At 40.7% G+C, this 115,343-nt stretch carries 84 protein-coding genes and 2 tRNA genes (2 of these 86 cut by a window edge); 42 read left to right on the top strand and 44 right to left on the bottom strand.

Annotated features, from left to right (window positions below; genetic code table 11):
• The 4 genes in view from tssR to tssO are tightly spaced (at most 40 nt apart) and all read right to left on the bottom strand, a layout consistent with a single transcriptional unit that may run on beyond the window.
• Positions 1-2,205 carry the 5' portion of a type VI secretion system protein TssR domain-containing protein gene (gene tssR / locus ACFSR6_RS09360; protein WP_379078046.1) on the bottom strand. Its footprint begins 171 nt before the window's first position, so only the first 2,205 of its 2,376 coding nucleotides appear in the window; its start codon is at positions 2,203-2,205; its stop codon lies beyond the left edge, outside the window.
• A 40-nt stretch (positions 2,206-2,245) separates the two neighbouring features.
• Positions 2,246-3,226 (bottom strand): PKD domain-containing protein, encoded by a 981-nt coding sequence (locus ACFSR6_RS09355; RefSeq protein WP_379078044.1) that lies wholly within the window; start codon positions 3,224-3,226, stop codon positions 2,246-2,248.
• 33 nt (positions 3,227-3,259) lie between these two features.
• Positions 3,260-3,745 carry a type VI secretion system transmembrane protein TssO gene (locus ACFSR6_RS09350; RefSeq protein WP_379078042.1) on the bottom strand — a complete coding sequence of 162 codons (486 nt, stop codon included), beginning with the start codon at positions 3,743-3,745 and terminating at the stop codon, positions 3,260-3,262.
• Between the two features lie 16 nt (positions 3,746-3,761).
• A complete protein-coding gene (gene tssO / locus ACFSR6_RS09345; RefSeq protein WP_379078040.1) occupies positions 3,762-4,283 on the bottom strand; it encodes a type VI secretion system TssO in 522 nt (173 codons plus the stop codon).
• 178 nt (positions 4,284-4,461) lie between these two features.
• Here tssO and ACFSR6_RS09340 point away from each other — a divergent pair, with 178 nt between their 5' ends.
• Positions 4,462-4,896, top strand: a complete 435-nt coding sequence (locus tag ACFSR6_RS09340) for a GPW/gp25 family protein (protein WP_379078038.1) — start codon at positions 4,462-4,464, stop codon at positions 4,894-4,896.
• Positions 4,897-4,922: 26 nt separating this feature from the next.
• Positions 4,923-6,788, top strand: coding sequence for a hypothetical protein (locus ACFSR6_RS09335; protein WP_379078036.1), 1,866 nt, complete (start codon positions 4,923-4,925; stop codon positions 6,786-6,788).
• Positions 6,789-6,828: 40 nt separating this feature from the next.
• On the opposite strand, the gene ACFSR6_RS09330 is transcribed toward ACFSR6_RS09335, so the two are convergent.
• Positions 6,829-7,767: a type VI secretion system baseplate subunit TssG gene (locus ACFSR6_RS09330; RefSeq protein ID WP_379078034.1), complete on the bottom strand. Its 939-nt coding sequence runs from the start codon at positions 7,765-7,767 to the stop codon at positions 6,829-6,831.
• Between the two features lie 115 nt (positions 7,768-7,882).
• On the opposite strand from ACFSR6_RS09330, the gene ACFSR6_RS09325 reads away from it, so the two are divergent.
• From ACFSR6_RS09325 to ACFSR6_RS09260, 14 genes are all read left to right on the top strand, one after another.
• Positions 7,883-8,776: a TssN family type VI secretion system protein gene (locus ACFSR6_RS09325; protein ID WP_379078032.1), complete on the top strand. Its 894-nt coding sequence runs from the start codon at positions 7,883-7,885 to the stop codon at positions 8,774-8,776.
• A gap of 21 nt (positions 8,777-8,797) precedes the next feature.
• Positions 8,798-9,937, top strand: a complete 1,140-nt coding sequence (locus ACFSR6_RS09320; RefSeq protein WP_379078030.1) for a hypothetical protein — start codon at positions 8,798-8,800, stop codon at positions 9,935-9,937.
• Between the two features lie 373 nt (positions 9,938-10,310).
• Positions 10,311-12,587, top strand: a complete 2,277-nt coding sequence (locus ACFSR6_RS09315; protein WP_379078028.1) for a tetratricopeptide repeat protein — start codon at positions 10,311-10,313, stop codon at positions 12,585-12,587.
• A 106-nt stretch (positions 12,588-12,693) separates the two neighbouring features.
• Positions 12,694-13,377, top strand: a complete 684-nt coding sequence (locus tag ACFSR6_RS09310) for a response regulator transcription factor (protein WP_379078026.1) — start codon at positions 12,694-12,696, stop codon at positions 13,375-13,377.
• 2 nt (positions 13,378-13,379) lie between these two features.
• Positions 13,380-14,747 (top strand): ATP-binding protein, encoded by a 1,368-nt coding sequence (locus ACFSR6_RS09305; RefSeq protein ID WP_379078023.1) that lies wholly within the window; start codon positions 13,380-13,382, stop codon positions 14,745-14,747.
• 182 nt (positions 14,748-14,929) lie between these two features.
• Positions 14,930-16,033 (top strand): efflux RND transporter periplasmic adaptor subunit, encoded by a 1,104-nt coding sequence (locus ACFSR6_RS09300; RefSeq protein ID WP_379078020.1) that lies wholly within the window; start codon positions 14,930-14,932, stop codon positions 16,031-16,033.
• A 22-nt stretch (positions 16,034-16,055) separates the two neighbouring features.
• Positions 16,056-19,172 carry an efflux RND transporter permease subunit gene (locus ACFSR6_RS09295; protein ID WP_379078017.1) on the top strand — a complete coding sequence of 1,039 codons (3,117 nt, stop codon included), beginning with the start codon at positions 16,056-16,058 and terminating at the stop codon, positions 19,170-19,172.
• A gap of 15 nt (positions 19,173-19,187) precedes the next feature.
• Positions 19,188-20,483: a TolC family protein gene (locus ACFSR6_RS09290; RefSeq protein WP_379078014.1), complete on the top strand. Its 1,296-nt coding sequence runs from the start codon at positions 19,188-19,190 to the stop codon at positions 20,481-20,483.
• Between the two features lie 544 nt (positions 20,484-21,027).
• Positions 21,028-21,792, top strand: a complete 765-nt coding sequence (locus tag ACFSR6_RS09285) for a glycoside hydrolase family 11 protein (RefSeq protein WP_379078011.1) — start codon at positions 21,028-21,030, stop codon at positions 21,790-21,792.
• Between the two features lie 97 nt (positions 21,793-21,889).
• A complete protein-coding gene (locus tag ACFSR6_RS09280; RefSeq protein ID WP_379078008.1) occupies positions 21,890-22,414 on the top strand; it encodes a hypothetical protein in 525 nt (174 codons plus the stop codon).
• A gap of 113 nt (positions 22,415-22,527) precedes the next feature.
• Positions 22,528-23,124: a TetR/AcrR family transcriptional regulator gene (locus ACFSR6_RS09275; protein ID WP_379078005.1), complete on the top strand. Its 597-nt coding sequence runs from the start codon at positions 22,528-22,530 to the stop codon at positions 23,122-23,124.
• A 57-nt stretch (positions 23,125-23,181) separates the two neighbouring features.
• Positions 23,182-24,585, top strand: a complete 1,404-nt coding sequence (gene lpdA, locus ACFSR6_RS09270) for a dihydrolipoyl dehydrogenase (protein ID WP_379078002.1) — start codon at positions 23,182-23,184, stop codon at positions 24,583-24,585.
• Positions 24,586-24,598: 13 nt separating this feature from the next.
• Positions 24,599-25,036, top strand: coding sequence for a GNAT family N-acetyltransferase (locus ACFSR6_RS09265; protein WP_379077999.1), 438 nt, complete (start codon positions 24,599-24,601; stop codon positions 25,034-25,036).
• A 132-nt stretch (positions 25,037-25,168) separates the two neighbouring features.
• Positions 25,169-25,702 (top strand): DinB family protein, encoded by a 534-nt coding sequence (locus ACFSR6_RS09260; protein WP_379077996.1) that lies wholly within the window; start codon positions 25,169-25,171, stop codon positions 25,700-25,702.
• 28 nt (positions 25,703-25,730) lie between these two features.
• On the opposite strand, the gene ACFSR6_RS09255 is transcribed toward ACFSR6_RS09260, so the two are convergent.
• On the bottom strand, positions 25,731-26,774 hold the full coding sequence (locus tag ACFSR6_RS09255; RefSeq protein WP_379077993.1) for an SDR family oxidoreductase: 1,044 nt from the start codon (positions 26,772-26,774) through the stop codon (positions 25,731-25,733).
• Between the two features lie 92 nt (positions 26,775-26,866).
• Between ACFSR6_RS09255 and ACFSR6_RS09250 the strand changes: the two genes are divergently transcribed.
• Positions 26,867-27,658, top strand: a complete 792-nt coding sequence (locus ACFSR6_RS09250; RefSeq protein ID WP_379077991.1) for a helix-turn-helix domain-containing protein — start codon at positions 26,867-26,869, stop codon at positions 27,656-27,658.
• A gap of 361 nt (positions 27,659-28,019) precedes the next feature.
• Here the strand turns inward: ACFSR6_RS09250 and ACFSR6_RS09245 are convergent, their stop codons facing one another.
• The 8 genes from ACFSR6_RS09245 to ACFSR6_RS09210 form a co-directional block, all read right to left on the bottom strand.
• Positions 28,020-28,592: an NADPH-dependent FMN reductase gene (locus ACFSR6_RS09245; RefSeq protein WP_379077988.1), complete on the bottom strand. Its 573-nt coding sequence runs from the start codon at positions 28,590-28,592 to the stop codon at positions 28,020-28,022.
• Positions 28,593-28,664: 72 nt separating this feature from the next.
• Positions 28,665-29,471 carry a DUF6597 domain-containing transcriptional factor gene (locus tag ACFSR6_RS09240; RefSeq protein WP_379077985.1) on the bottom strand — a complete coding sequence of 269 codons (807 nt, stop codon included), beginning with the start codon at positions 29,469-29,471 and terminating at the stop codon, positions 28,665-28,667.
• Between the two features lie 292 nt (positions 29,472-29,763).
• Positions 29,764-29,837: transfer RNA gene (locus tag ACFSR6_RS09235), tRNA-Asp, on the bottom strand.
• A 152-nt stretch (positions 29,838-29,989) separates the two neighbouring features.
• Positions 29,990-31,573: a Na+/H+ antiporter gene (locus tag ACFSR6_RS09230; RefSeq protein ID WP_379077983.1), complete on the bottom strand. Its 1,584-nt coding sequence runs from the start codon at positions 31,571-31,573 to the stop codon at positions 29,990-29,992.
• Positions 31,574-32,191: 618 nt separating this feature from the next.
• Positions 32,192-32,635, bottom strand: coding sequence for a DUF3805 domain-containing protein (locus ACFSR6_RS09225; RefSeq protein WP_379077981.1), 444 nt, complete (start codon positions 32,633-32,635; stop codon positions 32,192-32,194).
• Positions 32,636-33,427: 792 nt separating this feature from the next.
• Positions 33,428-37,906, bottom strand: coding sequence for a DUF6443 domain-containing protein (locus ACFSR6_RS09220; RefSeq protein ID WP_379077979.1), 4,479 nt, complete (start codon positions 37,904-37,906; stop codon positions 33,428-33,430).
• A gap of 12 nt (positions 37,907-37,918) precedes the next feature.
• Positions 37,919-38,359: a hypothetical protein gene (locus ACFSR6_RS09215; protein WP_379077976.1), complete on the bottom strand. Its 441-nt coding sequence runs from the start codon at positions 38,357-38,359 to the stop codon at positions 37,919-37,921.
• A 6-nt stretch (positions 38,360-38,365) separates the two neighbouring features.
• Entirely contained in the window at positions 38,366-42,265 is a 3,900-nt protein-coding gene (locus ACFSR6_RS09210) for a hypothetical protein (protein ID WP_379077974.1), read from the bottom strand.
• A 553-nt stretch (positions 42,266-42,818) separates the two neighbouring features.
• Between ACFSR6_RS09210 and ACFSR6_RS09205 the strand changes: the two genes are divergently transcribed.
• The 5 genes from ACFSR6_RS09205 (at position 42,819) to ACFSR6_RS09185 (ending at position 46,975) form a co-directional block, all read left to right on the top strand.
• Positions 42,819-43,565 (top strand): hypothetical protein, encoded by a 747-nt coding sequence (locus ACFSR6_RS09205; protein WP_379077972.1) that lies wholly within the window; start codon positions 42,819-42,821, stop codon positions 43,563-43,565.
• 227 nt (positions 43,566-43,792) lie between these two features.
• Entirely contained in the window at positions 43,793-44,053 is a 261-nt protein-coding gene (locus ACFSR6_RS09200; protein ID WP_379077970.1) for a helix-turn-helix domain-containing protein, read from the top strand.
• An 804-nt stretch (positions 44,054-44,857) separates the two neighbouring features.
• Positions 44,858-45,133, top strand: a complete 276-nt coding sequence (locus ACFSR6_RS09195) for a helix-turn-helix domain-containing protein (RefSeq protein WP_379077968.1) — start codon at positions 44,858-44,860, stop codon at positions 45,131-45,133.
• A 317-nt stretch (positions 45,134-45,450) separates the two neighbouring features.
• Positions 45,451-45,999 carry a BfmA/BtgA family mobilization protein gene (locus ACFSR6_RS09190; protein ID WP_379077966.1) on the top strand — a complete coding sequence of 183 codons (549 nt, stop codon included), beginning with the start codon at positions 45,451-45,453 and terminating at the stop codon, positions 45,997-45,999.
• Between the two features lies 1 nt (position 46,000).
• The gene (locus ACFSR6_RS09185) at positions 46,001-46,975 is read left to right on the top strand and encodes a DUF5712 family protein (protein ID WP_379077964.1); all 975 of its coding nucleotides are present in this window, start codon (positions 46,001-46,003) and stop codon (positions 46,973-46,975) included.
• Between the two features lie 234 nt (positions 46,976-47,209).
• Here ACFSR6_RS09185 and ACFSR6_RS09180 read toward each other — a convergent pair whose 3' ends face one another.
• Together ACFSR6_RS09180 and ACFSR6_RS09175 are read right to left on the bottom strand one after the other, a co-directional pair.
• Complete coding sequence (locus tag ACFSR6_RS09180; protein WP_379077961.1) at positions 47,210-47,791, bottom strand: hypothetical protein; 582 nt, start codon at positions 47,789-47,791, stop codon at positions 47,210-47,212.
• Positions 47,792-47,843: 52 nt separating this feature from the next.
• On the bottom strand, positions 47,844-48,734 hold the full coding sequence (locus ACFSR6_RS09175) for a HEPN domain-containing protein (RefSeq protein ID WP_379077957.1): 891 nt from the start codon (positions 48,732-48,734) through the stop codon (positions 47,844-47,846).
• A 358-nt stretch (positions 48,735-49,092) separates the two neighbouring features.
• Here ACFSR6_RS09175 and ACFSR6_RS09170 point away from each other — a divergent pair, with 358 nt between their 5' ends.
• From ACFSR6_RS09170 to ACFSR6_RS09160, 3 genes are all read left to right on the top strand, one after another.
• Positions 49,093-49,344: a helix-turn-helix domain-containing protein gene (locus ACFSR6_RS09170; protein WP_379077954.1), complete on the top strand. Its 252-nt coding sequence runs from the start codon at positions 49,093-49,095 to the stop codon at positions 49,342-49,344.
• A 299-nt stretch (positions 49,345-49,643) separates the two neighbouring features.
• On the top strand, positions 49,644-50,738 hold the full coding sequence (locus ACFSR6_RS09165) for an SDH family Clp fold serine proteinase (RefSeq protein ID WP_379077952.1): 1,095 nt from the start codon (positions 49,644-49,646) through the stop codon (positions 50,736-50,738).
• Positions 50,731-50,934, top strand: a complete 204-nt coding sequence (locus ACFSR6_RS09160; protein WP_379077949.1) for a hypothetical protein — start codon at positions 50,731-50,733, stop codon at positions 50,932-50,934. Before ACFSR6_RS09165 ends, ACFSR6_RS09160 begins: the two co-directional genes overlap by 8 nt.
• A gap of 52 nt (positions 50,935-50,986) precedes the next feature.
• Here the strand turns inward: ACFSR6_RS09160 and ACFSR6_RS09155 are convergent, their stop codons facing one another.
• From ACFSR6_RS09155 to ACFSR6_RS09145, 3 genes are read right to left on the bottom strand one after another with little or no spacing between them, the layout of a single operon-like run.
• Positions 50,987-51,328: a DUF6527 family protein gene (locus ACFSR6_RS09155; RefSeq protein ID WP_379077947.1), complete on the bottom strand. Its 342-nt coding sequence runs from the start codon at positions 51,326-51,328 to the stop codon at positions 50,987-50,989.
• A complete protein-coding gene (locus tag ACFSR6_RS09150) occupies positions 51,328-52,716 on the bottom strand; it encodes a ThiF family adenylyltransferase (RefSeq protein ID WP_379077945.1) in 1,389 nt (462 codons plus the stop codon). The genes ACFSR6_RS09155 and ACFSR6_RS09150 overlap by 1 nt, the downstream gene beginning before the upstream one ends.
• Before the next feature lie 2 nt (positions 52,717-52,718).
• Complete coding sequence (locus tag ACFSR6_RS09145; RefSeq protein ID WP_379077942.1) at positions 52,719-53,867, bottom strand: multiubiquitin domain-containing protein; 1,149 nt, start codon at positions 53,865-53,867, stop codon at positions 52,719-52,721.
• A gap of 447 nt (positions 53,868-54,314) precedes the next feature.
• On the opposite strand from ACFSR6_RS09145, the gene ACFSR6_RS09140 reads away from it, so the two are divergent.
• Entirely contained in the window at positions 54,315-54,656 is a 342-nt protein-coding gene (locus ACFSR6_RS09140) for a helix-turn-helix domain-containing protein (protein ID WP_379077939.1), read from the top strand.
• 18 nt (positions 54,657-54,674) lie between these two features.
• Positions 54,675-55,214: an ImmA/IrrE family metallo-endopeptidase gene (locus ACFSR6_RS09135; RefSeq protein ID WP_379077936.1), complete on the top strand. Its 540-nt coding sequence runs from the start codon at positions 54,675-54,677 to the stop codon at positions 55,212-55,214.
• Positions 55,215-55,470: 256 nt separating this feature from the next.
• Here the strand turns inward: ACFSR6_RS09135 and ACFSR6_RS09130 are convergent, their stop codons facing one another.
• The 3 genes from ACFSR6_RS09130 to prfA form a co-directional block, all read right to left on the bottom strand.
• Positions 55,471-56,682 carry a site-specific integrase gene (locus tag ACFSR6_RS09130; RefSeq protein ID WP_379077933.1) on the bottom strand — a complete coding sequence of 404 codons (1,212 nt, stop codon included), beginning with the start codon at positions 56,680-56,682 and terminating at the stop codon, positions 55,471-55,473.
• A gap of 244 nt (positions 56,683-56,926) precedes the next feature.
• A tRNA-Asp gene (locus ACFSR6_RS09125) sits at positions 56,927-57,000 on the bottom strand.
• Between the two features lie 103 nt (positions 57,001-57,103).
• Positions 57,104-58,177 (bottom strand): peptide chain release factor 1, encoded by a 1,074-nt coding sequence (prfA, locus tag ACFSR6_RS09120; protein WP_379077930.1) that lies wholly within the window; start codon positions 58,175-58,177, stop codon positions 57,104-57,106.
• Between the two features lie 534 nt (positions 58,178-58,711).
• Here prfA and ACFSR6_RS09115 point away from each other — a divergent pair.
• Positions 58,712-58,897, top strand: coding sequence for a hypothetical protein (locus ACFSR6_RS09115; protein ID WP_379077927.1), 186 nt, complete (start codon positions 58,712-58,714; stop codon positions 58,895-58,897).
• Between the two features lie 108 nt (positions 58,898-59,005).
• Here ACFSR6_RS09115 and ACFSR6_RS09110 read toward each other — a convergent pair whose 3' ends face one another.
• From ACFSR6_RS09110 to ACFSR6_RS09100, 3 genes are all read right to left on the bottom strand, one after another.
• A complete protein-coding gene (locus ACFSR6_RS09110; protein WP_379077924.1) occupies positions 59,006-59,755 on the bottom strand; it encodes a UDP-2,3-diacylglucosamine diphosphatase in 750 nt (249 codons plus the stop codon).
• Between the two features lie 193 nt (positions 59,756-59,948).
• Entirely contained in the window at positions 59,949-61,487 is a 1,539-nt protein-coding gene (locus tag ACFSR6_RS09105) for a RagB/SusD family nutrient uptake outer membrane protein (protein ID WP_379077921.1), read from the bottom strand.
• Between the two features lie 18 nt (positions 61,488-61,505).
• Positions 61,506-64,727 (bottom strand): SusC/RagA family TonB-linked outer membrane protein, encoded by a 3,222-nt coding sequence (locus ACFSR6_RS09100; RefSeq protein WP_379077918.1) that lies wholly within the window; start codon positions 64,725-64,727, stop codon positions 61,506-61,508.
• A gap of 306 nt (positions 64,728-65,033) precedes the next feature.
• Here ACFSR6_RS09100 and ACFSR6_RS09095 point away from each other — a divergent pair, with 306 nt between their 5' ends.
• The 4 genes from ACFSR6_RS09095 (at position 65,034) to ACFSR6_RS09080 (ending at position 69,235) form a co-directional block, all read left to right on the top strand.
• A complete protein-coding gene (locus tag ACFSR6_RS09095) occupies positions 65,034-67,160 on the top strand; it encodes a prolyl oligopeptidase family serine peptidase (protein WP_379077915.1) in 2,127 nt (708 codons plus the stop codon).
• 11 nt (positions 67,161-67,171) lie between these two features.
• The gene (locus ACFSR6_RS09090) at positions 67,172-67,660 is read left to right on the top strand and encodes a hypothetical protein (protein ID WP_379077913.1); all 489 of its coding nucleotides are present in this window, start codon (positions 67,172-67,174) and stop codon (positions 67,658-67,660) included.
• 201 nt (positions 67,661-67,861) lie between these two features.
• A complete protein-coding gene (locus ACFSR6_RS09085) occupies positions 67,862-68,872 on the top strand; it encodes an NAD(P)/FAD-dependent oxidoreductase (protein ID WP_379077910.1) in 1,011 nt (336 codons plus the stop codon).
• 36 nt (positions 68,873-68,908) lie between these two features.
• Positions 68,909-69,235 (top strand): 2Fe-2S iron-sulfur cluster-binding protein, encoded by a 327-nt coding sequence (locus tag ACFSR6_RS09080; protein WP_229685134.1) that lies wholly within the window; start codon positions 68,909-68,911, stop codon positions 69,233-69,235.
• A 305-nt stretch (positions 69,236-69,540) separates the two neighbouring features.
• Here the strand turns inward: ACFSR6_RS09080 and ACFSR6_RS09075 are convergent, their stop codons facing one another.
• The 5 genes from ACFSR6_RS09075 to ACFSR6_RS09055 form a co-directional block, all read right to left on the bottom strand.
• Entirely contained in the window at positions 69,541-72,147 is a 2,607-nt protein-coding gene (locus ACFSR6_RS09075) for a glycoside hydrolase family 2 protein (protein WP_379077907.1), read from the bottom strand.
• Positions 72,148-72,160: 13 nt separating this feature from the next.
• Positions 72,161-74,419 (bottom strand): GH92 family glycosyl hydrolase, encoded by a 2,259-nt coding sequence (locus ACFSR6_RS09070; RefSeq protein WP_379077904.1) that lies wholly within the window; start codon positions 74,417-74,419, stop codon positions 72,161-72,163.
• Between the two features lie 427 nt (positions 74,420-74,846).
• Complete coding sequence (locus tag ACFSR6_RS09065) at positions 74,847-76,172, bottom strand: alpha-L-fucosidase (protein ID WP_379077903.1); 1,326 nt, start codon at positions 76,170-76,172, stop codon at positions 74,847-74,849.
• 26 nt (positions 76,173-76,198) lie between these two features.
• Complete coding sequence (locus tag ACFSR6_RS09060; RefSeq protein ID WP_379077900.1) at positions 76,199-77,890, bottom strand: S41 family peptidase; 1,692 nt, start codon at positions 77,888-77,890, stop codon at positions 76,199-76,201.
• Between the two features lie 178 nt (positions 77,891-78,068).
• Positions 78,069-78,284, bottom strand: a complete 216-nt coding sequence (locus tag ACFSR6_RS09055; protein WP_029280579.1) for a hypothetical protein — start codon at positions 78,282-78,284, stop codon at positions 78,069-78,071.
• Positions 78,285-78,535: 251 nt separating this feature from the next.
• On the opposite strand from ACFSR6_RS09055, the gene ACFSR6_RS09050 reads away from it, so the two are divergent.
• Both ACFSR6_RS09050 and ACFSR6_RS09045 read left to right on the top strand, forming a co-directional pair.
• Positions 78,536-79,138: a porin family protein gene (locus tag ACFSR6_RS09050; protein ID WP_379077897.1), complete on the top strand. Its 603-nt coding sequence runs from the start codon at positions 78,536-78,538 to the stop codon at positions 79,136-79,138.
• A gap of 200 nt (positions 79,139-79,338) precedes the next feature.
• Positions 79,339-81,171: an outer membrane protein assembly factor BamB family protein gene (locus ACFSR6_RS09045; protein ID WP_379077895.1), complete on the top strand. Its 1,833-nt coding sequence runs from the start codon at positions 79,339-79,341 to the stop codon at positions 81,169-81,171.
• A gap of 157 nt (positions 81,172-81,328) precedes the next feature.
• Here the strand turns inward: ACFSR6_RS09045 and ACFSR6_RS09040 are convergent, their stop codons facing one another.
• The 5 genes from ACFSR6_RS09040 to ACFSR6_RS09020 form a co-directional block, all read right to left on the bottom strand.
• Positions 81,329-83,173, bottom strand: a complete 1,845-nt coding sequence (locus tag ACFSR6_RS09040) for a RagB/SusD family nutrient uptake outer membrane protein (protein ID WP_379077892.1) — start codon at positions 83,171-83,173, stop codon at positions 81,329-81,331.
• A gap of 11 nt (positions 83,174-83,184) precedes the next feature.
• Positions 83,185-86,652: a SusC/RagA family TonB-linked outer membrane protein gene (locus tag ACFSR6_RS09035; protein ID WP_379077889.1), complete on the bottom strand. Its 3,468-nt coding sequence runs from the start codon at positions 86,650-86,652 to the stop codon at positions 83,185-83,187.
• A gap of 269 nt (positions 86,653-86,921) precedes the next feature.
• Positions 86,922-87,719 carry a DUF4397 domain-containing protein gene (locus ACFSR6_RS09030; protein ID WP_379077886.1) on the bottom strand — a complete coding sequence of 266 codons (798 nt, stop codon included), beginning with the start codon at positions 87,717-87,719 and terminating at the stop codon, positions 86,922-86,924.
• 24 nt (positions 87,720-87,743) lie between these two features.
• Complete coding sequence (locus ACFSR6_RS09025) at positions 87,744-89,354, bottom strand: SusD/RagB family nutrient-binding outer membrane lipoprotein (RefSeq protein WP_379077883.1); 1,611 nt, start codon at positions 89,352-89,354, stop codon at positions 87,744-87,746.
• 8 nt (positions 89,355-89,362) lie between these two features.
• The gene (locus tag ACFSR6_RS09020) at positions 89,363-92,443 is read right to left on the bottom strand and encodes a SusC/RagA family TonB-linked outer membrane protein (protein WP_379077880.1); all 3,081 of its coding nucleotides are present in this window, start codon (positions 92,441-92,443) and stop codon (positions 89,363-89,365) included.
• A gap of 239 nt (positions 92,444-92,682) precedes the next feature.
• On the opposite strand from ACFSR6_RS09020, the gene ACFSR6_RS09015 reads away from it, so the two are divergent.
• Positions 92,683-93,429, top strand: coding sequence for a DeoR/GlpR family DNA-binding transcription regulator (locus ACFSR6_RS09015; RefSeq protein ID WP_379077877.1), 747 nt, complete (start codon positions 92,683-92,685; stop codon positions 93,427-93,429).
• Between the two features lie 73 nt (positions 93,430-93,502).
• Here the strand turns inward: ACFSR6_RS09015 and ACFSR6_RS09010 are convergent, their stop codons facing one another.
• From ACFSR6_RS09010 to ACFSR6_RS09000, 3 genes are all read right to left on the bottom strand, one after another.
• On the bottom strand, positions 93,503-94,798 hold the full coding sequence (locus tag ACFSR6_RS09010; RefSeq protein ID WP_379077874.1) for a RagB/SusD family nutrient uptake outer membrane protein: 1,296 nt from the start codon (positions 94,796-94,798) through the stop codon (positions 93,503-93,505).
• 17 nt (positions 94,799-94,815) lie between these two features.
• A complete protein-coding gene (locus ACFSR6_RS09005) occupies positions 94,816-97,962 on the bottom strand; it encodes a SusC/RagA family TonB-linked outer membrane protein (RefSeq protein WP_379077871.1) in 3,147 nt (1,048 codons plus the stop codon).
• A gap of 107 nt (positions 97,963-98,069) precedes the next feature.
• On the bottom strand, positions 98,070-99,266 hold the full coding sequence (locus ACFSR6_RS09000) for an anhydro-N-acetylmuramic acid kinase (protein ID WP_379077869.1): 1,197 nt from the start codon (positions 99,264-99,266) through the stop codon (positions 98,070-98,072).
• A gap of 153 nt (positions 99,267-99,419) precedes the next feature.
• On the opposite strand from ACFSR6_RS09000, the gene nagB reads away from it, so the two are divergent.
• The 4 genes from nagB to ACFSR6_RS08980 all read left to right on the top strand — a co-directional run bounded on the left by nagB (position 99,420) and on the right by ACFSR6_RS08980 (position 104,400).
• Positions 99,420-101,345, top strand: coding sequence for a glucosamine-6-phosphate deaminase (gene nagB, locus ACFSR6_RS08995; protein ID WP_379077866.1), 1,926 nt, complete (start codon positions 99,420-99,422; stop codon positions 101,343-101,345).
• A 180-nt stretch (positions 101,346-101,525) separates the two neighbouring features.
• Positions 101,526-102,032, top strand: coding sequence for a transposase (locus ACFSR6_RS08990; RefSeq protein ID WP_379077863.1), 507 nt, complete (start codon positions 101,526-101,528; stop codon positions 102,030-102,032).
• Positions 102,033-102,183: 151 nt separating this feature from the next.
• Positions 102,184-103,344, top strand: coding sequence for an acyltransferase family protein (locus tag ACFSR6_RS08985; RefSeq protein WP_379077860.1), 1,161 nt, complete (start codon positions 102,184-102,186; stop codon positions 103,342-103,344).
• Between the two features lie 33 nt (positions 103,345-103,377).
• Positions 103,378-104,400: a LacI family DNA-binding transcriptional regulator gene (locus tag ACFSR6_RS08980; RefSeq protein ID WP_379077857.1), complete on the top strand. Its 1,023-nt coding sequence runs from the start codon at positions 103,378-103,380 to the stop codon at positions 104,398-104,400.
• Between the two features lie 5 nt (positions 104,401-104,405).
• On the opposite strand, the gene ACFSR6_RS08975 is transcribed toward ACFSR6_RS08980, so the two are convergent.
• Complete coding sequence (locus ACFSR6_RS08975) at positions 104,406-105,950, bottom strand: glycoside hydrolase family 10 protein (protein ID WP_379077855.1); 1,545 nt, start codon at positions 105,948-105,950, stop codon at positions 104,406-104,408.
• Between the two features lie 206 nt (positions 105,951-106,156).
• Here ACFSR6_RS08975 and ACFSR6_RS08970 point away from each other — a divergent pair, with 206 nt between their 5' ends.
• Positions 106,157-107,059, top strand: coding sequence for a hypothetical protein (locus ACFSR6_RS08970; RefSeq protein WP_379077852.1), 903 nt, complete (start codon positions 106,157-106,159; stop codon positions 107,057-107,059).
• A 44-nt stretch (positions 107,060-107,103) separates the two neighbouring features.
• On the opposite strand, the gene ACFSR6_RS08965 is transcribed toward ACFSR6_RS08970, so the two are convergent.
• The 4 genes from ACFSR6_RS08965 to ACFSR6_RS08950 form a co-directional block, all read right to left on the bottom strand.
• On the bottom strand, positions 107,104-110,835 hold the full coding sequence (locus tag ACFSR6_RS08965; RefSeq protein ID WP_379077850.1) for a sensor histidine kinase: 3,732 nt from the start codon (positions 110,833-110,835) through the stop codon (positions 107,104-107,106).
• Between the two features lie 173 nt (positions 110,836-111,008).
• Positions 111,009-111,890 (bottom strand): ACP S-malonyltransferase, encoded by an 882-nt coding sequence (gene fabD / locus ACFSR6_RS08960; RefSeq protein WP_379077847.1) that lies wholly within the window; start codon positions 111,888-111,890, stop codon positions 111,009-111,011.
• A gap of 110 nt (positions 111,891-112,000) precedes the next feature.
• Complete coding sequence (gene folE, locus ACFSR6_RS08955) at positions 112,001-112,636, bottom strand: GTP cyclohydrolase I FolE (protein ID WP_379077844.1); 636 nt, start codon at positions 112,634-112,636, stop codon at positions 112,001-112,003.
• An 11-nt stretch (positions 112,637-112,647) separates the two neighbouring features.
• Positions 112,648-113,058, bottom strand: coding sequence for a 6-pyruvoyl trahydropterin synthase family protein (locus ACFSR6_RS08950; protein ID WP_379077842.1), 411 nt, complete (start codon positions 113,056-113,058; stop codon positions 112,648-112,650).
• 111 nt (positions 113,059-113,169) lie between these two features.
• Here ACFSR6_RS08950 and mqnB point away from each other — a divergent pair, with 111 nt between their 5' ends.
• Both mqnB and ACFSR6_RS08940 read left to right on the top strand, forming a co-directional pair.
• On the top strand, positions 113,170-113,793 hold the full coding sequence (gene mqnB / locus ACFSR6_RS08945) for a futalosine hydrolase (protein WP_379077839.1): 624 nt from the start codon (positions 113,170-113,172) through the stop codon (positions 113,791-113,793).
• A 118-nt stretch (positions 113,794-113,911) separates the two neighbouring features.
• Positions 113,912-114,760: a menaquinone biosynthesis family protein gene (locus ACFSR6_RS08940; RefSeq protein ID WP_379077837.1), complete on the top strand. Its 849-nt coding sequence runs from the start codon at positions 113,912-113,914 to the stop codon at positions 114,758-114,760.
• 97 nt (positions 114,761-114,857) lie between these two features.
• On the opposite strand, the gene ACFSR6_RS08935 is transcribed toward ACFSR6_RS08940, so the two are convergent.
• Positions 114,858-115,343, bottom strand: the 3' portion of a protein-coding gene (locus tag ACFSR6_RS08935; RefSeq protein WP_379077834.1) for a response regulator transcription factor. 210 nt of this gene lie beyond the right edge of the window; the window shows 486 of its 696 coding nt (coding positions 211-696); its start codon lies off the right edge, out of view — the gene reads right to left on this strand; it ends in the stop codon at positions 114,858-114,860.

Below are 115,343 nucleotides of genomic sequence, written 5' to 3'. Positions count from 1 at the left end.
ATTATTCTTCAGATCTCTTACTGTGTATTTAGCAAAAAACTCGTTATTTAAAGGCAGGCCGGTTACCAATTTAATATAGTTGGTGAGGCTCATTGCTTTAATATCGCCAGATGATATTTTCATTCCCAATAGCTGCTTAGGCATATTCACGTAGTTTTTAACCAGTTTGCTTCTGAACGAGGATTGATCCTGCTGGAGGTTTTGTCCCAGCATAATCGAAAATTCATCCACAATCTGTTTATACTCCATATTGTTTAAAACAATAGCATATTGCAATGTAGAGCGGTTGTTTTTTACCACATCAGGCGATAAACTTGCTGTACTATAATATTTAAATGCATTGTGAGGCATCCGGTCTGCCACATCAGCACCAACGGGCTCAGGTAAAAGGCTTTCTACATCTGCAGAAAGGTTTTTGCGCGATATCCCTGTTAAACGGAATGCACTATCCAAAGAACTGATCTGGTTATAAATGTCTGAATTGGTTTCTTTTACGAAACGGCGTAAGGCTATAGTCATGCTTTGGTTAGAGTTAACCGTTCCTTTGGTTGGAAAAACCACCCCACCCTGGATTAAGCTATTTTTTGGATAATCAAGGTAATAGGAAATCGAATCCTGTAAACTGGTATTATAGGGCTGGAAACTCTTTAAACCTTCTCCCCTTACCATAGTATTTTTTCTGTATTCGGCAGAACGGATAGCCGATTCGGAAACAAGTTTACGCGACTGGATTACAAAATCGTTGAAAGACTGGTTAAAATCGCTATACACCTGCAAGGCCAGGATACGGGCATCAGCCTGTGCAACCTGCTCGCTCAATTCATTGATCAGGTAGTTATTTGTACCACCGTTGTTTCCGGTGCTTCCAATCAGGACAATTAAATTGGTTTCGTTCTTTTTTGTTTTGAATAAGTTAATACCGGCTTTTATTGCACTAAATACAGGTTCTTCGGAAATTTCGCCATTGCATCTTAATGTGTTTTTCGCCTGGTTAGACAGGAAAGTCATCAATTGCCTGTAATCATCCTGGATATGGCTTACAAAAATTCCTTTCAGCGCGCAGCCGTTTTCGCCACGGTATACTACGCCGCCATAACTTACTTTTGTGCCTTTACCAAAATCGCCCATGATATTTTCAAAGGAAGCAATGGTATTGGTCATTCCTGAAAGGTATTTCGTCATCGGACTTCCTCCATCTACCACAAAAACAACATTTACCTTTGTTTTATTTTTACGAAGATTCAGGTAATCCTGATAAGAAAGGGCCGAACCGTTAATGGTTAATATCTTATTGTCTTTCTTGTTATAAACATCGGCAGCAATACCTACAGCATACGCACCCGCATCATCTGAAACTACAGGTACACTTCTTAAGATCAGGTTTTCTCTTTGCAAGAGCGGATCTATTACGAAGCTTGTTCCTTTATCAATTCCATTTTTAATGGCTGTTGAAGTAGAATCATCCTTGTCATAATCGCCCGGTTTAACGGAGGTAATATACAAACGGTCGCCCCAGCTATGAATGGCCTCTGATGAAACCCAGCCATAAATACTTTTTAATGCAGTGTCGGCAACCAACTGATCTTCAGAACCAATCAGGTATTTTTTTCCGTCTTCTGATTTTTTATAGATATAAGTGATTTCGTGCAAACGTACTTTTGTTCTCCTGTCTTTAAGCTCGGGGGTATTGTAAACCAAAATAGAATCGGTGGTATCGAAATAAAATTTAGGTTCAGTTAACGCATTTTTTCCGTTAATAATACCAATAGCCTTTTCGGCATAACCAGTTTTTTGGTTAGAGAAAGCACGTTGCCATAAAAGCAGTTTAGATTTTGCGATCCAGCCATAACTAATGGCACTTTTTTTATCGTTAATCTTTCTTCCCCTGATCATTCCTGCCTTATATTTAATGAGTTTCAGGTAACCATTCTCTTCTTTAGAAACATAAAACGGTTCCATGAAACTGATTTTTTTCATAATCAGACTACCACCTGGTGCGGTAGTGGTATAATTATCTTCCCTGTCTGAAAAAACAATCCAGGGTAAACTGCTTGTGCTGGTGCTTTCGTTAATATTTATTGATTCTGCCGGCCTTTCGTACGATTTAGGCATGTACTTTACTTTTTTACCAAAGGATGCCGGAGACTGTGCATAGGCAAAAGATATTCCTAAAAACAGGATGGTTAAGGCATAATATTTTTTCATAATATGTAGATGAGCTTTAAAATTAGTGTAAGATGTTAATCTATTTTGTTTTAGACGGTGCCTCGGCACTTGTCGTTGCTGCAGGCTGTGCCGTTGCTGAGTGTTGTTTAATATTGAGTAAACTTGCACAGGTAGAGTTTGGCTTGATGGTTAACTGTGCTTCATCTACAGCAATTTCGCCTCCAAAAGTGAGGCCCATGCAATAAGAATAAATATCGGTCTGTTTTTTCTTCCCGTTCATTTCTACATTAACTGTTACCTTTTCGTTGCTGCACATGTATTTGTTAATGAGGTAATAATAGTTGGAATTAAAATCGGCACCGTTAGCTATGGCCTGAAGGCGTGCGCGGATATCGTCAATGGTTTTACGTTCTCCATCACCCGGAGCAACCAGGTCTTGAACGATTTCAGCATTAGGATCGGTAATCAGGATATTTAAGAATGCAGGTTTACGGCTTTTATCTGAACGCAGGCGCACTACATATTTTCCTGGGGTACGGTAGGTATAAAGGGCTGTTTTTCCCTTAACATCTACACGGCCGGTTTCGCCGAAAGACCACTCAAATTCTTTACCTTCGCCATCGCCTTCCAACCTGATTTCTTCATTAACCAAACCTGCTGTCGGCCCGCTGATGGTAAGTACACTATCTACAACAGGAGTATGCACGGTATCGCGTACGGTTACAGGGAATTCCTGACGGAGTTCGCCATCAACAGTTAAACGTACAATGTAGGTATCGGGCTTCGTGTAATGATAAGAACCAGTTTTAGTAGTTGCTTTTTCACCATTTCCAAACTCCCATAACCATTTTGTGGCCTTCGGTGTATTATCGGTGAATACTAAATCTTCATTTAAATAAATTTCATCCTTAAGGATTCTCGCATCAATGGTTCGTTTTTCGAATAATGAACTCTTAAATAAGAAAATCAGGCCGGTTAAAAGCAGTACAGCGAGTAAGATGTAGAGAATAACGTAGCCTTGCGAATTTGAATTAACTTGCTTGGTGTTTGAGCTTGACATAGGTAGCGTTTTTTATAGGTGTTAGTTTTATATTTATCTGGCAGATATGGTTTGCTGTAACTGACGCCTGTTGGTAATACAATCGTCTAATTGTCTTTTGTGCAGTTCTATATCTGTAATGTTTCTGTTTTGTTCTTGTCTGTCGTAAAATAATCTGTCGTAAAGCTGCGCAGTTTGAACAAAGACCTTGTACCTGGAATCTGAGGCTTTACGGTCAAAAGCTGCCCTGATTGATCCTAACGAGTTTTGGATATCGTTTTTCAGAAAAACAGCCTGTACATTGGGGTTATAACGTGTAATTTGTTTATAGGTGGTATCAATAGTTGGCGAAGTTTCTCTCACCATGTTTTCAAAAGTTTCGTTTTCATTGATCTTAACCTCGAGCTCTTCTTTAGAAATTTCATACCGCGATTTATCAGTATAAAAAATTCCAAAACTTAAGAGCCCAACTGTAAAAACAAACAGTGCTGTAAAAAACAGGAATTGTTCGCGTCGTTCTTTTATACTTAATTTTATCATAAATCCTTAATTATCGTTATCGCCCAAATTGTCCGTTCCTGATTTTTTTAGCTGCCGCCTGGTTTATCCTTTGGCAATCGTTTATCTGTTCTTTATACCTTTGGATATCGCCTCTTGATTTAATCAGTGAATCTTGTAAATCAGCCATAGCGCCCACGTTATTGTTTAGTTTTGCATACAAATCAAAACTTGGGCTATTTTCGGTTTTTTTAGAGATCAGTTCTTTTATCTTGTTATTGGCACTTTGGATATCGTTAAGCAGGATGCTTTGTTTACTCATTTCGTTCGCATTATAATCGCGGTATAAGGCAAGCTCTTTAAAACGAACCTGAATCAGATCGAAATTTGTATTAATATCCTTACGCAGATAGGATAGTTTTTCGGTTTCCTTTACTTTTTTATCGAGCAACGTGTATTCGTAATCAGACGCCGCAAAAAAGAGGTAAATACAGAGGATGGAGAAAAGTGTTAAGAATACAAAGTTAAGAATGAACTTAGTATAAGCACTCCTAATTTCGATGGCGTTAATGGGTTTCATAGGGGTTTATTTTTTCACACAGTAATACTTACAATAGTTAATTTGATCATCAAGTTCACCTAAATCATGCAAACTTTTCCAAATTCACATTGTACAATAACAATTTTTAATATTTGTTGTTTGGTTATAAAAACGATATTTTTTGTTTTACTTTTAACAAACTTTAAGCCAAACATCCATGTCTGACTTTTTTTTTAACAAACCTTTCAGATTTAAATCTATTTTTTCTGGCAATGGCCTTCAGCCAACTGACCTCGGCAAATCGATTTCAAACCATATAGAATTGATTATTTTTACCCGCTTTGGAGAACATCGGTACCACAACGATTTTGGCTGCGAAATATGGGACCTGGATTTTGAATTAATTGTAAGTGAAAGCATTTGGGAGGAAAAATTCCGCAAATCCCTGCTTAAATCGATTACCGATTATGAGTTTAGGATATACAATACCGACGTAGAAGTACGCATTACCGAAGTAGAGAATGTATATCCGCTGCGTAAGATAACCGAAATTAAAAAAAAGGTAGATATTAGTGTCAGGGCATTAATAAAAACCACGGGAGAAAAATATTTTTTTAATACCGCTTTATTTCTCAGCCCGCTATCAACCTAAACAAAAACGCCCCAAATTTTCTACATATGAAGCCAGTTTTTTATTCATCAAAAGATGAAATCCGCAACAGAATTTTAAAAAATGCCGAAGATTTTTGGAATGTTAAAGACAGTAATGAATTTGACCCGCTTGTAAAGCTAATTATTGAAGCGTTAAGCAACGAGCTTTTCAATGTGGCCAATGATGTTAAAAACCTGGAGAATAGGATATTTGATAAAATTAGCCGCATTTTGGCTCCCGATCACTTAACTTCATCGTTACCTGCCCATGCCATTATCCATGCCAGTCCGATCGAAGAAGAAGACTATCTTTCGCCATATACCCAGTTTGCCTATAAGAAAAACATCCAGCAGGAAAATGATAAGACCAAAAAGACCGACATTTTCTTTAGCCCACTGCATACCGTAAAAGTTCACAACGCGTCGATAAAATATATTGTTACCGGAAATACGTTTTTTAATATAGAACAATCGAGTAAACAGCCAAGGTTAAATACACTACCGGGTACTGCTATCGAAAAAAACACCTTATACATTGGCTTTAAGGGTATAAAAAGCTGGATGGACTTTAACAAGCTAAATTTATTTTTTGACTGGAAAAATTATTCGGTACCAGAAAACACCTACGACCTGTTATCGTTGGGTAAATGGTTCTACAAAGACAATGAGCTTACGGCCTATACCGAACGGTTTATGGATGAGCCCTTAACAGGCAAAACTGAAGCACCTTTCCGCCATAAACAACTACTTAACCTGATTAAAGCTGATGTTTTACAGTTTTACAGCAACCGGTTTATTACGCTGGGGGGGCTGAATGATTTTAACATTGATGAAAGTAAAGAACTTCCACCCGTTTTCGCAAACGTTTTTCAGCCAGCTGCGTTAAACCAGATCGATGAAAAAGTGAAATGGTTGAAAGTTGTTTTCCCGGCTGCAATCAACCAGGAAATGCTGAACGAACTGCATATCTACATTAATGCATTCCCTGTAGTAAATAAAAGGTTAAGCCAGATTAAACACCGGCTTAAAACCATGAATAATATTATACCGATTAAAACCGAATCGGCAGACCAAATGCTTGCGGTCGAAAATCTGAGGGATAATAAAGGCAAAAGTTATAATGAAATTCCCTATACCAACGAGAACGAAAAAGGAGATGGTTCATTTTCGATCCGGTATGGCGGTACGGAACGTTTTGATACCAGGAATGCCAAAGAACTGGTTGATTATCTTTTTGAATTGTTAAGGGACGAAAAAGCAGCCTTTTCGGCCTACGGACCGGATTTTTTAAGTACCATTCTTAAAAACCTCGAACAGAATATTGCCCTCATTGAACAAAAAAGCCGTTCTGCATTGAAAGATATTAAGGAGCTGCCCAGTTACATCGTATTAAAACCGATTGATGATGCTGATATTCTATTTTTGGATATATGGGTTACACAGGCAGAAGAAGCCAACCACATTAATGCCGGTAGCCGCTTGGCGGTATACGATAATAATAAGGTAAATGCCGAGAGTATCTTTTTATTAAGCCAAACCAAAGGTGGCCGCTCGAAACTGAATGCAACCAACCGTGTGCAGGCTTATAAATATGGCTTAACCACTGCCGACAGGATTATTACGAAGGCTGATGTGATTAATTTTTGCCGTTACGAACTGGGCAACAAATTAAAAGGCATTACCCTGGCCAAAGGTTTGATTATGGACAACAAGCCGAACGCAGGCTTTATTAAAACTACTGATATATTGATTGAACCGGCAGATCAGCTTAATCTTAGCGCACAGGATTGGGAAGAACTGTTGAGTTTAACCCTGGCAAAATTAAATTTAAGGAGTACGATGAATGTGCGTTACCGCATATTGTTAAAACCGGCGCTGTATAAGACGGTTTAAGCAAGACCGTCACCGGCCTGGGCGCAGTAAAATAGAGCGATTAAAGATACACGGTATAACCCAAATAAACACTTTCGCCATGCTCACTCAATACTGTTTCCTGGTAATCAGGCGCGGTTAGGAGTTCTACATTAACCTCGGCATCGACAGGCATTAAATAGCTGATGGCCATATCCAAAATGGCCCTGTTTTTTTGTCCCGGGATAAATTTAATCAGTTCCTGAGGCGAGGTTGGGCCAATATTAATGTTATACGCTTCATGTTCGGGGGTAAAGCTGTCGCCTATGATGGTATCGATGCCAAGTGCACTTCCACCCAGTTGCATTTGCATTTCTTCAGCAATTTTTACCGGTGCAATATTTGCCGTGGTATCCACTATGGTAAGTGGCAGATTAAACAGCGCAGTAAGCACCTTGGATACAAAACCGATATCGTTTCTTTTTTGCTGGATTTCGGGCAAGAGGTGCATCCAAATAATGCTCTGTTCTTTGTTGAGCAGACTAAATTCATCCCAGCCGAATTCAAAAATCTGGCTTAAATCAGAATAAGTTGTTTTTTTGTCGAGCATATTTTCATATAGCTCGGTCATAATCCTTACATAATTAATTTCGGCATCAAAAGGGGTAAAAAACAACCTGGCTTCTTTTTCTTCTTCTCTCCTGTCTCTGATATCTTTGATCATGGATTCCTTATCCATCCCCGCACTGCCGGTTGGCGGGCGATGGAAAAGTCCTTCGGGCAGCATATCATACAACCCTTCACGATTGGTCGTAATCCTGATGCGTTCATGCCTTCTTTTTTCTGAGTAATAAACAGTGGTGTTCTCTATATCTTTTGCAAAAGCACGTTTATCTGGTCCAAGCGGGATAATCTCGATCTTGTCGGCGGCGATTACTTTGCGTTCGATCAGATCGGCAGCATGCGCCACAGCCTTGTAATCAGTAAAGAGTTCGTTATTAATAAAAGTTTCTTTTTTCATTTAAACTTTAAGCTTGCATTTTTGTTATAGAGTAAATTTTTATTATCGAAAAAATAAGAATTATTTCAAATACTAAAGATACTATATTTGCAGTACATCACATCTATAAAAATTAATGGACGTTAAATCATTTTTTATTCGCTTTCTCTTATTTCCGCTGATCTTTTTTGTTTCAACGGCAGTACTTTCTATCATCAACAAAAAAAACCAGTTTCTTAATAACAAAAAACTTATTGTAAGTGTTCTGCTCATCGGCATTATTTTGGCAATCCCGGGTTTTTTGGGCTTCCTCAATTTTAATTTTATGCCCTGGGGCTATATTATTTGCTGCATTTATTACATCTTAATGGGTTCTGTATTTGTTTATCTACTAACAAAATACTATCCTAAAGATGTGCTGGAACGAAAGGTTTTTATCTTTTTCGCCACTTTAATTTCAGCTATCCTGGCTGTTTATTTATTTCAGCTGGCCTTTAATTGGCTGAGCTCAGTAAATTTCGGGTGGTTTGGCGCTGGTAGCATTATCTGTTTTTTTGTTCCGCTTATTTTTTGGTGGGCCTATGTTTCACTGCTGGGCATCCCTTCCGAAATCTACAAGATCTGGAAATACCCTGATACCCCTTTGGACATCAATATGGATCATGTGGATTTTAACAGGTTACTCGTATTGGAACTGGAATTATATAAAAAAAGTACTGATCCGGAACCACTTAAAGTAAAAGTTAAAGCGGTTGAAAATATGAATTTCGGTATTTGGTTCCACAAATTTATTGACGATTATAACCTCAAGTTTGCCAAAAGCCCCGTAGAATATAAAAGTGAGGACCTGGAGAATTATAAATGGATATTCTTTATTAAGACCTCCTTTTTTAAACGTAATATCTTTATCGACCCAGATTTGGATATTATAGAAAACGGCATTACAGAAAAAATGACGATTTATGCGAAACGCGTGTCAGAAAATATAAATAAGCCTAACGAAGTTGGAGAAAGTGCTATCTTTATCTAATCTATACTAAAAACATTTACCATGATAAAGCCGCTAAAATATAAATCCATCAACTGGATTAATGGCATGAAGCTTTCCAGTGATCACTTTACATTGAGTGATCTCTACTTGCAGGACTTTGTACGCGATGCTGCTTCTCTTCATTTAAACAATAGCAATTACGGATTTTTACCCCCTTTTGCAGGCTATAAAAGCTCGCACGATATCGAAATTATAGAAAAAGCAACCAATCATATCGAGGTGAGGGTAAGGTATTGTAATGCCATTACCCCCGAAGGCTGCCACATTGATATTGTACAGTCTGATAATATGGATACACTGGTCCATAATCATTATTTTGGCCAATCTGAACCCCGTAACTATGTGATATTATTGGTGGTTAACCCGTTTAACCGCGTGCCAACAGGCATGCCAAACCCGGAGGAAAGCCCGATCCGCTATCCCGAACTGGCAAAAAATTACTCAATAGCCGTTTTACCTGAAAACGAAGTAAGTACACAAACAACCGATAGTTATTTTCTGACTATCGGGCAGGTGTATTACGAAAACGGAAGATTATCCATTAACAACAACTATATTCCACCCAGTTCAACAATAACAAGCCACCCTGCATTGATCAGGTATTACGAATCTTTTAGTGTGTTACTGAATGATTTACAGTTGGCTGCCTTCAAAATTATTGATAAAACAGGAGGCAGGGATAATATCACACCATTGGGCAAAAACATCCGTTTAATTTCCGAGAAGATTGTAGATTATATTGCAGGATTATTTTACGAATACCGAAATATTGCCTATCGCGAATCGCCGGTGGTTTTGGCGGGTTATTTCTCGAGTTTGGCGCATATCTTTTTCACGGCGATAAAACTGATCGATCCCCGCGAAAGAGAAGAATTACTTAAATATTTCTATGAATGGAAAGATGTAACCCCGGGCAACTTTGAAGAGCTTTTGGCCAAAACCATCGAATTGGTTTATGATCATAAACAGATTAACAACAGTATGGTAATGGCCAGTGAGTTTATGAACGTACTGGTAGCTTTATGGAATAAATTGAGCGGTTTAGAATACATCGGCCAGCGTAAAGAAAATATCGTAGTTGCCGAACAACAGGTTGTACAGCAGGTACAGGCCAGAAAAACCTGGACATTGCTTGATTAAATTTTTCTCGGAGCAAATTTTAAAATAGAGCTGTACCACTTAATTGGCGGTACAGCTTTTTTAATTCCTGCAAATTTGTGCGGCTACGGTAAAATCGCTGAGAAATTGATCTGACCGGTGTCTAAAACAACGACAAGGTAGTTTTTGCATCCCCAATGCTCAGAAATGGTAAAAATGCACTATCTGAAAAAGAGGACAAAATCTCATTTGTAAATATGTAGATGTTATGTAGATACTTTGAGCATTCAGGTAGACGTTCTGTAGAATGCTAAAATTAGGTTAAGGTAAGTTGCATATATAATTTTGCTGTAAATACGCAGGCAAAAATGGTTGAGCCTGGCGATTACCCAATCAATATTCAATTTAGAAACCTATGCAGCAACATCAAAGCAAAATAGATCTTGAACATTTGCAGTCAATTTACAACGAAGGTGATTTTCTGGAATGCCTTAAAGCCACAGATTTTTTCCTGTTGGTTAATCCTCAAAATCACGATGGTCTGTTACTTAAAGCAAAATGTGCGTTTGAATTATCTTTTGATTATGATACCGATAATAACTTTTTGGATATAGCCATTAACAGCTTTGAGGAATTGCTGAATTTGGTACCTTCCCATGAAGAATCGATGTTATACCTGGCCTATATCAGTATTATTATAACGGGTACTAATTTATCGAAGGCCATATCCTATTGTACTCAACTAACGGCCTCAGTACATTTGGATACAAGGATCAAAGCCATTACTTATCGTCAGGAAGCCTATTTTCAAACAGGCGAAATAGATCCTTCATTGAAGGATCTGGATCTTTTAATAAAATTAAACCAGGCACATGCGCTTGAAACCCGCAGTTTGACCGATCAGAAGCTGGGTGATTTATATGCGAAAAAAGCAAAACTTTATCTTTACCATAAAAACAACGGTACCAAAGCACTTGAGATTTTTAAAGAAGGATTAGCCCACGGGTATAAGGATGTATATATCTATATCCTGGTGGCTAATCTCGCCATTGATCTCCAGGATTATGAATTTGGTGGAGAGATAGCCCAGACAGCTTTATTTTCAAGCAATGTCAATGTAGATGAGGATTTATTAAGCCTGTATAACCGGTTAAATGAACTGACCCAAAAGGGCATCATTAACCAATCGATTGTATATGCAATGTTTATTGCACGTAAAATATATCATGAGCACCTTGGATACGATACCGTTGAAATGTTGAATTTCGCGCAGCATTACATTAAGGTATATCCCGATTGGTCTATCCCCTATCATTACGCCGGTGCTGCATTGTACGAAGCCCAAAGCTATGGGGAGGCACTTTCATACTTAAAAGAGAGTTTAGCGCATGGTGGCCTTGCGCTTGGCCTGCAACGCTTTATTGAAGTAACTTACCGGATAAATGGCCAGCTGCCGGTAATAGAAAAATGGCCTGTTGATTCTCCGGTTATGTACTATAATGCAGGGGTAAACTTTTTCGAAGAATCAGAAAGAAATATCCGCAACACGGACAATGCGGGTGAACTGTTGAAAATCAGGGCAAATTTTTATAAAATTTCTTACGATAGTTTTTATGAGTACTTCTTCAACGGCAAGGGAAATGCCACCCATAATGAGCCGCATATTTTCTCTATGTGCTGCAATAACTACGGCATAGCCTTAAGTGAGTTGGGCGAATACGAAACCGCCGTTGAAGTTCATAAACTAGGTTATACCCTATCTCCTTTTTGGGAACAATTATCTTCACTGGCTACTGCCTTGTTTGCACTTAAGAGATATGAAGAAGTAATTGAGGTAGCCGAACAGGCCAGCAACTATGAAAGTGAATATTTAGGCTTTGAAGATTATATAGATTTGAAGGGCAAGCAGCTCGGAGCAATCTATAATTTAGGCCGGAAAGAAGAGGCTAGTAACCTCTTAAATTTAATAGAAGAAGAGTATAATAACTTTATTTCGGCCAATATAAATGAACTTACCGAGCAGGATCGTTTCTTATTAAGCCAAAGATACATCGTTGTGCAAAACATACGTCACGACCTTTTGAGTGAAAACAGCCTTGAAAATGCGGTTCAGGTATGGCAGGATCAGCTGAATAAAAACCCTGACGATAATTCGTCATGGTATATGTTGATGCAGAATTATTTTCAACTGAAAGATTACAGGCAGTGTATTGCCTGCGCCGATAATTATCAATCAGTTAAAGGCACAGCGATCACAATCGAGTCGGTTCAGAAAGTGTATTATATGCGGGGCATGTCATACCTGTACCTGGGGGATCATATTAGCGCAAAGGAAAATTTAAATAACCTGCTCGATAATTGTCAGCCAGGAATTGAAACCGATGAAAGTACCATCTGTGATACCAATATAAACCTGGCACAGTGCAGCTATGCCTTACAGCAATGGGATGAATGCATGGACTTTTCTCTGGCGGCAATAGCCTGCTATGATAGAAATAACTGGAAGTGGGACGATATAAGGTTACGCGCCACCTTGTTATATGCAGACGCCTGCAAAGCAGCCGGCGAAACCAACGCAGCCATAGGAACGGTAATTAATATCCTGAAAGTAGTACCTGACAATGAAGAAGCATTGAAAAGGAAAAAGGAATGGAAATCCGGAGGCTTATTTTCTTTCCTGAAAAAGCGGTAAAATAATGTAGGTGCATTTTAACGACGAAGTTCTTTTAGTTTACAATCATCACTGTACATATTGGTTATCTGCTATCTTTGTGTTTTTGCTGCTAAAACCATAAAAAATGGCCAATATTCTTATTGTTGAAGACGAGGAACGCATAGCAACCCTGGTTAAGCGTGGCCTGGAAGAACATGGTTACCGGGCAACGGTAGCTTATGATGGTTCTTTAGGCAAAAAACTGGCGCTCAGCCAGGATTTTGACCTCATTATAACCGATATTATTTTGCCTAAGATGGATGGGCTCGACCTCTGCAGGGAAATCCGCAGCTTTAAACCCAACATACCCATTATTATGCTAACAGCCCTTGGAACCACAGATGATAAAGTGGAGGGTTTTGATGCCGGTGCCGACGATTACCTGGTAAAGCCTTTCGAATTCAGAGAGCTGCATGTTCGCATAAGGGCCCTACTTAAGAGAAATGCCACAATACCTAACGGTCAAGGTTTTCTATTAGCATATGCAGATATAGAATATAACCTGCATACCAAAATTGTAAGGCGCCAGGGCAAGGAAATTGCACTTACACCTAAAGAACTTAAACTACTGCAATATATGATGGAGAATCCTGAGAGGGTGCTGTCCAGGTCTGAAATAGCTGAGCATGTTTGGGAAACCACTTTTGACACAGGTACGAATTTTATAGATGTCTATATTAATTATCTGCGCAAGAAAATAGATAAGGATTTTGATGTAAAACTGATCCATACAAAATCAGGATTGGGGTTTATCTTTAAACAAGATTAGGTATGCAGATTAAAACAAGGCTTACGCTATTGTATACTTCTTTGATGGCTGCAATGCTGCTTACATTTGCCTTTATTGTGTATTTCACTTCTTCAGAAACCAGGGAGGATGAATATTTTAAAAGGTTAAAACAACAGGCTGCAACCAAAGCCAATTTATTGTTTGATACCAAGATTGAGCCCCAGGTATTACAGTTGATCTATAAAAATGCGCCTAACTCCCTGTTTCAGGAAGAGGTTGCCGTATACGATACCGGATTCCATTTGCTTTATCATGATGCCGTAGAGGTAGATAAAGTTAAAGAAACCCAGGGCATGATTGATTCTATTATTTCACGTAAAGAAATTCAGTTTTATATTAAAGACCTCCAGGTTGTAGGCTTTTTATATGCACATGACGGCCGGTCTTATATTGTAACTGCTGCTGCAAAAGATGATTATGGTCTTGCTAAACTGGCCAATCTACGCAATACGGTTATTATTGCTTTTCTTTTCTCGATCATCATCATCTATCTCGCAGGGCAGTTTCTTGCCAGAAAATCACTGCAACCTGTTTCTTCGCTGGTTAATAATGTAAAAACCATTACGGCCACCAATTTAGACCTAAGGGTAGATGAAGGTAACCGTAAAGATGAAATTGCTGAGCTGGCCATCACCTTTAATGAAATGCTTAACCGGCTTGAAAACTCCTTCGATGCACAGAAAGATTTTGTATCTAATATCTCGCATGAATTAAGGACGCCTTTAACCGCCATGCTGGCCGAATTGCAGCTGACCCTTGAGAAGGACCGAAATAATGCCGAATACAGGGAGGCCATAGCGCATACCATTGGAGATGCCCAAAAGTTGATCAGGCTTTCCAATAGCCTGCTCGATCTGGCTAAGGCAAATTACGACCAAACAGAAATAGCTTTTAAAAACATCAGGCTCGATGAGTTGTTGCTGGATGCCAGATTTGATGTATTGCACAATCAGCCATCTTCTATTGTTAACATTTCCTTTGATCGTGACATAGATAATGATAACGACGTATCGGTTTATGGGAACGAGTACCTGTTACGGGTAGCATTTATTAACCTGATAGAAAACGGATGCAAGTTTTCTGCTGATCATCAAAGTATTATTTCTATTGCCTATGATGGAACACATATTGAGTTGCGCTTTGCAGATAAGGGCATCGGAATCAGTGCCGAAACATTGCCTCATATTTTTCTTCCGTTTTACCGTGGGGAGAATAAGAAATTTGCAGATGGAAATGGTATCGGCCTATCGCTGACAAAGAAAATAATTGATCTTCATGGAGGACAAATAGCCGTACAATCGCAGGAACAAGAGGGAACCATTTTTACCATAAAGCTTCCTCATCTCTAGAACTTCTTTTCTAATGAAATTCTAATAAAATTCTATAAGCCCTCTAACAGCCCCTCTACAGGGGCTTTTTTAGTTTTGCAGCATTCCAAAAAAGCTAGTGCAGGTCTTACTTTTAGCCTCTTCGGTTACACGTTTTACCTTCCTTGCTTAGGCTTGATAAACACATCGTAAAACAGCGCAACATGAAAAATATACTGATCTGCCTATTTGCTTTATTTCTTTTTTCCTGCCAGGAAAAATCAGCAGAACCTGCAATTGCGAACTATACCCTACAGGGTGATACCATTATTGTATCGGCAAAATCTAATCTGACCAGCAAGCTCCAAACCCTGCAGGTTCATAACGAAGCCTATAGCATGCAGATGCTTACTGCCGGCACGGTAAAAGCCATTCCTACCCAGTATGCAGAGATAGCGCCTCCTTTTTCAGGAAGAGTGGTTAAGTCTTACCTGCGGTTGGGTATGCGAACAACTCCTGAAACACCATTGTTTGAAATCAGCTCGCCCGATTTTATGACGGCCCAAAAAATATTCTTCCAGGCTAAATCTCAACTGGAGCAATCGGGCAAGAGCCTGGCACGGCAACGTGACCTGGTAGCACATGGCGTGGGCACACAAAAAGACCTTGAAGAGGCTCAAACATCTTACGAATTAGAAAAGAAGGAGTTTGAAAATGCTTCCGCCGGAATCAGGATATTTAAAGCCGATCCTGGTCGTCTGTCTATGGGACAGCCACTGGTAGTAAGGGCTCCAATATCGGGTGAGGTTATCGATAATAAAGTAGTGCTTGGCCAATTTATCAAAGATAACGAAAACAGCGTGGCAACTGTAGCTGAATTATCAAAGATATGGATTGCGGCCCAGGTAAAGGAAAAAGACATCCAACACATTCATGAACTGGGCGAATGCAATATTGAAATTCCGGCACTCCCCGGGGAACACATAAAAGCTAAAGTTTATCATGTAAATGAGATTGTAGACGAGGCCACCCGCAGCGTAGAGGTGTTGATTGAAGCGAATAATAAGTACCATATTTTAAAACCAGGCATGTATGTAACAGTGGATTTTGTTAATGCCCCCATAAATGCCATACTCGTTCCGGCCAAAGCCATTCTTCAGGAAAATGAAACCAGCTTTGTTTTTGTGTCTGTAGGTAAGGGGAAATATATCAAACGAAAAGTTGTGGCCAGCGGCACTTCAGAGGGTAAGGTGGTTATCAGAGCTGGCTTACAGCCTGGAGAACGGATTATTAGTGAAGGTGGTTTCTATCTGTTGGATTCGAAGTAGACAAGGTTAAAACAAAATTCTTATGAAAAAACTCATATACACAGCAATAAACAAACGTTGGCTGTTGGCGGCCTTTTTCCTGCTGCTTGCTATTTTTGGTTACTATTCGTGGAAGCAACTTTCTATTGAGGCTTATCCCGATATTGCCGATGTTACCTCGCAGGTAGTAACGCAGGTACCTGGTCTCGCCGCTGAAGAGGTGGAACAGCAAATTACCATCCCCGTAGAGCGGGCACTCAATGGCATGCCGGGGATACATGTTATGCGTAGCAAAAGCACTTTTGGCCTTTCAATGGTCACCTTAGTATTTGAAGATGGTGTAGACGACTATTGGGCCAGGCAACGCATACAGGAACGGCTTAATGATGTGGACTTGCCTTACGGCGCCAAGCCGAGCCTGGATCCGCTTACCTCTCCGGTAGGCGAAATATACCGTTATATCATCGAAAGTAAAAACCATGACCTAATGGCATTGACCGACCTGCAACACTGGACTATTATTCCCCGCATTAAACAGATTGCCGGCGTAGCCGATGTTACCAACTTTGGCGGCATCACCACCCAGTATCAGGTTGAGCTCGATCCACGCAAACTGGAACAATACAATCTTTCCCTAACGGAAGTGCAGACAGCCATTAATAACAACAATGCCAATGCCGGCGGCAGTATACTTACCAGGGGCGACCTCGGCTATGTGGTACGTGGAATAGGATTGGTGAAGACCCTTGATGGCCTGGGCAATGTCGTAGTTAAATCGGTAGGTGGTGTACCTGTTTTCCTTAAAGATGTGGGTACCTTGAAGTATGGAAATCTTGAACGCAAAGGTATACTGGGCTACACTGACAGGAAAGTAAACCACACGGAAAGTGTTGAAGGAATTGTGCTTTTGCTTAAAGGGCAAGACCCTTCGGTTGTTTTAGAAGGCATCCATGCAGCCGTGGCAGACCTTAATAATAATATACTCCCGAAAGGGGTTACTATCCGCCCTTACCTGGACCGCACCAATCTTGTGCATACCACTTTATCTACGGTATCGCATACTTTATTGGAAGGTATAGGTTTGGTAATTATCGTATTGATTATTTTTCTGGGCAGTTGGAGAGGGGCATTAATTGTGGCAGTAACTATTCCGCTTTCGCTTCTGATCGCATTTATCATGATGCACTTTACCCATATTCCAGCTAACCTGCTTTCGCTGGGAGCTATTGATTTCGGAATTATTGTAGATGGTGCCATTGTAATGCTCGAAACCATCCTGAGGAAACGAGAAGACAATCCAACAGAAGAGCTGGAAGAACTGTCAATAGGACAAAAAGCATTATCTGTTGCTAAACCTATTTTGTTTTCAACCATTATCATTATTACCGCTTATTTGCCACTATTCTCTTTTGAGCGTGTTGAGAAAAAATTGTTTACACCTATGGCCTTTACTGTGGGTTATGCCCTTATCGGTGCATTGCCTGTGGCATTGCTGCTCATACCTGGACTGGCATACGCGGTTTATCGCAGGCCTGCAAAACTTTATCACAATAAATGGCTGGAGCGGTTAACAAATTTGTACAACGGGCGCATCCGTAAAATCATGAATAAACCCAGGCTGGTATTTATCCCACTTGGGGTAGTGCTTGCAGGTGCTGTTATTTTATCCATTACGGTAGGAAAAGATTTTCTCCCGCCTTTAGACGAAGGTTCTATTTGGCTCCAGGTTCAGCTACCTCCTGGTATATCCCTTGAAAAATCAAAGGAAATGAGTGACAGTTTAAGGCAAAGAACAATGAAATATGGAGAGGTAACCTATATGATGGTACAAGCAGGAAGAAATGATGATGGTACAGACCCTTGGACAGCCTCACACTTTGAATGCAGTATCGGAATAAAACCTTATAACCAGTGGAAGAACGGAAGGAAAAAAGCAGACCTTATTGAAGATTTGTCTCGCGAATATGCCTCCATGCCAGGTTATAGCGTTGGATTCAGCCAGCCCATGATTGATGGGGTAATGGATAAAATTGCAGGAGCGCATAGCGAGCTGGTAGTAAAAATATATGGCGAAGATTTTAAGGAAACACGCCGTATTGCCGAACAGGTAATGTCTGTCATCAAAGGGGTTAAAGGCGCCGCTGATGTAGCCATTGACCAGGAACCACCTTTACCGCAATTGCAAATTTCAATTGATCGTGACGCCGTAGCAAGATATGGTTTAAATGTTAACGATGTAAGCGAACTGATTGAAGTTGCGATCGGAGGAAAAGCAGTTGCCCAGGTTTTTTCAGGCAATAAGGTATACGATGTAATTTGCCGGTATGAAGAGCAAAGCCGCAATACCCCGGAAAAAATTGCCAATCTGATGCTGACGGCACAGACCGGTGCGAAAATACCTTTATCGCAGATTGCAACGGTTAAAACAGCTACCGGCGAGAGTACTATTACCAGGGAAATGAATAAGCGTCACCTTACGGTTAAACTTAATCTACGCGGTAGCGACCTAACAACCTTTTTAAGGGAAGCCCAATCTAAGATTGAGCAACATGTACCTTACGATCATGGAAAATACAGCATAAGCTGGGGTGGACAATTCGAAAACCAGAACAGGGCTTATGCTAAACTTACCATAATTGTACCCCTTGCACTGGCCATCATGTTCCTCCTGCTGTACAGCGCTTTTGGAAAATTCAGGCAGGCCGGACTTATCCTTTCCATTGTGCCACTTGCTTTATTTGGCGGCATGCTGGCACTTAATATCAGAGGTATGACACTCAATGTATCATCCGCAGTTGGCTTTATTGCTTTGTTTGGCGTGGCCATACAGAATGGAGTCATCCTGATTGCACACATAAATGATCTGCGCAAAAAAGGACATGATCTGCTTAAGGCTGTTGTTGAAGGGGCAAAAAATCGTTTCCGCCCGGTACTTATGACAGCAACGGTTGCGGTGTTGGGCCTGCTGCCGGCATCATTGGCCACGGGTATTGGTTCTGATGTGCAAAGGCCCCTGGCTACAGTTATTGTGTATGGGCTTTTTGTTGCTACAGCAATTACGCTTTTTGTACTCCCTGCCCTGTATTACCTTATAGAAAACAAGTGGGGCAAACACGATTATGAGACGGCCGATAGCCAGTCTGAAAATAATATTTCCTGAACCAAAAATGGTACGATGATGATTAAAAAAATGAAAAATAACCGCTACCTGTATCTATTGCTCCTGTTAATCGGCTCCCAGAGTGCTTATGCGCAAACTGATACTGCTTTCATTAAAAAAGAGTTAAAATTGGAAGAATATTTAAATCTTGTGGGACGACAAAACCTTGGATACCTGGCCGGAAAGTATAACGTTAGTATAGCAGAAGCCAATATTGAAAGCGCAAGGGTATTTCCTGATCCGCAGCTGAGTGTGGGAGGATATGACAACCAGCAATCGAGCTTGCACTTAGGCAGGGGGTATAATACCAGCATCAGTACAACGCTTGAGCTTGGGGGCAAACGCAAGTCGAGAATAGCCTTAGCCGAAAGTCAGTCGGAAGTAAGCAAGGCCTTACTGCTTGATTTTTTCCGTAATTTACGTGCTGATGCCACCCTGGCTTATTTTAATGCACTTCAACAATATCACCTGTTGGGCGTATTACAAAACTCTTACTCTACGATGAAGCAGCTGGCTGATGCAGATTCAACAAGGTTTAGATTAGGATCAGCTACCGAAACAGATGCGCGGCAATCTAAGCTGGAGGCAAGCAATTTGCTTAATAATTTAATTCAGGCCGAAGCAGATTGGAAAACAACACTTGTACAATTGAACCTTAACGCCGGAATGGTACAACCTGACATTTTTTTGGTACCGGCAAACGATTTCAGAGATTTGAAACGAACATTTTCATTGCTAAAGCTTATTTCCGATGCACAGGCTAACCGCTCCGATGCAGTAGCCGCAAGCAATACACAAATAGCTGCTAAAAACACATTGCAGTTGGCAAAGGCTAACAGGGCTATAGATCTGGGCCTTTCCATAGGAATGCAGTATAGCGGTGCTTCGACCAATGAGATCGCCCCAACGCCAGCATACAGGTCGGTCAATGTTGGTATTTCAGTTCCTTTAAAATTTTCCAACGCTTATAAAGGAGAGCTTAAAACTGCGCAATTCCTGATCAAACAAACTAAAATCCAATATGAGCAGGTAGCATTGCAGATACAAACTGAGGTAACACAGGCATATATCAACTATAAGGCGGCAGAGAAACAGGTATCACAATATAACAACGCCCTGTTGGCAGATGCCCACAAGATATTTGAAGCGAAAACATATAGTTATAAACGCGGCGAAACCTCGTTATTAGAGGTTTTAAATGCTCAACGAACCTATAATGAAGTACAACAGAGCTATTATCAGGCTCAATACAATTATACTGCTACACTAGTACAGCTCGAACGTGCTGCCGGAATCTGGGATTTAAAATAACGTGAGTTTTGGATCTTAATTTCGTCATTGCGAACTGAAGAAGGTTTTTTGCGCAGGAGTGAAGCGCCCGCGAAGTGAGCTTGAATGCCGTTAAAAACAATAAGCTACAAATGAAAAATCTTTTTGATGATAAATTACATGATAGATTGCTTTGGCTCGCTCATATCCCGCCTCGCAATGACGGAATACAATACAACAAACTGATAATCAAACACAACCACCCAAAACCCACATTAAAATAAGCGGTTTAAATCCTTTTACTACCTCGGCAGAATAATAATTGTTGAATCCGTTTAAATGGTTTATAGCATAGCGTTAGAATCTCCTCTTTTAGGTTCAAGCTATTAGAAATCATTACCCTACTTATCAAAATTGTAAATTAACACAGTAATAGAATACAAATTAATACTTCATAGCTATACGCTTCAAAAAGTCAGTTTACCACGACTTTTTGAACATTTGTATAACATAATTTGCTGATTATTAGCCGAATTTCAAAACTAAATACGGTTATTTTGCTTCCCTAACCAATTATATATCTCATATGAAAACACCAAATTCACTGACAGGTGTAACCAGGAAGGTTACCCTTGTTGTGGCTGCAACCTTAGTGTTTGCGAGCGCTGCATGTTTAACAGGCTGTAAAAAAGACGAAAAGATTGCGCCAGGGGAAGTTACTGCTCCACCCCCTTCTACCAAAACAGCCACGGTAGAATCCTATCAATCGGGCACACATAACGGCTTCTTTTGGTCGCTTTGGAAGAGTGATGGTGCAACAGGCACAGTCAATTATGCCAACGGTTCCGGCGGAAATTACAGCGTTAACTGGAACGGGTTTAACGGTAATTTTACCTGTGGCAAGGGTTATTCAGTAGGCTCAGCTAACTATACGATAGGGTATAACCTGGGCGCTTATTCCAACTCGGGAGGTGGTACTTTTGGCTGGTACGGATGGAGCAGAAGCCCTTATTATGAGTATTATGTGAATGAAACCTGGGGTGCGGTTTCTCCTCATACCGGTACTTACCTGGGTACATTTGAAAGCGACGGTGCAGGTTATAACGTATGGACCCGGTGGATGACAGGTAAAAATATTGATGGTGGCGACGGTTTCAGGCAGATTTATAGCTCCAGGGTAACAAAGGTTTCTACCGGGCAAAATCGTGTCATTACTTTTGCAAACCATTATAACAAATGGCAAAGTTTCGGATATACGCTTGGCCAGCTAAATATTCCTGCAATTATGGTTGCCGAAACATGGGGTACCAATACGAATGGCAATATTAACTGTACCATTTGGGCACAGTAAACATTTGTTTAAGCTATTCACAACCACAATACTGCCCGGCTTATTGCCGGGCAGTATGTACTTCAGGTACTTTTTTAATCATTAACAACTTGTTATCATGAGATTCATACCTTATTTCTTTGCTTTTTTTATTCTTATCCTTTCCGCCTGCGATTCGTCTCGTCCAAAAAATATAGCTGGAAACAAAAAATCATTGATCGGAAAATGGCATCGGTTTTCGATGGCAAATGGATATAGCGAATTTGATATCGATTCGCAATATGTAGTTTTCTATAATCAGAAAGTCGGCCGTTTTAAACTTCCATATAAAATAGAAAATGATTCCTTAAAATATCTTACCAAAGATTATGTAGCCAAAATTACAGACTACGGCGACTCGCTTCTTTTAGAAGGCAACGATAGTACTCAAGCCGTGTTGCACAGGTTTAAGGAACCGTACGTTCCTTTTAAAACAATCCCTGAAGAAAAAGATTCTTTATCATTTGCATCATACATCGCTGATTTCGATAAAAGATTAATCAGTGAGTTTGAGAAAGCCGGAATAAAAATTTCTGACGGCATAGAAAAACGCGAAGGACCTGCGTACGAAGAACTGTTAAAGAAAAAATCGGCAAATAGGTAAAAGGGCTTCAGCCGGTATGGTAACTTATCATTAACCCGTAAAAATTTTTAAAAAAAAGACCGATTGTTTTATTTTTTATATAATTTTGGAGGAAATTAAAAATTTCATCTGTGATGAAAACGACCAAGTCTGAAAATACCAAACGGCTCATTATTGAGAAAACTGCACCGGTTTTTAATACGAAAGGCTATGCGGGAACATCAATCAACGATTTAATGGATGCCACCGGACTTTCCAAAGGTTGCATTTACGGCAATTTCCAGAACAAAGACGAAATTGCATTAAGCGTATTTGATCACAACTTTGATATGGTGACACAGCACATGAAAGAACGCATCTTAGCTACCGAGAATTCGATAGAAAGGTTGCTGGTTTACCCGCAAACATATAGGAACTATTTCAGGTACCCTTATTTGCAAGCTGGCTGTCCGATTTTAAATACCGCTACAGAAGCTGATGATACCCATGCGAAACTAAAAGAACGAGCACAAAAAGCGCTGGGACTTTGGAAAACCGCTATTGTAAACCAAATAAAACGGGGTATCGAAAGAAAAGAAATAAAAGAAGATACTGATGCAACTGAAATTTCGGTGATTATGATTTCCATGATCGAAGGTGCATTTATGCAGGCAAAAGTCAATAACCATATGACAGAGCTTAAAATCGCAATGTCTTTCCTCGAAAAATTAATTAAAAATCTTAAAGTATAATTTTTTTTACCCTAAAAAAGACCAATCGGTTTATTTTAACAATATTAGAAAAGAAAAATGGAAGAATTTGATATTACCGTTATCGGGTCGGGTCCGGGCGGATATGTAGCAGCGATAAGAAGTGCCCAGCTGGGTTATAAAACTGCGTTAATTGAAAAATACAGCACATTAGGAGGCACTTGTACCAATGTGGGGTGTATTCCTACCAAAGCCTTGCTGGATACCACACATCATTATGCAGATGCGCTGAAGCGTTTTGAAAATCACGGTATTGAATTTTCTGATCTCCATCTTAATTTCGAACAGGTTTTTAAACGCAAAGCCGATGTAGTGACTAAAAATACACAGGGATTAGATTTCCTGATGAGAAAGAATAAGATCAAAGTTTTCCAAGGCACAGGCACTTTTCTCAACAATGAATCCGTGAAAATTATAAATGCCGAACAGCAGGAAACTGTTATCAGATCGGATAAGTTCATTATTGCTACCGGATCAAAACCGGCAACTATTCCGGGAGTTACCATCGATAAAAAAAGGATCATTACCTCTACCGAAGCCCTGGCAATGCAAGAAAAACCGAAAAGTATCATTATCATTGGCGGTGGTGTGATCGGTGTAGAAATGGCTTCTATTTTTAACAGAATCGGGACAAAAGTGACTATATTAGAATATGCTGATAATCTGATTGCTGCGATGGATCAGGAATTGGGAAGTACATTAACAAAAATTTTGACAAAAGAAGGGGTAGAAATCAAGCTACAGCAAGCAGTGTACAAAGCTGAAAACCTCGGCGACCAAGCTAAAGTGTATTTTAAAGATAAACTGGGTGCCGAACAAGACCTGACCGCAGACTATATCTTAGTCGCTGTTGGCAGAAAGCCATACGTGAATAACCTGGGTTTAGAAAACACCAATGTAGAATTGAATACCAATGGCACGGTAAGGGTAAATGACCAGCTCCAGACAACAGCCTCAAACATTTTCGCTATTGGCGACGTCATTGGTGGTGCTATGCTTGCCCACAAAGCAGAAGAAGAAGCCGTATTTGTAGTCGAAAGAATTGATGGTCAAAAACCGCATATTAATTATGACCGGATTCCGTCGGTAGTTTACACCTGGCCAGAAGTTGCTTCTGTAGGAGCTACAGAAGAAGAATTAAAAAAACGGGAAATAAAGTATAATGTCGGTAAATTCCCTTTTGCCGTAAATGCCAGAGCCAGGGCAGGAATGGAAACGGATGGGTTCGTAAAAGTACTGTCTGATCCTAAATATGGAGAACTTTTAGGGGTGCATATTATAGGTGCCAGGGCTGCAGATTTAATAGCGCAGGCAGTTATTGGCCTGGAATACGAAGTTACAGCGAAAGATATGGCTTCAGTGTGTTATGCACATCCCACCTATTCGGAGGTGTTGAAAGAAGCCTATACGATGGCATCAGGTAGACCATCTGTAAATATTTAATATTGTATCATTAATGATGTCGCAACAGATCAGGCTCGCAACCCCCGGAGATTATATCCGGATTATGGAGATTTGGGAATCAGCAGTTATCGCTACTCATGACTTTCTCCTTGAGGAAGATTTTATTTATTTTAAGCAGATTATCCCAAAAGACTATCTACCGCATCTTGATGTATTCTTGCTTATTGAACGGGGTGAACAAATCGGATTTGCATCCGCATCAGAAGGAAACCTGGAAATGCTCTTTATCCATAACGAACACCGTGGAAAGGGCTATGGAAAAAGATTGTTCAATTTTATGAAAGAGGTAAAAGGCATTACAACGGTTGACGTTAATGAGCAAAACCACCAGGCTATAAGCTTCTACGCTAAATTGGGCTTTAAAAAAATGGGGAGATCAGAAAAAGACGGATCAGGTAAAAATTATCCCATTCTGCACATGGCTCTTTAAAATTATGAAAATATAATACAATCTAGCCAATATTCTCGCAATCAAATGCCCCATATTCTGGAGTGTGACAGCAGGCGGGACTGATAATAATGAGCTAGGTGAAGTGTATAAAATGGACTATAAATTTTAAAAATGATAGAACCAAAGCCTTTTGTAAAATGGTTTGATCGAAAATTCGATACAAACATTGACATCGAACAGTTTGAGGATGTCCTAAGCCGCATGGAGCATTTTCCTGCTGTTTTAAATCAATTACTTGAAACTTGCCCTAAAAAAGTAATCACTATAAAGACCGATGGTAAATGGTCTGTGAATGAAAACGTTGGACATTTGATCCTCCTGGAAGATCTCTGGCGCAAGCGGTTTCAGGACATAAAGGATGGAAAGCATGACATGTCTCCTGCTGATTTAAATAATACAGCAACCGAACAGGCTTTTTTCAATAAATCATTACTGGATGAACTTACCAAAAATCTGATTGACGAAAGAGCAAAAACAATTGCATTGCTGCAGGGAATAAGCAAAGAAGACCTTTTGAAGAAAAGTATCCATCCGAGGTTAAATCAACCAATGAATATTGTCGATCTTATGTACTTCGTAGCCGGGCATGATGAGCATCATATGAGCACCATACAATCTATTATTGAAAATACGGTGGCCTTGTAATTTTTCTCAACAACATGGATTGATTTATTTAAGGAATAATTTTCTTTGCCCGCATTTCATCAAACAGGCGGTAGAACATTTTTTCAGTATCTACAAATTCATGGAAGCCCAAGCGCCTGGCTTTAGTTCCATCGGCAAAAAAATCATAGTCCCATGAAAATACAAAATCGGCAAACGGCCAGGATGATAGTTCACCATAGGGATATTTTTCTAAACCATACCTATCCTGCATACCTTCATACACCGCTTTTTTATCAGCCATTACCTGGGTTAACGGTAGCTGCAAAGGAAACGCCACGGGCATCTCAAAGTAAGCTGCTATCTTCGGCCAAAGATCATTCCATCGAAAAAGATCGCCATTACTGATATTGAATGCCTGGTTGGCACATTGGGGCGAAGTCGCTGCCCATACGGTAGCTTTGGCGAGCAGGCCTGAATCGGTTATTTCAAGCAATTTATCATAGGCACCTGGCTTACCCGGGAAGCGCAATGGAATCCCAAGTTCCTTGGAAATGCTTGCATATACTGCAATGGCCATGGCCAGGTTCATGGGGTTGCCGGTAGCTGTTTCTCCTACTACGGAGGGTCGGATGGCAGACCACGACCAATTTTTTCCCATCTGCCGTTTTTGGAGAAAGTACTGCTGTTCGAGATTAAATTCTGTAGAGATTAACTGATCATCGCTTTCTTTGGCCGGTGTTTTAAACTGTCCGTAATGGGCACCGTAAACTTTATATCCCTGCATCAGGCTCACATGCTTTAGATCCGCTACAGGTTCGATGGCATTAAGCACATTGGCAAGCATTGCAAGGTTAGGGGCCACGAGTTCCCCCCAGGTAGGGCGGTCTTGATACGCAGTATAGAATATATGTGTTACACCAGACAATGCACCGAGTTTTGCTGTACAGTTATCTTTATCGAGAAGATCAACAGAAATATAAGATAATGCTTTGCGATCTGTCCCACCGCGGCGGGACAACCCAATGATATTCCAGGTACCCAAACTTTCCAGATGATTAATTAGATTAGTGCCTATTACGCCATTCGCTCCGACTACAAGTGCTGTATTCATGTTTTTACTTTATTTGTTATTCTATTGCAAAGTTCCGGCTCATACGTTTTTAGCTTCGGTAATATTCCGCTAGTTTTTTGTATATTTCCAACATGAAGCGCTATCATCAGTACGAGCCGCTAATAATAGCTGATTTTACAGCCAACATATGGCAGCATCCGTTGCACAAGCATAACCATTATGAGCTGATATACATCAGAACGGGAAAAGGTATGCACGTGATTAATGGGGTAACACTTCCCTATGAATCAGGCAATGTTTTTTTAATAGGACCTGAAGAAGCCCATTCCTTCGAGATAAAGGAGCAGACACATTTTATCTACCTTAAATTCACTGACCAGTATATGCATGGGGCCGGTGGACAAATCAGGGATGGTGTACAACACCTGGAATATCTTATCAAGAGCCGCGAAACACATTATGCAGGGTTTAAGCTGTCAGCCCAAGACAGTAGAATTGTTGATATGATCTTCAATTTAGTTGTGGGCCTCAGGGCGGACAGTTTCACGAACGATCAGATAATCTGGATGCAGGTACTGTCATTGGCAGCCATTCTTCAGCGTAATATGCCCGAACTAAAACCTGTAGGCCCGCGAGGCAGGGATATGCAGGCCATTTTTTGCTACATCCACAAAAACATCTATTACCCGAACCTATTGAAGGCTCCAATAATGGCCGGTCATTTTAATGTATCGCAAGACTACATCGGGCCCTATTTTAAAAGGAATACCGGGTTAACCTTACGGCAGTATATCAGCGACTACCGCTACAGCATGATCAGGCAACGAATAGCCGGTGGTAACTATAGTCTTAAACAAATCGCGAATGATTTTGGCCTCACAGATGAAAGCCATGTGAGTAAAGTGCTCCGGACATCAAAGTGATCCTTAATGCAAAGACTATTTTCTAGCAGAGATTTTAACTTCAGATGTAAAAATCTCGAACACCTTTTCATCTTTGAGCTAAAAACACACCACTTTGTTAATCAACCCCTTATGGCCAAAAAAAAAGGAAACAACTGATATTTGTTGTTTCCTTTAGTGGGCTGTACGGGGTGCAATCGAACCCCTTGTACAACTTTTGACGTTTATCGGAGTACTGAAGTGGATAGATTGATAATGAAAATATAACAATACACGGATAAGCGACTAGTAATAAAGAAGTGAAGCTCCCCGACAGGCAAAGAAGCGGTTCAGACTTTAATGCTTCACTACATTTGAGTGCTTGACAACATCGTGTTGCTAGTTAATTTAACTCCTTTTTTTGACGTACTACCCAGGCAGAAAAAGCTTCCAGGAATTGTGTGATGAAATGACGTATGCTTTCAACCTGGATTGCGCATCCCTGACCAAAAATTTCCGCGCTGTTTCCAATATAGGCTTCCGGTTGCTGCATCACCGGCATGTTCAGGAATACAAGCGACTGGCGCAAATGATGGTTAGCACCAAATGCTCCCATTTTACCCGGCGAAAGACTAATGATTGCCGCCGGTTTACTTTCAAAAACGTTTTTGCCATGCGGTGCCGACCCTATGTCGATGGCATTTTTTAGCACAGCGGGAACAGATCGATTGTATTCAGGGGTAATAAACAGTATCCCATCCTGATGCCGAATGGCATTTCTGAAGTCCAGCCATGCAACAGGTGCGCTTTCTGTCTCCAGGTCTTCGTTGTAAATAGGCAATTCTTCGATACTGATTAATGAATATCTAAGGTTTTGAGGCCTGGCCTGCCTAATGAACTGAGCCATTTTCAGGCAGTAAGAAGCCTTTCTCAAACTCCCGACTATTATGCCAATGTTGTATTGTCTTTTTTCCATGCGGTGACTAAAAATGTTTTGCAAATGAAAAAAGAAATCGACTTGAAAAATAGAATAAAACCGACAGATAAGTTAACTCCATTGTGAAAAATTGGACACCTCATCTTTGGGCTTTCGAACAAATTGTTTTGGCGTAGTCCCTGTGAACTCTTTAAATTCCCGAATACAATGGGACTGATCTGAATATTCATGATCATAGCAAATACTACTTAATAACGGATTCTCACAACTATTTATCATGCGAATTGTTGATTGGAATCGTTGTATTCGTGAAAACAGCTTCGGAGTAATACCAACATAATTAATAAATAATCTTTCAACAGAACGTTCGCTGATCCCAGACTCAGCCGCTATTTGATTCAGCGTACCAACTCCACCACTTTTCTCTAAAAGTTCAACAACATGACGAATTTTTACTGGGTTATTGTATTTGTATTTGGCAGCCTCTCTTAAAATGAAATCTGAAATGACCGTGATTTTTTCTTCTGTAGATAATGAAACTTCGGACAGCATATCAGTAATGTCTGTTTTTACGATATCCTCTACGTTGTAGTGTTTGTTAGTAAGCTGGGCCGCATCTATCCCGAAAATAGTTTTGATACTATAAGGATGGAGGCAAGCAATGATATTATTGAATTTTCCATTCGCTATTTTGTCAACATATTTTGTAGTAAGTCCATACAAATAAGCAGCAGGAAAACGTTGGCAATGGCGATCGGAGAAAGCACCAGGAATCTGTTGAAAAACTAGACCTGGACTTCCGTCTGCAAATGCCCTAAATGTTTCAGTATGCACAAAATCTTTATCATTCTCCATTAACAGAAAATGACGGACATAAGGTTTTAGTCGTTCTTCAGGTTGAATTACTATATAGCGCATTTAGATGTCTTAATTACAAGATCTGGTTGCGTTAAATATACGGTAATTACTTATTTATTATCCACGATTAATTCCAAACCACATTGACCTCGCTACCCCCCTTGGATTGAACAACAAATTATATCAACCGTGGCAGGGGGCGCCAATTGTCCAGTAACAGTCCTTTTCGGAAATTCGTGATCACGATGTTCTTTGATCTCCAACTATTCCGCCTGATTCAAAAAACCTTAACCAACAGTTAAACAAAAAACTCAAAAAGCGAAAAAGCTCCGAATTTCTTCGAAGCTTTTTGCGGAATGGACGGGACTCGAACCCGCGACCCCATGCGTGACAGGCATGTATTCTAACCAGCTGAACTACCACTCCCTTTGTTCTTCTTAACGTTCGAACCTCTTGTCTCTTTCGAGGTTGCAAATATAAAGACAAAATTCAGTTTATCACCATCCTGCTTAAGATTTTCAATTACAATTGCATAACCCGTTGAGTTTCATCTAAAATAAAAACAACATTCCGAAAGGTTAGATCATCCTCAGCCGCTCTTCTTCCAGGTCGATCTGGTATAATTGCTGCCGAATAACGTCTTCACTAACCGAAACATCCTTATTAAGCTCCGAAAGATACAATCGCTGGCTTTCGAGTAACTCCATAAAAATCGATTTCGTTTTTTCATTCATCCAGCTATCGTCTGTGGCTTTAGATTTTTCTTCCAAATGCTTCAACAATTTTTCCATACCGGCATTTCCATTCAACCCGTTATTATATTTATTTTTAAGAAACTGATAGGAATGCACTTTCAGGTCTTGTTTCACTTTCTGCCTGACTGATTCCTCATTTTCCTTGTTAATTCTCTCGCCAAATGCACCTGCCCGTTTTATAAAATAAGGAAGCGTAAGACCTTGTACCAATAACGTAAGCAGGATTACTTCAAAAGTAATGAACAAAATCAGGTCTCTATGTGGGAAAGCCATTCCATTATCAAATGCTATAGGTATAGCCAATGCAGCCGCCAGCGATACAACGCCACGCATGCCTGTCCAGCCAAGCAATAATGGCATGGTTAAACGCATTCTCCTTGACGACGCGGCTGGCGCTACATTCGGGCGGAAAATAAGTGTAGCAATAAGGGCAGCATAAGAGCTGATTATACGGGCGGCAATTAAAACGCCCGTAACCAATAAACCATAACCAATTGCCGTGCTTAATGGAATTCCCTTTGACCTAAGCCCATCCATAATTTCCGGAAGCTCGAGCCCAATGATCAAAAACACCATACCATTTAAAATAAAGATAAAGCTTTCCCATACACTGAAAGCCCTGATACGACTGGTACTGCTTAAAAAAAGAAGCCTTCTTGCCGACATAAATAATCCTCCGCTCACCACCGCCAATACGCCTGAACTGTGCAGTTCTTCTGCAATCCAATACATAAAATAAGGCTCAATAAGCATAAGTGCGATATCCGATGGAGCATCTGTTGGCAAATACCGGTGCGCCTGAACAAATATCCAGCCCAGTAATAAGCCAATCCCGGCCCCGCCAATAACCATCCATAAAAAGCTAAGAGCCGCATCTTGCCATATAAACTGACCCGTACCTACAGCCACCAGTGCAAAACGAAAGATAATTAGGGAGGAGGCATCATTTAATAAACTTTCTCCTTCTAAAATCGCCGAAGTGGATTTTGGAATTTTAACAAACTTAGTAATGGCACCCGTACTTACAGCATCAGGCGGAGATACTATACCTCCCAACAGAAAACCTAAAGCTATTGTAAATCCAGGGATAAGATAGTTGGTTACAAGGGCTACCGAAAGCGCTGTAAAAAAAACAACCAGGAAAGCAAAACTCCCGATAATACGCCACCACTTTTTCATCTCCTTAAAAGAAATAGACCAGGCAGCTTCAAATAATAGCGGAGGCAGGAATATAAAAAAGATGAGGTTGGGATCAATTTTCACCATGGGCAAGCCAGGTATAAAGCTTATTAACAATCCGCCGATAACAAGCAGAATAGGATATGCGATTTTGAGTTTAGCAGCCCACATGGTTAACAGTACGATTATGGCTACCATGGCAAGTAGAAAAGGTAAAATAGTATGCATAGGATATTGTTTTTTTGAGTGGACTAGCGCTTTTCTTTACAAAGAAAACCTGAACGAATAAAGTGTTTGCAGATTGGCTTGATCTGGCCTTTTCATTAAATTAATTTCGGAGGTCAGGATCACCGTGATAATACCTCAATTTTACAGCCTTAATTTATAAAAAACAATTGATAATGCTCAAGAAGCAAAAAGAGATTTTAAGTACAGCCTATACCGTGATGACGATTGGCATAAGATATGCCATAAGCAAATCTATCCAGTGTTTGTCGCAGCTTAATTCTATTTTATATACAGGAAAAACATCCGGAACACTGGGTAACTTTCGATATGAATTCGTTGTCGCAGACCAAAAAACAAAAAAGCCTTAGCTTTTTCAAACTAAGGCTTTTGTTGCGGAATGGACGGGACTTGTGCCCTATCAGTATACCCTTGATAATTAGCCTTTTAAATCTTATCATACTAACCTGCTCACTAATTGCTCACCATTTTTTTGCAACTATTTGACTGTAATTGACTAAGGTAAAGATAAATATTAATTCTATCAGATGCAATTGTTTGTAGGCGATGCCCGAGTGTCGTTTTATGTAAAATTACCTAAAACGTAGGCCAATAATAATTCTAAATGATTTTGATACTAGCGATCATCTTTTGAACAGATATTAATTCCCTTTCATTAATAGGCATTGTCTCTTGTTTCTTATCAATGGAAAATGTACAGATAAATATATCGTTCTGTTTTCCAGTAATCCAATAATAAATCACTTGGTTATCCCTATCTTGTTGAGATTCTTTCTTATAATGCGCGCAGTTATAGTTACCCAACTTTATTTTCTGGGCACCAGCATTTTCGAGGATCTCTGTGGTAATATATTGATCAGCTTTATCCTCATTGGGATCAGTTACGTTTGGCCATTGAAAAGCAGTAATCCTAAAATTACCTGTCCACGATGCCTCCGTTTCATTCCAGAAAGCATAAGTAGAATCATCGTCATATTCTGCCCAGCCATCAGCTAGTGTGAAGCTAAACCAGCCATCCCTAGAAATACAGTTATTATTGTTCATAATCTTGTTATAATTAAATGAGAAGAACTACATTGCTATAGCTCTTTCATGGACTTGCTATATCTGAACTTTTACGACCTACATTAGTTATTTCAGTACCTAAAGGCTATTTATTCAAGCTACACTCAAACAGCAAACCCCAGCATTTCTGATGGGGTTTAACATTACAACTAAGAATTATCAATGAGCAATGCACGATTCCTGGAAGCTCCATCTGTCATTTTCTTCTCCTTTATCTAAAAAAGATTTAACTATTCCATAATCAACATTGATAACACAGCCCAGCAATTTTTAAACTGCTGAGCTATGTGTATAAATTGCATTTTGGGCTTAGCGAGACCTAAGATTAGATGGTGTATCTCTATTTCGTTAACAAAATTAGCAATATCATATATTATTTAGGATTAATTTTTAACCTTCTGCTTCTTAAAGTTGTTTGTTATTACTGCTATTGCTGTTCCTAAATAAAAGAATAAAGGATAAACTATTATTATTCGTCTAAATATTCCATTCCACTCATTAAGTGAATCACCTAATGAAGCTGTAAAGTTCATGAACGTTGGAACACTTTTATGTGTTGCATTAAAAAAATCAAAAATGCCATACAGACATATTAAAAGCAATATTCCCCAGGTTATCGAACTTCGATATAACAGGAGAAAGGCAATAAGAGACATTAATAAAATATGGCTATAACCAAACTCTAACTTATTAATAAATAGTAAATAAATCTCAAATATTATTATCACTATGAAAACACTAATTGATATAATTTTGAATATTTTCATTCTTTTATTTTCTTTTATTATAATAATTTACAATATTCCCATATTCTTTTTTCAGTGAGGAAACCGTTTCAATTTTGGGAGTTTCGTAAAGGCCATTTTTACTGAAACTATATTGAGTGCCGTTTTGAGAAGTGCCTAAATATGTTGCAGCATGATTAGTTGATGCCGTAGTACCATTTACTAGATCCCAAGACTTTTTGGTAAAGCTAACAACTGTTTCTCCGAATTTATTATTTCCCTTACCAGTTACATCAACAAAATCACTTCCTTTTACTTCTGCTTTAAATTGACTTGATGGGACTGATTTACTGAAATCAGGCACATTTCCATTTGCTATTGCTATTGCACAAGCGAAACAGTTATAATTCTCTGCTGTTGTAATTTTAGCGAAAATGCTATTACTATAATTATCGGGATTATTTTCGGCATCAGCAACAGTAGCATTTATTTCAGCCACGCCAGTAACCTTATCCGAAAGTGTTATTTTTCCTCCTTTGATATTTTTATATTCCGCATCAGCCTGCTTTTGAGAAACATTTAAGAATTTCTGCAATGTTTGTGCATTATCTCCTTTTTCAGCAGTGACTGTCAATTTGCCGTTGGCAATACTCGGTATCCATTGCCCTTCCATTCCATCAGGATCAACAACGCTTATTGGGTTGTTAAAGCCATAAGCGTAGGGCGTTGATTTCCTATCTTTCTCCGCCAGTGGATCCACCACGTTCCATCTGCCGATAAGCGGATCATAGAACCTGGCGCCGTAATCGTATTGCCCCAACTCTTCCTGCAATTCCTTGCCATTATAAAGGTACTTATTTGTTCCCCCACTTACAGCCTTCCTCAGCCCAAAAGCATAATAATCGTCCCGCTGGATCGGCTCCACATTACCCGACACCGGGTTCTTCTGGAAACTGGTGCGGACATTACCCAAATGATCTGTCTGATTGTACTCATAACTGTAACTTCCGTTACTGTTACGCGCAATCCCTTCTTCAGTCTGGATGAAATCAATGGTACCATTGGGTTTGTACACTATCCCATCCAGGTAATCAACTCTACCGTTCAAAGCGCTTACCTTGATCAGTTTCTTACCCGTTGCATCATAAGTATAATCAACACTCTGGTTACCACTCACCTGCACAGGCAAGTTCAGGTAGTTATAGCTGATATTGTTCCCGTTAGGGCCATCAATAATCAGGTTACCATTTTCGTTGTAGGTATAGTTTCCATTAGTGAATCCATTGATGGTTTTAAGCTGGTTACCGGCATAATTACTATAGGTATTGGTACTGTAACCATCCCTGTAGAGGCTCTTGATATTGCCCATCACATCGTAACTTAGGCTTTCACCCAAACTGTTGCCAGCGGTTGAAACCGTTAAACGGTTCAGCCTATCATAAGTGTAATTAAAAGTATTCGATGCTCCACCATTGGTATAAGTTTGGCTGGAGATATTGCCATTGTACTGCGGGCTGCTACCGCTATTATAACCGAGACTGAGTGTAAACAACCCGCTGCTCTGACCAGTGAGCCAACCCCGTTCATTATAGGTATAACCGGTATGCTGTGCAAAGTTGAAGTCATCAGTACTATGCTGCCCTTTATCGATCAGTTGCCCAATCTCATTATAAGTTAGACTTGAAAGCGTTACCTCTGTACCCCCGTTTATCTGTGACCTGGTCTTTTTTTTCCTTCCCACCTGGTCGTAAGTGTAACGGTTCACAATTGTCGTAGTAGTCCCATTGCCTAAATGCACCCTCGTCCTGTTTTTTAAGCTGCCATCAAAGTTCCACTCGTTATTTACTACATCGCTTCCTCCAAGATGATTCTCACTTTTGGTTGTAATCAACCTTCCTTCCGCATCATAGTAGTTTACACTCAAGAGCATCGTACCAGTACCCAGATTTTTTACCTTGCTTCCTGTTAGTAGCGCCTTTACTCCTGCCGCATCAACCTGTCCGCCTGAGGGTTGTCCAAAAACGTTGTCAGGAAAATCATAACTACCATAAAAATTCACTGTTAAATATACGATATTGGCGTATTCCTCGCCGGCCATTGGATGTGTGCGTACCGTGTATCCATCTGCTCTTGTCGTGGTTCGTTCTTCCCAGAGCGGACCGGTCATCATATTAATGTAATTATCCTGGAGCATTGCTCTGCTCATAGTATTATTGTTCTCCAACCCGGTTATGATTATCCGTCCAAAAGCATCATACTTTGTCCAACTCCATTGGTGGTTTAGACGCTGTACCCCATCCTGAGTGTATACTAACTGATCAAGATTATTGTATACCATATATTCCCAGTCCTTGCCCGGGATCTTTTTCTCGGTTAACCGTTTACGCCCATCATAATGGTAGCCATAGATGAAGTCGGTAAATACCGCATCCGATTCGTAGAAACCAGTGATCTCGCCAGATAACCTGTCCGTGTTCAAGTTGACTGCCGGAGGCAGTACATAACGCAGGTTCCCCAAATCATCATATACATAATAAGTATTCAGGCTTTTCGTACCTGTTTCCCATACGCGCATCAATACTACCCTTCCTTCCAGGTCTTTATACTCATCCGTAGTCCCCATCTTTCCATCCCCCGATGTCCAGTTCTCATCTTTTATCGTTGTCCGGTACAATTTACCCGCTTCATAATAACCAGCCGAGGCACTTGTACCACTCACCACCCATTTCCGCACGTCACTGGCCACATTGGTCCCATATTCGCTCACCACCGTACGGCCGGTTACCGGTTGCCAGGCAGCTCCGGGAGCCCCCTGCTGCTCCACCCGGTTCAGAGGCGAAAGTTCAAAAACCGTCACGCTGTATGGTACCGGGGTTTTCACCACATTCCCATCCCAGCCGGTAGTACTGCCATTGGATGTAGTATAATAGTTCCCTTGTTGGGTTAGCCCATCTGTTTTATAGGCGCCATTATTCTCGCTCTTTGCCCCATAAGGCAGGTATTTCACCGCTTCCCGGCCATAAGCATCATAAGCCATGGGTTGTACAATATCCTTACCACCAGGGCTTGCCTGTACCTGTATAGTTTGCATGGGCCTCCCCAGCCCGTCAAAGTAACTCACCGTCCGGTTCGCCTGCTCAATAGGCAAACTCCCCACCTGCGAAAGGCTGGTTATCCCTTCCTGACGTACCGTAGTCTCTAACACATAATTCTGGTTGCCGCTCGGCTGGATGCCCGAAGCAGTACCTGCCGTTACCGTAATATTCAGCGCAAAGGCCGAACTGGCGTAAGTGCTGTTATAGGCTGTAACGTAATAACTAGCAGTGGCCGTTGCCGTAGTGGGCACCCCGCTGATATTTCCGTCCGAATTATTAAAGCTTAGTCCTGCAGGCAGCATCGGGGCCACCACAAAAGCAGCCGTAGCAATCTTGCGCACATCCTGATTGCCCGTCTCTGCCACATAAAGCGTGCCCTGGCTATCAATACTCAAACCATAGGGGGAATTTAGCCTTACCCCGGAACCGGTACCGTTGATTGACCCAGAAGAGGTTGTACCCGCAAAGGCCGAAACATAACCCGAAACATCGATCCTGCGGATCATATTGTTCTGCTGATCGGCCACATAGATATTGCCCGAGGCATCTATGGCCAGGTTATTGGGGTACTGGAAAGTAGCCGAGGTGCCATAACCACTGGCCGAACCCATCGATCCGTTACCGGCAACCGTGCTTACCGTCCCCCCGCTGATCTTACGGATCATGTGGTTTAACCGGTCAGCCACATAAACATTGCCCGAGGCATCCACCGCTACCCCCATCGGGTTGCGAAAGGTGGCCGATAAAGCGCTGCCATTACTTGAGCCTGCACTGCCCGTACCTGCAAAGGTACTCACCACCCCTGATGGGGTAATGACCCGGATCCTATGGTTGGAATAATCCGCCACATACAGGTTGCCCGAAGCATCAAAAGCCAGCCCGATCGGGCTGTAAAAGCTTGCACCCGTACCTGTACCATTGGCAAAGCCCGGGGAACCGCTGCCCGCAAAAGTAGTCACTACCCCTGATGGGGTAATCTTCCTGATCTTGTGGTTCTGCTGGTCGGATACAAATACATTGCCTGCGGCATCAACCGCCAATGCCGAAGGGTGCTGAAAGCGGGCAGCACTACCCGTTCCATCTGTAGACCCCGGAGAAGTAGAACCCGCAAGGGTAGTTACCACCCCCAGCGCAGTTACCTTTTTGATCTGGTTATTGTCCGAATCGGCGATGTATACATTCCCTGATGCATCCACTGCGGTATTCAGCGGGTTATATAAATTGCTGCTCACAAAACTAGTCGTGGTCTGCCCGCCCGCCGATGCAGTCCCACCGCTTACGCTGGGTGACAGGATAGTAATTGCACTGCCCGTACCATAACTTTGTGTGGAGGGTGAATAACTTACCGAAAGCTGCGCCTGGGCTGTAAGGATTGCAAATAAGGGTAACAACCCCGTGAATATGCTGGAAATTTTTATTCTTCTTTTCATCTGGAGAGGCGTTTAATTCTTCGTTTTTACATTGGTGCTGTCCAGTGCCGATCTTTTGCCATTTTTCGCAGGGAGCCTGGATTCGATTTCTTTACGGTGCGCTGCCAACCTGGCCCCATTTCTACTTGCAAGCGCTGCAGACATCTTTTCCCGCTGCTGGGGAGTCAGAAGTATGTTGAGCGCGGCCCTATGTTCCTGGGCAAGGGCCTTTAACCTCGCACTGCGCTGCTGGGGGCGCAGGCTGGTATCCTGCAGCACAGCCGTTACTTGCACACGGTATTTCTCCTGCCGTTCCACCAACCTGGCAGATTTATCTTTATCCAGGCCCAGTTCCCTGCCAACGGTTTCTTCTCTTTCTTTTTTGCTCTTGGCGGCTTCCTGGCCAAATGTTCCTGATAACCCTGTAACACTCAGTAACAGTACCAGTAAAGGGAAATATAAATGTTTGTTCATGGTTTTCTAATAAGTTGGTGATGGGAAATAAACATTTGCACCGTTGTCCTCCACCTGGTAGGTGTAGTTTTCCGAATTGATGATCGTGCCATAGTATGGATCATAATAAGAATACCAGGAATCGGTCACATAACGCCCAAGTAGCATGCGGTTGGTATTGGCCGGAATACTATAGGTATTCGTCGAGCTGGAAGTGGATGAGTAATTGTTGTAAAAATAAGTACCTGTAGTACTAACGTCCACATTAATGCCCTGGGGCAATGAAACAGGTTGCGTACAGGCTGCATCACTATAAAGGGCAACATAGATATCGGCTTCTGCCGTACTACCGTCAATTGGTGCACTCCAGCTTGGGTTCAGCACCTCTACCCGTGCATAAACCTGCACCGGACCCGAGGGTGTCGTTCCTCCCGCCGAAGAATTACAGTCTGTCAACTGGCCAGCATAATTGTAGCAATAGGTCTTAATGATATTATTATTCTGATCCTTAACCACGCTTAACCGCTGGAAACTATCATACTCATAGTAGGTAGTCTTCCCGTTTGCATCCGTCTGGCTGGCAATGCCGGCTAAAGGCTTATAGGTAAAACTTGTAACCAGGATATCTTTTATTGCCGGATTGATCGGGTTAGCCCTCAAAGGCGCTAAGAAGCTGTTAATCTGCGCAGGCGTTGGACTGAGAAGATTGGCAAAGTCCTGGATCGCAGTAGCCCCAAGAACAGCCTCTAGTATCGGGAAAGTGACGTTTTTGATTTCTGCGATTGGCTTTGAATAGCCGAAAGACCATAGTAAACTCGTCGGAGCGCCTTTCTGGGTAAACTGGAGTACAGTCTTATAATTCCCGTATTTATCAAAGGTAATATCCGTTACCCCCGCAGCAGCACCAAAAGATGTAACAACGTCGCTTCTCACGGCCTGACCGTTTTCCAACCTGTAGTTAACGTTGCTTTTAGAAAGCTCAGTATTGTCGTTCAAGAGCGTTTTTTGCTCCTGGATGTGATCGAATAAACCCTTGCTGATCAATTGAGCCGACATGGGATCCGAAGGATTATCGACAGGATAAATACTGGTGATTGTTTTCTTGTTCAGCTCACTGTTTATTGTTTCAACCTTAACCTGTTGTCCTTTAGAATTATAAGTATAATCCTCGTGGGATATGACAGGCCCACTAGCAAAGTTCTGTTTAGTTTGCTTTCCCGATAAGACATACCAGTTAGAAAGGATTGGATAGGCAACAATACTGTATTTATAAACCAGTTCAGGATCAAAGTTCATTGGAATGCTGCATGGATTGTCCCCAACATTGGCAGGCATAACCTTAAAGTTGGAAAATGACGAAGTCTGCTTGTTGATATAGCTATAACTTACCTCAGTTATGGGCAATGGTGAATTATTCGCATAAATTTCTTCCTTTTCCAGCTTACCATTTAATCCATAAGGATTGTCAGGAACCGTGGGCCGGGAGTCACTTTCCACATTAATGTAGTTGTAGATGTGTTTACCATTTATCGCACCACCAGGTGCTACTTCTGTCTCCACTACCCGTGAATATCCCACAGGGTTTCCACTGGCTGCAGTGGATAGCGGCACTGCACTCTCAGAAGATATAAACCATACATCCGTGTTTTTTAGCTGTACAGAAAGTGTACCGTTTGAAACATCACTCAGTTGATGGACCGCATTCATCCGGCGCTTATAGAGAGGCTTCACTTCAGACATTATTTTCCCCGAGGTAATATTGTCCTCTCTAAGATAGCTTATCTTTTTTGATGACGCCAGCTCGCCCTCTCCTCTATAATTTTTGATCAACGAGACCCTTACCCCACCGCCATAACTGCTAGTATAATTACTGATCCCTGAATTCTGATAGCTAAAATTAGAAGATACTGAGGCAAGGTTCGGGAATGATTCCTGGGGACCTAACGCGTCGGGAAGATAGGTCGATACGGTATACTGTGCCCCTGCAATATAGGGCAGGTTTATCGCTTCGGTCCACTGAAAAGTCCCATCATTATTAAAGGTGTCATATTCACCCGGATAAAACATCTGCCAGGTCTTGATGACAGTAGTTACCCCCCCCACTGTTTTACTTAAAGTAATAGTCGAAGGCTGAAGGTCAAAGAAGCTAAGGGCTGTGTTTGGGCCCCTAGTTATAATATTGTTAAAAGTTACGTTTTGTGAATTAGGCAAGCTGAAGGTAAAACTATTTACATCGGAGGTCCTGTTATAATCACTTACATATTTCTGCTGGGTGGCGGTAATTGCACGCTCAACATCGGGGTACACATGGTTATTAAAATCATTAGCCTGATATTCAAATGTGGTAAAGCCTCCTGTGGGATAGGTAATCCGCTTAAGAAGCCCAGCTTTCATTTTCGTAGAATCCGGAGCGCGTACGGCACCCTGCAGCCCACTGATAATGCCAGCAGAGACATCCTGGGGATTTGAATTCAGGTATTGCGCACCATTTGGCGTTAATATAGCTTCAATTGTTCCCTGGGGACTGCTGCCATAATCCGTATCACCAGAATAATAGAAGAAAGACAAATCCGGAATCAGTTTGGTGTTGTTCTGCCCGTTATAATATCCCCAGAAGTCTCTTGCAAAAGAGGTTTTCAAGGGCAACTGCACACTCTCATCATAGGAGAAAATATATGGCTGTGCAGGTATAGCCTGACCCGATTCATTGTAACCGTATTCGCGGACTGAAAGCAGTTTCAATCGCTTGGTATCTGTCGGGGCATAAACCAGATTTCCACTATTGTTACCTTTGTAACTCCCTCCTACAAAACCGGAGTTAAAGTAGTCATATGTTAACGTAAATGATTTCTTTTTTTGCAGTGTTTGCGCATCCTTGATATCGACTGAAGCAATCCTTTTATGACCGGCTATTCCCTGGGTGTTGCCTCCATCAAGGTCATCACGATCCTCAAGGTTAAACTCGACGATTACCTCACCGGTTGAAATTGTTTTAAGCGTTTTTGTGTAATGCATCGGGGTCGAGCTAGTATGCTCAACAAAACCGGGCACGTTACTTAACGGGTACTCGGAATGGTAACTTTCAGAATAGGACCAATTGGTGTAAAAGCCGTCCACATAAGAAAGGTTAATTTCTTTGCCATTATTCACTTCAACCTTCGTCAATTTAAAAGTCAGGCTGGAATTGTCATACAGCATGTAATTGGGCGTAGCCCTTTCCATTGAATTAAAATAGAATTTATTGCCATCCATCGTTTTGGCTACCCAGCCTGTAGGGGCATTGTAAATAAACTCTATATCTGCACTTTTATCGATCAGTACAATGTTGTGAGTCTCAGGATTGATATAAAACTTTCCAGAATAGCCGGCAAAACTATATTGAAAGATGTCAGGTTGCCCTTCATTTTGTTCAAGAAAGGCAATAGTTTGAAAATTATCACCTGAATAGGTTGTATTACATGGCCAAAGGTCCAGGCTGTTACGCTCGTTATAAACCCCTTGGATACTGTGGCTTTTTAAAAAGCTATAACCCGTGGCATCCCGGATAGGCAAATAGTCTCCATCTACAGGGTCTTCCTTGCCGCTAATGATCTTTATAATGGATCCTCCCGGCTCCAGGCTCCACCCCAGTCCGACGTTGCTGGCTTCATCTTCAACCTTTATGCCCGAACCATGATAGCGCAGGACGACAGGGATTTCTACATTCGATTCCCTGATGGTGTAAAAAGGTATGGAAATGTCAGCCGTGCCTGTATAATAGCCAATAGGGATATCCCCGAAGCGCCCAAGCATTGCAGCCTCCGGCGAGGTTGGCAACATTTTTTTAAGGTCAAAATTATTCAGGCTCGATGAAGCCTGCGGAAATGCAGCGCACATGAACAGGATATTCAGCGCTATTGCAAAGAACAATAAAAAACGGTATTTCATTTATAGTTTGGTTAGTATTGTGAGCATATTCAGATGACATGGCCAGCAACGAAGATCGACCAATTTGGGAAAGGCCACAGATATCACAACGGGATTCAAAGTGTACCAGTCCGTAACTGCCAAGAGCAAAATCGTTCAGGGGCAGTTCGATGTATATTTAGATAGTTTTAAGTTTGTATTCCAGGAGGTCTATAGCGGATTTGTGAAGCTTGACAGCAGGCTAGAGAATTACCAACGAAATCGGGAAATGAGAGGCTATTTGTGCACATCATCTGAGGTTAATTTTTGATCATCCTAATGTCTCTTTTGAATGAATTCGCTTGAAAAATTTTACACCAACCCGCTGATTTATATGACCAAACCCCTTTTTTCGCAGTTCATTTGCAAAAAAACCAACCATTACTCTCTCAAGGAGTAAAGCTCTTCACATTAAATGTGACGATTCTTACCGGATATATCTGAACAAATTGTTTTGGCTCCTATTGCCAATAAGGCAATTATGTTAGATAGCGTCCTCAATATATTAAACTATTTTTGGTTAAACCTGGAAAATATGACAATTAACTACTTCAAGCTGCGTGACCGATTTGATTTCACAAAAGATACCCTGGACATTGGCAACCCAATAACCTGGGCCCAGGGTCACTTCTTAAAACATTTTTTTAAAAGACTTTTTTCCATACCGGAAACCCGCCTAAAAGAATTCTACATTTACCACCTTGAGTATTATTTAATCAGTGATAAGAATGGCAATGAAGAAAAATTCTTCAAAAACCTTTGGGAACTTATCGAAAGACAACTGAAGGTCCTAACCAATAAGGATATCTACAGTGCAAACCATATAAGAACTCAGCGAGAGCTGGAACATCTCAAAAAATTCACAACAATCTTGGTAGCTCTGGACAGATGGAACATCCATAAGTCCAACGATTCTGTCATTGCAAAACAGGAGTCTGAAATCCTCGCTCTCAATAAGCAGGTAGCTATGTTAAAGTTAGATCTACAGAAAGCTACAGGACTGGAAACCCAACAGTATATAAATATCCCCAAAGGCGGGCTTCTGAGTTTTCTTGATCTGTGTATACAGATGCAGGACATCAAACTTCCTTCGGGTAAGGAAATAACCTTCGCTGAATTTCCCATTGTATGGGTCAAACTAATATGTAGATACTTCCGTGAAGACCACGAAGAGATCGACTTTAACCGCGTACGCCGTTATTTCCCAAAAGACAGACGAAATCCAGGTAGTCGTTCAGCGTCCATACCTTCAGATCAACATCTTTTTGAGATCAAGGGGTAAAAAAAAAGAAATTAACGATCTTTCTCAATAGGAAATATCCAAATGTATTAATTGATAGCAATTGGTACCGGATAATTTTGCATCAATAAAATTTAAACTTAGACCTTACCAAGTTACCACGCAGTGCCGTATGGTAACGAAAAGGCATTTCACTATCATTTCTTTGTTGGAGGAAAAAGAACGTGGCGGAAAGTGCGGCTTTTCCGTTAATTAACCAAGGAGGAAAAATGAATGTAGAATTAATTACCAAAGAGGATTTGAAAAACCTCAAAACAGAAATGCTCAATGAGATCAGGCAGCTCATCGGCCCGGGGCAGTGCGAAAACAAACAATGGTTAAAGAGTGCAGATGTACGGAAGCTCCTGAACATTTCACCAGGCACATTACAGAACCTGCGGATCAATGGAACATTATGTTATACCAAAATTGGGGGCATGATGTATTATAAAATGGAGGATATAACAAAGCTTCTGGAGGGCAAAGAATGATCGGTACCGAAAGGAAATCAACAGAAGACTTCTTCATCTCAAGAATTATCATCATGGGTTCGGACAGCAGACTGCTGTCCACCCATATCAGTATCCTCAATGCAATATTTATATGCTGGCAGCGGAGCGGCTTTCGGCAGCCATTTTCGGTTACGTGCAGAAAACTAATGGCCTACTCTAAAATAGCATCAGTCGCGACCTATCATAAGCGTATGGGTGAACTGATAGCATTTATGTATATCAGATACCAGCCCTCCTACCATCCTCAGAAAGGAAGCCTCGTCTGGTGGTCAGAACCGGTATAAAATAACATTAAGCAAACTGCGGATAGTATCACATTATAGTGGAGAGTTGGCGCTTTGAGGGGATTATTGGCCATGCAGAAAGTCCTTTTTCATTTCAGAAAAAGGAACAAGCGGAAGTTGGGCAGAGCCCTACTTTGCTTGCCGTCTGCGCTGCAAACGGGGTTGAGAGAACCCTCCAGGGGTTCTCTGCTATTGTTGAGGTGCTATCAGTTACGAAAAGAGAATTCCCAAAGGAATGCCTCGATAAGTTATATGCAATATACAGAATGCACTTAAGGTGTCGCTTTCCTACGTCCGGTGTGTTAGATAAAATAACCTGTTATCTTATCTGAGAAGACATTGATTATGCTCATCAAGGTAAAAATAAGCCTTTAGCCAACATAAAAACATAGGAAGTACCTAAGGAGTACCCATAATGTTGCTGGTGCCGTCCATAACTTTAAAACATCTTACACGATAGAGGTTATTGAAACCGATAAAGCTTCAAAATATTAAACTTATGACTACACTTGATTTGATTACCAAAGAGGATCTTGCCTTATTTAAGTCCGAACTTTTTTCAGAACTGAAGAAATTAAACCTTGCTGGCACAAACGATTATTCGCAAAATCGCTGGCTCAGGAGCGTACAGGTAAGGGAGCTGCTGCATATCTCACCGGGAACCTTACAATCCCTGCGGATCAAAGGGACTATCCCATTCCGGAAAATAGGAGGCATTCACTATTATTCCTATGCCGATATTGAAAGATTACTGGAAAGGGGGGAAAAACTATGATCGATACTGATCTTGTACAGCGGCATTTTTTGACAAGGTGCAGCAACAATGATACTATACTGCCAACGCATACCAGTCTGTTTGCTGCAATGGTATTCTGTTGCAGGTTGCAGGGTGGGCTACAGTCTTTTAGGGTGACCAGGCGGGAACTAATGCAGCTATCTGCAATCCGCTCCTTTTTTACCTATCATAAATGTATGAGGGAACTTGTGAAACAGGGTTTTATTACTTACAGACCGAGCTATGATCCCATCACTGCCAGTGAAGTCACTTTTCTTTTTGGTATTGATCCTGGCTTTTAGAAAAAATCAGATGCAATGAAAGAAACTTTAAGAACGGTAAAGTATTCGGTTCAGGATGATGCCAAATTCGAAAAGATAGCCCTGAAACTAGGGAGGCCCAAGCGGCAGGTATTCTCGCAGATGCTTGATTATTTCTACCGCAGCAAAAAAGATCCGCTTGATCTCAATGACGAGCTTTTAAAGAATACGATACTTAGAGGACAGAAGGAATATATTGGGTTTATCAGGACGCAGGAAAAAGATCTGCTTATCCCCATCAAAAAAGATGGACTCTGGATAGCTGAAAGCTTAAAAGAGATTAGGGACTGCTTTGATCAACAGGTGTTGAGGCATAATAAACTGGTCATTACAAACCAACAGGATCAGGTGAAAATGCTCACTGCCCTTAACACGGCTGTGGCTGGTATGATCAGTAGATCTGAAACTAAGGACAGGCTGAAACAAAAATTCCTGTTTATCCTGAACAGCTATATCAGGGAACGGGATACTTTGGGTATGATGAGCTCATCCAGGGAAAAGGAAGACCTGGCCGGTCGCTTCCTAAAACAGATAGACCTGCTTTAGAATGTACATCAATATCACTGACAGCGTTACCGCAAATAATAAGGGTAGCAGCGGGGAGCTGGTCAGTTATCTGGAAAAGGAAAACAGGCTTGATGAAATGGATGGGCCTGAGTATTGGTTCAACAATAATTCGAAGACCATTGAACCTTATGAGGTCAGAAATGTCATCGATAGCAATAATGCAAAACTCGGTAAAACGGATGCAAAGTTTTTCCTGATCAACATCAGCCCAAGTCAAAAGGAACTAAAATACCTGTTAAAAGAATTTGGAAAGGAAGGAATGAAAAAGCGCTTAAAGCTATACGCTGAAAAAGTGATGGATGGATATGCCCAGAACTTCAAGCGTGAAGGAATCAACTCGTCGAAAGACCTTTTGTGGTTTGGCAAGATAGAACATAACCGGTATTATACCTATAAAGACAAAGAGGTCATCAGCGGGGAGAAAAAACGGGGGGAAATCAAAGCTGGCAAACAGATGCACATCCAGATCATCGTTAGCCGTAGGGACGTATCCAATAGGATCAAGCTCAGCCCGATGAACAATTCCAGGGGAAGAAATATAGAGCATTCAAAAAAGTTGGGCCAGTTTGACCGCGTGGCTTTCAAGCAGTCGGGCGAAACTCTTTTTGATGGACTATTTGCTTTTGATAGGAAACTGGACGAAACATTTTCCTATGCCAATATCCTGAAAAACGGCAGTATTGATCAGAAGGAGCAACTGGCCCTTTTGGAAACGAGCCCTGCAAAGCAAAGAGAACAACGTCAGATAGTGAATGAACTGGCCAAGGAAATCGCAGCGGGACTGTTCAGCTCCGCAAGTCAGGTGCTGAAGGTAGCTGAAAAAAGGGTTTCCGGTTTTGCGCAGTTGATGATGGAGCCTGTTTATCCTTCTGTTCAAGAGGTCTATTCCATTGGGGTTTCTGAAAAAAGGAAAAGAAAAAAACGGCGTGGGCAAAGTCAGGGGCTTAACAGATAAAACCGTTCAGAATATCGACCGGATTCCCCGCGCGCATTTGCGGCCTGTGAACTGCCAGCTCACCACCCCTCCCGCCTGTTCACCTCTCGCTGTTTACGACAAAGCTCTCATTGCTCAGGAAAATTTATTGATGAAACAGGGTCGATCTTCTTAAAAAATACTGCAATAGAAAAGCAAGCGCTTTATTGCTTTAGAACTTATTATGGAGGATGCTTACTCCCTGAAGCTGATTGCTTATCTATATTTAAACCGTTGTTTGATCAGCCACGTGGCTTCAAACAATTTCACCAGTTGTTCATAAACGGTTATAACCTCATACTTTGAATGGCTTTCTTCTAGAAAATTCATGCTCAGCGCATCATAAAGCCACTTGTTCAAGATTTTTCGGTATTCTGTTACGTTGTAAGGTTTGAAAATATTTTTCAGTACCAATGAGGGTTTTAACGTCTCCCTACAATCAAGGTTTCTGGGATAATGGCCAAACTTTTTTTTCTCTGCTCTGATATACCATTTCGCAACCTTGCTACTTTCCTTATCAATACTTAGTTTTCCGATTTTCTGACCTTTTAAAAGCCATGCTGCCTCGACGAGTCTAACCGTCAGTTCATAGTCAAAAAGGAGGTTGTCCGGACTTCTTTTTCTTGTGTGACCGGTTCCAAAAGCAACGTCATCACGCCACTCTCTCAGTGTATCGAGATGCTCAGGTAGCGAGCACGCATCAAAAAAAAGGTTTATGACTTTGCAAGGATCAGCAATCTCATCATTGTCGAGATAAACGATCCTGTTTTTTGTGTGGTTTTCGGTTAGGTTTTTCATCGCAATAAATGTTGAATAAGGTTTTATAGTCTAATTTTCTGTAGCCAGGATTTCAGGCCACCTCTTTTGCTGTTTGCTCCGAAACAGCAAAAGAGGTGGCTTGCTCTTCAAGCATTTCTATTTTTTTTTCGCACATCGATTTTGCAACTGCAACGAAAGATTCTATCAGTGTAAACAGGCTTTCCGCATCTTTCCGTGAGACCGAGAAATCATCTTTATACCTTGCAGCCGAATAACTTCTGGAAAGGACTTCAAATAATCTTCGTGATTCTGCTGATTCGAAAAACATTTTATATGGTAATTCGGAGAAGGATTGGCAAAGACGGAGCAGCCGGCTCAGGTTATGGAATTCAGACCGATAGGCAATGTGCACCCTGATCAAAAGGATACATAGCTGTTCAACTGTTTGGTGCAGCATAAAAACTGAGATATTATAGCTTTCTGCTGCCAGGCATTGCGCAGCACCTGTTAAAAACCCCTCTGCCAAAGGCATTCTATGGTTATAATGCTTTAGCGCTTTTCTCCCAGCGTTTACAGGATCGTAAGGCTGGACATAGGGTCTCACCAGTAGGCCGTCATGGCTGTACAACAGTTCGCCATCGGTAAAGATCGCTTTAAAGAAACGACTATTGGCATCTATTGCTTCCCATATGGACTGATTGCCATGACAGATGACTGTTATCGTGCCAGCAGCAAACTGTGAATTGGCATAATCCTGTACCTCGTAGTCAATACGTGTTGCTGTAGCGGTAACCAGCAAGAGGCCGTATTCATAACTTGAACTGGCGTGTTCATTAACAAAACAGCTTAGCTTTGTGTCCTGAGAACTTCTTTTGTAAAAACAAAAGATTTGCAGAGGCTGAAATTTTTCCGACAGTTCGCTTATCAATTTGCTGAACGCTGTACCATGCCGAAATTCAACGGATAAGGTTGGTGTTTTCATATTGATCTCATTTAATTTTAATATTAAATAAGCCTCAACAAGTGGCTGCCTAGCACAATAGGGTTGGCAACCCACTTAGTCTAATGTAACTTGGCTCTGACAAAGCCACCCTTCCTTTCAGAAGGGGTCCCACAAAAGACATAAGCGAGCACCAACCCTATAGCAAATATAGGGTTTTGGTTGCTCAACTTACGCTCGCGGGAATAAACTGTCAGATTTAGTTGCGAGGCTTGTTAGCAATTCCTTTACCAATTATAGAACTGCAATCTTATTATTCGTTCATTTATTTCTTTATGAAGCTAATTTAGAGAAATAAAGTTTTAATAGCAAATTTGCTATTAAAACTTTTACTTTATAAATGTCTATTTGTTCTGTGAAGTATTTAAAGGACGAAGATTTTATAAAAAAATTTGGAAAAAGACTTAAACAGGTAAGAGAAAGCGAAGGTCTATCTCAAGAACAGCTATCCTTACTCACCGAAGTTTCCCAAAGCCAGATAGCTAGGACTGAGTTAGGTCAGATTAATACAAGCATTAGTCATGTAGCTACATATGCGAAGTTTTTAAAAGTTGACGCAAAAGATCTGTTTGATTTTTCGAAAATATCTTAACAGATAGCTAAAGTTGGATCAAGTGGCTCAGCTATCCAATCCCCTTAACCTATCTATGGAGTCTGGATTTGTTCTTAAAAAAAATGCCCCGTATTGTGTGACTTGTAATTCTTAATACTCAGTACTTTCGTCAATGACCTCCATATAAGTAAGCTAGATACTCAGTCAGACTCCAACTTTTAGGGGATCCTTCATTTTTCGAAGACGTTATCAAATCTAGTTTATCTGATTTTGGAGCTTAAGCAGTAAAACCAGTTGTTTAATAGTTGATTATAAATTGCTATTATTGCAAAACTTTTATGGGCTACGGTAAAACCAATAATAAATCTCAATCACAAAAAACCAACGGTACTGGTAGTTCGGTAACAATTTCTATTAAGAGAATAGATTCGCTGCTGGATAATATGGCGGATGGTAGGGAATACGAAAGTATTATTGGAATCGTCACCCAGCCGAATGTTGCGCTTAATATCAATATTGTCGACGAGCTCAAGAGGGCTATTGGCGATATTGCTAAGGTTCGGAAGAGGCCATTGATTTGTTACATAGCGAATATTACCAACGCCGCTTTGCCAGGTTCCCGATCAATTGAACAAATAGATGATCTGCCGTTTTCCGAAATGGTATCTATGGTTCCAGCGGAAGCCAAGGAAATCGACGTACTGATTGTTACTCCAGGAGGGTCAGCGGAGCAGGTAGCGCGATTTGTAAATCACTTAAGACCGAGATTTGATAAGGTTTCATTCATTATCCCAAGTATGGCAATGAGCGCCGGAACGATTTGGGCAATGTCAGGCGATGAGATTATTATGGATAGCCGGGCAACAATCGGCCCCATAGATCCCCAGGTTAGAGGCGCAGATGGAAATTTCGTGCCAGCTCAATCAGTCTTGACCTTAATTAAAGAAATCCAGGCCAGAGGAGAAGAACTGATCGCAAAAGGTCAGTCACCATTATGGACAGATCTTCAAGTCTTAAACAGAATTGATGCCAAGGAGATTGGTAATGCAGTAAACAGTAGTGACTACTCAATCGAATTGGTTACAGATTATCTATACAGTTACAAGTTTAAAGATTGGGATTTGCATTCAGATGGGCGTCCAGTTTTGGATGAAGATAAGAAAGAGCGAGCGCAGACTATCGCGAAAAACCTATGCGATCACGGTCAGTGGAAAACGCACAGTCGCGGGATCACAAGAGAAGTAGCATGGGACGTCTGCAAAATAAAGATTACACATCCTGAGAATATTGAGGGATTGGCAAGAACAATTCGTCGATTTTGGGCGTTCTTATACTGGACGTTTGAAAATGCCAACTTTTACAAAATGTTTATTTCTGAAAATTATACTATATTTAAATCAAGTCAAATCAGAAACACCAACCAAAATGGATAAAATTGCAGCACTTGAATCCCTAGGATTCTCAAAAGAATACATAAATAGGCTGGAGCAATATGAAAAATCATGCCCTAAATTTCCTCATATCGAATTTGAAACTCCTATTACCGTGATTGACTTTTCACCAGCTCAGGATTTGACGATTAAGCATGATCCTAAGACTGCGTATTCACATTACACAATTAATATATAAAATAAGTTTTTAGATAAAAACAAAAGGGCTGCCGAATGGCAGCCCTTTTGTTTTACTGGTTATTGTCAGGGCACCATTTTACCTTACCTTTTTTGATAAAAAAATGGCTCCTGCAATTGTTGCTTTTCCAGATAGAGGGCGATAGATCGGTCAAGTTTCCAGCACTCAATGACCAGCAAGGATCTTCATCGGGCTCCAGGTTAAGGTTTATGTCCTCGTTACAGCCACATGGACAGAGCAGCGATGCAAATTGGTTCTTATAACCATCACCTTCAACATATAAGAATCCGGGGCGTAACTCTTCGGGAATAATTTCAACATATTTATTCCGTATGAGCTGTTCTGTTCTGAATAGTCCAAGGAGAAAAGCCTTTATCGACAATAGAAATCTCATTACCATAATTCGTTCAAATTAGGAGAATTTAACATCGGTTTCATATTTCCTCTTCCAACGAGTTTTTTAAGATAAGGATCATCAGGCCCTTCAACCTCATGCCAGATTTCCCAATCGCTAATGGAAATGTTTGTCTGGGCAAACCTGGCATTGGGATCATACCTGTAAGGATGTAACCTAGCTAAAAATTCTAGCACTGCAAGCGAGGCCGTTTGCATATTGATCGGTATTACCGCAGGACTTTCTACATTTACATCTACAACATATCCATTTTTTCGCTGTTCATCGTACATCTCAGGATTGGTCCTTTTCAAGCCCTCGGCGGCAAGTTCTTTAAGAGTGTAAACACCCCGGCTGAGCAAAGAAGATTTTCCAGGTTGCAGATAATGTACAGAGGCTGAAATCTCATCAATCCCTCCTTTTTTATCGGTAACCAGCTTAACGCCCATATCGATGTACGGAACCAAGTACATCGTGGAAATAGTGTTCAGGATACTACGTCCTTCTATCGAATCAACAGCCCCTACAATAAAGTCGCTCATCACTGCCGCTTCAATTAAAGCTGCGTCTTCCTGTAGCAGTGAACCGAAAGCAATAACTTTTGTATCAAATCCCATGGCAGAAATTGCCCTTTGCATCACTGCCACTTTTTCGGCACCATTTATTGCATCGCTATAACTGGAATTGAGAATCCGGTTCAGGTTTTTCAGTTCGATCTGATCTGGGTCAGCAATAACCAGTTTGCCGACTCCCAGCCTAGCCAATTGTTCGATAACAATGCTCCCTGTTCCGGAACAACCAATTACCGTTATCGTTAATGACTTTAACAGGTTAGTTGTTCCCGGACCAAAAGTCTGCATATTTCTTAGGTTCGCCTCCACGTTACCACCATTTTCTAGGGTACCAAATATCAGTACCTGATCTCCAACCACCGAAACCTTGTCTACTGGCTGAAATTCATTATCGACATGTACAACTCTTGCCTTGATACCTCCATCAGAGTACATGATTGCACTAAAGTGTGGAGCTTCTTCATTCATTAATGCGTATATCGAAGGAAATAGAATTCTATCAGATTCATCATCCAGATCCGAAAAGTCGTCATAACCATCGGGGTGTGAATGGATCTTTAATATGCCCATATCTTTCTCAACAGCTTCGTCCACTAAATCGTCGATATAATCAGTGGGCCATTCGATAAAATCACCTTTCCTAATGCACAGATCATGCGGTATCAAAAGGAGTTTATGTACAAGCAGCCCATTATGGGTACTTGTACATAGCCTGCCACAAAGCGCAAATGCTATTGCTTCTTTAAAGTCGCCGGGATGAAGGTGTGCACGCAGTTGCGCATGCATCTCACCTGATATTCTCAGTATATTCTTCATTATTAGCGCTTTGTAAATTCTTCCCGCAGGCTATGGATCATCAATTCAAGATGGGTGGCAAGATTATCTTCTCCTGGCACCCATTGATTTTGTGGAGTCCGGTGTCTCGACCAGCGCTGGTATTGCTTACCCTCAATGATCTGGGGACTAAGAGCCCCGATTACCTGCCTATCTGCCCTAACAAGATTCGGATACATATAGAACATATCCAGCTGCTCGATCGGATAATTCGCGGGGATTGCAATTGCCACATCACATTTCTCAACATTATATCCAATTGGAAGTGCATAATCCCTGAGAATAAGCCAACGGGATCCTTCTGAAAAAGAATCCCATGAAAGGTTTAGCTTTTTAAGAAAGTCCGCATCTTCTTCAGGCAAAGAAAAGTCGCGTTGATTAACGCGACCCTCCGTACAATTTTTAGCTTTTGCACTAAATCTTTCAACTCCACACTTGGTGAAATCAATGACCTCATCTGCGCCTACGATTGTAGAACCTCCCTTGTGCTTGAATCTCAAATAATAGGATTCGGGAGTCTGACCGATGAGCGCCAGGATTTGTCTACCCGTCATCTCTTTTTCATCAACGGTGTATTTCTCGCTGTTGATCTTAATCACATACCTATAAGAGATAACAGGAATTGTTCCAGAATGGCAGCATTGCTCAAAATCGCAAACAGTATCCTTCTTGCCTGTTAGAAACTGCATTGGCGGGCAAGTGATCTTGATCTCTTCATCACCTTTGCGGGCATAACTTACTTTGGTATTATCATTTTTGACCAGTATCAAAAAATGATGCTCTGGATCGATGCCTGCCAATTTTAGAATTCTATCGGCTGTCAGTTTTTTTTGATCCGTGGTTTCTTGCTGACCATCGACCGTGTAGTTACGGAACTCGACTTCTTTGGTGATGAACTTTTCTACACCGGATTTTGAGAAGTCGACTTTTTCATCAAGTGATATTCTTTCGAAATCACCGCTAGGAAAAAGCTGGTATAAATCCACACACTCTGGGTGTTTGATCTCAGCTTCTTTAAGGATCTCACGACCAGTATGAATCGGATCTTCGAAGGAAATCTCAACTTCGTTAACGATTGCAATTGATTTTTTTGGCTTTTTAGCTGCCGGGCTATCTGTATTGGTTGGTAACATTTTCGTAGTTATTAATTGTTATTGGTCGTTCTGCGGACATGCAAAACATTTGCTCCAGCGCAAGCGCTGCTTTTTTCCGGGGGTTGACAATAGGTTCCTACGAGGCTTTTCTTCTAATAGTTAACAATTCCCGACAGGCTACCCTAACAATTAATAGTGTAAATGCTTTGATTATTAAGAATCAATCCATACATTTGAGAAACGACTAACAAATGCGTTAACAGGTTCGTAAGCCTGTGGACATATTTTCAAAAAAATCAAAGCTGGGTAACTTACTCGGCTTTTTTTATTTACAACCATTTTCTCCTTATGGTTATTGCAAATATACAGATATAATTTAGAATTACAAAATTAATTATTTTTTTTCATGTAAAGTATTACAAACAATTCTCTTGTTTTTGAAAAAACTAATTTATACCTTTGCAGAGCGGTAATTAACAGATCTTTATGAATGAAGATAAATTTTATGAGGAAGTGGGTCAACTCATAATGAAGGAAAGACTCAACGCTGGGGTCAAACAGGAAGATCTCGCAAACTTTCTCGAACTATCTCGGGCATCGGTTGTTAATATAGAAAAGGGAAGACAGAGGCCATCTACTTTTCTACTGATTAACATTGCCAAGTATTTGAAAATTGACTTTACAGAATTGATTCCTTCAATAAATACGAAGGCAACGGCTGATTCGTCTTTTGATGTATTTAAAGTTGACGAAATAGCGCAAAAATGGGATCTAAACACAAATTCAAAAAACTCCTTTGAAGGTTTCCTGGATTTGATTAAAAAATAGGATCATAAAATATTTGATATGAGCACCAAAAAAGTTGAACAGAAAATTGAGACTTTTATTGAAGGGGCTTTAGATAATCCTCTATTTAAAACACTTCCGATAAAAGTGGAAGATATTGCAAAGTCGATGGGCATCAAAGTACTAGCCTACGGATTTGATGACGATATCTCTGGTGTACTCGTTATAAATGATGAGGGAGCTACGATTGGCTACAATCAGACAGAATCCCGCGTCAGAAGACGTTTCACCATCGCCCACGAGCTTGGACATTACGTATTACACAGAGAGCAGTCTGATGTATTTATGGATAAGCAGTATAAGGCTCTTTTCAGATCACCAAGCTTTACTTACACCGAACAATCCCAAAAATGGGAGCAGGAGGCCAATAAATTTGCTGCTTGTATTTTAATGCCGGAAGTTCTTCTCAATAAGGAAATCGAGAAAATGGAATTCGATTTGCACAGCGAAGACGACATTAAGCATTTAGCTAAAATCTTTGATGTCAGTGCTACATCTATGTCTTTTAGATTGAGTAATTTAGGATACAGATTCTTTTAGACCTTTACAGTATAGCTAACAGGATAAAGTTAATTTCTTTGTTTTACCTAACGGTTTGTATTCGGTAAGTTTGATATTGCAGCATCAAATTATTATTTACATATTGCGGATGCAAGGGGTGAGAGCCTTGCATCAATCATAGATTGAGAGCGTTAATTTAGATAAAAAGGATGTGACAGCAAGTGTCGCATCCTTTTTTGCTAATAATTCAAAATATTATTCTCGTATAATATTCCTTATAGTTTAAAGTTTCGACTTACTCTACTTTTTCTAGAATTTTCTGCATATCAGAACCAATCTTATGATCAAGCACCTTTGCGTAAATCTGTGTTGTTTTGATACTGGTGTGCCCCATCATCTTCGACACACTTTCTATAGGTACACCGTTATTGAGTGTTATAGTAGTGGCAAAGGTATGCCTGGCAATATGAAAAGTCAGCAACTTATTGATATTACATAAGTCTGCTATCTCTTTTAAATACGCATTCATTTTCTGATTGCTCATCATTGGAAGCAAGGTATCTTTGAAAATACATTGGGGATGGTTTTCATAAGCCTTAATTATCGACAAAGCCGCTGGTAATACGGGGATCCGTGAGAGTGTATCTGTTTTCTTTCGGCTTGTATATATCCATAAATTACCATCAGTGCCGTTAACGAGTTCTGAGCGTTTTAATTTACATACATCTACATAGGCAAGCCCTGTGTAACAACTGAAAACAAACATATCCCGGACCGTACCAACCCTATCCATAGTGAACTTCTTTTCTTTGATACGGCTTAGCTCTTCTTTGGTGAGCACCTCACGATGTACAGCATTCTGTTTGGGCTTGTAATTGAGATATGGGTCAACAGCCAACCATCCGTTACCTAAACATATGCGGACAATTTTGCCGAGGTTTTTGATGTATTTGATTGCAGAGTTATTGCCACAGTTGCGTACGCTCCTAAGGTAGTATTCAAAATCTACTAAGAAAGCAAAATTGATCTTTGCAACGGGAATATCTGAAACATTATAATTTAACTGCATAAAGTCTTTAACATGCATTAGACAGGTTTCATAGCGCTGAAGGGTACTTCTTTCATATTCCCTTCCGATGAGGCTTTTCATCTTGGCGTTGTGATCTTCAAATATGTCTACTAGCGTCCTTGACTGAAGAGCCTTGCCAATAAAGCGGTTTTTAACCGTTTCTGCCGTAACTGTTTCGTTCCCTACCGTCATTACTTGGTGAATCTCCTGAGCTTTCGATTGGAACTTATCCAGATAAGCATTTAAAACCTTGGCATCTTCTTTAGTACCAGCAACACGCCCGGCCTGTGCGTTCCAGCGATTTGGATCGCAAGACTTTCCTGTTGAGGTTTCTGCCCGTCTACCATTAACCGTAAACCTTAAATAGATGGTTACCGGACCGTTTCTGTAAGTGGAGCGCTTTTTTAAGTAAAAAAGCAGATTCATGTTTGTTCTCATGACAAATGATTAAAGTGAAACAAAATTGTTAATTCTGTCACTTACAGTCAAGATGTTTAATGATTGAACTAGCTCATAAACAACTGTTTAAGATATATTGGTGAGCATTTATACCGTTTAATGTGCTCACCGAATTGCTCACCTTTTTCTTGCGAAAAAATGAATATTTTGGTGTTACCAGAAAACGAAAAAGCCTGTAAACATTTAATTTACAGGCTTTTAGCTAAATTTAAAACTATTTTCGCGGAATGGACGGGACTCGAACCCGCGACCCCATGCGTGACAGGCATGTATTCTAACCAGCTGAACTACCACTCCTTTTGTTCTTCTTTAAAGTTCGAACCTCTTGTCTCTTTCGAGGTTGCAAATATAGAGACTATATCTTAATTCGCAAATTTTTTTTTAAAATATATTTAACCACCTAACTGGCAGCGCCTTCTTGCATCTTTTCTGCATTTTCGGCGAATTGTAGGGCATCAATAATCTCCTGAATATCGCCATCCATAATGCTTGGGAGGTTGTACAGGGTTAAACCGATACGGTGCTCGGTAACCCGGCCCTGAGGGTAATTGTAAGTTCTGATCTTGGCCGAACGGTCGCCGGTTGATACCATCGTTTTACGTTTAGCCGCAATATCGCCGTTCTTTTTCTGCAACTCAATATCGTAAAGTTTACTGCGCAGCATTTCCATGGCAATAATACGGTTACCCAATTGCGAACGCTCACGTTGGCAAACCACCACAATACCCGATGGTTTGTGCGTTAACTGCACCTTGGTTTCTACCTTATTTACGTTCTGTCCGCCAGCACCTCCTGATCGCGAGGTTTGCAGCTCGATATCGGCAGGATTAATATAAAGGTCAATTTCTTCGGCTTCAGGCAATACCGCCACAGATGCCGCAGAAGTATGCACACGGCCCTGGGTTTCAGTGTCAGGTACACGCTGCACCCTATGTACACCGCTTTCGTACTTTAACTGACCATAAACATCCTCACCGCTCACCTTTAAAATTACCTCTTTATAGCCACCCGCTGTACCTTCAGTTACATCAACCACCTCAACGCTCCAGCCTTTGGTTTCGAAATAACGGGAGTACATGCGGTATAAATCGCCGGCAAATAAAGCTGCTTCATCGCCACCTGTACCGCCACGAATCTCAAATACGGCATTTTTGGCATCTTCAGGATCTTTAGGAATCAACATCAGGCGGATATTACTTTCCATTTCTTCCTGCTGTTTGAGCAAAAGTTCCAGTTCCTCTTTTGCCATTTCCCGCAATTCAATATCCTTTTCAGTCGCTAAAATCTCTTTGTTCGCCTCGATATTGCTCATCACATTTTTGTAGATCTTATACTCATCCACAATCTTGCCCAAGTCTTTATATTCTTTATTTAAAGCCGCAAAACGTTTCATATCCTGGATTACATCCGGATTGCTCAACGATTCTTCCACATCTTCCCAACGCAGCTTTATAGCTTCTAATTTATCTAACATATTTATTCTTGTTGAAATTCCCCGACGGTTGGAATAGACCCAAAAATTCAGGAAAATGCAAAAATAAGGAAAAAAGCTGAATTAGTTTGTTTACGATTAAAGGTTAAAGCCCAGGCAGCAATGAAAGGCCTGGAGAACATTAAAAAAGGCTCCGGGTTAGCTTTTTAAAAACACAGGCATTAACCATTAGTTGGAAATAGATTTAAAGGTTTTTGGAAATGAACAGTTCTTCTCCTGTGGCAGCTTGCAGCCCCGCTATCACTTCAAGTCCTCTCCGATGAAAAACGGGATGCAGGCTTTTCGTTTTATCTGGTTTAGTAACAAAGGGCGGTACATCTAAGCGACAAACAACCCTAAATAGCAGCAGAAACCAACGTACCTAAACGGGATTGAAGTGGCAGCTCCCGGTTTTTATTTAAAATCGGGGCTATAACGAAAAGCCCGACGGACATTAAATTAAGTTACTGGCTCTGCTTTCCGAAAAAAAGACCTCAACTATATGTAATATAGCCAAAATAGATTAATGGGAAAAACATGTTTAAAGGTTTTGGAAATGGGCAGTTCCTCTCCTGTGGCGGCCTGCAGCCCCGCTATCACTTCAAGTCCTCTCCCGATGAAAAATCGGGATGCGGGCTTTTCGTTTTATCGGGTTTAGTAATAAATGGCAGTGCATCTAAGCGACAAACAACCCCAAATGGCAGCAGAAACCAGCGTACCTAAACGGGATTGAAGTGGCAGCTCCCGATTTTCCTTTAAAAATCGGGACTATAACGAAAAGCCCGACAGACATTAAATTAAGTTACTGGCTCTGCTTTCCGAAAAAAGAAATTAAGCCTTAGGATTATAATATTCCAATTTTAAGTCCTGCCCATCAAACACCCCATAAGAATTATAGTTAAGCCATTCGCCGATATTTACATACCTGCTGCCGTTGCCCAGATCTATATCAAGTGGCAGGTGCCTGTGCCCAAAAATAAAGTAATCGAAATGTGCTTGCTGCAATTGTTCTTTGGCATAAATGGCCAGCCATTCTTTATCCTCACCCAAAAACACTTCCTTTTCGGTCTGCGCAGCCCTGCTGCCCCTGCTCCAGCTATTGGCTATACCGATGCCCAAATTAGGATGTAAACGGGCAAACAGCCATTGGCAAACCTTACTTCTGAAAATTTTCCTTAAAAATTTATATTTATTATCGCCCGGCCCCAAACCATCGCCGTGGTGCAGGTAAAATTTCTTCCCACTGCGTTCAATAATCAATTCATCGCTGATGATCTCCATCCCGATTTCCCGTGTAAAGTAATCGCGTACCCACATATCGTGGTTGCCTTTAAAAAAGTAGATTTTTATTCCGGCGTCGGTCATCGCGGCCAGCTTTCCCTGCAAACGCACAAAGCCTTTTGGTACGACTGTAGCATATTCGAACCAAAAATCGAAAACATCGCCCATTAAAAAGAGTTCACTACAGTCTGGCTCAATAAAATTTAACCAACTTACAATGCGCGCCTCGCGGGTACGACTTTCAGAATAGCTGGGTGTACCTAAATGGAAATCGGAAGCGAAATAAATCTTTTTTGCCATGGATTTTCAAAGGTAAGGGAAAAAGCTTAAAGACTAAAGGGGAAAGACCAAAGCATAGCTATCTGTGTAATCTCGAAATCTGTGTGCAATCAAATCCGAAAGAAAGACCAAATAAGAACAGATTAGCATCAGCACAAAAAAGGGGCAATCTCAGAAGAGATTGCCCCTTGATATTTAATTTATCTAAATATATTTATGGATTAAAGGCACCGTTATAATCTGTTTCCCTGCTCGGAATTACGATTTTCCAACCGTTACGGTCGGTAGGAAGAGTGGTGGTAGCCAAAATATTTACAAAGTTACCTCCGTTTGCGAAACTCTTTCTCTCAATCTTGTCGCCCCATCTTTTTGCGTCGAAAAAGTCGAAGCCTTCGCCCCAGAGTTCAATAGCCCTGTACAATTTAATCTCATCAAAAAGTGCAGCACCTGTCGCGGTACAATTGTAATCAGGATCTCTTAAACTTGTTTTGGTTAAAGTGTTCATAAGCGCCTGGATATCGGAAGCAGGTTTGTTTTGGAAATATTTTGCCTCAGCTTCGATCAGGATCATTTCTGAACTTCTGAAGTGGTTTAAATTGCCAACACCCGGCATATCTGTTGCAGAGAATTTGAACTGCATGTAAGGATACGATCTGGCTGCCGATTGCATAGCAGGATACTGAGCCTTTGCTGCTGCTGTTAAGGCAGCGCTTCCTTCACCCGTAGTGGTGTTGTATGCTAAATTTTTGGGATCCAAAAACAATGCCTTCCTGATATCAGTTGCAGGAATTTTATTATAAAGTTCCTTACTCATGTATCTTGGGGTTGAAGTAATTGTTGAAGCTGTTGAGTTATAGGCAATGTAAGCAAAGAAAGAATAGAAAAACAAGGTTTCGTCTGTTGCTCCATACGAACCCCATATCCATTCGCTATTCGAAGTATTAAATCCTGTTTTATACTGCGCAACCGTCATTAAAGGAAAGCTCTGCCTTGCTTTATTTGCATAATTTTCTGCGGCTGCATAATCCTGTCTGTTGAGTGCTGCCCTGGCATAAGTTGCATAGGCTACATTGATATCGGTTAAATAAAACTGGGTAGCAGAACGGGTTTTACCAGATGTGGTAAATAAATTAATTGCAGTATTTAAATCGCTGTAGATTAAATCATAAGTCTGTTTCAATGTAGATAACGGAATATCACCTGTTGATTCATCAACCCTTAATACCACTGCTGATGTAGCTCCGTTATTAGAATCAGACCATCTGTTACCATATAGCTGTGCCAACATGGTATAAGCGTAAGCCCTGAATGTTAAAGCCTGTGCTTTAATATATTGTTTTTCGCTTTCAGGACCACTTGCGCCATCTATTCTGTTGATAATGGTATTGGCATTACCGATAATAGAATAGTAGTAATACCATGGATAGTAGCCATAAGTACTGGTTGGGTTGGCATAAAATTCCATATTGATTGGAATTGCAAAACCTGGCAAATTAACCCCAAAGTGATTACCTGCATAATTTCCATAATACATTTTTATGGTTCCTTCGCCATTAAAACCCTGGCTCGAGATTTTTTGCTGGGTCATTAACTTTGCCAATCCGTTAACTGCAAGTGCCGCACTTGCCGTAGTTGCAAAAACAGTGCTCGGAGAAGTTGAATTTGTTGGAGCCGTATTTAAATACTCCTTTTTACATGATGCAAGCATCGATACGATGACAACTGCACTTATATATTTATTTAAAGCTTTCATATAATCTTATTTTTAATACTATAAACCAATATTAACACCCAAAGAGAAAGTACGTGATGGAACGAACTGATTTTCGCTATATCCGCCAAAAGTTTGCTGCGGACTTAAACCTTTCATACGTGTAAATGTTGCCAGGTTATCAACCAAGAAAGTAAACGACAATTTGCTTATATCCAATTTTTTGATAACATTCTGTGGCACAGTATAACCAAGGGCAACATTTTTAATTACAAAGTAAGAGTTGTCGTACAGGAATCTATTGCTGATACTGTTGTTATTGTATTGGCTATTGGTATAGTTAATCTGAGGTGTAGCTGTTGGGTTTATCCTGTCAGGCGAGGTTAAAGTCATTCCTTCAGGTACACCGTTCCACGATTTTAAAATATCCTTATGAACTGCACTAGGCGTTGAGGTTACACTCATTAAACCGATATAAGAATAATCGAACCCTTTTCCGCCGATCGAATAGTTAAATAAGGTAGATAGGGTGAAATCTTTATACTTAAAACTGGTATTAAAACTTCCAAATACATCAGGAATAGCAGAACCACTCCAATCACGTTTAGAATAAACGGCATTTCTGGTATAGTTTACACCATTAATATTTACCAGGAACGGATAGTGTGCACCAGTGGTATTGGTTGGACTAAACGCTGCATCATCGGCATAATAAAGTGCCTGACCGGTCATCATGTCCACACCTGCATATTGATATAAGAAATAGTCGTAAATTGAGTGACCTTCCATATATTTAAACGGAGCAGTTATAATACCATTTGCCCTGTTTTCAGGAGGTAATGAAACAATTTTATTTTTCAGGAATGTTGCATTGGCACCAAAATTCCAGGTAAAGTTTGCGTTTTTAACAATATCTACATCCGCAGCAAGTTCGAAACCGCTGTTTCTAACTTTACCGATATTTCTGGTGATGGTAGAAACACCATCGGTTGTGCTGGTGGCACCGGCAGAAAGCGGAAGGTTAACTTTAAAGATCAAATCGTCCGACCCTTTGTCGAAATACTCAACAGATAAGTTTAACCTATTAAAGAAACGCCCTTCCAAAGCAGCAGAAGTAGCTCTTTGGCCTTCCCATTTTAAGTTAGGGTTCTCATTTTGATTTTTGTACAGAGCAGCAATATTGTTATTCTGTCCAATGGCATATAGTGGCATATAACCATAAAAATCTACACTACCAATGTTACCCACTCTACCGTAAGATCCACGGAGTTTTAGATCATTTACATAATGGGAAATTGAACTAAAGAAATCTTCTTTAGAAATTAACCAGGTTCCGCCAACCGACCAGAAATTACCCCATCTGTTGTCTGGGTGTAACCTCGAAGTTCCATCCCTTCTGAATGAACCTTCTACAAAGTATTTTTCCTTGTAATTATAGCGTAATCTGCTTAATAAACTTTCCGTTCTGTCATTATGTTCATAATCGGTCAAGCTTGTAATCTGCGTAAAGTTTACCAGATCAACCTGGCCGGCAAATGTTTCGGTCGTTTTATAACCGTACAGGTAGTTATATCTATAAAAGTAGCTTTCGTGCCCGGCCAGGAAATCGAAGTTATGGTCGTTAATACTCTTTTTATAAGTTAACTGCTGTTGCAGGGTTAATTCATTTCTTCTGTAAATTGTTCTGGCACCTCTTCCCTTATTGCCCTGGCCATCACCAATAGTAGCATTGTTATAGGTACGTTGTTCAGAGTTTCTTAATGAACTGCTGGCTATTGTAGAAAATTTAAAATCTTTTAAGAAACTGATATCTACATAAGCCTGAGAAACCAACGAATTCTGGTAAGTTCTGTCCATATTCAGTTCGTTTTCCCAGATTACGTGACGATTTAAATACTGGGTTCTTGAGTTTATTCCATTGTCGTAAATTTTATTTCCGGAAGAATCTAAAATGTACTCGCCAGTGGTAAGGTTATGCTCATAAACCGGATATATCGGCGCAACGTTCCTGGCGTAGTTCCAAGGGGTGGTAAAACCACTTCCTTCTCCGTTGGTATTGTTCGTAACCTGGTAGTTCCCGTTTAAGCTCAACCCGGCTTTAATCCACGATCTTGGGCTGATGCTTCCGCTCACACGGCCTGTAAAGCGTTCAAAATCTGATGTTTTGATATAACCCTGCTCATCTAAATAACCCAATGAAAAGAATAAATTAGATTTTTCTGATCCTGACTGGCCGCTCAGGTTATAATCCTGACGGTAACCATCCCTGGTGATCGGCTTAAACCAGTCTAAATCTTCAGCGTAGGTTCCTTTTATCTGCGCATTTGGTAACAGTTTTCCATCTGCATCAAATAATTGATTATCCGGTAGATTAAAAATATTGGTTTTAAGGATGGTTGGCACTAAATTCGCATTTACCGTTGCATTGGCCTGTGCTATGGTTAGAGCAGGGTTGGCAGTCATTAACTGGTTACGGTAACCCAAAAATGCAACCCCCATGTATTCCTCCGGCGTTACTTTATCATATTCAGGAATCCCCCTGGTGTATAAACCCTGATTTACCGAAACGTTTAAGTTCGATGTTCCATTTTTTCCTTTTTTGGTAGTAATTACAATTACACCGTTTGAGCCTTTACTTCCATATAAACTTGCAGAAGTTGCATCTTTTAAAACAGAAATTGATTCAATGTCGTTTGGATTAATATCGTTAACACTACCTGTATAAACTACGTTGTCTAATACAATTAAAGGTGCTGAAGTTCCATTGATCGATCCAAATCCACGAATACGGATACTTGGCGCAGATCCTGGCTCACCATAAGAGTTGTTGATCTGCAAACCCGGTGCCGATCCTTCTAAAGCCACCAATGCATTGGCAACAGGTCTTTTGCCAATATCATCAGCATCGATAGAAGAAACTGAACCGGTAATGGCTTCTTTTTTTAATGATCCATACCCTACAACCACGACCTCATCAAGGTTACGTACCGCGTCCTGTAATTTAATGGTATAATTGGTCTGGTCGCCAACGATGATACTTTGGTCCTGAAACCCAAGCGATTTAAATACGATTGTTACGCCTTTGTTTACAGAAAGGCTAAAGTTTCCGTAAAGATCGGTCTGGCTTGATGCATTTGCGCCTTGAATTACGATACTCACATTCGGAATAGCAATGTTTTTGCTATCCAGAACCTTACCCGTAATTTTTTTGCTTTGTGCATAGCCATCAAAAGCTATAAACGAACAAAAAAGGGCAATAAAAATTAGTAAGTTTTGTTTCATACTTATTTTGTTTAGGGATTAAAAATTAGTTTTTAGGAAAAAAAATAGGAATGCCTAGCTAGTTAGGCATCATAGAAGAAATTAATCATGAATAAGTTAGTTTACCGGGTTATCTGGCTGCAAAAATATGAGAATTGGATTTCGATCAAAGGAAAAAATGATTTTTCTTGAAAATCCGTATAATAAATACTACATTACTACATCTAAAACCATTTAGCCATCAAAACTGATCGTATTTTTCAGACAAATAACATAATGATGAAGCAATAATATCCTGGTAATGATAAAAAACAGACAATAAATTATATGAAAAAACAAATTCTATTAAGCTTATTTGCATTAGTTCTGTTTGCCTGCAACCAAGGCAAAAAACCAGCAGAAAAAATAACATTGATGAAATATCCTGAAACAAAAAAAGACAGTACTATAGATAATTATTTTGGCACTGCGATCGCCGATCCGTACCGCTGGCTCGAGAACGATACCTCTGCCGAAACCAAGGCCTGGGTAAGTGCTGAAAATAAAGTAACCCAAAACTATCTTGAACAGATTCCTTACCGGGCTGATATTAAAAAGCGCTTAACCGAAATTTGGAACTATCCGAAAGAATCGGCCCCGTTTAAGATTGGCGAATATTATTTCTTTACCAAAAACGATGGATTGCAAAACCAAAGCATCTGGTTTATAAAAAAAGGCCTAGATGGCAAAGAGGAGGTTTTTCTCGACCCAAATACACTTACCGCAGACGGGACAGCGGCGGTATCGCTGCTCGGGGTCTCTCATGATAAAAAATACTTAGCCTACTCAGTGGCACAGGCCGGATCAGACTGGAGCAATATTTATGTGATGGAAATCGCTACCAAAATGAAATTGGGCGACGAGTTAAAATGGGTCAAATTTTCGGGTGCAGCGTGGAAAGATGATGGCTTTTATTACAGTAAGTTTGATGAGCCTGCAAAAGGAACCGACCTTTCGGCAGCCAATAAGTACCAAAAAGTATATTATCATAAATTGGGCGATTTACAGAAAAACGACCAGTTAATTTTTGAAGATAAAACAAACCCTAACTTATATTTTGGCGCAAGCATTACGGAAGATGAGCGCTTTTTGGTGCTATATGCCAGCGCAGGTACCTCAGGCAATGCTTTGTATTACCAAGATTTAAAAATACCAGGCAGCAAAATAGCACCACTGGTTAAAGGCTATGAAAATAATCACAGCGTTGTCGACAACATCGGCGACAAATTATTGATAAATACCGATTTAGGGGCCGAGAACAGGCAAGTGGTTTTGGTAGACCCGAAAAATGCAGCTCCGAAAAACTGGCAAAAAGTTATTCCGGAATCTAAGCTGGCGCTGGAAAGTATTGGAACCGGTGGCGGATTTTTATGGGCAACATATCTAAAAGATGCCAGCACAAACATTGTTCAATTTGATTTAAAAGGAAAAAAAATTGGTGATGTAAAACTGCCTGCCATTGGTACTGTTACCGGTTTTGGCGGCTATAAAGAAGACCAGGAGTTTTTCTATACTTTTACCAACTTTACCACTCCTAGCAATATCTACCGTTATAATGTTGAAAAGGCTGAATCGATTTTATACAAAAAATCGGAATTAAAGCTCAATACCGACGATTATGAAACCAGTCAGGTATTTTACCCCTCTAAAGACGGAACCAAGGTACCGATGTTCATTGTCCATAAAAAAGGGATCAAACTTGATGGCAATAACCCGGTGTACCTCTATGCTTACGGGGGGTTCCAGATCAGTTTAACACCTTCATTCAGTTTATCACGCATGCTGTTTTTAGAGCGTGGAGGCATTTACGTTCAACCGAGCCTGCGCGGCGGAAGTGAATATGGAGAAGCCTGGCACAAAGGCGGTATGTTGGCCAAAAAACAAAATGTATTCGACGATTTTATTGCTGCAGCCGAATACCTGGTTAAAGAAAAATATACCAATCCATCTAAAATTGCCATTTCGGGCGGTTCAAATGGCGGACTTTTAGTTGGTGCCTGTATGACACAGAGACCCGATCTTTTCAAGGTAGCTTTACCTGCCGTTGGTGTGCTGGATATGCTTCGCTACCATAAATTTACCGTTGGATGGGGTTGGGCTGTTGAATACGGAACCAGCGATAAAAAAGAAGATTTTGATTACCTGATCAAATATTCACCGCTCCATAATGTAAAAAGTGGTGTTAATTATCCGGCAACATTAATTACAACGGCTGATCACGACGACCGTGTGGTGCCGGCACATTCTTTCAAATTTGCAGCAACCTTACAGGAAAAATACAAGGGCGAAAATCCGGTTTTAATCAGGATAGAAACCAAAGCCGGCCATGGAGCGGGTAAACCAACCACCAAATTAATTGAAGAAGCAGCCGATGTATGGAGTTTTGTCTTTCAGAATTTAGGAATGAGTTGGTAAAGCTGTCGGCGATGATGAAAATCCATAGAGAAATTAAAAATAATGAGCTGTATTTATATCAAAATGGGGTGATTATTTACAAAAAATGGCTAGCGACAGGCGAATCAAAAATTTTTGATGTAATGGCATATGATAAATACACATTAGTAAGCTTTAATGAAATAGAGTATGAAAATTCAAATTCATTAGTTATAGTAAAGGCAGAATTGGAATTGAAGTCAACGAGTGTTGGGGGAAGAAAAACTGGAATTATATCAGGCTTCAGGCCCAATCATGTATTCGAATATAAAGAAAATAAAATATTACAAACTTTCATTGGGGATATTAATTTTAGCGAGTGGCCTTCGATAGAACCTGGAGAGAAAAAGAACGTAAAAGTCAGATTTCTTGATTTTCCTTCTCTCCACCCCTATTTAAATCTTGGTCGAGTTTGGAATATCCATGAAGGAGAACGGGTTATCGGGAAAGCTAAAATATTATCCTTTTATGAATCACATTAAGGTAGAGAATGATTTCCCACTAAACCTATAGACCAATTATAATTTGCTTTAGGCCGCCAAAAACCTTTAACTTTTGTTTTTCATCAACTCAAAGCATATAAAATACTGAATATAATAGGATTGCAAAATTATCTAGAATATTTCTAAATAGAGAAATTGATAAGACTTTATTTTGTAACTTTGCATCAAATTTTTTCTTTAATGATCACTACTGATATAGCCATAATAGGCGCTGGTCCGGTTGGTTTATTTGCCATTTTTGAAGCCGGTTTATTAAAAATGCGTTGTCATTTAATTGATTACCTTCCACAGGTTGGTGGTCAGCTGTCTGAAATTTATCCTAAAAAACCGATATACGATATTCCAGGTTATCCTTCTGTGCTGGCTCAGGAACTTATCGATAATTTAATGGAGCAGGCCAAACCTTTCCATCCAACGTTTACTTTAGGCGAGCGTATTGAAGGTTTAGAAAAGCGCGGCGAAGCCGATTTCGTTTTAACCACCAATATGGGTACCGTTATAGAAGCCAAGGTTGTGGTTATTGCCGGTGGTTTAGGATGTTTCGAGCCACGTAAACCAGCCGTAGAAAATTTAGAAAACTTTGAAAACGGCAAGGGTGTAAACTACATGATACTTGACCCAGAGAAGTACCGCAATCAGAAAATGGTAATTGCAGGTGGTGGCGATTCTGCTTTAGACTGGACCATTTACCTGGCAGAAGTTTGCTCTGAACTGACTTTGGTACACAGAAGTGAAAGTTTCCGTGGTGCACCAGATTCTGTTGCCAAAGTAATGGCATTGGCAGAAAGTGGAAAAATTAACCTGATTTTAAACAGCAACCTTCAGGCCGTATATGGAACGGATAAGCTGGAGCAGGTTGAAATTGTTCAGAACCGTACCATGGAAAAAACTGTTGTAGAAGCCGATCACCTGATTCCTTTGTTTGGTTTAAGTCCAAAATTAGGCCCTATTGAAGATTGGAACCTCAACATCAGCAAAAGTGCCATCGAAGTGAATGTCGATGATTATTCGACTAATATCCCTGGAATTTATGCTATCGGTGATATTAATACTTACACGAATAAATTAAAATTAATTCTTTGCGGTTTCCATGAGGCAGCATTAATGAGCCACAGTGCTTATTCTTACATGAATCCTGGTGTGAAATATACAATGAAATATACAACCGTAAACGGGGTTTCAGAATTTTAAGCTTTCTGTTATATTTGCCACAATAAAGAGAGCAAAATGGAAAACAACATTACTATATATATGCAAGAGCCGGATGGCTCGGTAACTGAACATGTTGCACCAACTGACATGGGCCTGAGCCTGATGGAGTTTTTAAAAGCATCAGAATATGATATTCTTGCTACCTGTGGCGGAATGGCGCTATGTGCCACCTGCTGTGTAGATGTTTTGGAAGGCGAAGAAAAACTTAACGAAATGACAGACGATGAGTATGCCATGTTAGATACTTTGCCTGATCTGTTACCAAACTCGCGTTTAGCCTGCCAGTTGCAGCTAAACAATAGTATGGACGGATTAAAAGTAAAATTACATGGCGTAAGCTAGAGCTTAAATAACATAAACAAAAATGGCGATATCAAAAGTATCGCCATTTTTGTTAGTTGAGACTTGCAATCTTGACTCTCTGTATTGTTGATTTGTAATACACCTTAACGATTAAAATCTAAAGAATTATAAACCGCCAACAGAGAACTGCAAACTGATATGGGCGTTACCCAAGCTACGCAAGGGTCGGGCTTTTCAGGGCTACGCTTCGCTCCGGTACCGATGAAAAATCGGTACTGAACCCTTACAATCCCTAACGCCGATATATCGCGATTTAGACCAATGAGAAGTTACCTAATAATTTTCTATTGAATATTTACTTTCTGTTTCTCAACATTCCAGCCGTAAACCTCTATCGCCAGGTTGCTTTGTTTACCGGTATACTCTACAACCACTGTTTTACTTTCGCCAGGTAAAATGCTTACATAATTATCATCGTAAAACGCAGGTAATATCCGTTCGCCGGTATTGCCATTTATTAAAGCAATACGGTTAAAAAAGGCAACAGCGTTTCCGGCAGCGTTACTTAAGGTTACAGCAACTTTTCCGTTCTTCTGATTGATAGCAGCGATTTTTAACGGGGCCTTCTTGATATTCTTCAACCCCGAATATTCCCCATCTTTTCCGGTCAGCCAATAGGTATTCTCGCTTAAAATATTTTGCTTCTGATCTAAAATCCTTAAAGAAACAAATACACCTTCTTTTTTATCCAGTTTGGTTAAGAATTCGTTCAAAGGAAAAAGTCTTCTCACAGAAGACGGACCAACAGAGTTGAAGGCCTGAGAGTAGAAATAATCTTTCCCTTCCATATCATAAGCTTTTGCCTGTACCATTAAGTTGTTCCTCGTAGTAAAACCATTATTTACAATCGTAACCATACTATCTAAAGGATTCATCATCACATGCAACGGTTCGCTTCCTTTCCTTAAACCATATAAACAGGCATTTGGATCAAGATAATAATCGTACATCTGTCCGCGCATGGCTGTCCAGGGGTTTTGGGTTTTCCAGATGATAGAACCGGTGTACCAATCCCACATTTTGTTGGAAAAGCCTTCCATTAATGCCCTATATTGATCATAATTAACCAATTGTGCTTTCATGGCAAAATCTTCTGCACTTTTTGGCTTACCATACGGATTAAGGTATTGCTCGTATGAAATATATTTATGATAATCCCACACCGAATCGGGCTTGGCTTTGTATTGTGGTGCAATAAGGTTTTCTTTTGGGATAAAACGCAACAGCGAAGCATAGTCGCCAACACCTACCGATCCAACTTCTGAGTTATAAGGGAACGTTCGGCTAGCCCAAAAGGTTTTGGTATCCTGTATTCCATAAGGCCCGTCACCATTGCCGCCAATTGAATTGAACGACATTTCGTCGCTGTTAGAAAAATCGAAAAGCTTTCTTGTACCATCCAGGCGTGGCAGAATATCGTTCTTTAAAGGTTCTAAAATATCTTCCGGCGGGGTAATTTCATTTCCTCCGCACCAAAAAGCTAGTGAAGCATGGTTTCGTACCATTTTGATCTGGTCTTCAATCGCATTTAAAGTTAGATTATGGTCATCAGGATAATTTCTGCGTGTCCATTGGTCTTCCTTCTTCATCGGGTCTACCCAACGGCCGTTGCAATCGCCACTGAACCAGAAATCCTGAAAAACCAATAAACCATATTTATCGCAAGCATTGTAAAACTCCGGTCTTTCTAAAATTGCCCCACCCCATATCCTGATCAGGTTAAGGTTCATATCTTTATGGTAACGTACTTCTGCATCATAACGGGCATCGCTAAAACGGAGCATTGCATCACTGATAATCCAGTTACCTCCTTTGATAAAAATCTTTTGCCCGTTTACAAAAGTTCCCATACTCCTGGTATGCTCATTCCAAATATTATCAATCTGGCGAACCCCCACTTTAAGCTGCTCCTGATCTGACACCTCGTTGGCCGTTACAAATTTGATCTTCACATCGTATAAATTTTGTGGTCCATATCCGCTTGGCCACCATAGTTTAGGGTTTTCGAGTTGTAAATCTGGAAATTTAACTATTGTGGTTTTATTGGCAGCAAGGGTAGCCGGCTGCTTAACCAGTTTACCAGCAATCTGATATTGTAAAATGCCCGAAACAGGTTTATTGGTTGGATTTTCAGCTTCGACCGAAACTTTAATACCAGCAGGATTCTGTTTGCCTTCCGGTAAACGTTTACCCGGCACCAACGTGATTACCTGTGGGTTTTGGATATTGATGCTTTTGGTTTTTTCGATCGTTACCTTATCCCAGATCCCCGTATTACGGTCGCGGATGGGCTGTATCCAGTCCCAGCCAGCAGTATATTGCGTGGTTAACCCTTTGGCAATCGTTCCGTCTCCGCCCTGGCCTCCATTAGGATTACCGGGAAAATCGGGTGGATAAACAATAACTGCAAGCCTGTTTTTACCATTTGCAGCAAGCAGTTTCGTAATATTGTACTGCGCCCTTAAATGCATGCCCACCTGTGTTTTGGCATTTACTTTTTTCCCGTTCAGGTAAATCTCAGCCTTGTAATTTATCCCCCTAAACTGTAGCCAAACCTGTTCATTGCCAATGGCCTGCTCCTGAAAATCTTTTACAAACCAATAGGTATAATAATCGTTGCCTGTTTTATATACATCTGGTATTTTTTCATTGTTCATCCCATAAAATGGATCAGGAACTTTTTTATTGTTTAACAAGGTGGTTAAAACCGTTCCAGGCACTGTTGCGGGCATCCAGCTGTTAAGTGAAAAACCGGGCTTAGAAATTTCTGGCCCGGTAGACTGCGCATCTTTGATATTGGCGCAAAGCCAGCCAGAGTTTAATTCGTAACGCTGTTGTGCATTTCCGTACAGCACCGAAAAAAGCAAAAGGAATAGAAATGTTTTCTTCATTATTTTTTTAACATTATTGATTTGAAACAGGCCTGTCTTCAGGTTTTACACCCCAGGTTTCCGATGGTTTATTTCCCATGTAAATCTGAATATTTCCTCCGGCAACTATGGCTTTATGAAGAATATATGACTTGTTATAAGGTTTCCCGTTCAGTATAATTTTTTGGATGTATTTGTTCTCAGCACTGTTGCCAATTACTTTGATGTTAAACTTTTTATTACCTGCCAATGTAATGGTTGCATGGTTAAGCAAAGGGGTTCCAAAAACATAAGCACCGTTTGCGGGATTAACAGGATAAAAACCCATCGCCGAAAAAACGTACCAGGCACTCATCTGGCCCACATCTTCGTTACCACATAATCCATCAGGTTTTGAAGAATAAAAATCGCGATCGATTTTACGGATCATGTCGGCTGTTTTCCACGGCATACCCGCATAAGTATATAAATAGGTAATGTGGTGACCAGGTTCGTTACCCTGTGCATAATTCCCGATCAGGCCCGAAATGTCGGGAGAACTGTTTTCGCCCAGATCAGCTTTTACCAAAAACAATGAATCCAATTTATTTACAAATGGTTTGTCGCCGCCAAATAATTTAATCAACCCTTCTACATCCTGGGGCACCAGCCAGGTGTATTGCCAGGCATTTCCTTCGGTATAATCATCTTCGCGGTGTTTGGAAGCCACCGGGCTGAAAGGTACTCTCCATGTGCCATCGGCTAATTTTCCTCTCATAAACTGCACATCTTTATCAAAATATGCTTTATACAGCTCTGCTCTTTTGCTGAAATATTGATAATCTTTGGTTTTGTTCAGTGCTTTGGCAAACATTGCGATACAATAATCATCAATGGCGTATTCCAAAGCTTTTGCAACTGATTCATTTACTTTATCGGCAGGAATATATTTTAACTGCTGAATATAATCGATACCATCAGTTTTTTGCATGGCCGATTGCTTTACCGCTTCAAAAGCCAGGTTTACATCAAAGCCCCGGTACCCTTTTAAATAAGCATCTGCAATAACAGGAACAGCATGATAACCGACCATGGTATTGGTCTCGCTTCCCATTAAATGCCAAACCGGTAATTTTCCCTGCTGTTTATAAATGGCCAGCATGGTATTTACCACATCGCTTACCTTTTCAGGGTGAAGGATGGTGTATAATGGATTAGCCGCTCTGTAGGTATCCCAGAGTGAAAAGGTGGTAAGATTATTGAAATTTGCTTTTTTGTATACCTTTTTGTCTGTTCCACGGTAATCTTTATTTACATCGTTAAATAAAGATGGTGCGATCATAGTATGGTATAGTGCGGTATAAAATACTTTTTTAGTCGTATTGGATGCGCCAATATCAACTTTGGAAAGCTCTTTTTCCCATTTTGCATCAGCATTTTTAACCGTTGAGGCAAAATCCCAGCCTGGTAATTCTGTATTTAGGTTTAAAATGGCATTTTCTGAACTTACCGGCGATAAAGCAACTTTTACCTGTAGTTTTTCATGGTTAATGGCATCAAAATTAACAACTGCCTTTAACTTTTTACCCGATAATCCGGCACCGCTTTTAACTACTGTACTATCATAAAGCACAAGGTTTTTAATTGGTTGCGAAAGTTTAATCACAAAATATAACCGTTGATCGCTGGCCCAGCCTTTCGAATTACGATGCCCTACCAGGGTGGTAGCATCGAGCTGCTTCAATGAAGCAGATACAGGCGCATCCCATCCAATGCCTTCAATTAAATCGATGATGATATGGGGGTTTTCGGCCCCTTTTTTAAAGGTATATTGATGAAAACCCACCCGCTCGGTAGCGGTTAGCTCGGCTTTAATATCATATTTATCGAGCAGTACGCTGTAATAACCTGCTTTTGCCACTTCATTCTGATGTGAAAATTTAGACAGGTAACCATGCTGATCATCGGCAGTCTTACCTTTCTCTAACAACAATTTACCTGTTGCCGGCATGATCGAGATATCACCCAGATCACCGATTCCTGTACCACTTAAATGAGTATGTGCAAAACCGGTTATGGTATTACTGATATAATTGTAACCACTGCACCAGTCCCAGCCCTCAAAAATATTGTTTGGCCCGAGCTGCACCGCCCCAAAAGGAATATTGGCACCTACAAAAACATGTCCGTGCTTTGCCGATCCGATCAGTGGATCTACATACTGCGTAAGCTTGGCTTTCTGCTGTGCACAAACACCAAATACAGACAGAGAAGTGGTTAAAAATAGAATAAAAGAGGTTTTATTGAACTGCATGTGTGCTTATAATTACTTACATTGAATTTAAAACCCTAAAAGTAAAACGTTTTACGTTTATTTTATCATAAAAGTGACAAAGAATATGTTGAAATAAAGTAAAAGCATTGGATTTAGAGGCTGTTTCATGGGCTTAGTTGTCATTCTGAGCTTGTCGAAGAATCTCTTTTAAAACACCTTAAGGCGTTTCGACAGGCTCAACGTGACAAATTAGAAGAGAAATTATACCTTATGATACAGCCTCTTTGAACATGAGAAATCGTTCATTGCGGGAAGGCTTTTTTGGCATACAAAGCAATCTTATTTACCATATAAGGAATATAAGAACATTTAAGCTTATGTGCCCTTAAATTTCTTATATGGTTGAAACTAATAGTTAATAGAAAGATCCTTCACTATGTTCAGGATGACAACGAGTATAACTCTTTTAACCGATCTCCAATACTATCACCTGGTCGGGTTCTGATTCATTTGGCACCGTAGTAATTGTTAATGTTGATTTTTTTAGCGTAAAGTTTACCGCACTTTTATCGCTTAATAAATATGCTTTTTTAATTTTCTTCAACGGAATGTTTTCCAAAGTAAGCGTTGTCGTTTTTCCATCTGTTAAATGGATATAAACTTTCTTATCGCTCTGCGTGATGCTTCCCCAGGCCTGCGGTTTTATAAAGCCAGCCTTTGTACCGTAAATGCTTTCGCCATATACCTTAAGCCAAGCACCTAACCCGGCCAAACGATCCTGAAATTCAGGCTGTATTTTACCGCTGGGCATTGGACCGATGTTCAGTAAAAGATTGGAACCCAAACTTGCTGCTTTAACCAGCATGTGCACCAGTTCTTTATTCGATTTGTAGTAAGTATCGCTCAAATTATAGCCCCATGAATTTGAAATGGTTTCGCAGGTTTCGAGTGGTAGTTTATCCGAAGCCTTTTGAAAACTTAAACCCGACTTATTTTCGCCGGGAAGATCGCGTTCGAACATCTGAAAATCTTCTCCTGCAAAGGGACTAAGGTGATGGTTATTCCCAATCATACACTGTGGCTGCAGTTTGTGGATCAGTCCGTAAATTTCATTGTATTTCCAATCAATCCGCGATGTTCTGTCTTTTGATCCTTCCGGCGCGGTCTGGTCCCAATGCCCGTCAAACCAGATTCCGCCTATTTCGCCATAATTGGTCAGCAGCTCGGTTAATTGGTTTTTCATAAACTGCAAATAGCTGGCGTAATCGCCTTTACCCGTCCTGCCAGAGTTCTGACCTGTACGGCCCGTTTCATACGGATAATCTTCCCTGCGCCAGTCCAACAATGAATAATACAGGTATAATTGTATGCCTTGTTTATGGCACTCATCAGCCATCATTTTTACAATATCCTTTTTATAAGGCGTATTCATGATGTTGAAATCAGAATATTTCGTATCCCACATACTAAAGCCATCGTGGTGCCTGGTAATTAGCGTAATGTACTTCATTCCGGCATTCTTTGCCATACTCACCCATTGTTCGGCATTAAACTCAACCGGGTTAAAAAAATCTTTCAGGTTGGTGTAATTATGAACATTCAGCTTCCGTTCGTTCATTACCCATTCGCCGCTTCCTGGTATACTAAAAGGCCCCCAGTGTATAAATAAACCAAAACGGGCATCGTTAAACCATGCTCTTTGTTTTAAATTAGAGGCTGTAGGAGTATAATCCTGCGCTTTTAACTGTAAGGCAATTAATAGCACAAGGCATAGTAAGGTCAATTTCTTCATAAGAACAGCGGCTATGTTTTTTTTATTTAGTCTATCGATGCGGTGGCTTTGGTTGGTTTCCCAATCACCTTATAATTTCCATCTCCTTTTAAAATGGCCAGTATTTGCGATTGGTTGGCAAAAAGGTTTTTTGCTGCTGCCAATTCTTTATCGTATTGAAAGCTCTGTTCGATTCTTCCCTTTTCGTAAAAATAACGGCTTACAATCTGTGTTTCCAAGACTCTTTTAATTTCTGTTTTATGGCTAACCAGGTCGGTTTTCTTAGAAGAAGTAAGTTTATATTTAAGGTTTTCGAGATCGGTTTTTACTTCTGCAGATTTATTTTCTTTTTCAGCCTCTGCACGCAGATCAGAAAGCAACCTTTCCGTGCGGCTTTGATAAGAAAGGTCTTTATCGGCCAGGCTGCTGGAAAATGTAGCATAATCGGCATCTGATAATTGAAACGTTCTGGCTGAGGCTAATGTTGGTTTTTCTTTCCGGTATTGATTGGCATAATTAAAGAAAAGGCTTTTATTGATCATCGAAATGGTAACCGGGCTTAACTTGGCTGCATCAACCACAATATCGGGATAAACGCCATTGCCACTATATACATTTCTACCAGCCTTGGTTTGATACATGACCATGGTAGAATCAGCAAAACGCTCGGCCACGCCCTCTGCATTTTTATGTGCGTAATCCAGTTTTTGGATGCACCTGCCTGATGGCGTGTAATATTTCGCAACCGTTACTTTAACCAAACTATTATAAGGTAAGTTGAAAGTCTGCTGAACCAGTCCTTTTCCATAGCTACGTTGCCCGATAACGATGGCACGGTCTAAATCCTGTAGGGAACCTGCAACAATTTCGGATGCCGAAGCCGAATTTCCGTTCACCAATACCACTAAAGGAAGCGATGTAGAAACCGGTGCATTAAGGGTTTTATAGGCAATGGTTTTCTCTACATTTTTCCCCTTTTGAGTAACAACGAGCTGATCTTTATTGATAAAGAGGTTTACAATTTTAACCGCTTCCTGTAAAATACCACCGCCATTATTCCTTAAATCCAGGACCACACCTTTCGGATTTTCTTTTTGAATGGCCAAAAGTGCATCTTTTACTTCCTGGCCAGAGTTTTCCAAAAACTTATCAAGTTTGATATAACCGATACCATCACCAACCATCCCTGAATAGGATACATTCGGCTGTTTTATTTCTTCGCGGACCAGTTTTTTGGTCATTTCTTTTCCATCCCTGATCAATACAAGGTCAACTGCTGTACCTTTGGGTCCGCGCAATAACTGGCTAATTTCCGGGCGGTCTTTTCCTTTTACGGCAATACCATTGATGCTCAGTACCTGATCGCCAGCTTTAAGATCACTTTTATTTGCAGGATAACCCTCGCTCACTTCGTTAATAAACAGTTTTCCATCAATAAAAACGGTACCTGCACCAATACCACCGTACTGGGTACTTACATATTTCAGTTTATAATCTTCTATTTCCGATTCGGGAACATATTCGGTATAAGGATCCAAACTATCCAACATGGCATCGATCCCTATTTTCATCAATTTAGGGGCATTGGTATCATCAACGTAATTGATGTTGATTTCCTTATAAAGCGAAGCAAAAATATCCAGGTTTTTCGAGACCAGAAACAAATCTTCTCTGAAAGAAAAAGATAAAACAGCAAGGCCAAAACCAAGTGCTAAAAATTGATATTTTAGTTTCTTCATTTCCTTATGTATTTATTCCATCAGTACAGAACCAATTGAAAGCCTGTTTTTGGAAGATTATTTATTGATATAGTACGAAAGTAAATGTACAAAAAGCCGTAAATATTAAAAACAGCTTATTTGGTACAAGCGTAAATTAAGCGTTACGCTAAAAAGGAAAGATAAAGCAATAAAATTATTAAAGTCTGTTGCCTTTTGTATCAGCCAGCGCCTTTTGAATGGTAAATTCGATATAAGTACGGTCGCGTTTAACCAAACGCATTAAATCTTCGATCAATTGATCTTCTTTGCCTGGTGTAAAATCTAGGGGCTCGTTGGCCAGATCGCGGTATTTCCTTAAAAACTTAGTTTTTACTTTAAATGCGGTTTCAGAAGTAAGTTGAAAATTAGCCATGGCACATTTTATTTGATGCAAAAGTAAAAAATATTTGCGGAGGTCAATACCTTTTTATGTGATGTGACAAAAAAAGTGGAGATTCGCAAATTCTTTTTGCACGATAATTGTGTTAAAAGCGCGTTATACAACCTAATGGGCATAAAACCCAATAGTGTCAATTTTAAAACAAAACCATAAGTCGAAAAAAACATGCTTAACATGCAGTATTAGTCGTTTATGAACTTTAATCCCTAAAAAAAATTAAACAAATGAAAAAGATTATCTTCTCTATTGTTTTCCTAACCTTAGGTTGGGCAACATCACAGGCACAAACGTTTAATCTCGGTGTAAAAGCCGGAGTTAACCTGGCTAAAATTAATGCAGATTTTGCAAGTGAGGAAAACCGTTTAGGTTATCAGATCGGTGCATGGGCACGTATTGGAGGTGCCAGTTTTTATGTACAACCTGAAGCTTACATTGGCAGCAAAGGCAATAAATTTATCAGTGTTCAGCAGGATAACGGGAATGAGGTAACAGCAGAAGGAAAGGTGAAATTTACCACTTTGGATATCCCGGTTTTATTGGGTACCAAATTCGGTGCTAAAAATTTAAACTTCCGCTTAATGGCAGGTCCGGTTATTTCATTTGTTTTGGATGAAAATTCGTCGTTTAACTCGGCTTACCAACAGGCAACTGATTTTAGCAATTACAAAAACCAGGCATTGGGTTTACAAGCTGGTGCAGGTGTAGATGTGGGCAGTATTTCAGTTGATTTACGCTACGAAGCCGGTTTATCGAACATCAGTAAAAGCGAAAAATACAGCCAGAAACCTAACCTTTTCCAATTGAGTTTAGGATTTAAGATTTTGTAATTTACAGGAGAACAAGTATAAAAGGCGGCCATTGGTCGCCTTTTTTATTAGGGATGTTAGACCTTTTCAAACTCCAGACACCGTCTTCAGACTTCGGAGCCCATTTTAGCCAAACTTAACACGTAAAATCGATATTACAACCCATTTTAAACCCCAAAAAATGCCGATTTTTATGGTTAACCATTTAACGAGAAAAGACCATGAAACACCGTATTCTTTTACTGTTTGCCATTTTATTATCGCTTGCCGTAAAAGCCCAAAATTTTAAATACGCTTTTGTTACCGATACACATGTAGGTTCGCCCACAGGGGAAGAAGACCTTAACCGAACCGTTGCAGATATCAATAGGCTAAACGATATCGATTTTGTAATTATTACGGGCGACATTACCGAAATGGGCACCAATAATGAGCTCAAACTGGCCAAAGACATCCTCTCTAAATTAAATAAGCCTTACCACATTATCCCCGGGAACCACGATACAGGGTGGTCAGAATCAGGAGGTGTAAATTTCATTAAGGAGTTTGGCGCCGATAAGTTTATTTTCGATCATAATGGTTATCGTTTTATTGCCTGCGCATCAGGACCTTATGTACGGATGAGTGACGGACATATTCCAAGAGACGCCACAGTTTGGTTAGACAGTGTGCTTAAAACCACTCCTAAAAGTATGCCCATTATTTTTGCCAATCATTACCCCCTGGATAACAGTTTAGACAACTGGTATGAAGCAACAGACCGTTTAAAGAAATACAACATTCAATATGCAATATGCGGTCATGGACATAATAACCACCCCTTTAATTTTGAAGGCATTGAAGCCACCATGGGCCGTTCTAATTTAAGGGCTAAAGACAGTATTGGGGGCTATAATATTGTGAGCATGACCAAAGACACCGTGTTTTTTCAGGTCAAAAAGCCAACACAGGAAATTCTTGCGGTTTGGCGTAAGATTGCTTTGAAAACGTTTAAGGCTGATCAGAAAAAATACGACCGTCCTGTTTTCGCACTCAACACTAAATATCCGGCTACGAAAGAAGTCTGGTCTTACCACTCCAATGCCAACGTGGTAAATACGCCCACCTATGCTTCGAACAATGTTATTTTTGGGAACAGTTTAGGTTTAGTGGAAGCCTTAAATAAGGTTACCGGCAAAAAAGTATGGACATTTAAAACCAAAGGCGCTATCTACTCTTCTCCGGTAGCCGTAAACGGAACCGTTATTTTAGGTTCGGGTGATGGAAACATTTATGCACTCAACGCAAAAACCGGGAAAGAAATCTGGCATAAAGCAACAGCCAATTCGGTATTGGGATCGCCGGTGGTTAACGGCCAACAGGTATATATTGGTGGCAGCGATAACACTTTCAGGGCCCTGGATGTTAAAACAGGAAAAGAAATATGGGCATTTACCGCAGTCGAAGGTACCATAGTAGGCAAACCGCTTATTTACCAGGGCAAAATTATTTTTGGATCGTGGGGAAGGCATTTGTACGCGCTCGATATTAATACCGGTAACCTGCTCTGGAAATGGAATAACGGCCAGGCAAACAGGATGTTTTCGCCGGCAATGGTAACGCCGATTGCCTATCAGGGCATTGTATACATTGCTGCCCCCGATCGTTATTTAACAGCTATTGATGCTAAAAATGGCTCTACTTTGTGGCGTAATAAGGAAGCTACGGTCCGTGAATCAATCGGCCAATCGGCAGATAGCACGCTTATTTATGGAAAAACCATGCAGGATGAGATTGTGGCCTATAAGGCACAGGCGCAAGATCCGGGCATTTTATGGCGCTGCAATGTTGGTTTTGGTTATGAGCATGTGCCCTCAATGCTGATTGAAAAAGATGGAAAGGTCTTTTTCGGTACGAAAAACGGTGTGATCTATGCCATTGATCCTCAGCAGCAAAGTACTGTTTGGGCACACAAGATCGACAACTCCATGATCAACACGGTAAATGTGATCGACGGTAAAAATATCCTTACCAGTACCATGGATGGCAAAGTGGTTTGGCTGAAAACAAATTAACAGGCATAAGAGGCCTACCATACGTATAAAATGTCACCCTGAGCCCCTCGAAAGACCTTTTTAAATCTCTTAAAGGCATTTCGACAGGCTCAACGTGACAAATTAGAAGTGAAATTACACCCTATGATATAACCTCTGTCAATTATTTCAGATCATATTACCAGCCTGCAGTTTGTGTAAGTTTAAAGCCTTTCTCCTGGTATTGGATAATCTGTGCCTGTCCGACAGGGGCCAAATAAGCTCTGTCTGTAAATGCATTCCTATTCGTAGCGTTGGTAACCATCCAATAACCAACCATAGCCGCAGCATTCGTACCATCATAAGTAACAACAGTGCCATCGGCTTTTTTAACCTTAACGTTCCGGGCTGTTGCGTTTGCCGCCGTTAAATAGCTTGGTGCCTCAGCCTGTACATTTACCCATGGCCCGAGGAAATAATCGGGATTGGTACTGAAATCCATATTATTAAGTTTTTTCCAGCGTTTTAAATCCAGTAAGCGGGTGTGCTCGAATACAAACTCCATACGACGCTCTCTGCGGATTTCCCAGATCAGATCAGGAACATCAGCATCTTTTGCAGGATCGACCGGAAGAGCACCTATTGTTAGCGGCGCTGTTTTTAACACCCCTTTTGCGGCGGCGGCGGCATCCAGCGGACGATTCCTGATGGCATTTATTGATTTATTCAGATCGGATTGCGTGATGGCCGCACCTGAATAATATTGCGCCAATACGGCTTTTGCTTCTATCCAGTTTAATACAACCTCAGCTAACCTCATTACCGGCGCGTCGCTGGTATTGGTATTGCTGCCCCAGGCAGCCGGATAAGTTTTACCGATATAAGTTAAAGCCTCTCTTGATGCAAATTTAAACCCATAAAGCAAAGTTGCCGAAGGCACCAGGGCTTTATCATAAAATGACGCTTCGAAACGCGGATCCCTTGTTTTTACCAGGTCGGCAATGGTAAATGAATTAGCACCTGCAACTGACGAATTTTGCCACACTTTTCCATCATTGAGAAGAAAAGATTTGATCAAAACCAGGTTGGCATCAACGCCAACTACTTCGGTTCCGTTTTGATAGGAACCTATACTGTGTGTAACAGCTAAGGCAGCATCATAGGTCCGGTAAAGCAATACTTCCGGGTGCCCGGCTAAGTTATCGCTTGAGAACAACGACTTAAAATCGCGGGTAAAATTATATTTATTGCTATTGATTACATAATCGCCTGCTTCAACAGCAAATTCCAAATATTTTTTGGCCCTTGCCGCATCTAAGCCATGATAATGTTCATAAGTCCCTTCGAATAACATAAACCTCGAGATAAATGCTGCGGCAATATATTTGTTTAAAAACTGTGCCCCATCATTATCACGCATGTTGGCCATTACATATTTAAAATCGTCGTACACCTTATCCATCACCACCCCTCTTGGATCCCTGTCTTTATATAAAGTTGACAGATCGCTATCCAGAACCTCTTTATCAAAATAAGGTACATCACCAAAAACACTAACCAAGCGGCTATATTCAAAGCCCCTAAAAAAACGGGCAACAGCTGTCCAGTGGTTATAAGCTTCAGTAGTAATTTTCGGTTTTGCCAAATCGTTTAAACGGGCCAGCATTACATTTGATTTTCTAATCCAGGCGAAATCCCATGTTGGACCAGCATAAGTACCTAACCAGTCGGCAGCTTCAGAAACAGAGCCCCTGGTTGTAGGCACACTGCTTTCAAAACTGGCCTGTGCATTTTTTCCGGTCAAATCATCCGAGAAAGTATAACCCCTTACCGGTGCATAATCTACTCCAAAACCAGAATTATATCCATTAAAATAGTTGGTATAATAAGCGTTGGCATACATGCGGATATCATCCTCACCACGCCAGTATTGTCCATCTATATATGAAGTTAGTGGCGTACGGTCTAAAACGTCCTTATTACAAGATACCAGAAATAGGGCGGCCATAATTGGCAAACCATATATATATTTAAAACATTTCATCTTCTTAATTTTTAAAAATTCAACTGAACACCAAACGAGACACTTTTAAAAGCAGGGATTCCGGTTCCTGTACGGCCGCTATTGTAATTTGATTGATCCCATACAGAATACCCATTAATGCTTTCCGGATCGATCGGTAAATCTCCTAAATGATCCCAGGTAAAGAAATTCTCGAGCGCAGTATACACCCTAAGCGAAGTGATTCCCACTTTTTTGGTCAGCATTTGCGGGAAGGTATAACCAACGGTTAAATTTTTCAATCTTAAATACGCCATATTTAACAAATACCGATCCTGAACCTGCATGTTATTGGTGGTTCCGCTGGCGGCATTGTTGTAAGCTGCAGGATAAAACGCATCAGGCGTTTGCGGTGTCCAGTAGTTACCAGCAATGGCTTCTGGCATGGCACCATCGGCAGAGTTAAAACCCGGGATGGCTAAAAATCCGGCGCCCCAAATTTTGCGGCTTCCCACACCCTGAAAAAACGCACTGATATCAACGCCTTTAAAATCGGCACCCAATCTAAAACCATACTCATACCTTGGATTGGAATTTCCAATCACCTCTAAATCGCCGTGATTAGCCAGCGTGCCATCTCCGTTGCTGATTTCTCCATCGCCGTTTACATCGATGAACTTAACATCTCCTGGGCCAAAGAAAAAAGTTGATGAATTTTGCAAAAAAGGCTGATAAACTGGCTTTTCTCCATTTGGTCCGGCTTTTAATTTATAAGCCTGCTTGCCGGCATTTAACTTACTCTCGGCATTGGTTAAGGTAATTAAAATCGGTTTGCCCGAACTATTCAACTCAAAATCGCTGGTCTGATATAACCTATCTGTACGGTATCCCCAGATTTCGCCAATATCCTTACCGTTATAATTGCCCGTAACCTGTGTTCCGGAGCCATAGGCACTTAATCTGGTTTTCGCATCAGAAACATTTCCTTTGAAATTGATACCCAAACCATTTTTAAACCTGTGGTTGAAATCTAACGTTAATTCCCATCCCCTGGTTTGTAAGGCTCCAAAATTACCTTGTGGCGCCCCTGCTCCAAAAGTAAAGGGAATACCCTCTTGAGGCACAATCATATTATCGGTATTTCTTTGGAAAACATCAAAAGAAACATTTATCTTATTATTTAACAAGGTTGCATCCATCCCTAGATTGGTCGTTACAATATCTTGCCATTGAATAGCTCCCTGAATTGCGTTTGGCGTACCTACAAAATTTACTTTGGCACCATTTGCACCAATCCAGCTCGACTGTCCGCTCGGCATGATTGGGATGTACAAGTTATTCGGTACTGTCTGATCGCCGATTGAGCCCCAGGAACCTCTGAACTTTAACTGATTTAAGATCGGTTTAGTCCAGGCCATAAAACGCTCTTCGCTGGCTACCCAACCCGCAGAAAATGAAGGGAACCATCTCCACTGCAGATTGGTCGGAAATTTTGAAGAGCCATCGTAGCGTAAGTTGGCTTCGATAAGGTATTTGTTTTTAAAGGCATAATTGATACGGCCAAAATAACCCAGTTGCGCCTCCCATTTTTTATCTGATCCTGCAATATCTATTCCCCCTGGTATAATTCCCATTACTGCCGAGGAAGGAATTACAGTTTGCACACCTGTACCAAACCTAAACTGCGGATTATAGATATCTGCCAAATTGGTGATCTGACCAAACTGCGATTCTGCTGTAGAAGCTACACGGTTTAAACCTAAAATAAACTTAAAATCGTGACCTTGTTCCAGGTTTAAGTTATAGGTGGTAAAAGCATTAATGGTATGACTAAAAAAGTTCGTGGCAGACCGTGCATAATGATCAGGACTCGAGCCAGGTGTAGTGTACATATCCAATGACAAATCGTAAGCAGCCATGGCACCGGCAGTTGTGCTAGATACCACCTGCCCCTGATCGTTTACATAAACAGGTGCACCGCTTGCATCTAAACGTGCTTTAGGCGCTACCCATGAATTTCTCGCGGTAAACCGTGTACCCGGTCTTTTCCAGTCTTCATTCTGGTTGGTAAAGGTATAATCAAAATCTACCTTCCAGTTTTTCATGATATTAACCGTAGTACCTAAGTTTACGTTGGCATAATTTAATAAAATGTTGGCGGTATTGGCCGAAGCAACCTCACTTTCGGGACTACGGATCATATCTCCATTTTCATCCCTGCCGAGCGGATATAACGAGCTCCATCGATATAAATACAACCACGGATCGGCAGTAGTAGAGTTGGTGGTATATGCATACTGCTTATTTCTTCTTGAATAAAGTGCGCCGCCACGGATAGTAAGGTATTTATTAATCTCACTTGAGATCTTAAACGAAGCATTATACCGTGTAAAGCGGTCTTCTTTAGCTGGCTTTAACATTCCGCTTTGATCAAGCAAGCCAAGCCCTATATTATATGATGTTTTTCCGCTTGTACCGCCAACCGATAGGTTGTGTTGTTGGGTAGGTGCCCATTCTTTGATCATATAATCGTAAGGATCATAAGTCCTCACACCCATTTTAAGGTTAGCGCCCTGCACATACCAATCTCTTCCAAACACGGTAGGATCGTCCGGGCCGATTGTACCACCATATTTTTCTTTCCAGGCCACAGCTTTTTCATAGCTTGCCCTATCTACATAATAAAATGCACCAACCGGAGTGGTTACGCCTACACGCTCAGCTGCATCAACAGTATATTTCAAACCGTTCACGTCAGCCATTTTTAAATCTTTCCAAACGTTTTGAAATGAAAAGTTGTTCGAATAAGTGATGGATGGCTTATCCGAACCCGAACCTTGTTTAGTGGTTATTAATACCACACCAAAAGCAGCCTTGGCACCATAAATTGATGCGGCAGCAGCATCTTTCAAAATGGTGATCGATGCGATATCGTTGGGATTAACCAATTGGATACTAGGAATTTCGACATTATCCACCAAAATTAATGGAGAACTTCCACCGGCAAAGGAAGCCAGCTGCCCCCTGATTTTGATTATCGGATCAGAACCGATTTCGCCACTTGGAACGGTTACACTTAAACCAGATGCCGCCCCCTGAAGCGCCCTGCCTACATCGGCAATCGGCCTTCCTTCCAGGGTCTTTTTCACATCAATGGTAGAAACTGCTCCTGTAAGATTGCCTTTACGCTGGGTTCCATAGCCCACCACCACAACATCATCCAGTCCTTGCGCATCGGTTTTTAGATTTACATTGATGATTTTGGCAGTCCCAACAGTTTTTTCGGTAGTTACATAACCAATATAAGAAAATACCAGTATACTACCGTTTGCAGCACTGATGGAGTAACTTCCGTCCACATTGGTTTGTGCAACAGTAGTGCTACCCTTAACCCTAACAGAAACCCCTGGTATGGGCCCATCTTCTGATGTAACCTTACCTGTAATGGTGATCTGTTGCGCAATGGCATGGGCCACCAGCAAAAACACACCAAGAAAGATTGAAAGTAATTTTTTTTTCATAAACACTAGTTAACGATGTTTGTTGTTAGTTCGGATTCATAAACACGCACAATAACGCATATTTCTGAATTTTAAGTAAATATCATAATTGTTTTCCACTTATTTGCAAACATTTGAGTAGCAAACAATGTAATTAGTTTGATATTATTGCAAAAAACCGCAAAAAAGCGCAATTAAATAGGCCCTAATCTTATTTTAATGCGATAAACTTTTAATAAAAAAGCCACCACTAAACTAGTGGCGGCTTAACCAAACAACAGAGACAAAAATTATCTGATCAGGAAGAAGGATACATATGGCCTTCGTGGTGCAGTAGTAATGCCATTATAGCCACTGGCAAAAATGGTATATACCCTTTGATTTAAGAATGTGCTTGCGCTGGTGTAATTGGCCAAAACAGTTGCTGTTGTTACAGCCGCCCCAGCGGGCCTGATTTTCCAGGTTTTTGATTGTGCCGATCTTAATTTAATCTCATTGGTAATACTCAAATAATTCACATTACCCGCAATCAGCGAATCTTTTGTATTATCAGTAGCACTGGTTCCATAATACAGATCTACCGATGGGACATTGGGCATCAGGTTAATAAACCTGTATTTACAATATGCCGTATCGGGTCTGGCAAAACTCTCTTCTGTTAACACGTTTTTGGTAAAGGCAGCAGTATCTGTAATGTGGGCAACATAGTTCTTGCCCGCCTGGATTTGAAAAGTGGCGCTGTAAAGAACCAGTGAATCTGTTCCGTCATCTTTCTTTTTGGGAAGGATAATGGAAAGTTTTAAATTTCCGGGGCTTACCGCAAGAAAGTCGGCAGTAGAACTCCCCCCAGTATTATACCCGCCACCAGGAAAAGGAGTGCGGGCTGTAATTACATTACTCACCCTTTTATCATTAATTTTAATGGCTATTGCGCTATTGTTATAATAATAGGAGACATAATTTACTTTCAACAAAGCCTGATCGCTGGTTAGCTTTTCAGTGTCGCCATAATCGAGTACATTTTTGGTGCAAGCTGTTAATGCCACTGCAGTAAACAGACCCACAACTAAATAAGAAAATATTTTCATCTTGATATTTTTTAATTAATAAAATTATGGCTGACTGAACCAGGTTTCTTTAGTCATATAATCGGGCTCTAAACCTCCCCATTTCCTCAGTTCTTCCGAATTCCACACATATTCGGAATTATAGCGGGGCCTGAAACGATAAGCATATTTGCCTCCCAACAAAAGATCTGCTGTAGGAATCTGATAAAACTGCCTGAAAACATTTGCGTCGTAATGGTATTTCCGAAGATCGGTCCACTGTTCTAAGCCTGCCCAGCCCCATTGTGCAATGTATTTTTGTCCCATAATATCAGCTAAGGTTAAGGTTGCCGCACTTTGCGCTACCTCTGTAGAGGCCAGGTAAGCATTGATCTCAGCATCAGTGATCAGCGGATCGGGAGTTTTTGAAGAACGGCCATAAGTATTGCAAAAAACCATATGCCCGGATATACCCGCTTTATACGCAGTATAAGCTTCTCCTGTTTTTCCCTGCAAAAACAAGGCTTCAGCTTTTGCAAACTGCAATTGCGAGTAAGTCATGATCGGATACCTGGCAGCATCGGCAAAAATATATTTTCCGTTATAGATAGTAGCACCTGCAGGAATTGACCCGAAAACGATCGGAAGGCCCGATGTGCTGCTGCCCTGAGTGGGAACCCCGGCAATGTACCTGCCCAATGTAGCCGTAGCGGTACTAGCAGGCAACATCCTGCTTAAACGCGGATCTAGCGAACTTGTTGGATTAACTGCAGGCGTTCCCTTTACTCCACCAGCAAGATAATTCAAGATCGTAGTCGAAATTCTTCCATAATAGGTAGAAGTTGTACCTGAAGTGTTAATATATCCCAAAGTTGGCCCAAAAGGATTGGTATCATCCTGACTTGCCGCCGAAAAATAAACTGTTGCAGATTCAGCCTCGTTAGCAAAAGACAAATTGGTGTATTTCACCACGCTATCTGCATACATGGTTTTAAACTCCGGTTTGTTGATTAAATGGCTATACTGCAAAGCGTAAATGGCATATACAAATTTTCGCCATTTCGCCATGTCCCCTTTATAAATTCCATCGCCGGTAACACTGGCCAATTGCGTGGCATAGTTAAGCGGGCTTTTCATGGTTGAATATTTTAGCGACTGTTCGCAATAGAAACGCACCTTTGCATACACCTCTGGCTGATCGTGGTAAGGAAATTTCAACATCCCTGGCGTAAAGGCCTCGTCCAAAATAATCGGACCATGCAGATCTGTTGTTTGCTGATAAGCCCAGGCTTTTATGGCATAACCAATGGCTGCATACTCGTATTTTTGATTAGTTATGGCGTCATTAATCAAATTCTCCAGGTTTAAGCCAAGATCAACATAAGTCATCCTCCAAATTACCCCTCCATTATCGCTATTAGCTACAAAAGAGTGCTTTTCAGGATAAAGTGAAGCAATATCGGTAGAGGCACCGATCATGTTTTGCGTAAACTTCCAAAGCAGGCGGTAATCCTGCGACGTCCCGTTCGTCATCTGAAATAAAATCGGCGGAAGCAATAATTCTGCCTTACTGGTTTGAGGCACGGCAGGGTTGGTATTGATGTCGAGGTATTTTTTACAGCCTCCTGCCATTAGTAATATTGCTGCAGCAATATATAGTTTATATAATCTTTTCATGTTATTCGCTATAATTTAACCCTAAATCCTAAATTGAAACCGATTGGCTTACCTACGTTACCGTAATCGATACCATAACCACCAATACCACCTACACCCGGCGAGTTGGAGTTACTCTCCGGATCGCCACCAGAATAATTGGTAATCAAAATGGAATCGGTTACCGTAAAAAAGGCGCCAAAGCTTTGGATAAAACCGATACGCTTAACCAATGATGGCGGGAAATCGTAAGCCAAAGTAACATCTCTTAAACGAAGCGTATTAATGTTCTTTTCTACAAACATCTCCGGAGCAACATTTAAAGAATAATAGTTAGAAGCATAATAAGGCGTTACAGCAATGGTATTAACCGTTGGGTTTGCCGTATTCTGCAAACCATCGTTCAGCACACCGGTAATAATCCTCGGCACTTCCCTGTCCAATGTTTTTAAGCTGATTCCTTTTCGGTAAGATTCATATTCGGTACCGTTAACCACATCACCACCATACCTGAAATCCCACAAGAAAGAAAGATTAAAACCCTTATAACTGAACCTGTTTACAAAACCTAAAGTGAATTTCGGATTCCTGTCGCCGATGGGATAAAATTGGGTATCGGTAACCGATGGCAGGCCTGATGATGGATTAATCAGAATATCACCCCTATCGTTACGCGCAAATCTGGTACCACTGATTGCTCCTGTACTGTAACCCGGATGAACCGCACTCCTAACATCGCCAACTATCCAGGTATCAGATTCGTAAAGCTCAGGAAGTTGATTTGCCAATGACAACACCACACCACGGTTACGGGTAAAGTTTAAAGTGGTGTTCCAGCTAAAGTCTTTTCCTTTGATCGGGTTACCGGTTAATTGCACCTCAATACCACGATTACGTACCGTACCACCATTCATCATTTCTAAAACGAAACCTGTACCATAACTTAAACGTGGATTAATGATCTGGTCTTTACTCAACAGGTTGTAATAGTTAAAATCCAGCCCAATGCGATTTTTGAGGAACTGCATCTCGGTACCGATCTCAAAATTTTCTGATACCTCTGGTTTTAAATCCGGGTTACCCCCATAGTACGAATAGGCATAACCACCGCCTGTAAATCTTTTGGCTTCGTAGTTGGTTCCGGTCGAATATTCTCTCCAGGGTTCTTTACCCGTTAAAGCATAAGAAGCCCTTAACTTACCATAATCCAACCAGGGCAAAGCCGTTTTAACACCGGTCAGATCGGTAAAATTAAAAGCCAAACTGGCTGATGGATAGGCAAAATACGGGTTGTTCGGCATCAGGCGGGAAGCACCGTCAACCCTGCCCGATAAGGTTAGGTACAATAAGGTTTTATAACCCAAAATAGCCTGTGCAAAAGCCCCCACGGTACGGTAACGGTTTACATAGGTTAAGGTACGCTGTGTAGAAGGCAAGGTATTGTTGATGCTGTAAAAATTAGGATCGTACATGTTCGTTCCACGCTGAGAATCAGTGGTCGAATTGTAATCGTTAAATGTAGCCCCAATTACATAAGTATTATTAAAATCGCCAAATTTATGCTTCGCTGTAGCGGTTAATGAGCCGTTAAATACTTTGGCCAGCTGGCTGTAAGTCATTACCGTGCCGCCCGTTGGAGCAGCCGCTGACCCTGAACCACGATAAGATTGAGCATGATATACTGACAGTCCCTTGGTACTGGCAACATCAGCCCCCAGAATACCATTAATACGCAGCCATTTTAAAGGGGTTAGTTCCACGTTTGTATTGGCAATTATACGGTTAACTTTATCATTATTTACGTTTTTAACTACATCCCAAAGAGGGTTATCAAACTCCGAATAAATACTAGCCAGGTGCAAAATCCGGTTTCCGTTAGCATCCTCATAATCCTTAACGTTATAGGCAGAACTAAAACGCATTAGCTGGAGCAGCGTACCATTAGTCCCTTTATTGGCTTTATCGTTATTAGAATTGATGTAATTGAAGGTAGTGGTTAGTTTTAAAACCGGCGAAATGGTACCAACCGCGGTTACTCTGGAAGAAATCCGGGTATAACGCGTGGTAGGGATCGTTCCTTTCGTATCGGTATATTCATTAGACCACCGGTAAGAAAATTTATCGGTTCCTCCCTCAAAAGATAAATTGTGTTTCTGCGTAAAACCCGTTTCAAAAAAATTGTGGATGTTATCGTAAAGCGGTGTATTCGGCAGGAATGCAGGGCCAAAAAAGTTAGATGAACCACCATCGTAAACACCATTTGAAGCGCCGGTATTGTACTTGGTCTGTATTTCAGGAAATTTATTCAATTGCTCTACCCTGAACGAGTTACTATAATTGATACTTCCACGCCCCGCTTTGCCTTTTTTTGTCGTGATTAAAATGGCTCCGCTGGCACCTGCACTTCCGTATAAAGCGGTAGCTTCAGGCCCTTTCATGATCACGTAACTTTCGATATCGTTGGGATTAATATCCATAGCCCTGTTCGAATAATCCTGATCCCTGTTTGCCGCACCAGATACAAGCTCTCTGGTTTGGTTTAATGTACTATTATTAATCGGAACACCATCTACTACAATCAGCGCATTGTTGTCGCCACTAATCGATACGAAGCCCCGCAATACAATCTGTGCAGAAGCGCCCGGATTTCCATTGGTACTGTTGATTGATAAACCAGGAACCCGTCCCTGCAGACCGCCAAAAAAATCGTTCCGCTGAGTTTCTGCCACCTCTGCCCCCGAAACTTTTGGAGTAGAATAACCCAGCGATTTAACATCACGGTCAATACCATAAGCAGTTACCACCACCTCGTTAAGTGTACTGGCATCCGCCTGAAGGGTAACATTAATAACCGCATTAGCACCTACAGTTCGCTCAACAGTTTTATAACCCACGTACGAAAACACCAGCACATCGTTCTTTGATGCCTTGATGGAATAACTTCCGCTGTTATTGCTTTGTGAGACTGTGGTGCTTCCCTTTACCCGGATAGAGACACCGGGAACGGGCCCGTCAGCAGCGCTGACTTTACCGGTAACATTTATCTGCTGGGCAAAAATTTGGGCAGACAACATGATACCGATAAAACTAAAAAGTAGTTTTTTCATCATAATTAGTCAGTAAGAATTTAGTTATAGGTTGTTGTTTGTTTTCTGGTCAGCCAAAACACGCAAATTAACGCAATTTTGGTGTTGGTTAAGTAAATATGACGAATATATTTGACAATAAAAACAAATTAAGATGATTTATTCTACTAACAAACAATATTTTATTGCAACAACACGCAAAAACACGCAAAATTTAAAAAATCTAAAAATCTTTTATACTTTCGCTTAAACCAAAACATCTTATGCTGAAAAAAGAACGCCACGACTTCATTATGCGGCAGATCAACTTACACAACCGTGTATTAACGTCTGATCTTGTACAGTTACTCAACGTCTCTGAAGATACCATTAGAAGAGATTTACAGGAGCTCGTTGACGAAAACCTGCTTTATAAGGTACATGGAGGGGCTTTATCTAAATCGTATCACAGTTCTTTTGACGATAGTACAGTGTATGCCCGCGATAGCAAAATTGCTATCGGCAAAAAAGCCGTTCGGCTGATAAAGGATGGCATGGTGGTTTTAACAGGGGGCGGAACAACGATTTTAGAGTTTGTGAAGCGACTCCCACAGGGATTATCAGCTACTTTTTTTACCATTAGCCCCCTGGTGGCTGTAGAACTGGCCAAATACAACAATATTGAAGTGATTTTGATTGGTGGATTGTTCTCCAAAAACTCACAGGTTACCTACGGCGGACAGGTAATTACGCAGCTATCAGAAATAAAGGCCGATTTATGCCTGATGGGCACCAGTGCAATCCACCCGGACGAAGGCCTGACAGATACCTATTGGGAAATTAACCAGCTTAAAAAGGCCATGTTGGCCTGCGCTAAAAAAACAGCGGTACTCTGTATTTCCGAAAAATTGGATATCGCTTTGCGGTTAAGGGTTTGCCCCATAGAAAGCATCAGTTACCTGATTACAGAGCTGGACGTGGAACACGAATCGCTTTCGCGCTACCGCGAAAAGGAGCTGAATATTTTATAATCCGGTAGGATTATATTGGCAAACACCATAAAAAACGGTTCAGAAAATTTCCGGAACCGTTTTTATCAACCTGCTAAAATGTTGGATCGGCAGGGGTATTGGTATTGTTATCACGTTCCTGAAAAGGATAAGGGAAAAAGTTCCGTTTCCTGTCAGTTATTGGCTGGCTAAACCGTCTCATATCTTCAATTTTTAAACCTGATGCATATAGCTCAATCGAACGGTGCTTGTAAATCAGATCGAGCAACTGCTGCTGTGTGTAAGGTCCAACCAATGGCGGTAATGCAGCCGCTACCCCAAAAAGATCGGAGGTTTTGGTTACCACTTTGTTCAATTCAATAAGTGAATTGGTTAGATCTGGTTGGCGGGCCAGCACTTCTGCCTTAATCAAAATGATCTCGCCAGGCAGGTAAATCGGAAACGGACTTGCAGTTGCGGCCGCAAAACCATTCATACGCAGGGTTGCCGGGTTGCCAGCCATTAAGGTATAAAAAGGGATCCTTTTATCGGCCGCATCGGGAACATTTGCCCCCGTAAGCCCCAGATTTGCATTTACAGGCTGAAAAACATTATTGGATGAAATAATGCTGAACAGGATGTTAGGCGAGGTAGTATCGAACTTAAAAAACGATGCTTTTGTTAAGTCAACAGCATTTGCCTCTGTTAAAGCCAGGGTATAATTACCCGAAAACAGTGCATACCTTGCCTTTAGCGCATGTATGGTATTTACGATATTTACATCGGCAGGTACATTGCTTAAAAAGCTGGCCGAAATTGGATTGGCAGCAATAACCGTCAGGGCATTATCCAAAACGGCAATGGCTTTGGCAAATCCGGCAGCGCGCGTAATATATGCCACGTTTTTACCTGTACCATCAGGAATTTTTTCCCAATATTGTGCCATATTACCAATTGCAAGGGCTTTAAAGATGCTAGAATAAGCGATTAATCCTGCTGCATAACCCTTATCACCTAAATTATTGGCATTGCTGATCACCAGGTCTGCATCGTACACTATCTTATTTGAACTTGCCCAAAGGTTAAACAAAATGGTATTTGTACCATCAACAGCACTGCCTCCCGTACTCAACTGTAATTCAGGGATGTTTCCTGAATTGAGCAATCTAAATTCGTTGGTTACAAAGCCATTTGCGGCTATAGAAGTGAACATTACCCCGGTTCTGCTCAGGCTATATACGCGTTGCAAACCAATGGCCACGGCAGTTAAGCCCTGTTGCGAGCCTAAAGCTACATCTGTTTTTGCCCTCGATGGATCCTGGTATTCTTTCGTACACGAAGCTAAGCACAGTGTTAACAAAAATGTGAATGAGACTATTTTTGCCGAAATATGATTTCTTAAAATTTTCATAAAAATTTCTTTAGCGATTATAATTTAACTTGCAAACCCAAACTAAAAGTGCGTGGAATAGGCACCGAACCAAAGTCTATGTTCCTCAGTATGGTCGATTGTCCGCCAGAATTTAATTCTGGGTCGTAACCCTTATAATTATCCCACGAGAAGAGGTTTCTTCCGCTTACCGATACCGTAAGGTCTCTTAAAAATTTGAGTTTACCCACATTGTAACTTAGCGAGATCTCCCTGAGCTTAACAAAAGACCCATCATCTATCCGCCATTCTTCAATGGCATAAACACCGGCAACATAACCTCTTGGCAGCTGCCCCATCTGCTCCTGCTCAGCCACTTTACCGTTTCCAACACCCTGGCGGGTGCGCCAATCGGCATTCCAGACATCACCGCCCTGAACGGCATCAAACTGTACATGTAAACTCAGTTTTTTATAGGTAAAATCGTTCACAAACGACATATTATAATCCGGATTCGGGTTACCGATTACTTTACGCAGCGTGGTTCCGGTTGGCATGCCATTCGCATCGCGCTGCGGCGTAAATGTAGTAGCAGAGTTCTGGATCCCCTTCTCAATCTGAGGGATACCTGCCGCATTGGTTAACAAACTGCCATCGGGGTTCCGGGCAAAAAAAGTTCCGTAGAAAACACCGATCGCTTCGCCGTTAATAATGGCAACAGGGGCACCAGGGTTTGTACTGAACAGCCTTAAACCGCCAACATCTAATGCTTTATTCCTGTTTCTGTTAAACACAACCGCCGTATTCCATTTAAAATCTTTGGCATTAACAGGTGTTCCGTTAATTACCAGCTCAATACCCTTGTTCCGCAACGAACCAATGTTATCGAGCAGGCTCGAAAACCCCGTTGAAGGAGCCTGTACACTGGCAATCAACAGATCACTAACTTTCTTATTGTACCAGTTAAACTGCAGGCCCAGCCTGTTTTTAAAGAATGACAGGTCGGTTCCCAGTTCCAGTTCGCGCTGGCGCTCGGGTTTAACATTTTCGTTTGCCAAGGTAGCACTTGAAAAAAGTGAGGCCCTGCCCAGAAACGATTGTGTAGCATAAGCATTAATCCTGTCGTAAGCCCCGATACCGGTTAAATTGCCAGATTCGCCATAAGCGGCCCTGATTTTAAAAGCGTCCCACCAACCGGAAACGCCTAATTTTTTCCAGTAATCGGCCGAAGAAAGCACATAACTCACACTTCCCTTTAAATATTCCTGCGTACGGTTGGCCGATCCGAAAACAGAAGACTGATCTACCCGCAAGGCTCCGGTAACAAACAAATGATCTTTGTATTTAAAGTTCTGTTGAATATACCCTCCACTTACCGAAAGCTCAGTACGGCCATCGGTACTTGGCAATTGTGTTGCAGCCGCATTTACCGTTTCGATTAATGGTGCCAAACCTCTTCCGTTTACGAGTTGATACCTGGTTTTTTCATACTGGAACGAATAACCCAGCTGTGTTGTTGATGAAATGAGGGGTGATAATTTAGCCTGGTAAGTGGCATTAAACTCGTTGTTAAACTGAAAGGCATTGTTTGTTGCCGCACTGGCATAGCCGTTCAGTGTACCATCCAAAGCAGCTCCACCCCCATAAAAATCGGGATTTACATTATAAGCAAATGGAGGGATATAAGTCGTACCGCTCTGTCCCGAGTTATCAACGCCCAAAGTAAAGTCTAATGTCAGGTTTTTTACAGGATATAACTTTAAATTGGCATTGGCAATAATGCGGTTGGTTTCCTGTCGCTGTTTAATATCTTCGATAACCGAAACCGGGTTTACCCTGCCACGTTCGCCCACAGCAAGTAAATTGCCATTGGCATCCCTTGCAAAAATATCGTGAAAGTTCCCGATGATGGTTACCGAATTCATTGGTGAGAAGAATGAGTTTCCATCTGGTTTTTCGTTGGCAGAACTGCGGATATAATTTAACCCGGCACTCAATTTTGCCCATTCGGTAATTTTCTGATCAATATTGGCCCTGAAATTATACCGTGTAAAATCGGTATTTTTAATAATCCCCTGGTTACTGAAATAGGCCGCCGAAGTATAATATTTTGTGTTTTCATTACCTCCGGAAACTGAAATGGTATTATCAGTACCTGTAGCCGGCCGGAAGATATAATCCTGGTAATTGTAACGGGTTACCGGTGTGGTATTGGTGAGCAGAGCTGGCGGATCGCCTACGGTTTGGATCACGTCCTGCGTGAAGGAGTTAACCGGTCCGCCAAATTTTACCGGCGATTGGTTTACCTCAATCTCCTTTCGTAAATGACTGAAGATTAAGCTGGTGCTAAAATTAACCTGCGCTGCTCCGCTTACACCTTTTTTGGTAAAAATCTGGATTACCCCCGAATTTGCCCTCGAACCATAAATGGCCGCAGCAGCAGCTCCATTTAAAACCTCTATACGCTCGATATCTGCCGGATTAATATCCACCATTCTATTCTGGCCGATACTTCCTACCTGGGTACCGTTATTAACGTTATCATAATTGGATGAGGTATTGGTAACCCTCGTAGTCGAATTGTTTACGATTACCCCATCAATAATATAAAGTGGCTCTGATGAGGAGTTTACCGAACTGATCCCCCTCAAACGAACAGACATGCCGCCAGCAGGGTCGCCCGAATTTTGACTGATCTGAGCACCGGCAGTTTTGCCTTGCAGCGAAGAGAGTACGTTACCGCTTGGCGCTTTGTTCAGGTCGTCGCCTTTAACAGTGCTCACATAACTTCCCAGTTCTTTCCTCGTAGTTCCCTGCGATGTTCCGGTAACAATTACCTCGTCCAGTCCAACAGCATCGGCATTTAGGGCAGCACTTAAAGCCACCTGATCGCTGCTGCCAAGATCAATAGCCTGTACTTTACTTTTGTAACCCACGTAAGAAAACTGGACCTGGTATTTACCCGGGGCCAGATCAACCGCAAAGGTATAGCCACCGTTACTGTTGGTACTGGTTGCTAAACTTGTGTTGAGGATTTTAACCACAACGCCCGGAATAGCTTCGTTATTTGCGGCATCGGTCACTTTTCCGCTAATGTTATAACGCTTGTTCTGTGCCTGTGCCGTTTCCGAAAACAGGAGCAACAGAAATGGGATCAACAAAATTGCAAAAAATCCTGTCGACCATTTGAGGTAACTTTTTTCCATAAAATTTGGTTTTGTGTTAGAAGCTTAGTGTTAAAACAAATTTAACAAAATACCGCACAAAGAATGTTGAATGCTTATAAAGTTGAAATTAATACTTCATTCGGGATTTACTCCGGCAAGCTAATTTTTCCCATGCAGACCGATGGCACACCTTGCCGGTTGCCAAAATCAATCGGCTCCCCGCATAAGGTCTCATTCGCCAAAACAGCAAATAAAACAGCCTCTTTTGCATCGGGATTAATGTTTAAATCGTCAGTGGTAAGGAATCTGCACGAAGGCAGCCTGGCTTGAAGCAACTGAACAAGCAGCGAATTGTGCATCCCGCCGCCACTCATAAAAACCTGTGCTTTAGCCTCATCCCCAAAACAACGTTTTATCGCATGTACAATGGTTTCTGCCGAAAAACGGCACAGGGTAGCCACTACCTCCTCTTTGCTGAGGTTTGTGGTTGAAGATTTTTCCTGAGCCTTACTTAAATATTCCAGGTTAAATAGTTCCGGTCCTGTGGTTTTAGGAAAATCCAGCTCAAAGAAATCACATTCCAGCAATGCCGACAATAGTTTGGAATTTGATTCACCGCTTAGTGCAACTGCAGCATCTTTATCATAAAACCGGTTAAAATATTTTTGCATGTATTGGTCCATCAAGGTATTGCCAGGCCCTACATCTGTTGAAAAAATTTCGCTGGCCTCCATATTTGCCGGTAAGTAAGTGAAATTTGCGATACCACCAATATTTAACATTACCCGGTCTTCGCCAGCCTCCGAAAACATTAAGTAATCGCCATATACAGCCAGTGGAGCACCTTCGCCCCCTGCAGCCAAATGTTTCTGCCTAAAATCAGAAAGCGTAATAATTCCCGTTTTAATTGCAATATGATCGCCATCACCAATCTGTAATGTGCCATTAGGATAATCGCCCAGCTGGTGCAAAGATTTTGGTGCGTGGAAAATGGTTTGTCCGTGGCTGGCTATAAAATCAATATCCTCGTTTTTATATCCCCACTCTTTCAGGGCTTCGTTGATCAGTTGAGCATGAACATTTGCAATGTGCTCATTCATCAGACAAACCAATTGTAAATCAACCTCTTTTTTAGAAAAAATCGCCTTTATTTTTGCCCTGAAATCCGCTGTATAATCGCCGGTTTTAAATTTTAAAAGCCTGACATCAGTTTCAGCGCCACTTTTTTTAACGGAACACAAGGCAATATCCAGGCCATCCATAGAAGTTCCGCTCATTAATCCGATAATTAAACGCTCTGACTTGCCCGCTTTTGAGTATAACTTTTGGATCTGCCTGTTCATATTCATTTTTTAGATTAAAAGGATCAAACGTTTGTCTGCCCCTGTAATTGAATTTTATAGAAATACTTGCAATAAATGTAAATAACCTTTGTTACAAATTGGGCATAACTCTCTATATTTACTGCTCCGTACATTAAAATCCATATAAAAAAAATGGCTAGATTAAATTTACTGGAGGAGACGCGCTTCGAGAAATTACCCGTAAGCGTGTTCGAAAATCCAAAAATTGCTTCAATTAATGTGGCACATCGCATTGCCGAGCTCATTAAATCAAAACAAGCAAACAACACACCTGCAGTACTGGGCTTAGCAACAGGTGTTACCCCAATTGCAGTTTATGCCGAACTGGTTAGACTGCACAAGGAAGAGGGCTTAAGTTTTAAAAACGTAATTACTTTTAACCTGGATGAATATTATCCGATGGCGCCAACCTCGGCACAGAGTTATGTTACGTTTATGAACGAAAACCTTTTCAATCATATCGATATTGATAGAAAAAATGTTCACATCCCTGACGGAACGCTTGCACTAGAAGACATTCCGGCTTTTTGCCTTGAATATGAGAAGAAAATCGGCGATCTTGGTGGTCTTGATATCCAGATTTTAGGAATCGGACGTACCGGTCACATCGGATTTAACGAGCCAGGTTCCGCACCTAATTCCGGTACCCGTTTAGTAACCTTAGATGATTTGACACGCCGTGATGCTGCGCGCGATTTCGGAGGAAAAAGCTTTGTGCCAACCAAAGCCATTACGATGGGCATTGGCACCATTTTCAAAGCAAGAGAAATTATATTGATGGCCTGGAGCCGTAAAAAAGCTTCGATCATTAAAAAAGCGGTTGAAGGCGAAATTTCGGGAGAAGTACCCGCAACTTACCTGCAACTTTCTGACCATGTAGAGTTTATTCTTGATGTACCTGCAGCTTCAGAACTGACCCGTTTTGATACCCCTTGGCTGGTTAAAGATTGTGTCTGGACTGATGCACTGATCCGCAAAGCGGTAATCTGGCTGGCCAATACCCTTAAAAAACCGATCTTAAAATTAACAGAAGACGATTATAATAACAATGGTATGGCGCAACTGGCTACCGAAAAAGGGCCGGTTTACAACATCAACATCCATATCTTTAATAAATTACAGCATACCATTACCGGTTGGCCGGGAGGAAAACCAAATGCTGATGATTCTCAGCGTCCGGAAAGAGCCGAACCGGCAAGAAAACGAGTAATTATCTTCTCCCCACACCCTGATGATGATGTAATTTCGATGGGCGGAACTTTCTTGCGCCTTGTTGACCAGAAACACGACGTACACGTAGCCTATCAAACTTCTGGAAATACAGCAGTTTGGGATGATGATGCACTTCGCTTTGTGGAGTTCAACGTAGATTTTACGGAAAAAATGGGCATTGACAATAGCCATTTAAAGGAGCTTTACAACAAAATGAGGGCCTTTATTGAGCAGAAAAAACCAAACCAGGTTGATACACCGGAAATTCAAACCGTTAAGGGATTGATCAGGAAGGGTGAAGCCATTGCCGGGGCAAGGTATTGCGGTCTTGAAGATGACCATATCCATTTTCAGGCGCTTCCATTTTATGAAAGTGGCAAGGTGCAGAAAAATCCGGTAACCGATGCAGATATCGAACTTACCATAGAGCTTTTGCAAAAAGTAAAACCTCATCAGGTTTATGCTGCCGGCGATTTTGAAGACCCTCACGGCACGCATATCGTTTGCTTCAATATTATTTTAGAAGCATTAAAACGTTTACGCAAAACCGAAGCCTGGGCGCAAGATTGCTGGTTGTGGATGTACCGCGGTGCCTGGCATGAATTTGAAACCTACGAAATCGAAATGGCAGTTCCAATTTCGCCGCAAGAACTGGAACGCAAGAGAAATGCGATCTTTAAACACCAGAGTCAAAAAGACAAGGCTGTTTTCCCTGGCGACGACTCAAGAGAGTTCTGGCAACGGGCTGAAGACCGTAACCGTGATACGGCAAAAGCCTATGATGAGCTTGGACTGGCAGAATACGAAGCGATGGAAGCCTTTGTCCGCTGGAAATTTGAAGACTAGTTTTAAAATAAATCAAACCTGCTTTGTTCGCTCAAAGCAGGTTTTTTCATCATAAGTTGACCTCCGAAGTCTCAAAAGCCCAGGATGCGGCAAGACTTCGGAGGTTTAACATTCAAAAAATATACTTATATTTCAATAAATTAGCCATCCCTATTACACAATTATTCAAACCATTAGAATATGAAAATAGAGGAAGGTTGCTGCTATCACATTTACAACAGAGGAAACAATAAGGGTAAAATCTTTTTTGACGATAGAAATTATCATTTCTTCTTAATGCAGTTCAAAAAATATATTATTCCATATATAGATATTTTTGCTTACTGCTTAATGCCAAATCACTTTCATTTTTTCATCAGGGTAAACGATAAATTCAATTTCGAAAAAGGAATTAAAAACATGCTTATTTCTTACGTTAAAGCAATAAACCTAAGTTACAATAGAGTCGGAGGCTTGTTTCAAGGGAGGTATAAAGTAAAAAAAGTTGATTCTGAAGCTTATTATACGAGAATCATAACTTATATTCATCAAAACCCATGCGTTTCAAAACTAGTTGAGAAAATGGAAGATTATAAATATTCTTCCTTTAATTCTTATCTATCTAACAAGCCAACTTTAATCAATAGGTCAGAAGTTTTAGAATGGTTCGGAGGACTATCAGGATTTATATCCGATCATAAAATCTAAAGGCCCCGACTAACTTCCGAAGTACAGCCTACCCATTGGCCTTTGAGACTTCAGAAGTTTCTCACACCGCCTGCTTCCTCCAACTTCTTATTTATTTCTCTTTATAAAAACAATACTCTAAATTAGTTTACTGAACCCAAAAAAGCTAACCATGACCCAACCAAAACAACGATTGCTATCACTCGATTTTTTTAGAGGATTAACTGTAGCTGCGATGATCTTAGTGAACAATCCGGGCAGTTGGGGCCATATTTATGCTCCTTTAGAGCATGCCGAATGGAATGGATGCACACCTACTGATTTGATCTTCCCATTCTTTTTATGGATAGTAGGCGTATCAATCGCATTTGCCATGAGCAGCAGCAAAGCAGATCCGGCTACTCATCAAAAAACAATTATCAAAGCGGTTAAACGGGGCATCATACTTTACCTCCTCGGTTTTTTTCTTGCTATTTTTGGTAAAATTATCAGTGCCATTATGGATCATAAATCCATTTGGGAAGCTTTCCAAACCGTGAGGTTATTAGGTGTTTTACAAAGAATAGGCATCGTATTTATTATCAGCAGCATTATTTTCATTAAAGCTTCCACCAAAACGATATTCAAAACACTGATTGTAATACTTGCCGTTTATTGGGCATTAATGACATTCATTCCCGTACCGGGAGTGGGTTATCCGAATCTGGAAAAAGAAACCAATTTAGCAGCATGGATTGATCGCGGCATATTAACCGAGGCACATACCTGGGCCTCTTCAAAAACATGGGACCCTGAAGGCATTTTAAGTACATTACCGGCCATAGGCACTTGCCTTTTTGGCATTTTGGTTGGCGTTTGGATGCGCAGAAAAGATATAGACAATCCAACCAAAGTTGCCTGGTTATTTACTGCAGGTACTGCCGCAGTTATTTTGGGTTTACTTTGGGATTTACAGTTCCCCATCAATAAATCACTATGGACGAGTTCTTACGTACTCTACACAGGTGGATTGGCATCAATAGGATTGGCAATTTGTTACTGGATCGTCGATGTTCATGGCTACAAAAAATTTACCACTCCTTTTGTTGTTTATGGTATTAATGCCATAACAGTCTTTTTTTTAGCAGGTTTAATGCCCCGGGTATTAAACCTGATCCGGATTACCAAACCCGATGGTACAAAAACCGGATTGTTGGTACGCTTTTATGAAACCTGTTACAGTCCGTTTTTTAGTCCCATAAATGCGTCCTTGGTGTGGGCCATAACTTACGTGCTCGGTTTTTATGTGTTATTATATTTTATGTATAAAAAGAACATTATTATTAAGGTTTAGTAAATTTACGCTATAATTTTCCCCCCTCTTCAATTGAAAAAAAAAACAACCATATATGATATAGCCAAGGCGCTCAATATTACAGTATCAACTGTTTCAAGGGCCCTTAGCGGATTTCCGGCAATAAGTGATGCCACCAGAAAGGCCGTTGTTGAAATGGCTAAAAATCTGAACTATAGCCCGAATAAACTCGCATCAGCATTAAAATCGGGCAAAACCCATATCATTGGTGTAATTGTGCCAAGTGTTCAGGCACATTTCTTTGCATCTATTATCCATTGTATAGAAGACGGACTGAAGAACAGTGGCTACAGTGTTATTATCTACCAATCCAATGAATCTATTGAGAACGAAATAAACGGTGTAAAAACTTTATTAGAAGCACAGGTAGATGGCATTATGGCTTCTATGTCTTTAGAAACTAAAGATATTTCACACTTTTTCGAGATCATTAAACAAAATAAACCCCTTATATTATTCGACCGTGTAAATACAGAATTAAAAGTTCCTACCATTACGCTTGACGATTTTAAGGCAGGTTATATTGCCACGAAACATTTAATCGATCGGGGTTATAAAAAAATTGCTTTTGTAACCACCGTTCATCAGATTAAAATATTTAACGACCGCTTAGAAGGATATAAAGCAGCTTTGGCAGACCATAATCTTCCACTGGTAGAGGAGCATATTGTTTTTGGAGGTTTATCCATTAAAGACGGCCGATTTGGTGCCGGCAAATTAATGCGCAGCAAAAACAAACCCGATGCGATTATAGCAGGAGATGATTTTACCGCTTTAGGTGTAATTAAAAAGCTTAAAGAGATTAATGAAACGCCACCAGAAATTGGTGTAATTGGTTTTGCCAACGAAGCTTTTTCAGCTTACATTACCCCAACCCTGTCAACAATTGACCAACATGCATCGCAAATGGGCAGGGAATGTGCTAAAATGTTCCTAAAAATGATTAATCAGGAGAGCCCTTATTCCAATATGGAACACATCGTACTCGATCCGGCCGTTGTTGAAAGAGAATCGACCAATAAAAAGAACCTATAACATTGTTACTCTTTCGCCAAAGGAATTTCTACACCCACCGGCCCGCTAGGTTCACTTTCATTTTTTAATCGATCCAGGGCGGTAACCAGGTAGCTATACCTCTTCCCGCTTTCTACATTGGTATCAACAAAGGAGAGGTAATCTTCAAAGCTGATCTTAATAATATTTTTGGCATCAAGTACCGAGATTTTCTCGCCTTCATTAAATCGGTAAATTACAAAACCAGAAGCCGTTTCTCCATCTTTCGCCTTTAACGGAAACTGCCATTTTAAGTGCACACCGTCTTTTAGTGCATCAGCTGTTAGTGCCTGGGGTTCATTAGGTGGCACTTCATCCAGCCATGGCATTTGCGGCGGCAAAGCCGGGTATTTATAAAAATCGTTTTTCAAGGAGTCGCCTACGGCTTTAGCAACTGTACTTAATGATTTAGAGCTGAAAAAAACGCTGCCCTGAATCCGGTTGTTATTTCTGATGTATCTAATCTGATTGGGTATTTCGCTCAGGTTTTTCCACGCTGCTTCTGCTCTCGAATTTACCAGATAAGCTCCCTGACCGATATAAACATGCCGCCCAAAAGTATTATTACTCCACCAATCGACCAAAATGCCATAGGGGGCAACTCTTCTGGTAAACGTAAAATAAATTTGAGGATTGATGTAATCTACCCAGCCTTCCCTAACCCATTTACGGCTATCGGCAAAAAGCTCAGCATAATTGGATAGGCCACTGGTGGCAGAACCTTCAGGATCTTCATTTTTATTTTTCCAAATACCAAACGGACTAATGCCGAATTTAACCCATTTTTTATAATGATGAATACTGTCGTCCAGTTGCTTGATCAGCAAATCAACGTTATTACGCCTCCAGTCTTTTATATCTGAAAAATTATTGGGGTATTTATAAAAGGTATTCCCGTCGTTAATCGTTTGCCCCTCCACTTTATAAGGGTAAAAATAATCGTCGAAGTGAATACCATCAATATCATATCCCTTTACCACATCTAAAATTACCTGAACAATATATTCCCTGACTTCCGGAATGCCCGGATCAAACTGTTTTTTGCCGCCATAGGTAAAAAACCAATCGGGATGTTTACGGTAAGCATGGTTTTCGCTCAATACAGCTGCACTGCTCATGCTGGCCCTGTAAGGATTAAACCAGGCATGAAGTTCCATTCCCCTGAAATGAGCTTCTTTAATGGCAAAGGCCAAAGGGTCGTAACCGGCCGCAGGCGCTAAACCTTGCTTACCCATTAACCACTGGCTCCAGGGTTCTCTGGACTTTGCATAAAAAGCATCAGCTGCTGGCCTAACCTGCAAAATAATGGCATTCATCCCTTGACTTTTGTGTCTTTCTAAAATACCAATAAGCTCCTGCTTTTGTTGATCAATGCTTAAGCCGGGCTTCGATGGCCAGTCTATATTGGTAACAGTAGCCACCCAAACCCCTCTAAATTCCCTTTTTGGTGCAATTTTTGATAAAGGTTGTGCATTTAATATATAAGGTACTACAGTTAAAGATAAAAGTGCGTATAGGAAGTTTTTAAACATTATTCTGTCTTATTTTTTGTTCAGATTGTGTGTTGTGTTGATTTGAATTACAAATGAACATTAGCAAGTAAACGATTTTTTTTAAAAACTCTTATAAGTTTTTAAAAAATTCTAATTTGCGCCCTGCTAAAATTAAATTGTATACCCCCATTTACCTATGGAACACAAAAGTATATTAATTTACAGAAGATACAGCGTTATTAAAAATGGAACCACAAAAGATTAATAAGGGTGATAGAAACAAAATTTACTTCCTGGTCATCGTTATTGCAGCTTTAATTGGCACAAATGCTTACTTATTTTTCAAAGATGGAAAGCAAAATGAGCGGTTTGTTACGGTAAGCACTGAAAAGGACAAACTGCGGCTCGAGGTAGAAAAGATCGAGGTTGAACTGGACAAGGTTAATGCACTAAACCTGGATTTAAACGACAAACTTGCTGAAGAACAGAAAATTGCGCGGGCAAAAATCGAAGAGCTTAAAGTAGCCTTAGAAAAAAACCAAATCACTCAGAACGAACTCGACAAAGCCAATGCACAGATTAACCAACTGAAAGCATTTGTAAAAAACTACAATGATCAGATTATTAAGCTGCAAAAGGATAATATTTTATTAAAGAACAGCCGCGACAGCTTACAAAACACCCTCAGAAACATCAGCAATAAGGCATCGAACTTAGAGAACGAGAACTCTAATTTAAATGCCAAAGTTAAAACTGCGGCAGCATTAAAGCTTCAATCTGCTGAAATTATTGCCTTCAGAACAAAATCCAGTGGCAAGAAAGTAGAAGTAACCCGGTCATCAACTGCCGAAAAATTAAGTGTACGGTTCACCATCATCCCTAACCAACTGGCCGAAAAAAGCCACCATAATATTTATTTAAGGGTATTTGATCCTGCTGGCAACCTACTGGCCGATGAAAGTAACCGCTTTGAGGCTGACGGGCAGGACATGCAATACAGTCACTCTATCTTCATCAATTACAATAACGATAACAGCACTTATGTTATCGATTGGGCAAATCCAAAGCCTTTTATTAAAGGCATCTATACCGTAATTTTATACGCTGACGGCAGCACCATGGGCAAAGCTCAGGTAGAGCTGAGATAAAATTAAACGGATCATCAACAAACGCTAAATCTCATTTATTTCTTTTAGGCCAACGGAAAACTTAAGTAAAAAGTTGTTCCTAAACCTGTTATAGAGGTAAACTTAACCGTTCCGCCTGCATTTTCTACCGCTTGCTTAACAAAAGCAAGGCCTAAACCTGTTCCGGAGGTTTTGGTAGTAAAATTGGGCACAAAAATCTTATCGTGCAGTGCAGGAGGAATGCCTTTTCCATTATCTTTAATTTCAATATACGCGTTCCGGAGATCTACATACACCACAATGGTGATGCAACACAACGATTCCTCGTCAATAGCTTCTATCGCATTTTTAAGCAGGTTGTTAAAAGTCCTCAGCAATTGATCGTGATCGGCCATAATTTCAACTTCACCTGCGCTTTTATCGATGATATCGATGGTCACATTTTCTGTACTTTTAAACACCTCTCTTGCCCGTTCGATAACCGGAAGCAAAGCAAGCCTTTCCAAATTGGTATCGGGCATTTTAGCAAAGTTCGAGAACTCGGAAGCAATTTTCGACAAGCTATCAATCTGTTCGATAAATGATTTACTGAATTTATTAAACTTCAGTTCAAAATTTGGATCTTTCTCTTTCCACGACTTCTCTAATAACTGAACACCCAATTTTAAAGGTGTTAACGGATTCTTGATTTCGTGGGCAACCTGCTTTGCCATTTCACGCCAGGCACTCTCCCGTTCAGATCTGGCCAGTTTAAGGGCACTGGCCTCTAAAGCCGAAATCATATTGTTGTACTCTTTAATCAAAGAACCGATTTCATCATGCCTGCGCCATACTATAGGCTCATTTTTTTGCCCTATTTTGGTTTTACTGATACTTTCCTGGATAAAGGTTAACGGACTGGTGATCTGATTGGCTAAAAAAACGGCCAATACTCCGATTGCCACAAAAACAAGCGCATAGATATTGATCAGGTTACTCACAAAAAGGGCAATCTTATCGGTATATTCTTCTTCATTCGAATAGTTCGGAAGGCCAATATAGGCAATGGTTTTATTCTGCGCATTCCTGATAGGGGCATACGCGGCAGCATAGGTTAAATTACCTATCTTTTCTTTCGGGTTGATGTATTCTGACCGGTGAAGGCTACTTAAAGATAAATAAGCCAAAGGCCCCATTTTTTTCCCTATAATTTTATAATTATAAAGCTTAGGGTAAGTGGTCATGATCAGATTACCGCTCAAATCATATAAATTCAGATCAGCGTTATTAATATCAGCAAAATTGTTAAAATCAGCTATGGCATTTTCATCATTCGAAATAGCCCCGTTACTGAACACCTGCTTTTCAAAATTTTGCTGAACCTTTCTGATCTTATCCTTCAGTATTGCATCCTGCTGCCCGCGATATTCAAGATCCATATAATAATAGGTTACCCAGCCCACAATGATCAGCGTAGCCACTACAGACAGTACAATAGAAACCTGGATCCTGGTTTTATACAGGATTTTATTGGCATTAATCATCAACGAACGGTTAATGCTAAACCAGCCTACCTTATCATCGTCGAGATTTTTGATCAACCAGATTAAACCATAAAGCACTAAAGAAAAAATAATGAATACCAAAAAGAAAAAAGATAGTGCTGCTAAACGTTCTATGTAATCAACCTTTGCCTTACTGATAATTACCATTTTACTATCAGAAGGCTTATAAATCATATGACTGTAATGTAATTTATCATCATTATTGATTACAAAATCGTCTTTTTTACCTTTATATATGCTTCCATCAAGAGGATAGGTATAATTTCCAGATTGATTAAGCAACTTATTATTACTGTAAAAAGCAATCGAATAACCTTTAAAATCTTCCTCTTTTGCCAGTTTCTGATCACCTAAAAGATCAGGCAGGCGGTTATTATAATTGTAGGGCTTAGAGCGCAGTTCGATTACAAGTGTACCAAGCAGATTACCTTGGTCTACCATCGAAATAATTCCAAAATAATCCTGATAACCAAAAGTATTGTTAACCTGATAGAAAAAATTAGACCCGTCTATCTTAACAGAACCCGCTTCCACCAGCTTTTTATATTTATCGATAGGCGGGCTATCGGCATTGCCCATAATTTTTCCCAATCTATCGTATGGATAGATCTGGTAGTCGTAGCGGCTCAGATAACCATCCAGATAGTCTTTCAGGTGGTTTTTAAGAACCATGTAATTCGTCGTTTTATTTTGTTTAAAATACCTTGACAAAAAATCATCATTGACAATTTCATTGCCCAGGGTACCCAGGGCAATAATTGCATTTAAATCTTCCGACGATTGTATTTTACGGGCCAATGGCTCGCGCAGGCTACGCTCCTTAATATCTTTATATCTTGTATATTTAATGGAGGTATTAAAAGCAAGACAGAAAAAAACAATAGCAAACAAGCCGATTGAAAAGTGTTTTTCTTCGAGATATACCGCCCTGGCAACAATAAACAATACCAGTGCAAAAACAATAAAGAATGCATTAAAGTCGACAAAGAGCTTATAGGCAAAAACCCCGGCAAAGCCAATCAGGAAGATAATGATCCTTTCTTTATTGCTTACATTGAGCTGGCGGCTTACCGTGGCCGAAATTACGGTGATCAGGTAAATCTGAAACCAGGCCAGGCACAAAATCACAATCCCCACCCAACTGGTACCACTCAATTTTAGGATGTTTACAATGTCGAAATTAATTTTCGAGTTAAAAATCAACCCGAAAAAAATATCGTCAGTATCCCATACAATCTTGCCGATAAGTACCATTAACGATGCCTGAATAATGAGGCCTACAACCTTATTGCGCTTAATCCATGACGGAAATCTGTATTGCTCTTTATGGTTGTACATAAAAAGCAGCAGCCAGGTAATTACGATAACATTCAGCAGGAAGTCGCCTAATGAGGGCATCAGAAAGCTATCTGCATATATCTTGGGATCGAAAAGATCTAAAATAAACCGGTGATTAAACCAGCCATAATATAAATCGGATAAGCGGAAGGCAAGAAAGAAAAAGAGCAGCAGGAAGGTGCCCCAGGCAATATGTCCGCGGCGGGCAATGAGCGAGCTCAGCGAATTAAAAAACATACAGATACACAACATCCCGGCTACAAACAACCATAACTGCGTACCTGAATAATAGGTTTCGGCATAACCCTGCTTTACCTTAAGCCCGAACAAAAATTTATTATCCAGGCCTTTTATTACATATACATCCTTATCAGTAAAGGAAGCAAATGTTAATAATTTCGTAGAGGATAAAATCGGGTCGATATCATTTTTAAAGTATTGTGTTTCTTTAAAAGGATACTGCGATTGAATGGATATCAGGAAAATAAGACTGAAATTACCCTGTGTACTTTTAATTACTTCATACCAACCGTTAGCAAAAAACAATACCGAACTACCCTCTTTAATGGTATTTGGATCTACATCCGAAATCTTAATGGTGCTCCAGTATTTAAGCTCGCCGTTTTCGAAAGTTAAAAGATTTACGCCATTAGTGTCCCTGTAGCTTTTAATAAAATCGATCCCGCTTTTAGGATTGATGTGAAACTGCTTGGCGCTGGCCACTTGTTTTTTATCGGCCAAAAAGGCCTGCACCAGTCTTTCTTTAGCTAAAAGATTCTGCTGAATCTTTTCAGCATCGTGTTCGAGCAATTCGCTTTTGGTGGTAAACCGGCTCAGCGAAATAGACGTTACCATGAGGCAACAGCCCAAAACGAGCAATAGAAACCTAATTTTTACACCAAAGCTCATTTTCATCCGGGTACTTGTATTTTCATAGATAAGAAAACCCCAATCACTTATACATTACAACATTATGTATTTTAAAGTGATGAAGATCCATTTACCGATAAAGATATTAAATCTTGATAAAAAGCAACGCCATAAACTTAAGGCTTATGGCGTTGTCATTGTTATATTTATTAAATAAATTAAGCTATAGCAGCACTGCTGGTTTGCACCTCGCGGCTTACTTTTTTAACCAGGCCCTGTAATACATTACCCGGTCCTACTTCAACAAATTCAGTTGCACCATCAGCAAGCATATTACCCACTGTCTGTGTCCAACGTACAGCCCCCGTTAATTGTTTGATCAAATTCGATTTAATTTCAGCCGGATCTGTATAAGGTTTTGCATCAACATTCTGATAAACCGGACATATTGGAGCCGAAATAGCGGTGGCTTCAATAGCAGCCTGAAGTTCGATTTTTGCTGGTTCCATTAAAGGCGAGTGGAATGCCCCCCCTACATTTAATTTTAATGCTCTTTTTGCTCCGGCTTCGGTTAATTTGGCACAAGCCAGGTCAATGCCTTCAATGCTTCCAGAAATAACCAATTGCCCCGGACAGTTGTAATTAGCCGGCACCACTACCGCATCAACCTCAGCACAGATTTTTTCTACCACATCGTCAGCCAGTCCTAAAATGGCTGCCATTGTTGAGGGTTGTGCTTCACAGGCTTTCTGCATGGCATTTGCACGGGCAATTACCAATCTTAATCCATCTTCAAAACTTAATGCATTTGCCGCCACTAAAGCCGAAAATTCGCCTAAGGAGTGACCTGCAACCATATCAGGTTTAAAATTATCGCCCAAAACTTTGGCCAAAATAACCGAATGCAAAAAAATTGCAGGTTGGGTTACATTGGTTTGTTTAAGCTCTTCATCTGTTCCACCGAACATAATGTCGCTGATGCGAAAACCAATTATCTCATTGGCTTTTTCAAATAGTGCTGCAGCTTCAGGGTTCTCATAAAGGTCTTTACCCATGCCTACAAACTGTGCTCCCTGTCCGGGAAAAATATATGCTTTCATTATAATTAGTCTGGCGTACCGGGTCTGGTGCTTAGCATGCTATCTGGCTGGCTGCCCGCCCTGGTACTTTTTACTTGATATTACTTTTTCTTAATGATACTTGGTACCAATTAGTCTAAACTCGCGGTAATTAACCTTAAAAATTCTGCTCTTGTTTTATCGTTACTTAAAAAAGTTCCGGTAAAGGCTGATGTGGTGGTAACCGAGTTTTGTTTTTGCACACCACGCATAGCCATGCATAAGTGCCTGCATTCCATTACCACTGCAACGCCCATCGGGCTAAGGGTATTTTGGATACAATCCCTAATTTCGTTTGTTAAACGCTCCTGTACCTGTAAACGGCGGGCAAAAGCATCAACTACGCGTGGAATTTTACTTAAACCCACAATATGTCCGTTCGGGATGTAGGCAATGTGTGCTTTACCGAAAAACGGCAGCATATGGTGTTCGCACATCGAGTATACTTCAATATCCTTAACCACAACCATTTGGCTGTAATCTTCTTCAAACATTGCACCTTTCAGAATCTCATCAGGTTTTAAATCATACCCATGTGTTAAGTATTGCAGAGCCTTAGCCACGCGCTCAGGTGTTTTTAATAAACCTTCGCGTTCCGGATTTTCGCCTAACTGGCCAAGAATATCTTTATAATGTGTAGCTACAGCTTCAATTTTATCTTCGTTGTAACGGTCTATTTTTACGTAACCGTCTCTCGATTCGCCTTTCAATACGTCTTTATCGCTCATTAATTCAGGTTTTAACCAAAGTATTCAACAAAATTATTTTCGGTTTCGTAGATTTTTACGCAATGTAAAACTGCACCGCTCTCTGCAATCGGGGCCCAAAGCTGTTTCCAGATTTCGATAGCCAGGTTTTCAGTCGAAGCCAGTTTGCCTTTCATAAAATCTACATCAAGATTTAGATTTTTATGATCAACCTTATCTACCACATAATCATTCATTATGTCTTTCAGCCATTTCAAATCAACAAGAAAACCTGTTTCCGGATTCACTTCGCCTTTAACGGTAACATATAACCAATAGTTATGGCCATGCCAGTTGGGGTTGGCACATTTACCATAAACCTCATTGTTTTTATCATCATCCCAATCGGTACGGGCCAGTTTATGTGCCGCGTTAAATGATGCTTTTCTCGTTATGTAAATCATTACTATAAAATAAAATGCAAATATACGGATAAAGGTTCAAGCTTAAAGACTAAAGACCAAAGCTTACATAAAACCTAAATTTTAATAAAAACAATCTGCTAACTTTACTTTATGAAAACTTTAGTTGTTGCCGCTACAAAAGCCGAACTTACCTTCTTTTACCAGCACTTTAATTTACCGGACGGAGATTTTGTAGAAAGTAAAAATTTCGACCTGCTCATTTCCGGAGTTGGAATGGTAGCAACAGCCTTTGCCCTGGGCAAATATCTTTCGCCTAAATACAGTCTGGTGCTAAATTTAGGCATCGCAGGTTCTTTCGACAGGAGTATTCCACTAGGTACGGTATTGAACATTACCGATGATACTTTTGCTGAGCTTGGTGCAGAAAATGGAGATGAGTTCCTGACCATAACCGACCTGGGCTTTGGAGAAAACCATTATACCGCTAAAACGCAAAGAAAAATAGAACTACCTCTTGCTAAAGGCATTACAGTGAACCGCGTAACCGGAAGCGAAAAAAGCATTCAAACACTAATGAAAAGGTTAAACCCAACAACCGAAAGTATGGAGGGGGCAGCTGTTTTTTATGCCAGCAAACAGTTAAATATAGATTGCTTACAGGTCAGAAGTATATCCAATTATGTAGAACCAAGAAATAAAGAAAATTGGAAAATTGGTCTGGCTATTAAAAACTTAAATGATTGGGCCATTGCTTTTGTTGGAGAAATGAACTGATTATGACCGATTAGTTTACTGCAGTACTTAATTTTGATTTATGAACCCGACACAATTAAAATAATTATTTTAATTGTCAAAGGCTCCATCTGACAACTGAAAACAAAAAAATAAATAGATGAAACTAACACTTGGATTTTCTCCCTGCCCCAACGATACATTTATTTTCGATGCGCTGATTCACCATAAAATTGATACGGAAGGACTGGAATTTGAGGTTTATTACGATGATGTAGAAACTTTAAATCAAAAGGCCCTTAAGGGCCAGCTGGATATCACAAAGTTAAGTTTTCATGCCTTTGCCTACGTAGCCAACCAATATGCTTTACTGGATGCAGGAAGTGCGCTGGGCTTTGGTGTTGGCCCGTTATTAATCAGCAAAAATCATTTTGAAGGTCCGGCTGACCCTCAGCTTCAAACGGCCAACTCTAACCTCAAAATTGGTATACCAGGAAAGTATACTACCGCAAATTTCTTGCTGGGAGTTGCTTATCCACACTTACAAAACAAACAGGAATTGGTTTTCTCCGAAATTGAATCGGCACTGCTTAATGAAGAGATTGACCTGGGGCTCATCATCCACGAAAACAGGTTTACCTACCAGGATAAAGGCTTACTAAAGATTGTCGATCTTGGCGACTATTGGGAGAAACTAACAGGTTGTGCCATTCCGCTGGGCGGGATCGTAATCAACCGGAATTTGAGTCGTGAGGTACAGTTAAAAGTAAACCGATTGGTCCGTCAATCAGTAGAGTTTGCTTTTGCACATCCAAAATCTGGTATCGATTTTATCCGCCAGCATGCACAGGCTATGGAAGAAAGCGTAATGTACAAGCACATCGAACTATACGTAAATAAATATAGCATAAACCTTGGCCATGAGGGCCGTAAAGCGGTTGATACGCTGTTTAAACTGGCACAGGAAAGGAACATCATTCCAACCATACAGGAAAATCTGTATATTTAAGAGGGTTGAAAAGTTATAAGGTTTAATGTTCGAAAGTTGATTTTGGCACCCCAAATATTTTAACTTTACCACAACATTCCAACCTTTAACACCAGATCTAACTTACCAGCAGCTTATAGCCTTTTCCATGCACATTAATGATTTCTACTGCCGGATCGGCCTTAAGGTATTTACGCAACTTACTTAAAAACACATCCATACTCCGTCCGTTAAAATAATTATCATCATGCCAGATACTTAACAAAGCCTCTTCGCGGGTTAAAACAGTATTCTTTTTCAAACACAACAAACGCAACAGCTCGGCCTCTTTGGTAGAAAGTTTTTGCTGGTGATCGTTATCGGTAATAATCTGGGTAGTATAATCGAAATGATATTGGCCGATGGAAAACTGCGTTTCGGCAGTCTCATCACCTTTATCTGTTTTATTGGCTACCCGCTTAAACATTGCATTGATACGCAGTAAAAGCTCTTCGATGCGGAAAGGCTTGGTAATGTAATCATCTCCCCCCAAATCGTAGGCCGCAGCTTTATCTTCAAGCATGGTTTTGGCTGTTGCAAAAATAATTGGCACGTGTGCATTAAC

It is taken from the genome of Pedobacter vanadiisoli (assembly GCF_042684385.1).
Taxonomy (GTDB): domain Bacteria; phylum Bacteroidota; class Bacteroidia; order Sphingobacteriales; family Sphingobacteriaceae; genus Pedobacter; species Pedobacter vanadiisoli.
This window is presented reverse-complemented; position numbering and strand designations above follow the sequence as displayed.

Bases quoted from the DNA above. Each gene is read 5' to 3' on its own strand.
- ACFSR6_RS09355 (WP_379078044.1), bottom strand. From the start codon at position 3,226: ATGTCAAGCTCAAACACCAAGCAAGTTAATTCAAATTCGCAAGGCTAC.
- ACFSR6_RS09350 (WP_379078042.1), bottom strand. From the start codon at position 3,745: ATGATAAAATTAAGTATAAAAGAACGACGCGAACAATTCCTGTTTTTT.
- tssO (WP_379078040.1), bottom strand. From the start codon at position 4,283: ATGAAACCCATTAACGCCATCGAAATTAGGAGTGCTTATACTAAGTTC.
- ACFSR6_RS09340 (WP_379078038.1), top strand. From the start codon at position 4,462: ATGTCTGACTTTTTTTTTAACAAACCTTTCAGATTTAAATCTATTTTT.
- ACFSR6_RS09335 (WP_379078036.1), top strand. From the start codon at position 4,923: ATGAAGCCAGTTTTTTATTCATCAAAAGATGAAATCCGCAACAGAATT.
- ACFSR6_RS09330 (WP_379078034.1), bottom strand. From the start codon at position 7,767: ATGAAAAAAGAAACTTTTATTAATAACGAACTCTTTACTGATTACAAG.
- ACFSR6_RS09325 (WP_379078032.1), top strand. From the start codon at position 7,883: ATGGACGTTAAATCATTTTTTATTCGCTTTCTCTTATTTCCGCTGATC.
- ACFSR6_RS09320 (WP_379078030.1), top strand. From the start codon at position 8,798: ATGATAAAGCCGCTAAAATATAAATCCATCAACTGGATTAATGGCATG.
- ACFSR6_RS09315 (WP_379078028.1), top strand. From the start codon at position 10,311: ATGCAGCAACATCAAAGCAAAATAGATCTTGAACATTTGCAGTCAATT.
- ACFSR6_RS09310 (WP_379078026.1), top strand. From the start codon at position 12,694: ATGGCCAATATTCTTATTGTTGAAGACGAGGAACGCATAGCAACCCTG.
- ACFSR6_RS09305 (WP_379078023.1), top strand. From the start codon at position 13,380: ATGCAGATTAAAACAAGGCTTACGCTATTGTATACTTCTTTGATGGCT.
- ACFSR6_RS09300 (WP_379078020.1), top strand. From the start codon at position 14,930: ATGAAAAATATACTGATCTGCCTATTTGCTTTATTTCTTTTTTCCTGC.
- ACFSR6_RS09295 (WP_379078017.1), top strand. From the start codon at position 16,056: ATGAAAAAACTCATATACACAGCAATAAACAAACGTTGGCTGTTGGCG.
- ACFSR6_RS09290 (WP_379078014.1), top strand. From the start codon at position 19,188: ATGATGATTAAAAAAATGAAAAATAACCGCTACCTGTATCTATTGCTC.
- ACFSR6_RS09285 (WP_379078011.1), top strand. From the start codon at position 21,028: ATGAAAACACCAAATTCACTGACAGGTGTAACCAGGAAGGTTACCCTT.
- ACFSR6_RS09280 (WP_379078008.1), top strand. From the start codon at position 21,890: ATGAGATTCATACCTTATTTCTTTGCTTTTTTTATTCTTATCCTTTCC.
- ACFSR6_RS09275 (WP_379078005.1), top strand. From the start codon at position 22,528: ATGAAAACGACCAAGTCTGAAAATACCAAACGGCTCATTATTGAGAAA.
- lpdA (WP_379078002.1), top strand. From the start codon at position 23,182: ATGGAAGAATTTGATATTACCGTTATCGGGTCGGGTCCGGGCGGATAT.
- ACFSR6_RS09265 (WP_379077999.1), top strand. From the start codon at position 24,599: ATGATGTCGCAACAGATCAGGCTCGCAACCCCCGGAGATTATATCCGG.
- ACFSR6_RS09260 (WP_379077996.1), top strand. From the start codon at position 25,169: ATGATAGAACCAAAGCCTTTTGTAAAATGGTTTGATCGAAAATTCGAT.
- ACFSR6_RS09255 (WP_379077993.1), bottom strand. From the start codon at position 26,774: ATGAATACAGCACTTGTAGTCGGAGCGAATGGCGTAATAGGCACTAAT.
- ACFSR6_RS09250 (WP_379077991.1), top strand. From the start codon at position 26,867: ATGAAGCGCTATCATCAGTACGAGCCGCTAATAATAGCTGATTTTACA.
- ACFSR6_RS09245 (WP_379077988.1), bottom strand. From the start codon at position 28,592: ATGGAAAAAAGACAATACAACATTGGCATAATAGTCGGGAGTTTGAGA.
- ACFSR6_RS09240 (WP_379077985.1), bottom strand. From the start codon at position 29,471: ATGCGCTATATAGTAATTCAACCTGAAGAACGACTAAAACCTTATGTC.
- ACFSR6_RS09230 (WP_379077983.1), bottom strand. From the start codon at position 31,573: ATGCATACTATTTTACCTTTTCTACTTGCCATGGTAGCCATAATCGTA.
- ACFSR6_RS09225 (WP_379077981.1), bottom strand. From the start codon at position 32,635: ATGAACAATAATAACTGTATTTCTAGGGATGGCTGGTTTAGCTTCACA.
- ACFSR6_RS09220 (WP_379077979.1), bottom strand. From the start codon at position 37,906: ATGAAAAGAAGAATAAAAATTTCCAGCATATTCACGGGGTTGTTACCC.
- ACFSR6_RS09215 (WP_379077976.1), bottom strand. From the start codon at position 38,359: ATGAACAAACATTTATATTTCCCTTTACTGGTACTGTTACTGAGTGTT.
- ACFSR6_RS09210 (WP_379077974.1), bottom strand. From the start codon at position 42,265: ATGAAATACCGTTTTTTATTGTTCTTTGCAATAGCGCTGAATATCCTG.
- ACFSR6_RS09205 (WP_379077972.1), top strand. From the start codon at position 42,819: ATGACAATTAACTACTTCAAGCTGCGTGACCGATTTGATTTCACAAAA.
- ACFSR6_RS09200 (WP_379077970.1), top strand. From the start codon at position 43,793: ATGAATGTAGAATTAATTACCAAAGAGGATTTGAAAAACCTCAAAACA.
- ACFSR6_RS09195 (WP_379077968.1), top strand. From the start codon at position 44,858: ATGACTACACTTGATTTGATTACCAAAGAGGATCTTGCCTTATTTAAG.
- ACFSR6_RS09190 (WP_379077966.1), top strand. From the start codon at position 45,451: ATGAAAGAAACTTTAAGAACGGTAAAGTATTCGGTTCAGGATGATGCC.
- ACFSR6_RS09185 (WP_379077964.1), top strand. From the start codon at position 46,001: ATGTACATCAATATCACTGACAGCGTTACCGCAAATAATAAGGGTAGC.
- ACFSR6_RS09180 (WP_379077961.1), bottom strand. From the start codon at position 47,791: ATGAAAAACCTAACCGAAAACCACACAAAAAACAGGATCGTTTATCTC.
- ACFSR6_RS09175 (WP_379077957.1), bottom strand. From the start codon at position 48,734: ATGAAAACACCAACCTTATCCGTTGAATTTCGGCATGGTACAGCGTTC.
- ACFSR6_RS09170 (WP_379077954.1), top strand. From the start codon at position 49,093: ATGTCTATTTGTTCTGTGAAGTATTTAAAGGACGAAGATTTTATAAAA.
- ACFSR6_RS09165 (WP_379077952.1), top strand. From the start codon at position 49,644: ATGGGCTACGGTAAAACCAATAATAAATCTCAATCACAAAAAACCAAC.
- ACFSR6_RS09160 (WP_379077949.1), top strand. From the start codon at position 50,731: ATGGATAAAATTGCAGCACTTGAATCCCTAGGATTCTCAAAAGAATAC.
- ACFSR6_RS09155 (WP_379077947.1), bottom strand. From the start codon at position 51,328: ATGAGATTTCTATTGTCGATAAAGGCTTTTCTCCTTGGACTATTCAGA.
- ACFSR6_RS09150 (WP_379077945.1), bottom strand. From the start codon at position 52,716: ATGAAGAATATACTGAGAATATCAGGTGAGATGCATGCGCAACTGCGT.
- ACFSR6_RS09145 (WP_379077942.1), bottom strand. From the start codon at position 53,867: ATGTTACCAACCAATACAGATAGCCCGGCAGCTAAAAAGCCAAAAAAA.
- ACFSR6_RS09140 (WP_379077939.1), top strand. From the start codon at position 54,315: ATGAATGAAGATAAATTTTATGAGGAAGTGGGTCAACTCATAATGAAG.
- ACFSR6_RS09135 (WP_379077936.1), top strand. From the start codon at position 54,675: ATGAGCACCAAAAAAGTTGAACAGAAAATTGAGACTTTTATTGAAGGG.
- ACFSR6_RS09130 (WP_379077933.1), bottom strand. From the start codon at position 56,682: ATGAGAACAAACATGAATCTGCTTTTTTACTTAAAAAAGCGCTCCACT.
- prfA (WP_379077930.1), bottom strand. From the start codon at position 58,177: ATGTTAGATAAATTAGAAGCTATAAAGCTGCGTTGGGAAGATGTGGAA.
- ACFSR6_RS09115 (WP_379077927.1), top strand. From the start codon at position 58,712: ATGTTTAAAGGTTTTGGAAATGGGCAGTTCCTCTCCTGTGGCGGCCTG.
- ACFSR6_RS09110 (WP_379077924.1), bottom strand. From the start codon at position 59,755: ATGGCAAAAAAGATTTATTTCGCTTCCGATTTCCATTTAGGTACACCC.
- ACFSR6_RS09105 (WP_379077921.1), bottom strand. From the start codon at position 61,487: ATGAAAGCTTTAAATAAATATATAAGTGCAGTTGTCATCGTATCGATG.
- ACFSR6_RS09100 (WP_379077918.1), bottom strand. From the start codon at position 64,727: ATGAAACAAAACTTACTAATTTTTATTGCCCTTTTTTGTTCGTTTATA.
- ACFSR6_RS09095 (WP_379077915.1), top strand. From the start codon at position 65,034: ATGAAAAAACAAATTCTATTAAGCTTATTTGCATTAGTTCTGTTTGCC.
- ACFSR6_RS09090 (WP_379077913.1), top strand. From the start codon at position 67,172: ATGATGAAAATCCATAGAGAAATTAAAAATAATGAGCTGTATTTATAT.
- ACFSR6_RS09085 (WP_379077910.1), top strand. From the start codon at position 67,862: ATGATCACTACTGATATAGCCATAATAGGCGCTGGTCCGGTTGGTTTA.
- ACFSR6_RS09080 (WP_229685134.1), top strand. From the start codon at position 68,909: ATGGAAAACAACATTACTATATATATGCAAGAGCCGGATGGCTCGGTA.
- ACFSR6_RS09075 (WP_379077907.1), bottom strand. From the start codon at position 72,147: ATGAAGAAAACATTTCTATTCCTTTTGCTTTTTTCGGTGCTGTACGGA.
- ACFSR6_RS09070 (WP_379077904.1), bottom strand. From the start codon at position 74,419: ATGCAGTTCAATAAAACCTCTTTTATTCTATTTTTAACCACTTCTCTG.
- ACFSR6_RS09065 (WP_379077903.1), bottom strand. From the start codon at position 76,172: ATGAAGAAATTGACCTTACTATGCCTTGTGCTATTAATTGCCTTACAG.
- ACFSR6_RS09060 (WP_379077900.1), bottom strand. From the start codon at position 77,890: ATGAAGAAACTAAAATATCAATTTTTAGCACTTGGTTTTGGCCTTGCT.
- ACFSR6_RS09055 (WP_029280579.1), bottom strand. From the start codon at position 78,284: ATGGCTAATTTTCAACTTACTTCTGAAACCGCATTTAAAGTAAAAACT.
- ACFSR6_RS09050 (WP_379077897.1), top strand. From the start codon at position 78,536: ATGAAAAAGATTATCTTCTCTATTGTTTTCCTAACCTTAGGTTGGGCA.
- ACFSR6_RS09045 (WP_379077895.1), top strand. From the start codon at position 79,339: ATGAAACACCGTATTCTTTTACTGTTTGCCATTTTATTATCGCTTGCC.
- ACFSR6_RS09040 (WP_379077892.1), bottom strand. From the start codon at position 83,173: ATGAAATGTTTTAAATATATATATGGTTTGCCAATTATGGCCGCCCTA.
- ACFSR6_RS09035 (WP_379077889.1), bottom strand. From the start codon at position 86,652: ATGAAAAAAAAATTACTTTCAATCTTTCTTGGTGTGTTTTTGCTGGTG.
- ACFSR6_RS09030 (WP_379077886.1), bottom strand. From the start codon at position 87,719: ATGAAAATATTTTCTTATTTAGTTGTGGGTCTGTTTACTGCAGTGGCA.
- ACFSR6_RS09025 (WP_379077883.1), bottom strand. From the start codon at position 89,354: ATGAAAAGATTATATAAACTATATATTGCTGCAGCAATATTACTAATG.
- ACFSR6_RS09020 (WP_379077880.1), bottom strand. From the start codon at position 92,443: ATGATGAAAAAACTACTTTTTAGTTTTATCGGTATCATGTTGTCTGCC.
- ACFSR6_RS09015 (WP_379077877.1), top strand. From the start codon at position 92,683: ATGCTGAAAAAAGAACGCCACGACTTCATTATGCGGCAGATCAACTTA.
- ACFSR6_RS09010 (WP_379077874.1), bottom strand. From the start codon at position 94,798: ATGAAAATTTTAAGAAATCATATTTCGGCAAAAATAGTCTCATTCACA.
- ACFSR6_RS09005 (WP_379077871.1), bottom strand. From the start codon at position 97,962: ATGGAAAAAAGTTACCTCAAATGGTCGACAGGATTTTTTGCAATTTTG.
- ACFSR6_RS09000 (WP_379077869.1), bottom strand. From the start codon at position 99,266: ATGAACAGGCAGATCCAAAAGTTATACTCAAAAGCGGGCAAGTCAGAG.
- nagB (WP_379077866.1), top strand. From the start codon at position 99,420: ATGGCTAGATTAAATTTACTGGAGGAGACGCGCTTCGAGAAATTACCC.
- ACFSR6_RS08990 (WP_379077863.1), top strand. From the start codon at position 101,526: ATGAAAATAGAGGAAGGTTGCTGCTATCACATTTACAACAGAGGAAAC.
- ACFSR6_RS08985 (WP_379077860.1), top strand. From the start codon at position 102,184: ATGACCCAACCAAAACAACGATTGCTATCACTCGATTTTTTTAGAGGA.
- ACFSR6_RS08975 (WP_379077855.1), bottom strand. From the start codon at position 105,950: ATGTTTAAAAACTTCCTATACGCACTTTTATCTTTAACTGTAGTACCT.
- ACFSR6_RS08970 (WP_379077852.1), top strand. From the start codon at position 106,157: ATGGAACCACAAAAGATTAATAAGGGTGATAGAAACAAAATTTACTTC.
- ACFSR6_RS08965 (WP_379077850.1), bottom strand. From the start codon at position 110,835: ATGAAAATGAGCTTTGGTGTAAAAATTAGGTTTCTATTGCTCGTTTTG.
- fabD (WP_379077847.1), bottom strand. From the start codon at position 111,890: ATGAAAGCATATATTTTTCCCGGACAGGGAGCACAGTTTGTAGGCATG.
- folE (WP_379077844.1), bottom strand. From the start codon at position 112,636: ATGAGCGATAAAGACGTATTGAAAGGCGAATCGAGAGACGGTTACGTA.
- ACFSR6_RS08950 (WP_379077842.1), bottom strand. From the start codon at position 113,058: ATGATTTACATAACGAGAAAAGCATCATTTAACGCGGCACATAAACTG.
- mqnB (WP_379077839.1), top strand. From the start codon at position 113,170: ATGAAAACTTTAGTTGTTGCCGCTACAAAAGCCGAACTTACCTTCTTT.
- ACFSR6_RS08940 (WP_379077837.1), top strand. From the start codon at position 113,912: ATGAAACTAACACTTGGATTTTCTCCCTGCCCCAACGATACATTTATT.